At 58.8% G+C, this 113,325-nt stretch carries 109 protein-coding genes (1 of these 109 only partly in view); 38 read left to right on the top strand and 71 right to left on the bottom strand.

Annotated features, from left to right (window positions below; translation table 11 throughout):
* The 3 genes from hflC to AC1DIH_RS12195 all read right to left on the bottom strand — a co-directional run.
* On the bottom strand, window positions 1–1,027 hold the 5' portion of the coding sequence (gene hflC / locus AC1DIH_RS12205) for a protease modulator HflC (protein WP_477771850.1). The gene continues 23 nt to the left of window position 1, outside the view; the window shows 1,027 of its 1,050 coding nt (coding positions 1–1,027); its start codon is at window positions 1,025–1,027; the stop codon falls past the left edge of the window.
* Complete coding sequence (gene hflK, locus AC1DIH_RS12200; RefSeq protein WP_477771849.1) at window positions 1,024–2,997, bottom strand: protease modulator HflK; 1,974 nt, start codon at window positions 2,995–2,997, stop codon at window positions 1,024–1,026. Before hflK ends, hflC begins: the two co-directional genes overlap by 4 nt.
* A 170-nt stretch (window positions 2,998–3,167) precedes the next feature.
* Window positions 3,168–3,641, bottom strand: coding sequence for an Lrp/AsnC family transcriptional regulator (locus tag AC1DIH_RS12195; protein ID WP_054594814.1), 474 nt, complete (start codon window positions 3,639–3,641; stop codon window positions 3,168–3,170).
* A 144-nt stretch (window positions 3,642–3,785) separates the two neighbouring features.
* On the opposite strand from AC1DIH_RS12195, the gene AC1DIH_RS12190 reads away from it, so the two are divergent.
* Entirely contained in the window at window positions 3,786–4,415 is a 630-nt protein-coding gene (locus AC1DIH_RS12190) for a LysE family translocator (protein WP_477771848.1), read from the top strand.
* On the opposite strand, the gene AC1DIH_RS12185 is transcribed toward AC1DIH_RS12190, so the two are convergent.
* The 7 genes from AC1DIH_RS12185 to AC1DIH_RS12155 all read right to left on the bottom strand — a co-directional run bounded on the left by AC1DIH_RS12185 (window position 4,412) and on the right by AC1DIH_RS12155 (window position 13,544).
* Window positions 4,412–6,559: a hypothetical protein gene (locus AC1DIH_RS12185; RefSeq protein WP_477771847.1), complete on the bottom strand. Its 2,148-nt coding sequence runs from the start codon at window positions 6,557–6,559 to the stop codon at window positions 4,412–4,414. The two genes, AC1DIH_RS12190 and AC1DIH_RS12185, sit on opposite strands and share 4 nt — an antisense overlap.
* On the bottom strand, window positions 6,546–7,745 hold the full coding sequence (locus AC1DIH_RS12180; protein ID WP_477771846.1) for a DUF3142 domain-containing protein: 1,200 nt from the start codon (window positions 7,743–7,745) through the stop codon (window positions 6,546–6,548). Before AC1DIH_RS12180 ends, AC1DIH_RS12185 begins: the two co-directional genes overlap by 14 nt.
* Window positions 7,746–7,818: 73 nt before the next feature.
* Entirely contained in the window at window positions 7,819–8,652 is an 834-nt protein-coding gene (locus tag AC1DIH_RS12175) for a class I SAM-dependent methyltransferase (protein ID WP_477771845.1), read from the bottom strand.
* Window positions 8,646–9,800 carry an acyltransferase family protein gene (locus AC1DIH_RS12170; protein ID WP_477771844.1) on the bottom strand — a complete coding sequence of 385 codons (1,155 nt, stop codon included), beginning with the start codon at window positions 9,798–9,800 and terminating at the stop codon, window positions 8,646–8,648. Before AC1DIH_RS12170 ends, AC1DIH_RS12175 begins: the two co-directional genes overlap by 7 nt.
* Window positions 9,797–10,684 (bottom strand): class I SAM-dependent methyltransferase, encoded by an 888-nt coding sequence (locus AC1DIH_RS12165; RefSeq protein ID WP_477771843.1) that lies wholly within the window; start codon window positions 10,682–10,684, stop codon window positions 9,797–9,799. The genes AC1DIH_RS12170 and AC1DIH_RS12165 overlap by 4 nt, the downstream gene beginning before the upstream one ends.
* Complete coding sequence (locus tag AC1DIH_RS12160) at window positions 10,681–11,985, bottom strand: glycosyltransferase (RefSeq protein WP_477771842.1); 1,305 nt, start codon at window positions 11,983–11,985, stop codon at window positions 10,681–10,683. The genes AC1DIH_RS12165 and AC1DIH_RS12160 overlap by 4 nt, the downstream gene beginning before the upstream one ends.
* Complete coding sequence (locus AC1DIH_RS12155) at window positions 11,979–13,544, bottom strand: glycosyltransferase (RefSeq protein WP_477771841.1); 1,566 nt, start codon at window positions 13,542–13,544, stop codon at window positions 11,979–11,981. Before AC1DIH_RS12155 ends, AC1DIH_RS12160 begins: the two co-directional genes overlap by 7 nt.
* Before the next feature lie 430 nt (window positions 13,545–13,974).
* On the opposite strand from AC1DIH_RS12155, the gene AC1DIH_RS12150 reads away from it, so the two are divergent.
* The 8 genes from AC1DIH_RS12150 to AC1DIH_RS12115 are packed head-to-tail and all read left to right on the top strand — an operon-like array spanning window position 13,975 to window position 22,963.
* Window positions 13,975–14,889, top strand: coding sequence for a GDP-mannose 4,6-dehydratase (locus AC1DIH_RS12150; protein ID WP_477771840.1), 915 nt, complete (start codon window positions 13,975–13,977; stop codon window positions 14,887–14,889).
* Window positions 14,886–15,857 carry a GDP-mannose 4,6-dehydratase gene (gmd, locus tag AC1DIH_RS12145; protein WP_477771839.1) on the top strand — a complete coding sequence of 324 codons (972 nt, stop codon included), beginning with the start codon at window positions 14,886–14,888 and terminating at the stop codon, window positions 15,855–15,857. The genes AC1DIH_RS12150 and gmd overlap by 4 nt, the downstream gene beginning before the upstream one ends.
* A gap of 3 nt (window positions 15,858–15,860) precedes the next feature.
* Window positions 15,861–17,303 carry a mannose-1-phosphate guanylyltransferase/mannose-6-phosphate isomerase gene (locus AC1DIH_RS12140; protein ID WP_477771838.1) on the top strand — a complete coding sequence of 481 codons (1,443 nt, stop codon included), beginning with the start codon at window positions 15,861–15,863 and terminating at the stop codon, window positions 17,301–17,303.
* Window positions 17,304–18,101, top strand: a complete 798-nt coding sequence (locus AC1DIH_RS12135) for an ABC transporter permease (RefSeq protein ID WP_477771837.1) — start codon at window positions 17,304–17,306, stop codon at window positions 18,099–18,101.
* Window positions 18,101–19,354, top strand: a complete 1,254-nt coding sequence (locus tag AC1DIH_RS12130) for an ABC transporter ATP-binding protein (RefSeq protein ID WP_477771836.1) — start codon at window positions 18,101–18,103, stop codon at window positions 19,352–19,354. Before AC1DIH_RS12135 ends, AC1DIH_RS12130 begins: the two co-directional genes overlap by 1 nt.
* Window positions 19,351–20,718, top strand: a complete 1,368-nt coding sequence (locus AC1DIH_RS12125) for a glycosyltransferase family 4 protein (protein ID WP_477771835.1) — start codon at window positions 19,351–19,353, stop codon at window positions 20,716–20,718. Before AC1DIH_RS12130 ends, AC1DIH_RS12125 begins: the two co-directional genes overlap by 4 nt.
* Window positions 20,702–21,832 carry a glycosyltransferase family 4 protein gene (locus AC1DIH_RS12120; RefSeq protein ID WP_477771834.1) on the top strand — a complete coding sequence of 377 codons (1,131 nt, stop codon included), beginning with the start codon at window positions 20,702–20,704 and terminating at the stop codon, window positions 21,830–21,832. The genes AC1DIH_RS12125 and AC1DIH_RS12120 overlap by 17 nt, the downstream gene beginning before the upstream one ends.
* Window positions 21,833–22,963, top strand: coding sequence for a glycosyltransferase family 4 protein (locus AC1DIH_RS12115; RefSeq protein WP_477771833.1), 1,131 nt, complete (start codon window positions 21,833–21,835; stop codon window positions 22,961–22,963). It abuts the gene before it with no gap.
* Window positions 22,964–22,995: 32 nt separating this feature from the next.
* Here AC1DIH_RS12115 and AC1DIH_RS12110 read toward each other — a convergent pair whose 3' ends face one another.
* From AC1DIH_RS12110 to AC1DIH_RS12090, 5 genes are all read right to left on the bottom strand, one after another.
* Window positions 22,996–25,026 (bottom strand): pyridoxamine 5'-phosphate oxidase family protein, encoded by a 2,031-nt coding sequence (locus AC1DIH_RS12110; protein WP_477771832.1) that lies wholly within the window; start codon window positions 25,024–25,026, stop codon window positions 22,996–22,998.
* A 64-nt stretch (window positions 25,027–25,090) separates the two neighbouring features.
* Window positions 25,091–25,714 (bottom strand): glutathione S-transferase family protein, encoded by a 624-nt coding sequence (locus tag AC1DIH_RS12105; RefSeq protein ID WP_477771831.1) that lies wholly within the window; start codon window positions 25,712–25,714, stop codon window positions 25,091–25,093.
* A gap of 129 nt (window positions 25,715–25,843) precedes the next feature.
* Entirely contained in the window at window positions 25,844–26,746 is a 903-nt protein-coding gene (locus tag AC1DIH_RS12100; RefSeq protein ID WP_477771830.1) for a LysR family transcriptional regulator, read from the bottom strand.
* Between the two features lie 43 nt (window positions 26,747–26,789).
* Entirely contained in the window at window positions 26,790–28,112 is a 1,323-nt protein-coding gene (locus tag AC1DIH_RS12095; RefSeq protein WP_477771829.1) for an ABC transporter ATP-binding protein, read from the bottom strand.
* Between the two features lie 14 nt (window positions 28,113–28,126).
* The gene (locus AC1DIH_RS12090) at window positions 28,127–29,869 is read right to left on the bottom strand and encodes an ABC transporter permease (protein WP_427534461.1); all 1,743 of its coding nucleotides are present in this window, start codon (window positions 29,867–29,869) and stop codon (window positions 28,127–28,129) included.
* A gap of 646 nt (window positions 29,870–30,515) precedes the next feature.
* On the opposite strand from AC1DIH_RS12090, the gene AC1DIH_RS12085 reads away from it, so the two are divergent.
* Entirely contained in the window at window positions 30,516–30,701 is a 186-nt protein-coding gene (locus AC1DIH_RS12085) for a ribbon-helix-helix protein, CopG family (RefSeq protein ID WP_427541409.1), read from the top strand.
* A 49-nt stretch (window positions 30,702–30,750) separates the two neighbouring features.
* Here AC1DIH_RS12085 and AC1DIH_RS12080 read toward each other — a convergent pair whose 3' ends face one another.
* The gene (locus tag AC1DIH_RS12080) at window positions 30,751–32,409 is read right to left on the bottom strand and encodes a SulP family inorganic anion transporter (RefSeq protein WP_477771828.1); all 1,659 of its coding nucleotides are present in this window, start codon (window positions 32,407–32,409) and stop codon (window positions 30,751–30,753) included.
* 162 nt (window positions 32,410–32,571) lie between these two features.
* On the opposite strand from AC1DIH_RS12080, the gene AC1DIH_RS12075 reads away from it, so the two are divergent.
* Window positions 32,572–32,802 carry a hypothetical protein gene (locus tag AC1DIH_RS12075; RefSeq protein ID WP_477771827.1) on the top strand — a complete coding sequence of 77 codons (231 nt, stop codon included), beginning with the start codon at window positions 32,572–32,574 and terminating at the stop codon, window positions 32,800–32,802.
* On the opposite strand, the gene AC1DIH_RS12070 is transcribed toward AC1DIH_RS12075, so the two are convergent.
* From AC1DIH_RS12070 to rpmH, 30 genes are all read right to left on the bottom strand, one after another.
* On the bottom strand, window positions 32,793–33,383 hold the full coding sequence (locus AC1DIH_RS12070; protein ID WP_477771826.1) for a metal-dependent hydrolase: 591 nt from the start codon (window positions 33,381–33,383) through the stop codon (window positions 32,793–32,795). The genes AC1DIH_RS12075 and AC1DIH_RS12070 overlap by 10 nt on opposite strands.
* Before the next feature lie 54 nt (window positions 33,384–33,437).
* On the bottom strand, window positions 33,438–34,523 hold the full coding sequence (locus tag AC1DIH_RS12065; protein WP_477771825.1) for a fatty acid desaturase family protein: 1,086 nt from the start codon (window positions 34,521–34,523) through the stop codon (window positions 33,438–33,440).
* Window positions 34,520–35,629, bottom strand: a complete 1,110-nt coding sequence (locus tag AC1DIH_RS12060; protein WP_477771824.1) for an acyl-CoA desaturase — start codon at window positions 35,627–35,629, stop codon at window positions 34,520–34,522. The genes AC1DIH_RS12065 and AC1DIH_RS12060 overlap by 4 nt, the downstream gene beginning before the upstream one ends.
* Window positions 35,622–36,761: a sterol desaturase family protein gene (locus AC1DIH_RS12055; RefSeq protein ID WP_477771823.1), complete on the bottom strand. Its 1,140-nt coding sequence runs from the start codon at window positions 36,759–36,761 to the stop codon at window positions 35,622–35,624. The genes AC1DIH_RS12060 and AC1DIH_RS12055 overlap by 8 nt, the downstream gene beginning before the upstream one ends.
* Entirely contained in the window at window positions 36,761–37,378 is a 618-nt protein-coding gene (locus AC1DIH_RS12050) for a phosphatase PAP2 family protein (RefSeq protein WP_477771822.1), read from the bottom strand. The genes AC1DIH_RS12055 and AC1DIH_RS12050 overlap by 1 nt, the downstream gene beginning before the upstream one ends.
* Window positions 37,375–38,658 (bottom strand): F390 synthetase-related protein, encoded by a 1,284-nt coding sequence (locus AC1DIH_RS12045; protein WP_477771821.1) that lies wholly within the window; start codon window positions 38,656–38,658, stop codon window positions 37,375–37,377. The genes AC1DIH_RS12050 and AC1DIH_RS12045 overlap by 4 nt, the downstream gene beginning before the upstream one ends.
* On the bottom strand, window positions 38,655–39,461 hold the full coding sequence (locus tag AC1DIH_RS12040; RefSeq protein ID WP_477771820.1) for an MBL fold metallo-hydrolase: 807 nt from the start codon (window positions 39,459–39,461) through the stop codon (window positions 38,655–38,657). Before AC1DIH_RS12040 ends, AC1DIH_RS12045 begins: the two co-directional genes overlap by 4 nt.
* Window positions 39,454–40,470, bottom strand: a complete 1,017-nt coding sequence (locus AC1DIH_RS12035; protein ID WP_477771819.1) for an NAD-dependent epimerase/dehydratase family protein — start codon at window positions 40,468–40,470, stop codon at window positions 39,454–39,456. The genes AC1DIH_RS12040 and AC1DIH_RS12035 overlap by 8 nt, the downstream gene beginning before the upstream one ends.
* Complete coding sequence (locus AC1DIH_RS12030) at window positions 40,467–41,474, bottom strand: 3-oxoacyl-[acyl-carrier-protein] synthase III C-terminal domain-containing protein (RefSeq protein WP_477771818.1); 1,008 nt, start codon at window positions 41,472–41,474, stop codon at window positions 40,467–40,469. Before AC1DIH_RS12030 ends, AC1DIH_RS12035 begins: the two co-directional genes overlap by 4 nt.
* Before the next feature lie 529 nt (window positions 41,475–42,003).
* Complete coding sequence (gene glmS, locus AC1DIH_RS12025) at window positions 42,004–43,836, bottom strand: glutamine--fructose-6-phosphate transaminase (isomerizing) (protein ID WP_477771817.1); 1,833 nt, start codon at window positions 43,834–43,836, stop codon at window positions 42,004–42,006.
* A gap of 1 nt (window position 43,837) precedes the next feature.
* Complete coding sequence (locus tag AC1DIH_RS12020; protein ID WP_477771816.1) at window positions 43,838–44,614, bottom strand: DeoR/GlpR family DNA-binding transcription regulator; 777 nt, start codon at window positions 44,612–44,614, stop codon at window positions 43,838–43,840.
* Between the two features lie 218 nt (window positions 44,615–44,832).
* The gene (gene glmU / locus AC1DIH_RS12015; RefSeq protein WP_477771815.1) at window positions 44,833–46,200 is read right to left on the bottom strand and encodes a bifunctional UDP-N-acetylglucosamine diphosphorylase/glucosamine-1-phosphate N-acetyltransferase GlmU; all 1,368 of its coding nucleotides are present in this window, start codon (window positions 46,198–46,200) and stop codon (window positions 44,833–44,835) included.
* 116 nt (window positions 46,201–46,316) lie between these two features.
* Window positions 46,317–46,742: a F0F1 ATP synthase subunit epsilon gene (locus AC1DIH_RS12010; RefSeq protein WP_477771814.1), complete on the bottom strand. Its 426-nt coding sequence runs from the start codon at window positions 46,740–46,742 to the stop codon at window positions 46,317–46,319.
* Window positions 46,743–46,787: 45 nt separating this feature from the next.
* Window positions 46,788–48,167, bottom strand: coding sequence for a F0F1 ATP synthase subunit beta (atpD, locus tag AC1DIH_RS12005; RefSeq protein ID WP_427541421.1), 1,380 nt, complete (start codon window positions 48,165–48,167; stop codon window positions 46,788–46,790).
* Between the two features lie 27 nt (window positions 48,168–48,194).
* Entirely contained in the window at window positions 48,195–49,055 is an 861-nt protein-coding gene (gene atpG / locus AC1DIH_RS12000) for a F0F1 ATP synthase subunit gamma (RefSeq protein WP_019694392.1), read from the bottom strand.
* 50 nt (window positions 49,056–49,105) lie between these two features.
* Window positions 49,106–50,650 carry a F0F1 ATP synthase subunit alpha gene (gene atpA / locus AC1DIH_RS11995; protein ID WP_054594853.1) on the bottom strand — a complete coding sequence of 515 codons (1,545 nt, stop codon included), beginning with the start codon at window positions 50,648–50,650 and terminating at the stop codon, window positions 49,106–49,108.
* 21 nt (window positions 50,651–50,671) lie between these two features.
* Window positions 50,672–51,208, bottom strand: coding sequence for a F0F1 ATP synthase subunit delta (locus AC1DIH_RS11990; protein WP_054594854.1), 537 nt, complete (start codon window positions 51,206–51,208; stop codon window positions 50,672–50,674).
* A gap of 12 nt (window positions 51,209–51,220) precedes the next feature.
* Window positions 51,221–51,691, bottom strand: a complete 471-nt coding sequence (locus AC1DIH_RS11985; protein WP_054594855.1) for a F0F1 ATP synthase subunit B — start codon at window positions 51,689–51,691, stop codon at window positions 51,221–51,223.
* Window positions 51,692–51,749: 58 nt separating this feature from the next.
* Window positions 51,750–52,007, bottom strand: a complete 258-nt coding sequence (atpE, locus tag AC1DIH_RS11980) for a F0F1 ATP synthase subunit C (RefSeq protein ID WP_019694395.1) — start codon at window positions 52,005–52,007, stop codon at window positions 51,750–51,752.
* Between the two features lie 133 nt (window positions 52,008–52,140).
* Window positions 52,141–53,010: a F0F1 ATP synthase subunit A gene (atpB, locus tag AC1DIH_RS11975; protein WP_054594856.1), complete on the bottom strand. Its 870-nt coding sequence runs from the start codon at window positions 53,008–53,010 to the stop codon at window positions 52,141–52,143.
* A 16-nt stretch (window positions 53,011–53,026) separates the two neighbouring features.
* Window positions 53,027–53,434: a F0F1 ATP synthase subunit I gene (locus AC1DIH_RS11970; protein WP_123427104.1), complete on the bottom strand. Its 408-nt coding sequence runs from the start codon at window positions 53,432–53,434 to the stop codon at window positions 53,027–53,029.
* A gap of 148 nt (window positions 53,435–53,582) precedes the next feature.
* On the bottom strand, window positions 53,583–54,455 hold the full coding sequence (locus AC1DIH_RS11965; RefSeq protein WP_054594858.1) for a ParB/RepB/Spo0J family partition protein: 873 nt from the start codon (window positions 54,453–54,455) through the stop codon (window positions 53,583–53,585).
* A 9-nt stretch (window positions 54,456–54,464) separates the two neighbouring features.
* A complete protein-coding gene (locus AC1DIH_RS11960) occupies window positions 54,465–55,262 on the bottom strand; it encodes a ParA family protein (RefSeq protein WP_019694399.1) in 798 nt (265 codons plus the stop codon).
* An 18-nt stretch (window positions 55,263–55,280) separates the two neighbouring features.
* Window positions 55,281–55,925: a 16S rRNA (guanine(527)-N(7))-methyltransferase RsmG gene (rsmG, locus tag AC1DIH_RS11955; protein WP_123584336.1), complete on the bottom strand. Its 645-nt coding sequence runs from the start codon at window positions 55,923–55,925 to the stop codon at window positions 55,281–55,283.
* The gene (gene mnmG / locus AC1DIH_RS11950) at window positions 55,922–57,820 is read right to left on the bottom strand and encodes a tRNA uridine-5-carboxymethylaminomethyl(34) synthesis enzyme MnmG (RefSeq protein ID WP_477771813.1); all 1,899 of its coding nucleotides are present in this window, start codon (window positions 57,818–57,820) and stop codon (window positions 55,922–55,924) included. Before mnmG ends, rsmG begins: the two co-directional genes overlap by 4 nt.
* A 605-nt stretch (window positions 57,821–58,425) precedes the next feature.
* On the bottom strand, window positions 58,426–59,796 hold the full coding sequence (mnmE, locus tag AC1DIH_RS11945; RefSeq protein WP_477771812.1) for a tRNA uridine-5-carboxymethylaminomethyl(34) synthesis GTPase MnmE: 1,371 nt from the start codon (window positions 59,794–59,796) through the stop codon (window positions 58,426–58,428).
* 79 nt (window positions 59,797–59,875) lie between these two features.
* Window positions 59,876–61,558 carry a membrane protein insertase YidC gene (gene yidC / locus AC1DIH_RS11940; RefSeq protein WP_477771811.1) on the bottom strand — a complete coding sequence of 561 codons (1,683 nt, stop codon included), beginning with the start codon at window positions 61,556–61,558 and terminating at the stop codon, window positions 59,876–59,878.
* Between the two features lie 2 nt (window positions 61,559–61,560).
* Window positions 61,561–61,806: a membrane protein insertion efficiency factor YidD gene (yidD, locus tag AC1DIH_RS11935; protein ID WP_052966011.1), complete on the bottom strand. Its 246-nt coding sequence runs from the start codon at window positions 61,804–61,806 to the stop codon at window positions 61,561–61,563.
* Window positions 61,799–62,200 (bottom strand): ribonuclease P protein component, encoded by a 402-nt coding sequence (gene rnpA, locus AC1DIH_RS11930; protein ID WP_031319651.1) that lies wholly within the window; start codon window positions 62,198–62,200, stop codon window positions 61,799–61,801. Before rnpA ends, yidD begins: the two co-directional genes overlap by 8 nt.
* Window positions 62,201–62,216: 16 nt before the next feature.
* The gene (gene rpmH / locus AC1DIH_RS11925) at window positions 62,217–62,351 is read right to left on the bottom strand and encodes a 50S ribosomal protein L34 (RefSeq protein ID WP_003213577.1); all 135 of its coding nucleotides are present in this window, start codon (window positions 62,349–62,351) and stop codon (window positions 62,217–62,219) included.
* 565 nt (window positions 62,352–62,916) lie between these two features.
* On the opposite strand from rpmH, the gene dnaA reads away from it, so the two are divergent.
* The 5 genes from dnaA (at window position 62,917) to AC1DIH_RS11900 (ending at window position 69,751) form a co-directional block, all read left to right on the top strand.
* A complete protein-coding gene (gene dnaA / locus AC1DIH_RS11920; RefSeq protein ID WP_477771810.1) occupies window positions 62,917–64,434 on the top strand; it encodes a chromosomal replication initiator protein DnaA in 1,518 nt (505 codons plus the stop codon).
* Window positions 64,435–64,473: 39 nt separating this feature from the next.
* On the top strand, window positions 64,474–65,577 hold the full coding sequence (dnaN, locus tag AC1DIH_RS11915) for a DNA polymerase III subunit beta (protein WP_095081049.1): 1,104 nt from the start codon (window positions 64,474–64,476) through the stop codon (window positions 65,575–65,577).
* A gap of 20 nt (window positions 65,578–65,597) precedes the next feature.
* Window positions 65,598–66,701, top strand: a complete 1,104-nt coding sequence (gene recF, locus AC1DIH_RS11910; RefSeq protein WP_019694407.1) for a DNA replication/repair protein RecF — start codon at window positions 65,598–65,600, stop codon at window positions 66,699–66,701.
* A 4-nt stretch (window positions 66,702–66,705) separates the two neighbouring features.
* Complete coding sequence (gene gyrB / locus AC1DIH_RS11905) at window positions 66,706–69,123, top strand: DNA topoisomerase (ATP-hydrolyzing) subunit B (protein ID WP_477767195.1); 2,418 nt, start codon at window positions 66,706–66,708, stop codon at window positions 69,121–69,123.
* Between the two features lie 298 nt (window positions 69,124–69,421).
* Window positions 69,422–69,751 carry a hypothetical protein gene (locus AC1DIH_RS11900; RefSeq protein ID WP_477771809.1) on the top strand — a complete coding sequence of 110 codons (330 nt, stop codon included), beginning with the start codon at window positions 69,422–69,424 and terminating at the stop codon, window positions 69,749–69,751.
* Window positions 69,752–69,873: 122 nt separating this feature from the next.
* On the opposite strand, the gene AC1DIH_RS11895 is transcribed toward AC1DIH_RS11900, so the two are convergent.
* Entirely contained in the window at window positions 69,874–70,593 is a 720-nt protein-coding gene (locus AC1DIH_RS11895; RefSeq protein WP_477771808.1) for a response regulator transcription factor, read from the bottom strand.
* Between the two features lie 180 nt (window positions 70,594–70,773).
* On the opposite strand from AC1DIH_RS11895, the gene AC1DIH_RS11890 reads away from it, so the two are divergent.
* The 3 genes from AC1DIH_RS11890 to AC1DIH_RS11880 all read left to right on the top strand — a co-directional run bounded on the left by AC1DIH_RS11890 (window position 70,774) and on the right by AC1DIH_RS11880 (window position 74,819).
* On the top strand, window positions 70,774–71,064 hold the full coding sequence (locus AC1DIH_RS11890; protein WP_477771807.1) for a hypothetical protein: 291 nt from the start codon (window positions 70,774–70,776) through the stop codon (window positions 71,062–71,064).
* Between the two features lie 428 nt (window positions 71,065–71,492).
* Window positions 71,493–72,494 (top strand): FecR family protein, encoded by a 1,002-nt coding sequence (locus AC1DIH_RS11885; RefSeq protein WP_477771806.1) that lies wholly within the window; start codon window positions 71,493–71,495, stop codon window positions 72,492–72,494.
* Between the two features lie 18 nt (window positions 72,495–72,512).
* Window positions 72,513–74,819 (top strand): CHASE2 domain-containing protein, encoded by a 2,307-nt coding sequence (locus AC1DIH_RS11880; RefSeq protein ID WP_477771805.1) that lies wholly within the window; start codon window positions 72,513–72,515, stop codon window positions 74,817–74,819.
* 201 nt (window positions 74,820–75,020) lie between these two features.
* Here the strand turns inward: AC1DIH_RS11880 and AC1DIH_RS11875 are convergent, their stop codons facing one another.
* From AC1DIH_RS11875 to glyQ, 4 genes are all read right to left on the bottom strand, one after another.
* Complete coding sequence (locus AC1DIH_RS11875) at window positions 75,021–75,791, bottom strand: lysophospholipid acyltransferase family protein (RefSeq protein WP_123581840.1); 771 nt, start codon at window positions 75,789–75,791, stop codon at window positions 75,021–75,023.
* Window positions 75,792–75,854: 63 nt separating this feature from the next.
* Complete coding sequence (gmhB, locus tag AC1DIH_RS11870) at window positions 75,855–76,394, bottom strand: D-glycero-beta-D-manno-heptose 1,7-bisphosphate 7-phosphatase (RefSeq protein ID WP_477771804.1); 540 nt, start codon at window positions 76,392–76,394, stop codon at window positions 75,855–75,857.
* Window positions 76,395–76,398: 4 nt separating this feature from the next.
* Window positions 76,399–78,453, bottom strand: coding sequence for a glycine--tRNA ligase subunit beta (glyS, locus tag AC1DIH_RS11865; protein WP_477771803.1), 2,055 nt, complete (start codon window positions 78,451–78,453; stop codon window positions 76,399–76,401).
* Window positions 78,450–79,403, bottom strand: coding sequence for a glycine--tRNA ligase subunit alpha (glyQ, locus tag AC1DIH_RS11860; RefSeq protein WP_031319418.1), 954 nt, complete (start codon window positions 79,401–79,403; stop codon window positions 78,450–78,452). The genes glyS and glyQ overlap by 4 nt, the downstream gene beginning before the upstream one ends.
* Before the next feature lie 81 nt (window positions 79,404–79,484).
* Here glyQ and tag point away from each other — a divergent pair, with 81 nt between their 5' ends.
* The 3 genes from tag (at window position 79,485) to AC1DIH_RS11845 (ending at window position 81,298) form a co-directional block, all read left to right on the top strand.
* Window positions 79,485–80,048 carry a DNA-3-methyladenine glycosylase I gene (gene tag, locus AC1DIH_RS11855; RefSeq protein ID WP_427542226.1) on the top strand — a complete coding sequence of 188 codons (564 nt, stop codon included), beginning with the start codon at window positions 79,485–79,487 and terminating at the stop codon, window positions 80,046–80,048.
* Window positions 80,049–80,099: 51 nt separating this feature from the next.
* Window positions 80,100–80,987 (top strand): lysophospholipid acyltransferase, encoded by an 888-nt coding sequence (locus AC1DIH_RS11850; RefSeq protein WP_427542223.1) that lies wholly within the window; start codon window positions 80,100–80,102, stop codon window positions 80,985–80,987.
* A 71-nt stretch (window positions 80,988–81,058) separates the two neighbouring features.
* Window positions 81,059–81,298, top strand: a complete 240-nt coding sequence (locus AC1DIH_RS11845; RefSeq protein WP_477771802.1) for a PilZ domain-containing protein — start codon at window positions 81,059–81,061, stop codon at window positions 81,296–81,298.
* Window positions 81,299–81,314: 16 nt separating this feature from the next.
* Here the strand turns inward: AC1DIH_RS11845 and AC1DIH_RS11840 are convergent, their stop codons facing one another.
* From AC1DIH_RS11840 to def, 5 genes are all read right to left on the bottom strand, one after another.
* Entirely contained in the window at window positions 81,315–81,629 is a 315-nt protein-coding gene (locus AC1DIH_RS11840; RefSeq protein ID WP_477771801.1) for a tetratricopeptide repeat protein, read from the bottom strand.
* A gap of 178 nt (window positions 81,630–81,807) precedes the next feature.
* Window positions 81,808–83,181: a Trk system potassium transporter TrkA gene (gene trkA, locus AC1DIH_RS11835; RefSeq protein WP_054594890.1), complete on the bottom strand. Its 1,374-nt coding sequence runs from the start codon at window positions 83,179–83,181 to the stop codon at window positions 81,808–81,810.
* A 23-nt stretch (window positions 83,182–83,204) separates the two neighbouring features.
* Entirely contained in the window at window positions 83,205–84,515 is a 1,311-nt protein-coding gene (rsmB, locus tag AC1DIH_RS11830) for a 16S rRNA (cytosine(967)-C(5))-methyltransferase RsmB (protein ID WP_477771800.1), read from the bottom strand.
* On the bottom strand, window positions 84,512–85,471 hold the full coding sequence (fmt, locus tag AC1DIH_RS11825) for a methionyl-tRNA formyltransferase (RefSeq protein WP_477771799.1): 960 nt from the start codon (window positions 85,469–85,471) through the stop codon (window positions 84,512–84,514). Before fmt ends, rsmB begins: the two co-directional genes overlap by 4 nt.
* Window positions 85,472–85,537: 66 nt before the next feature.
* On the bottom strand, window positions 85,538–86,044 hold the full coding sequence (def, locus tag AC1DIH_RS11820; protein WP_145017680.1) for a peptide deformylase: 507 nt from the start codon (window positions 86,042–86,044) through the stop codon (window positions 85,538–85,540).
* A gap of 170 nt (window positions 86,045–86,214) precedes the next feature.
* Here def and AC1DIH_RS11815 point away from each other — a divergent pair, with 170 nt between their 5' ends.
* The 3 genes from AC1DIH_RS11815 (at window position 86,215) to tsaC (ending at window position 89,033) form a co-directional block, all read left to right on the top strand.
* The gene (locus tag AC1DIH_RS11815; protein ID WP_427531068.1) at window positions 86,215–87,240 is read left to right on the top strand and encodes a LysM peptidoglycan-binding domain-containing protein; all 1,026 of its coding nucleotides are present in this window, start codon (window positions 86,215–86,217) and stop codon (window positions 87,238–87,240) included.
* A gap of 80 nt (window positions 87,241–87,320) precedes the next feature.
* Entirely contained in the window at window positions 87,321–88,424 is a 1,104-nt protein-coding gene (gene dprA / locus AC1DIH_RS11810) for a DNA-processing protein DprA (protein ID WP_477771798.1), read from the top strand.
* A gap of 51 nt (window positions 88,425–88,475) precedes the next feature.
* Window positions 88,476–89,033 (top strand): L-threonylcarbamoyladenylate synthase type 1 TsaC, encoded by a 558-nt coding sequence (tsaC, locus tag AC1DIH_RS11805; RefSeq protein ID WP_477771797.1) that lies wholly within the window; start codon window positions 88,476–88,478, stop codon window positions 89,031–89,033.
* A gap of 133 nt (window positions 89,034–89,166) precedes the next feature.
* Here tsaC and AC1DIH_RS11800 read toward each other — a convergent pair whose 3' ends face one another.
* Window positions 89,167–90,144 carry an NADPH:quinone reductase gene (locus tag AC1DIH_RS11800; protein WP_054594897.1) on the bottom strand — a complete coding sequence of 326 codons (978 nt, stop codon included), beginning with the start codon at window positions 90,142–90,144 and terminating at the stop codon, window positions 89,167–89,169.
* A 179-nt stretch (window positions 90,145–90,323) separates the two neighbouring features.
* Between AC1DIH_RS11800 and hemF the strand changes: the two genes are divergently transcribed.
* Both hemF and aroE read left to right on the top strand, forming a co-directional pair.
* Window positions 90,324–91,238 (top strand): oxygen-dependent coproporphyrinogen oxidase, encoded by a 915-nt coding sequence (gene hemF / locus AC1DIH_RS11795; RefSeq protein ID WP_477771796.1) that lies wholly within the window; start codon window positions 90,324–90,326, stop codon window positions 91,236–91,238.
* Between the two features lie 13 nt (window positions 91,239–91,251).
* Entirely contained in the window at window positions 91,252–92,073 is an 822-nt protein-coding gene (aroE, locus tag AC1DIH_RS11790; protein ID WP_477771795.1) for a shikimate dehydrogenase, read from the top strand.
* A gap of 66 nt (window positions 92,074–92,139) precedes the next feature.
* On the opposite strand, the gene AC1DIH_RS11785 is transcribed toward aroE, so the two are convergent.
* From AC1DIH_RS11785 to betC, 3 genes are all read right to left on the bottom strand, one after another.
* Window positions 92,140–93,708 carry a SulP family inorganic anion transporter gene (locus AC1DIH_RS11785; RefSeq protein ID WP_477771794.1) on the bottom strand — a complete coding sequence of 523 codons (1,569 nt, stop codon included), beginning with the start codon at window positions 93,706–93,708 and terminating at the stop codon, window positions 92,140–92,142.
* A gap of 194 nt (window positions 93,709–93,902) precedes the next feature.
* Complete coding sequence (gene choX, locus AC1DIH_RS11780; RefSeq protein ID WP_054594901.1) at window positions 93,903–94,823, bottom strand: choline ABC transporter substrate-binding protein; 921 nt, start codon at window positions 94,821–94,823, stop codon at window positions 93,903–93,905.
* A gap of 15 nt (window positions 94,824–94,838) precedes the next feature.
* Window positions 94,839–96,353, bottom strand: coding sequence for a choline-sulfatase (gene betC, locus AC1DIH_RS11775; RefSeq protein WP_477771793.1), 1,515 nt, complete (start codon window positions 96,351–96,353; stop codon window positions 94,839–94,841).
* A 114-nt stretch (window positions 96,354–96,467) separates the two neighbouring features.
* Here betC and AC1DIH_RS11770 point away from each other — a divergent pair, with 114 nt between their 5' ends.
* The gene (locus tag AC1DIH_RS11770) at window positions 96,468–97,418 is read left to right on the top strand and encodes a choline sulfate utilization transcriptional regulator (protein ID WP_477771792.1); all 951 of its coding nucleotides are present in this window, start codon (window positions 96,468–96,470) and stop codon (window positions 97,416–97,418) included.
* Window positions 97,419–97,456: 38 nt separating this feature from the next.
* Window positions 97,457–97,783 (top strand): DOPA 4,5-dioxygenase family protein, encoded by a 327-nt coding sequence (locus AC1DIH_RS11765; protein ID WP_477771791.1) that lies wholly within the window; start codon window positions 97,457–97,459, stop codon window positions 97,781–97,783.
* Between the two features lie 128 nt (window positions 97,784–97,911).
* Here AC1DIH_RS11765 and AC1DIH_RS11760 read toward each other — a convergent pair whose 3' ends face one another.
* The 3 genes from AC1DIH_RS11760 to trpB all read right to left on the bottom strand — a co-directional run bounded on the left by AC1DIH_RS11760 (window position 97,912) and on the right by trpB (window position 100,499).
* Window positions 97,912–98,343 (bottom strand): anti-virulence regulator CigR family protein, encoded by a 432-nt coding sequence (locus tag AC1DIH_RS11760; RefSeq protein WP_054594905.1) that lies wholly within the window; start codon window positions 98,341–98,343, stop codon window positions 97,912–97,914.
* A 123-nt stretch (window positions 98,344–98,466) separates the two neighbouring features.
* A complete protein-coding gene (gene trpA, locus AC1DIH_RS11755; protein ID WP_054594906.1) occupies window positions 98,467–99,279 on the bottom strand; it encodes a tryptophan synthase subunit alpha in 813 nt (270 codons plus the stop codon).
* Window positions 99,279–100,499, bottom strand: coding sequence for a tryptophan synthase subunit beta (gene trpB / locus AC1DIH_RS11750; RefSeq protein WP_477771790.1), 1,221 nt, complete (start codon window positions 100,497–100,499; stop codon window positions 99,279–99,281). The genes trpA and trpB overlap by 1 nt, the downstream gene beginning before the upstream one ends.
* Before the next feature lie 112 nt (window positions 100,500–100,611).
* Between trpB and AC1DIH_RS11745 the strand changes: the two genes are divergently transcribed.
* Entirely contained in the window at window positions 100,612–101,502 is an 891-nt protein-coding gene (locus AC1DIH_RS11745; RefSeq protein ID WP_477767172.1) for a LysR family transcriptional regulator, read from the top strand.
* Here the strand turns inward: AC1DIH_RS11745 and AC1DIH_RS11740 are convergent.
* Entirely contained in the window at window positions 101,499–101,825 is a 327-nt protein-coding gene (locus AC1DIH_RS11740; RefSeq protein WP_103314885.1) for an ElaB/YgaM/YqjD family protein, read from the bottom strand. The genes AC1DIH_RS11745 and AC1DIH_RS11740 overlap by 4 nt on opposite strands.
* Before the next feature lie 142 nt (window positions 101,826–101,967).
* On the opposite strand from AC1DIH_RS11740, the gene AC1DIH_RS11735 reads away from it, so the two are divergent.
* Both AC1DIH_RS11735 and AC1DIH_RS11730 read left to right on the top strand, forming a co-directional pair.
* Window positions 101,968–102,183, top strand: a complete 216-nt coding sequence (locus AC1DIH_RS11735) for a dodecin (RefSeq protein WP_477771789.1) — start codon at window positions 101,968–101,970, stop codon at window positions 102,181–102,183.
* Between the two features lie 132 nt (window positions 102,184–102,315).
* Window positions 102,316–102,537 carry a DUF1161 domain-containing protein gene (locus tag AC1DIH_RS11730; RefSeq protein ID WP_054594911.1) on the top strand — a complete coding sequence of 74 codons (222 nt, stop codon included), beginning with the start codon at window positions 102,316–102,318 and terminating at the stop codon, window positions 102,535–102,537.
* Window positions 102,538–102,603: 66 nt separating this feature from the next.
* Here the strand turns inward: AC1DIH_RS11730 and AC1DIH_RS11725 are convergent, their stop codons facing one another.
* On the bottom strand, window positions 102,604–103,605 hold the full coding sequence (locus tag AC1DIH_RS11725; protein ID WP_019694447.1) for an LLM class flavin-dependent oxidoreductase: 1,002 nt from the start codon (window positions 103,603–103,605) through the stop codon (window positions 102,604–102,606).
* A 241-nt stretch (window positions 103,606–103,846) separates the two neighbouring features.
* Here AC1DIH_RS11725 and AC1DIH_RS11720 point away from each other — a divergent pair, with 241 nt between their 5' ends.
* Both AC1DIH_RS11720 and AC1DIH_RS11715 read left to right on the top strand, forming a co-directional pair.
* The gene (locus tag AC1DIH_RS11720; protein ID WP_477771788.1) at window positions 103,847–104,278 is read left to right on the top strand and encodes an OsmC family protein; all 432 of its coding nucleotides are present in this window, start codon (window positions 103,847–103,849) and stop codon (window positions 104,276–104,278) included.
* A gap of 127 nt (window positions 104,279–104,405) precedes the next feature.
* Complete coding sequence (locus tag AC1DIH_RS11715; RefSeq protein ID WP_054594914.1) at window positions 104,406–104,639, top strand: DUF1161 domain-containing protein; 234 nt, start codon at window positions 104,406–104,408, stop codon at window positions 104,637–104,639.
* A gap of 6 nt (window positions 104,640–104,645) precedes the next feature.
* Here AC1DIH_RS11715 and AC1DIH_RS11710 read toward each other — a convergent pair whose 3' ends face one another.
* Window positions 104,646–105,065: a PA0061/PA0062 family lipoprotein gene (locus AC1DIH_RS11710; RefSeq protein ID WP_477771787.1), complete on the bottom strand. Its 420-nt coding sequence runs from the start codon at window positions 105,063–105,065 to the stop codon at window positions 104,646–104,648.
* A gap of 40 nt (window positions 105,066–105,105) precedes the next feature.
* A complete protein-coding gene (locus AC1DIH_RS11705; RefSeq protein WP_347928512.1) occupies window positions 105,106–105,522 on the bottom strand; it encodes a PA0061/PA0062 family lipoprotein in 417 nt (138 codons plus the stop codon).
* Between the two features lie 59 nt (window positions 105,523–105,581).
* On the opposite strand from AC1DIH_RS11705, the gene AC1DIH_RS11700 reads away from it, so the two are divergent.
* Window positions 105,582–106,658, top strand: coding sequence for an aminopeptidase (locus AC1DIH_RS11700; RefSeq protein ID WP_477771786.1), 1,077 nt, complete (start codon window positions 105,582–105,584; stop codon window positions 106,656–106,658).
* 117 nt (window positions 106,659–106,775) lie between these two features.
* Here the strand turns inward: AC1DIH_RS11700 and AC1DIH_RS11695 are convergent, their stop codons facing one another.
* Together AC1DIH_RS11695 and AC1DIH_RS11690 are read right to left on the bottom strand one after the other, a co-directional pair.
* The gene (locus AC1DIH_RS11695; RefSeq protein WP_477771785.1) at window positions 106,776–107,426 is read right to left on the bottom strand and encodes an HAD family hydrolase; all 651 of its coding nucleotides are present in this window, start codon (window positions 107,424–107,426) and stop codon (window positions 106,776–106,778) included.
* 27 nt (window positions 107,427–107,453) lie between these two features.
* Window positions 107,454–107,999: a gamma carbonic anhydrase family protein gene (locus AC1DIH_RS11690; RefSeq protein ID WP_477771784.1), complete on the bottom strand. Its 546-nt coding sequence runs from the start codon at window positions 107,997–107,999 to the stop codon at window positions 107,454–107,456.
* Between the two features lie 62 nt (window positions 108,000–108,061).
* On the opposite strand from AC1DIH_RS11690, the gene prlC reads away from it, so the two are divergent.
* A complete protein-coding gene (prlC, locus tag AC1DIH_RS11685) occupies window positions 108,062–110,140 on the top strand; it encodes an oligopeptidase A (RefSeq protein WP_477771783.1) in 2,079 nt (692 codons plus the stop codon).
* Window positions 110,137–110,427: a YheV family putative zinc ribbon protein gene (locus AC1DIH_RS11680; RefSeq protein ID WP_477771782.1), complete on the top strand. Its 291-nt coding sequence runs from the start codon at window positions 110,137–110,139 to the stop codon at window positions 110,425–110,427. The genes prlC and AC1DIH_RS11680 overlap by 4 nt, the downstream gene beginning before the upstream one ends.
* A 119-nt stretch (window positions 110,428–110,546) precedes the next feature.
* Here the strand turns inward: AC1DIH_RS11680 and AC1DIH_RS11675 are convergent, their stop codons facing one another.
* Both AC1DIH_RS11675 and AC1DIH_RS11670 read right to left on the bottom strand, forming a co-directional pair.
* On the bottom strand, window positions 110,547–111,203 hold the full coding sequence (locus tag AC1DIH_RS11675) for a dual specificity protein phosphatase family protein (RefSeq protein ID WP_477771781.1): 657 nt from the start codon (window positions 111,201–111,203) through the stop codon (window positions 110,547–110,549).
* A gap of 294 nt (window positions 111,204–111,497) precedes the next feature.
* Window positions 111,498–111,803, bottom strand: coding sequence for a hypothetical protein (locus tag AC1DIH_RS11670; protein ID WP_477771780.1), 306 nt, complete (start codon window positions 111,801–111,803; stop codon window positions 111,498–111,500).
* Between the two features lie 245 nt (window positions 111,804–112,048).
* Here AC1DIH_RS11670 and AC1DIH_RS11665 point away from each other — a divergent pair, with 245 nt between their 5' ends.
* Window positions 112,049–113,107 carry a PA0069 family radical SAM protein gene (locus tag AC1DIH_RS11665; RefSeq protein WP_477767160.1) on the top strand — a complete coding sequence of 353 codons (1,059 nt, stop codon included), beginning with the start codon at window positions 112,049–112,051 and terminating at the stop codon, window positions 113,105–113,107.
* The last annotated feature ends 218 nt before the right edge of the window (window positions 113,108–113,325 follow it).

The raw sequence follows: 113,325 nt of genomic DNA, 5'->3' as shown, positions 1-113,325 counted from the left end.
TATCCAGTGTCGGCGGTCCATCAACCAACACCCGGAATGGCGCAGCATCGGTACGCAGAATCAGCTTTGTGCCCGGCTTTACCATCGTGTCCAAGGTGTCCAGCGAACGCAGCAAGTTGTACAACTGCGGCGACCCCGCGTAAGCCTTGCCGTAGATTTGCGCGGCTTCAACCCGCGATTGGGCCTCGATGTCCGCAGCCTTCACCGTGGCGTCGGCCTGGATGATGCGCGCATCGCGCTCGGCGGCGGAACGGATTTGCGCCGCCTCTCGCTTGCCGATGGCGGTGCGTTCGGTGGCAATGGTTTCACGCTCGGCACGCATACGATCGACGGTGGCAGTCAGGGTCACTGACGGCAGTGTCAGCCGTTCGATACCCACTTGCAGCACACGCACGCCGTAAGTGGTCAGCAGTTGTTGATCGATCTGCTTGCGCAGTTGCGCCTCGAAATCAGCGATATGCACTTGTTTGGCGTCGGTGTTTACCAGGTTGGCCAGGTCGAAACTGCTGGCGGTGGTTTCCAGCGCAGAGCCGACAAAAGTACGAATCTGCCGCGCTGCTTCGTCCGGTTGGTTCTGCACCGCTCGCATGAAGCGTTGCACATTGTCCGGATCACCCTGCACCTGCCACGCGACATAAGCCTGAACGATGATCCGCAAACCATCGCGGGTGCCCACGTCCTGCAAACCGCTGGAGGTGGTGCGCAGGCGCAGGTCTACCGGAATCGCTGCTTCGAACGGTGTCGGCCAGCGCCAACCGAGGCCTGGCTCCAGCAGTACCCGCGAAGGATTGCCGAAACGGGTAATCACCGTCGCCTCGCCCGAACGCACTTGCACCAGGCTCGCCGCTGCAACGGCAAACAGCACCAGCAGCGCCGCCCAGCCCATGCGTCGCCACGGGAAGGGGCCCGCCTCTTGCGGGTCGCCATGGTGATGATGGTGGTGGCCGTGATGATGCCCGCCATGGCCATGGTCGTGGCCGGCGTGGTCGTGATGATCATGCGGCTCGTGGGAATGCGACGGGCTCAATTGGCGGCTCCTGACTGAACGGGGTGACGTGACGGCGAAGTGTCAGTCGGTAAGGTGGCGGGTAACGTGTAGCTGCGTAAGTCGATGGTCGGCGTACTGTTGCCGCCCAAGCGATGATCAAGCACCAGTACCTTGGCGTTGGCCAGGCCTTGCGACAGCTGGGCAAAGTATTGCTCCAGCACAAAGGCCCTACCGGCTACGGCGTAGGCTTTACGCTCGGCAGCGAAACGCAGGTCGGCGGCCTCGGCCGTAGCGTTGACTTCGCGTGCCGTGGCCAGCGCCTGGTCGTTGGCGACACTGGCCTGCAATTGCGCCTGATTGGTCTGCTCGGCAGCCGCGCCACGCTCGCGCGCGATCAACGCTTGCGCGCCGATCTGCGCCGCTTGCACGCTGTGATAGGCGTTGGCAGCGCCGGCCGGAGGGTGAATCGCTTCGACGACAGTGGCGAGGATTTCCACGCCGCTGTCGAGTTTCTGCAAATCAGCCTGCACTGCACGACCAATGTCTTCGGCGAGCCCTACCCGATCGGCCCCAAGCAAACCGTCGAGGGTCCGCGAGGCAAAATCGTGCACCAGAATCCGGCTGGCAGTGCTGCGAATCAGTGTGGGTACATCGGTGCTGTTGTAGGTCGCCGCCAACGCGGCCTGATCGCTCAAACCGATGCGGTAGACAAAACGCACGTCCATGTTGACGATCTGGAAGCTCTGTTTATCGTTGCTGCTACTGGCAATCACCTGGGACTTGTCATTCACGTGGCTGGCGTCCCACAACCGGTTGGCAATCGCCGGCGCGGGCCCTTCCGCAGGATCGGCCACCGTCGCTGCCGGCGCGTCACCGACGCTGGTCGCCAATTCGTGAACCACGCCATTTTCAACGCTCAGCACCCGTCCCAACGGCCAAGGCAGACCGGCATGCAAACCCGGGCCAAACACCTGCACCGGCTTGCCAAAGCGCTCGTAGATCCCCCGCCCTTGCAGCGGTATTTCGTGAATCCCGGTGAGCAGCCAACCCACGAACAGCACCACGGTCAGCACAGGCAAGAAGGCCCGACGCATGTAAGTGAAAGCCCAGATCTGCCGCAGATCGATGCCAAAGCGGTTATGCAATTCGTGCTGCAACGCCAACAACGGTTGTGGCGGCCAGCGCAACATGTCCGCGACAAAACTGCGCGCCAGCAACGTCGGTTCGAGCAGATCGCGACGCGGACTGAACAACGACAACACCGCACGCAGCAACAACTCTGCGGCGACCAGCCCCGGCAGTAAACCGATCAACACCGCCAGGCGCACCGGCCAGACAGCAGTTTCGCTGCTGAACAACAGGCAGAATGCGCCGGTCACCAGACAGATGATCGCCACGCGAGTGAGCTGCGCCAACTGCCCGGCTTCAGGCCATTGCGCGGGAATTTCCTGAGTCAGTTGGCGTTCGCACACCAGCAAACCGAACGCCAGCAGCAACGATAGCGCCGCCCCAACGCTGGCCGAAAGACCCAGTGCAGCGGCGGGTAATGTCAGGTTCCAGAATTGTTCGAGGCTGAACAACGCCAGCAATGACCAACCGGCCAGCCACAACGTCGGCGCGCCGATCTGCGCCAGCAATCCGATCCAGCGCTCACCCGCTCGCGCCAACAGTCGCTCATACCAGCCGAGCGCCTCGATCGGTTCGAGCGGTTCCGCAGCCAGCACAACCACCGGTTCAACCAGCGCCCGCGCCCGCCATTGGGTGATCCACCAGGCCGATTGCAAACCGGCCACCACCACGATCAACGCCGAGGACTGACTGACCAATAGCGGCGGCCAGATCGATTGCGGTGCAAACAGCCCGACAAAAAACGCCAACAACAATCCTGCTGCTGCGAGACTCGCCAGGCCGATGCCCACCCGCTTCAACCGACGTCCGTGAAACACCGCCTGCTGAAAACGCGGCAGTCCTTCCACGTTCGTCCCCTCAGCCTCCAGATCGACTTGCATACCACCTCAGTACTTGCTGTTACGTGAACCAGACCTGTGGATAAGTCGTCAGGTCGTTGCATTTTTTGCAAATCGTTACAATATAACGATGGTAGTGAATTTTTGGCTCCCCGCCCATCACCCAACCCGCACATATAAAGATGAAAGCGTAGCCGGGCTGAGCCAGGGCATCAGCTCGGCAAATGCCCCAGCGGCAGTGGCCCTGGGGTTTTCACCGTATGAATTGCGAAGTTGCTGCGAATATCACTCACACCCGGCAACTTGAGCAGGCTGCCGGTCAGGAAGCGCTCATAACCGCGCAAATCCGGCACCACCACCTGCAGCAGAAAATCCGATTCGCCTGACACCAGAAACGCCGAAATCACCTCGGGCAATGCCGTTACCGCCAGACGAAACGCTTCGGCCTCTTCGTCGTTGTGGCGCTCCACCTTGACCCCGACAAACACGGTCAGCCCCAGCCCCACTTCGTCGCGATCCAGGTTGGCTTGATACCCGCGAATCACCCCGGCCTCTTCCAGCATCCGCACCCGGCGCAGACACGGCGAAGCGGACAGGCCGATCTCGTCCGCCAGTTGCACGTTGCTCAGGCGACCGTCGCGTTGCAGCGCGGCAAGGATTCGGCGGTCGTAGGCGTCCAGTTTCATGGTTTGGCAGTTCCTGACTGTTTTTATTCATTGATTGGCAGAAGCTGCCAAGTCTAGCTGTTTCCAGGCGCGACTACGCAACCACCTGCCCTGCCCTTCGGCCCTAGACTTTGATCACCGAATCGCTAACGAATGGGGTGCAGCATGGCAGAGCTCTGGATGTTCTTTTTGGCCTTGGCAGTGGTTTACCTGTTGCCCGGCCCGGACATGATTCTGCTGCTGCAAACCGGTGCCCGACAGGGCAAAGCCGCCGCGCTGGCCACCGCCATTGGCCTGGCGATTGCCCGGGGTTGCCACGTTGCGCTGGCAGCGCTGGGCCTGGCGACGCTGTTCAAGGCTGCACCCTGGACCTTTGAAGTGGTGCGCCTGGCCGGCGCGGCCTACCTGCTATGGCTGGGGATTCAATGCTTGCGCTCAAACATGCTGCCGAACCTGAATGCCAACGGCACAGCCGCTGCGAAGCTGGCGTGGTGCGCGGCGATCCAGCGCGGCTTGTTGACCAACCTGCTCAACCCCAAGGCGCTGCTGTTCTGTTCGGTGCTGTTGCCGCAGTTCATCGACCCGCAGGCAGGGCCGGTGCTGACGCAGTTCGCGACCCTCGGCGTGTTGCTGGTGGTGGCCGGTTTGCTGTTCGACAGCGGTTACGCGCTGATCGGCGCCTGGCTCGGTCGCTGGCTGGAGCGCAGCCCCTCGGCGCAGCGCGTGCAGCAATGGCTGTTTGGCAGCCTGCTGATCGGTTTTGCGCTGCGCCTGACGTTCGTTCAGCAGGCTTAACGATGGGCCTTGCGCTTGTGGCGATTGATCAGCCACAGGGCCAATGCCGTGAACACCACCACAGAGCCCATCTGCAGCCACTTTTTATAGGGCCGCAAGGTTGAACGAACGGGTTCCAATACCTGGGTCACGTAACGTTTATCGGCGTTCTGAAAGTCGGGATAAGGGCATTGATGCCCGAAGTTCACCGCCCAATCCACATAAGGTCCTTCTTTGACGTAACGTTGGTAGAAGGCCTTTTCCTCCTCAACGCTGGTACCAAAACCCGCCGCTGCACACAGGACCGCCGCGAACGCCCCACTGCTGTGGGGCAGCAGGTCCGCCGCCTTGCTAGCCAGGCCAGTAGCAACGTAACGGTAATGAAAGCGCTCGTCCGGTTTGGCTGCGCTGGCCTGCTGGCGTTGCACCTCCCCTTCAGTGATCAGCGGCCCGACGTTTAACTCAGTCTGCTCAAGGCTGTAATTGCCATCGAACGTGGCGTAATCCGGGGCCATTTCATAGCCAAGAATCTCCATTCCCCACTTGCGAGCCATCCAGGCAGCGTTGAAATAATCCGCGGCACGACGGGTTGGCCACCAGCGCGACTCGGCGTCCTGACGCAATTGCCCGTAAGCTCGAGCTTTGGCTTGTAATTCAGGATTATCAAAGTACGCCGGCGCTTCATCGTAGCGCTCTTCACGCAGCAATCGACGCCCGAGCAAATTGCGCAAACGTGCCGCGATCGGTACCGGTACATAGCGCTCGCGTTCCTGCTGGGTCAACGGCGTTGGCGCTGGCACCTGACGATCGACAAACTGCTTCAATTCATCGACGGTAAGCACCCGTTCCGCGACAACAGCCGCGTCTTCCCAGTAGAGATCCTGGCTGCGATACAGTTGCTCAAAGGCTTGCAGATAATCGCCACGTTCCAGCGCCAGCAGCGCACTTTCACCGTCGACCCGGCAGCCGGGTTTGAGCGTTTCGTAGTCACCGCTGGACGCCCTGCGACTGCCCCAGTTTTCATCCTGCGGGAAGGCTTTGGCCGCCTTGGCATAGGCGCTGGCAGCCGCCGCCTTGTCACCCTCACGCAACGCTATTTTGGCTCGCAGCCACCAGGCCAGGCCGCCATCACCAGCATGTTCGAGCAAGGCCTTGGTGGTGGCGTAATCACCGATCTGGTAATTCAGCGCCGCCAGGCGATCAGCGTTATCCAGGGTGCCAACGGTACTCTGGACCAGCGACTTGATCATTTTTTGTTCAGCGGGTGGTTGTTCACCGTACGACCAGCCGACATGGCTGATCAACGCCGCCGTGACCAATTGCTGCACCGCTTTGCCTTTGAGCACCTCGTTGAGCTGCGCCTCCGGCATCTCGCCCAGCTCATTCATCAACTGCTTGAGCGAGCTATAACCGACTTGCGAACCTTGCAGGCTCTGGGTCGCGTAAAGCTCGACGGCGGTGTTCCAGTCACCGGCCAGGCGTACCAGCCGCGCTTCTTCGCCGAGGCTGGCGACGCCCAATTCCTGAGGGTCGCTGAAGCCCTCGATACTCAACTGGCGAGCCTGCACAAAGGCCTGACGGGCCTGTTGCAGACTCTCGCGGCGCCCGGTTTCATCAAGGTCATTGGCCTCCTGGCTGATGGCGAACAAGGCCCGCCCCAGCGAGTAAGCCGCCCAGGTGCTGCGCAACGCACGCTGATCGGCCGGCAGCGCCAGCACTTTGCGGAAATACTCTGCCGCCACGGCATGTTCGCCCGCGTTGAAAGCCACGGCGCCGGCGGTGTACAGGCTGAGTTCAGGCGGCAGGCTGGCGCCCTCGGCTTGCACTTGTTGCGCGTTCTGAAGTGTTCGCAACTGCACTACCTGCGCGCGCTGGGCGTCGCTCAACCCCGTCTGTTCAGCAGTGTTTCGCGCCTGCACATACAGATCATTGTCAGCGCCGTAACCGTAGTCGACCGTCATTGCCTGCGCAGGCTTCAAACCGGCGATGGCTTTGCCCAGGCGATTCACTTCGAACCGGAAGCTGCCTTCCGGCAATTCACCCAGGGTCTGCGCCCGGTCGCCGAGCAAGCGCAGCGGAAAATCAGGTCCGCAGGCCATCACGCTGCCCAGCGGCAGACAGAGACTTAAAGCAAGCAATTGACGCGGCCAGTTACGGGTAGACATGTGAGCTTCCTTGATCAATTTTTGTGCATCGCGCCCAACCAAGGGTGCGTTCGGCCTCTGCCGGCAATCGGCCGTCTTTGAGGCGGGTAAAGCTGAGTTGTCCGGGTGTCTGCTGCACGGTATAGCCGTTGAGCGCATCCACCGCATCGCATTCAGTGACCGCCAGCGTCACGCGCTCGGGCAGCCCCCCGTCGAGGTTGCCGCGATTGCTCACCGCAATGTCGTACAGACCGTCATGGCTGGAAAGGTTCAGCTCGAGCTGACTGGCCAACCGATCACCGTGCGTCACCGCGCGCAACGTTGCCAGGCTCCACGCACGTCGGTCGCCCTTGAGCGGCAGACGAAACCAGATCAACCCGGCCAGATGGGGCAGTGGCTCGGCGCGCAATTGGCTGGCGAGTGTCGATAACTGGTGCGGATCAGCCAGCAACTCACGGCGTTGCCCAACGTGTTCTAACGGCACCTCGCTTTCGACTATCGGCGCCCCGCCGTCCCCCGGCAGCAATGCGATTCCGTAAGCCGGCAGCGCCAGGTAGAAAGGTTTCGCAGTGATCCGGCTCCAGCGCCCGGCCCATTGTTTCGCCTGGGCCGGATCAAACAACCCGTGTTCGGGACTGCTCACCGCGTGCACCTGCAACACGCTGCTGTCGACCACCGCCAGCAACCCCGGCAGTTCGGGACTGTCGAGCCAGGCCGGCAGCGCGGTGATGCTCAGTTTCAACGTGGCCGGCAACACGTTGCGCAACCCGGCGAGAAACTCACGGTAGGCCGATAGGCGCGCCGTACCGGCATCGTGGTCAATCTCGACGCCGGCCAGCGTCAGGCCCTGAGCCTGCCACTCGGCCACTACGCTCTGGATCTGCGCCGTGGCTTCGGTTTGATCCAGGCTCTTGAGCTGGCCATCGACTCGAATCACCGCAATCAGTGGGCGACCGTCATTTTTCAATAGCGCCGGGTTGATTCGCGCGCGACGCCAGCCAGCCTGTGGATAAGTCTGCAGGGCCAACACCCGCAACGTCGAAAAGTCCCCGCGCGATTGCGCCAGAGCATCCTCATGGGCATCGGTCCATTGCCGCTGCCAGACGTAAAGCTGTTGATCGAGCGGTGGCGCATCCTGCTGCTGGCAACCGTTGAGCAGCATAGCGGCTAGTAATAGCGCGCAACGGACGAAAAAAGTCGCTGACATAAAGGCCTATGGCTGAGTTAATCCTTTAACGCAAAAAGGGCCTCTAAGGGCCCTTGTTGCTCAGCGCGCCAGCCTACGCAGCCAATGGCTTGCGGGCAATGATCACCTGACTTTTCGCCACAACCGCGTCCAGTGCCTGCTTGATCTGCGCCCCGCGTGGTGAGTCCAGCACGGTCTGCCAAGTCTCGGCCCAGTGATGGAGCAGTGGATGATCGGGGTTAGCAAAATCAACGTTGGCTTCCCAAAACAACAGCATCCACATCGACCAGTAGAAGCCGTACTGGGTATGGCTGATCAGTTCCAGGCCGGCATCGCTGACCATTTGCTTGAACTGCGCTTCGCTGATGATGCGAATGTGGTTGGGCTTCTGGAAATACTCGGGGCGCGCGATGTCTTTTTGCAGGTCCTCGGAACTGGGGTGCGGGACGCTGAGCAAATACAACGCGCCGGGCTTGCCCACTCGGACCAGTTCGGCGAGAAACTGCGCCGGATCGTCGACGTGTTCGATGACTTCGGTGGACACCACCCGCGTCGCTGTTGCATCGGCGATCGGCAGCGGGTTGCAGTCGGTGATGTGGCACTCGACAGCGCGCGCCGGTGTATCGCTCAAGCGCTGGCGAGTCGCTTCGACCTTGGCTGCGTCGATGTCGGCAATGATGATCTTCGCCCCTTGCATGCCGCAAAAATGCACGTTGCCGCCATCACCGCAGCCGACATCCAGCAGGGTGTCCTCGGGAGTCACCGGGAAGCCGGTGAATAACTCGCCGGTTTGCTGATTGAACCAGCCGCTAAGAGCCGCATCGTGCAGCCCCAGCATGTACGGATCGACCTTGGCCGCGGGCGCTTCTGGCTGCACAGGAGCGGGAGCCGGAGCTCTCGCCGTGAGTTTCTTCAAAAGGCTCAGCATGAGGTCACTCCAGAGGATGGGACGGCGGTTGGGGACGTGCCCAGGCGTTGCACCAGCGCAGCACCGCGATTTCGCATGGGCATTTCGATAAAGCGGTAGTTGAGTTCACTCAACAGGGCGATCAGCCCGCCAGCGATCAATATTGTCAGGATCGGATGGCCGGCCGGACTGGGCAGACCGGCCGCCTGCAAGCGAAAGATGAATTCGCGGACCAGCAAATAGACCGGGATGTGGATCAGGTAAATCCCGTAGGAACGACTGCCGATCCAGGTCATCAGACTCTTCAGCAATCCCCGAGGCATCAAATAATCACGGTTGTAGGACGCCACCCAGACCAGCACCGCACTGAGCACGGCAATCGCGCCAATACGATAGTCGGTGAGCGTGAAGCGATCGGTGGCCAGCACACTCAGCGCCAGCGCAATGACCAGCAGCACCGAAACACCGGCCCATGGCCGCCGCAAAAACCCTGGTTCCCAGCGCACATAACCGGGTCGCGCACTCCACATGGCCAACAACACACCAAGCGCCAGTGCGTCGGTGCGGACCACCATCAGAAGTGGCGTGCGCAACGCCAACAACTGCACCGCGACCAACGCCAGCAAAGCCCAGACCAGATGCTTGCGGCAGACCAGAATCAGCAGCGGAAACAACAGGTAGAACTGCTCCTCCAGCGACAGGCTCCAGTAGACGAAACTGGTGCCGTACTCATACTGATAGAAGCTGTCGGCAAAGCGAAAGTTGGCGTATTGCGCGATCCCCGCCAAGGTCGCCTGCACATTGGCGTGAAGCGTGCCAAAAGCCCCGGAGCGGTTGAGAAATACACAGGCCAGCAACATCAGCACCAACCATAGCCACGCCGACGGCAACAGTCGAAAGGCTCGGCGCAGCCAGAAGTTGCGCGTCTGCTGCCAGTATTCCTGACGCGTGCTGCAGCCTTGCAACGCCGGTATCAGACTGCGAGCGATGACAAACCCCGAGATGGCGAAAAACAGATCGACGCCCCACCAGGATTGACCAAACGCAGTGATGGTTTGCAGCAGAGGCACCGTGTCGGTGAACAGACTGCCTTGCAGGTGATGAAACAACACGCCGAGCACCGCAATGCCACGCAACAACTCGATGTCCATGATCCGTTTGCTACTCATGCCGTCCTCCTGGACATTGCATCGGTATCCACCGGTTTGCGGGCAATGATCACCTGGCTCTTGGGCATGAATTGATCAAGCACCTGCTTGATCGCCAGCCCGTTGGGTTGCGCCAGCAGGTCTTGCCAGGTTCGCGCCCAACTCTCCATCAGTGGCGGGTATGGCGCCTGAATCCGGTCGCGCACCGCGCCCCCGGGATCGCGTCCGGCAGCCCGCTCGCAGGCCCAGAAAAAGATCATGCCCATGACCCAGAAAAAGCCTGTGGCCTGACGATGCTCAATCACCAGCCCAGCGTCTTCAACCAACGCGGCAAAGCGTTCCGGGGTAAAGATCTGTACATGGTTGGGTGACTGGAAATAGCTGGCCGGTGCGATGCCCTGCTGCAAATGCTCACCTACCGGTGCCGGCACACTCAGCAGGTACAACGCCCCGGGGCGTCCCATGCGCACCAGTTCGGCGATGAACGGCTCGGGCTGATCGATGTGCTCAAGCACTTCCATGCACACGACCTTGCTGGCGCAGCCATCGGCCAGGGGCAGCGGCAAGCTGTTGCTCACCAGCCCCAGGCTCGGCTGGTCCGACTGGGCTTCCACCTGCCGGGCGAGGTCGCGGACCTTGTCGTGCTCGCTGTCGGTGAAGATCACCGACGCACCCTGACGTACTGCAAACAACGTCGCCACACCTTCACCGCAACCGACGTCCAGCAAGGTGTCGTCCGCCGTGATGGCGAAGCCCTTGAGCAACTCACCACTGTCACCCGAAAACCAGCCGTCGAGCACGGCGTCGTGCAGACCCACATCCCTGGGCGAAACCGGGCTCGGCACAATCGGTAACGGTTCGGATTTCACCGCAGGAAACAGGCGTTTCATCAGTGCACGGATCATGCCTTGGGGGTTTCCACGGCAGACACCGCACGGGCCTTGAACAGCCGAGCAAAAAATCCTTCAAGGCGTTGTTCAGCGGTTGCCTGGCTGCAGAAGGTTTCGAGACTGGCCACCGCATGGGCGGACATCTGCGCGTAACGCCCGGGATCATCTTTGRCCACCTCGTAGCTAGCCCGATAAGCCCTGCACAACGACGCCCAATTGGTGACGTAACGCAGGGTGCGGAAGGCCCTTCGCGGGTCGTGAGGCCAGGCGGTCAGTTCGTCAGTGGTATCGATTAGGAAAGCGTTGTCGACATCCAGGTAATCGATCATCGCCGTGGTGCGTGGCGCCACCGCCGGTTTGCCGCAGGACATGAACTCCATCAACGGCAGACACTGGCCTTCACCGTAGGAGGTGTTCACCACATAACTGGTAGCCTGAACCAGACGCTCGTAGTCCGCATCCGCGAGGTAGCCGTAAATCAGTACGATGCGGCAGCGATAAGACTGGTTTTTGTACAAGTGGTGAAGAATGTCGGTCAGCGCTTCTTCGGCATCGTGGTGGGTCAGTTTGAACACCAGCGTCGCGTCTTCCACCTCGCGGAAGGTCACGCAGAAGGCACTGAGCATGTCTTCCCAGTTCTTGCGCCCGTCACTTGGGTTGAACACCGAGGTGTAGATCACTCCGTCGAGGACTAATTCATGCTCGCTAGCCGGCGCCTGGAAATCGATACCTTTGCCGGCGCGCAAATGCACAGGACCAAAGGCACGCAGGTCGAGCTGGCGACTGTCTGCCAGCAATCCCTTGATCTTCAATCGCACCTGACGGGCCAGCGGCTGGCGCTGTAACTGTGCACCCCGCGAGGCAAAACGGTCCCACACCGGCGCGGGTACTGCCACGATCGGATAATCGGCGCCCATCGCCTCGCGCACTGCATTGACGGTGTAGCTGGAATGGGTGATCGCCGCGCCTGACGCCCGCAATACGGTACGCCAGTCATTGTGTGGATCACCGGCAAATGGCTCGTTGGGAATGGTACTGAACTCCCACGCGAACACCGCCAGGGTCGGACATGCAAAATGTACCGGTGTGCGATGAGGTGGCGAGAACGACAGGAACACACAGTCTTCCCCACGGGACAGGCAGTCGAGGTACAGGGCATCGACTTCGGTCTGCGGGTCGCTGACTTCCACCACCGTCCCCAAGCGCTCCAGCACCGGCCGGTATTCCTTGAGCACGAAGTAATAGCTGTACTCCGAGCGCCCAAGGTTCTGGGCGATGGTGTGTTGGTTGGTTTCCGAATGAATGATGATCAGCATGAGGCGTTATCCGTCACGGCTGTTGCCTGCGAAGTCAGCGGTGCCAACCCGAAAAAATCCGACAGGCGCTGTTGCACCGGGGCGAATGCGCAGTAGTCGTACATGCGTTCGATGGCGGCATGAGACATACGCTGATAATCCTGCGGTTGCTCCTTGGCCATTCGATAGCTGTTTTCGTAAGCCGTTTTCAACGACCCCCAGTCCGGCCGATAGCGCAGGGTGCGGTAGATGATGCGACTGTCCTGAGGCCAGATGGTCAGCTCTTCGCTGGACTCGACCACGAACGCCACGCGCTCGTCGATGTAATCCTCCATCGCCGTGTGGTCCGGAGCGATCACCGGTTTGCCACTGGCCATGAACTCCATCAACGGCAGGCACAGGCCCTCGCAGCGTGAAGCGTTGACGTAATAGCTGGCGGCTTCATAGAGCCGGGCGTATTGCGGATCGTCCAGATAACCGTGCATCACCACCACCCGACAGGCGAACGGCGACAGTTGCGCCAACAAGGTCATCAGTTCGGTGTAGTAGGACGACAGATCGTTGTGGGTAATCTTCAGCACCAGCGTGGCGTCCTCGGTTTCACGGAAGGCCCAGCAGAACGCCGAAATCAGTCGATGCCAGTTCTTGCGACCGTCTTGAGGGTTGAACACGCTGACGTAGATCACGCCGTCCACATCGGTTTCGACCTGGGCGGTGGTGTCGGGATAATCGATCGGGGCAGGCTCGGGTGCCACTATCGACTGCGGGCCGGCGATGGCCGGCAGGACCCTCGCCAGTCGGTAATGGGCAGCGTCCGATAAAAGATCGCGAATCCCCTCCCAGTACCACTGGCTCAGGAAATGCGTGCGATGGACCGGCACCGGTTGCGCCTTGCCCAGATCCAGCGCCCACAGGCGCAGGTAATGGCGGGCAATGATCAAACGGCGCTTTAGCGTCAGCGGTGGCGGCCGCAAGGCCTCCAGTTCCGCCAGTTGCTCGGCGGTCAGCGGCACAGGAATCAGCGCATCGGCAGACAGCCCGAGCGTGCGGCTATCGAAGATGCAGCCCCTGATGTCGAGGGTCGAGCCCGAGTTGACCGGCCTGCTGGTGTGGCAGCTACGAATGGCTGCGAAGTTTTCCCATATCGGCGTTGGCAAGACCAACACCGGAAAGTCTTCGCCCATGGCCCGGCGAATCGCCCGGGCGGTGTGACTGGAAAGCGTGATCACCCGCCCTTGGCGCGCCAGCATGTTCGTCCAGTCCTGTCGCGGATCGTTGTCCCACTGCTCATCGGGAATCGAGTCGAACTCCCAGGCCACTACGCAGATCGTCGGGCACTCAAGGTCGTTCGGGGTTTTCTGCGGCGGAGCGAAGGACAGGAACAGGCTGTCCTCACCGACGGCAAGCAATTGTCGATAGAGGGGATCGACCTCGGCAGTGGAGGACACCACATGCACCCGCCCAAGGCTTTCGAGCACCGGGCGATACGCCTTGAGCACGAAGTAGTAACTGTATTCGGGACGACCGAGGCTCTGGCTGATGGAACTATCGTTGACGTCCGAGTAGAGAATAAAATTCATGGCATCCCACGATGAAACCGCCGTCCCGGCAGCCTCACTCTATGACGGCAAGGCTGGGGAGCGAGTTGGCATTTGCCTGCTCTCGTCCATCGACTTCTTGCCCGTCTACATTCTTGTTTTAGTGGTCAGTTTCGCAGTGTTTCAGAACAACCCCGCTGAACCCTGGACGATCATGACGAGGGGCATTCTAAACACATCCGCCGAGGGTTCGTGAACCATCCAGCGAGAATAAATCAGGCTACGCTGACGAGAACTGACCGGTCACGGTGGGACTTATTGAAATTGCCGCGCAATTGGCACAGATTAGCTACCAAACAACTACAACAACGACTTCGCCTACCTGAAATGTCCGAGAAAGCAGTCCGTGCTTTCCGGTTTACCCAGTAAAGACTGGGGGTTGCCGAAGTCTGCTCATTGAGGGGGCCACTGTTTGAAAAAGCGACTGTTCGTTACGGGTCTCAGTGGATTCGTAGGACGTCACATCCAATCCCGTCTGAACGCTTCTGACTCGGGGTGGGAATTGTTGCCCGTCCCATCCCGTTATGATCTTTGCGAACCCGAGAGCCTCGAAGGCCTGTGGCCGCAAATGCCTGACGCCGTGATTCACCTGGCTGGACAAACCTTTGTCCCCGAAGCCTTTCGAGACCCGGCGAAGACTTTTCAGGTCAACCTGCTGGGTACCCTGAACCTGCTGCAAGCCCTCAAGGCCCGAGGCTTCAACGGCACCTTCCTGTATGTCAGCTCCGGCGATGTCTACGGCCAGGTCAGCGAAAGCGCCTTGCCGATCGACGAGCACCAGCCGCCCTGCCCGCGCAATCCGTATGCCGTGAGCAAGCTTTCGGCGGAAATGCTGTGCCTGCAATGGGGCATGACCGAAGGCTGGCCGGTATTGGTCGCGCGCCCCTTCAACCACATCGGTGCCGGGCAGCTGGACAGCTTTGTCATCGCCAGCGCCGCCCGGCAAATTTGCCGGATCAAGCACGGCCTGCAAGCGCCTGAACTGCAAGTGGGTGACATTGACGTGACGCGCGATTTTCTCGATGTCAGCGATGTCGTCTCCGCCTACCTGGCATTGCTTGAACGCGGTGCGCCCGGGCAGGTCTACAACATCTGCTCCGGGGTCGAGCAGAGCATCCGCGCCCTGATCGAGCAACTGGCAGATCTGGCCCAGGTCGATATGCAACTGATTCAAGACCCTGCGCGCCTTCGCCGCGCGGAACAGCGTCGCGTCTGTGGCAGCCATGCCAAGCTGCACCAAACCACAGGATGGGCGCCTGAACTTACAACACAACAATCCCTGCGGGCGATCCTGTCCGACTGGGAGTCACGGGTACGACAAGAATGACAAAAAGTGCATTGATCACAGGGATCACCGGACAAGACGGCGCCTACCTCGCCAAACTGCTGCTCGACAAGGGCTATAAAGTCCACGGCCTGGTAGCACGACGCAGCAGCGACTCGCGCTGGCGTCTGCGCGAAATGGGCGTCGAAGGTGACATCGTCTATCTGGACGGCGACATGGCAGACGCCTGTTCGGTGCAGCGTGCGGTGATCAAGTCGGCTCCCGATGAAGTCTATAATCTGGCAGCGCAAAGCTTTGTCGCCGCGTCCTGGGACCAACCCGTGACTACCGGGATCGTCGACGGGCTGGGGGTGACCCACCTGCTTGAAGCGATTCGTCAGTTCAGCCAGCACACCCGTTTCTACCAGGCTTCGACCAGCGAAATGTTTGGCCTGATCCAGGCCGAGCAGCAGGACGAAAACACTCCGTTCTATCCGCGCAGCCCGTACGGCGTGGCCAAGCTCTACGGCCACTGGATCACCGTGAACTACCGCGAAAGCTTCAACCTGCATGCCAGTAGCGGCATCTTGTTCAACCACGAATCACCGCTGCGCGGAATCGAATTCGTGACCCGCAAAGTCACCGACGCCGCCGCCCGCATCAAACAGGGCAAGCAGCAGGAGTTGCGCCTGGGCAACATCGACGCCAAGCGCGATTGGGGCTTTGCCGGCGACTACGTCGAAGCCATGTGGCTGATGCTGCAACAGGACAAGGCCGATGACTTCGTAGTCGCCACAGGTGTAACCACCACGGTGCGCGAGATGTGCCAGATCGCCTTCGAGCATGTCGGCCTCGATTACCGTGACTTCGTGAAGATCGACCCGGCGTTTTTCCGTCCAGCCGAAGTCGACGTGCTACTGGGTAATCCGGCCAAGGCGAAACGGCTGTTGGGCTGGGAACCAAAAACAGATTTGCAGACCCTGATCCGCATGATGATGGATGCGGACATGAAACGCGTCGCCAAGGAGTAGGCCATGCTGATTCCCGTGATTCTTTCAGGGGGGGCCGGAACCCGGCTGTGGCCGGTTTCGCGTGAAGGTCATCCCAAGCCTTTCATGACCCTGCCCGATGGCCAGACACTGCTGGGCAAGACCTATCAGCGCGCGGCCGGGTTGCTCGGCACACACGGCGATATCGTCACGGTGACCAACCGTGACTACTACTTTCAAAGCAAGGATCACTATCAGGACGCCCATCTGGGTCATCACCGCGGCCACTTCGTGCTGGAACCGGTAGGCCGCAATACCGCGCCGGCCATCGCCGCCGCCGCCCTGTCGTTGCAGGCGTTGCACGGCAACGAAGCGATTCTGGTGGTGATGCCGGCTGACCACCTGATCCAGAACGAGGATGCTTTCAAGACCGCTGTCAGGCATGCCGTGAAACTGGCCGAGGCCGGGCATCTGGTGACCTTCGGCGTGACTCCGACAGCACCGGAGACCGGTTTCGGTTACATCGAACGGGGTGAGCCACTGGACGAGCAAGGCGCAACCAAGGTCGCACGCTTCGTCGAAAAACCCGACCTGCAAACCGCCATGCATTACCTGCAAAGCGGCAACTTCCTGTGGAACTCGGGCATGTTCTGCTTCTCGGTCGGTACCTTGCTGGCGCAGTTGCAGCTCCATGCCCCGCAGTTGCTCGAACAGGCCGACGCGTGCCTGGCGGCCAGTGCCACGGTCGAGACCGGCGGCTGTCTGCAACAGGAATTGTCGGCGACACATTTCGCCGAGATGACCGATATCTCTATCGACTATGCCTTGATGGAGCGCTCTGACAAGGTAGTGGTAGTGCCTGCCGGTTTCGACTGGAGCGACATCGGTTCATGGGGCGCCGTCAGTGCCCTGGTTGCGGCTGATGCGCAGAACAACCGCGCCAGCGGCGAAGCGTTGTTCATTGATAGCCACAACAACTTCGTCCAGAGCGATGGCCGCATGGTCGCGACGGTGGGCGTGGATAACCTGATCGTCATCGACACCGCCGACGCCGTGCTCATAGCTCACGCCGACCGCGCACAAGACGTACGCAAGGTGGTCAAGCAGCTCAAAGAGAAAGAGCACGAAAGCTATCGCCTGCACCGCACCGTCAGTCGGCCATGGGGCACCTACACCGTGCTGGAGGAAGGTCCACGCTTCAAGATCAAACGCATCGTGGTCAAACCCGGCGCCAAGCTGTCGCTGCAAATGCATCACCACCGCAACGAACACTGGGTGGTGGTCGAAGGCATGGCCAAGGTCACCAACAACGGTTCGGGGTCGCATCTGGTGGCTAAAAACGAGTCCACCTTCATTGCCGCCGGGCACAAGCATCGTCTGGAAAACCCGGGGGTGATCGATCTGGTGATCATTGAAGTGCAAAGCGGTGAGTATCTGGGGGAGGACGATATCGTCCGCTTCGAAGATCAATACGGCAGGACGGTCTGAATGTTGTTGAATTTGTATCGCTCGCTGTGGAGCTACCGGGGGTTCATCCTCGGTAGCGTCAAGCGAGAGTTCCAGTCGCGCTATCGCAACTCGTTGTTCGGTGCCCTGTGGACCGTGCTCAACCCACTTTCGATGATCGTCGTCTACACCGTGATCTTTTCCCACATCATGCGCGCCCGCTTGCCGGGCGTGGATGACGGCATGGCCTACAGTGTCTACCTCTGCGCCGGATTACTGACCTGGGGACTATTTTCGGAGATCACCTTGCGCAGCCAGAACATGTTTCTGGAAAACGCCAATCTGCTGAAGAAAATCAGCTTCCCGAGAATCTGTTTACCGGTGATCGTGCTGCTTAATGCCGGCATCAACTTCGCGATCATTATCGGGCTGTTTCTGGGTTTTCTGCTGATCACCGGGCGACTGCCTGGCATGGCCTTGCTGGCGCTGGTGCCACTATTGGCCTTACAGGTGATCTTCTGCGCCGGACTGGGGATGATTCTTGGCGTGCTGAACGTATTCTTTCGCGATGTCGGGCAGTTATTTAGCATTTGCCTGCAATTCTGGTTCTGGCTGACGCCGATCGTGTACCCGATGGCGATCCTGCCCGAGTGGGTCCAGCGCCTGCTGCAACTCAATCCCCTGACCAACCTGATCAGCAGTTACCAGAACCTGTTCCTCTACGGCCAGTGGCCGATATGGAGTTCCCTGCTGCCGATCCTGGTGATCGGTGTGTTGTGCTGCGTGATCGGCCTGCGACTGTTTCGCCAACGGGTCGGCGAAATGGTGGATGAACTCTGATGGGGCACATACGCGTTACCGGCCTGGGCAAGGCTTACAAGCAGTACCCCAGCCGCTGGAGTCGACTGGCCGAATGGCTGATCCCGTTTTCGCCGATCCGCCATCGCCAGCACTGGGTGCTACAAGGTGTGGAATTCGAGATTGCCCCCGGCGAAGCGGTGGGCATCGTCGGGGTTAATGGTGCCGGCAAAAGCACCTTGCTGAAGATGATCACCGGGACCACCCAGCCAACCTGTGGACAGATTCAGCTCGAAGGCCGGGTAGCCGCGCTGCTGGAACTGGGCATGGGCTTTCATGCGGATTTCACCGGTCGGCAGAACGCGGTCATGGCCGGGCAACTGCTGGGCATGCCGATCGAAGAGATCGAAGCCCTGATGCCCGAAATCGAACGTTTCGCGGAAATCGGCGAAGCCATCGATCATCCCGTACGCACCTATTCAAGCGGTATGCAGATGCGCCTGGCCTTCAGCGTGGCTACCGCCCGGCGCCCGGACATCCTGATCGTCGATGAAGCCCTGTCGGTGGGCGACGCCTACTTCCAGCACAAGAGCTTCGACCGCATCCGCAGCTTTCGCAAAGCCGGTACCACGCTGCTGATCGTGTCCCACGACCGTTCGGCCATCCAGTCGATCTGTGATTCGGCGATCCTCCTGGAAAACGGTCGCGTGGCCATGCATGGCACACCCGAAGCCGTCATGGATTACTACAACGCCTTGCTCGCCGAACGGGAAGGCCAGACCGTGCGTCAGGAAATGCTCGCCGGCGGGCAAGTGCAAACCGTTTCAGGCACCGGCGAAGCCGCAATCCYCAGCGTGCGCTTGCTGGATGAGCACGAACGCGCCATCGACGCCGCCGAAGTCGGTCAGCCGGTGGTACTGGAGGTGCAGGTCGAAGTCCGCCAGGACATCGAACGGATGGTGCTGGGCTTCATGATCAAGGATCGCCTGGGCCAGGCCATGTACGGGATCAACACCCATCGCCAGGATCAGGCGCTGACCGACCTGCAGGCCTCTGAACGGGTCACCTACCGCTTTGCCTTCGTCATGGGCCTTGGCAAGGGCAACTATTCCGTGGCCCTGAGCCTGTCTCGGCTGGACTCGCACCTGGACCGCAATTTCGAATGGCGCGACTACGGCCTGGTGTTCCACGTCATCAACAACCGCCATGAAGACTTCGTCGGCTGCTCGTGGCTGGGCGCGAAAACCACCATCACCCGCACAACCGCACAGAGTGTTTCGGAGATCGCGTCATGACTCGCCTGCTGGTGGAGTGCACCCATGTGTTCCAACACCCCAAGGTCAATTCGGGCATTCAGCGGGTGGTGCGCAACGTCATCAATCAACTGTCGGAAAACGTCGACGGCGCAGAATGCATTCCCGTCGTGATGCTCAAGGGCAAGCTCTACCGAGTGCTGAAACTGGGCCCTTTGGACACTCCGTTTTTCGAGGGGTTGATGGCATTCGGTGGACGCCTGGAGCGCCTGGCGCATCGCTACTGCCAACTGCACCAACGTCTCGACAAACATTGCACTTCGCGATGGACCCGGCGAGCGTTGTATGTGGCTTACCGCCTCACGACACTGTCGGTATTCAGCGTTCCGTTGCGCCTGATTGATCAGGTCAACCAGTATCAACTGCCCAAGCGTTGCTCGCCGCTGCAGCATCAACCGGGGGATCAACTGGTGCTGCTGGACTCGTCCTGGCATACCGATTTTTTCCCGTTTGCCGAACAACTCAAACGCGAAGGCGTGGGCATCGTTTCGGTGGTCTATGACCTGATTCCCCTGACTCACCCGCAATTCTACGACACACGGCTGGTGCAGATTTTCAACGAGTGGTTCGACTGGATCAGCCAAACCGCCGACGGTTACATGGCGATTTCCTCCACGGTGCGCGATCAGGTGCGTGAAGAATTGCATCGCCGGGTCGGACCGGCGAAAGCCGAGACATTGTGGTTCGACTATTTCCACCTCGGCTCCGAACTGGACCTGAGCGAAGCCACCGCCGCCGTGGAGCCGCGCCTGGCCCGGTTGTTCACAACGCCGGAACCGGTATTCCTGATGGTCAGCACCATCGAGCCGCGAAAGAACCACGACTATCTGCTCGACGCCTTCGAGCTTGCCTGGACAGCGGGCTCCAAAGCACGACTGTGCATTGCCGGCAGAGTCGGCTGGAAGTGCGATGCCCTGCTCGACCGTGTGCGTAGGCATCCGGAGCTGAACCAACGGCTGTTCATGTTCAACGACCTGAGCGACACCAGTCTCGAACATGCCTACTCTCATGCCAGTGCACTGGTATTTCCGTCCTACGTCGAAGGCTTCGGCCTGCCACTGGTTGAAGCGATGCAGCGCGGTTTGCCGGCGATGGGCAGCGACATTCCGGTGTTCCGCGAAATTGGTGGTGAGTTCATGGCCTATTTCGATCTCGCAGCCCCGCAAAGCCTGGTCGACCTGATCACCCACATGGAAAACACCGGGACTTTCCCGGCCGCGCGCAAGGTGAGCGAATGGCGCTGGTTCGGCTGGCGTGAGGCCAGTGCGCAATTGGTCGAGCGAGTCCTGCACAACCTGAAGCCGACCCCGGTAGCCGTTGAGAGGCAGCATGCAGATTGCCCTTAACGCACGAATCCTGCAGGCACCCCGAACCGGTATAGGCCACTACCTGGCCGAACTGGTCAATGCACTGACCCATGAGCCTGACCTGGAACTGTCATTTTTCCACGGCTGGGGCTGGAGCTCGTCGCTACCGGCAGCAGCAATGCCCGGCTACTCACGACTGACTCCGTTGCTGCGGCAGATCCCCGGTGCCTATCAGGCACGTCGCTGGCTGGAACAACGGCGCTTCGACCAAGGACACTCGACGGCCATTGACCTCTACCACGAACCAAGTCTGTGGCCCCTGGCGTTCAAGGGCCCGACCATCATCACCCTGCACGACCTGACCCACCTGCACTACCCGTCGACCCAACCGGCAGCACGGTTACGGGAGATTGAACGTCGACTGGGCCAGGGCGTGCGACAGGCACGACTGATCCTGACCGACTCACAGTTTGTCGCCGACGAGGCCCAGCGCTATTTCGGCCTCGGGCCCGAGCGTTTCGTGGTTGCCCCTCTGGGGGCCGCAGCGCGTTTTCATCCACGTCCGAACCAGTTCTTGCAGCAGGCGCTGCACCCTCACGGCGTGCAGCCACAGGGGTACTTTCTGTGTGTCGGTACTCTGGAGCCGCGCAAGAACCTGTCGCTGGCATTGCGTGCACACGCGCAGTTGCCTGAAGCACTGCGTCAGCACTTTCCTTTACTGGTGGTGGGAATGGCCGGGTGGAAAGGCGAACAGCTCGTAAATGAATTACACACAGCATTGGCAAGCGGTCATGTCCGCCTGCTGGGGTACCTGCCGGATGAACAGGTCGCAGAACTGCTCGCCGGTGCCCGAGCGCTTGTTTTTCCGTCAGTTTATGAAGGTTTCGGCCTTCCGGTTCTGGAGGCCATGGCCAGCGGTACTCCGGTGATATTGACCCGACGTTCGGCCATGCCGGAGGTCGCGGGTGCTGCGGGTAACTATATCGAGCCTGACGATTTACACGGATTGTGCGAGGCCATGAGGCGTCTGACCGACGATCAAGCGCATTGGCAGGCATGCCGAGAAGCAGGGTTGCGACAAGCGAAGCTTTTTTCCTGGGAGCGTTGCGCGGCGATTACAGCTAGCGCCTACCACCAGGCTCTGGGAGGTTGAATGCGCATACTCCACTTTTTCAAAACGTATCTGCCCGACTCAGTCGGCGGTATCGAACAAGTGATCTTTCAATTGTGTGAGAGTGGCGCCCAGCATGGCATCAAAAGCCAGGTTCTGACGCTTAGCGCTAACCCGAGCCCGGCAGTCATCCAGCTGGGGCAGCATGAGGTTCATCGGGCCAAACTCGATGTGCAGTTCGCTTCCACCGGGTTCTCCTACAGCGTATTCAAGCAGTTTCGGGAAATGGCTGCTGAGGCCGATGTGATCAATTACCACTTTCCGTGGCCGTTCATGGACCTGGTGCATTTCTTCAGCGGCATGAACAAGCCCTGCGTAGTGACCTATCACTCCGACATTATTCGTCAGAAAAACCTGCTCAAACTCTACCAGCCGTTGATGAACCGCTTTCTCGCCAGCGCCGACCGGATTGTCGCGGCATCACCGAACTACCTTCACACCAGCGACGTTCTTCAGCGTTTTCCGGAAAAAACCCGGGTCATTCCCTATGGCCTGAACAAGTCCGGCTATCCAAAACCTGATACCGAACGTATGGCTCGATGGCGCGAGCGCCTGGGTGCGCGATTTTTCCTGTTTGTGGGCGTCATGCGCTATTACAAAGGCCTGCACATCCTGCTCGATGCGCTCAAAGACGTCGATTACCCGGTGGTGATTGTCGGTGCCGGGCCACTGGAGAATGAGCTGCACGCCCAGGCGGCAACGCTGGGGCTGCGCAACCTGCATTTCCTTGGGCGCCTGGACGACGAAGACAAAGTCGCGCTGTTGCAGCTGAGCTACGCGATTGTGTTCCCGTCTCACCTACGCTCCGAAGCATTTGGCATCTCCCTGCTCGAAGGGGCGATGTACGGTAAACCGATGATCTCCAGCGAAATCGGCACCGGCACCAGTTATATCAATATTCATGGTGAGACCGGGCTGGTGGTACCTCCGAGTCATCCGCAGGCGTTTCGCGAAGCCATGCGCACGCTGTGGGAAAACCCTGCCCAGGCCGCGGAAATGGGTGTGAAGGCTGAAGCGCGTTACCGGCAGCTGTTTACCGCGGATGAAATGGGGCGCAAATGGGCCGAGCTGTATCAGGAACTGCTGGAAGAGAAATCGCTGTCTTATGCTTGAGGATCAAAGGATCGCAGCCTGCGATCCTTTAATTACAGGTCGAGCACCAGCGGTTGTTGGCCCTCTGCCGGAACCGCACAGCAAATCAGCACTTCCCCCGCACCGGGTAACTCCGCCGGGGGCTGTGGATAATTCACCTGACCGCTGATCAAACGGGTCTTGCAGGTGCCACAGGAACCACCGCGGCAGCTGAACTCTGGCCGCAACTCCCGACTCTCCGCCAACTCCAGCAAACTGCCGCTGTCTGGCTGCCATCGAGCATTGATGGCCGAACGCTGAAACATCACCGCGACCGGGGTGGTGGCCGCTGGGGGCTGCTCAATGACTACCGCCTCCGGATCCGGTTGCCGACGTAGCGTCGAAGGACCAAAGGTTTCGGCGTGAATCCGCTGATCGCGGATATCCAACCCACGTAAATCGTCGTACAGCCCTTGAGTGAAACTGCTCGGGCCACACAGGACAAAATCCAGCTGATCGTAGTCTTCCACCAGCAGGATGGTTTTGAGCAGCGCAAGGTCGATACGCCCGGTCAGGTCAAAATCCTCGCCTTCCAGCGCTTGGCGTTCCGGTTGGCTGAGCAGTCGAACGACCCGCACAGCGCCATCCGTACCGTCCAGCAAACGGTCCAGCTCAGCCCGAAACGGTTGATCGGCCAGGCTGCGCGAACTCTGGAACAACCAGCTCGGCCGGGTACGTCGGGTGCGCCGGCCCTGGTAAACCATTTCACGCAGCATCGACAACAACGGCGTGATGCCGACGCCGGCCGCCAACAGCACCAGCGGTCGCTGTTCATTGGCGGCTACCGTGAAATGCCCTTGCGGTGCGCGGGCTTCAATCAGATCTCCAACCCGAATCCCTTCGTGCAGGTGCGAAGACACCAATCCATCACGCTTCACGCTGATACGGAAGAATTCATCGGAGGGTGCACTCGACAGACTGTAAGTGCGGATATGCACCTGGCCATCAAGCGTGAAACGCACCGGCAAGTGCTGCCCGGCCTGGAACAGCGGTAGCCCGGCGCCGTCAGCCGGCTCCAGATAGATCGAGCGAATGCTCTGGCTTTCCCGCTCGATCCGGGACACCCGCAATGGCCGCCAGTGATCGCCCAATGCCGCTGCCTGCAACCTGGCGGCAGCCTGCTCCCAGGTGCCGGTCAGCAAACTGCTGGGCGAAACCCCATCGAAGCGCCAGCGCAACGCCAACGCTGCAGGTCGCCGAACCACCTGCTGCACATGCAGCTTCCACAGCCGTTCGGCGCCTTGAAAGGCTTCAACTTGTGGGCCATCGAGGATGATTTCGGTGCGACCACTGACCTGCAACAGATCGCCCGTAGTGAAATCGATAAACAGCAATCCGGCGCGCGGATTAAGCAGCAGGTTGCCCAAGGTATTGAAATGCAGATTGCCGGCAAAATCAGGGATGGTCAGGCAGTCACCCTCGACCTGAACAAAACCCGTCTGGCCACCACGGTGGGAAACATCCACAGAGCGTGAGTTATCCACATCCACGTAACTGGCGACAAAAAGGGTGTCGGCATCCCGAATCATCGCCGTGGCCGCGTCATCCAGCGAATTCAGGCGCTGTGCGATACGGGTCGACGGATCGGCCAACGGCACCGATTCGAACTGCCGCAATTGAATGTACTGCGGGCAATTACCGAAAGACTGCTCGACCGAGACGCTCAGGCCTTGCGCGCCAATCGCGCTGACCCGGCCGTTGATCCGGTTGCGCCGTCTTGTGTGCAACTCGATCCCCAGCAAACCAATCGCCGCCCCGGCGTGTAATTGCGCCGGGTCGTCCAGCGTGGGCAGGCTGTCGAGTTGCAACTGCGCAGGTTCAGGGGAATGGGCGAAACCCGGCGGGCCTTCAAGGATGCTCGCCCAAGGGTTACCGTCGGCGTCCACGGCACCGAACACCATAAACGGCAACTGACGATAAAACTGCCGATGCTGATCCGGCATTTGCTTGCGGATCACTTTGCGCCCGTGCGCTTCCATACGCTCGGCAACCCCTGCATGAGCCTGCAACTGTTTCTCGCCGGCATGCCAAGGTGAAAGCTCCATCACGGTTCTCCCCTGCGCACCCGGCGCAGTGTGAACGGTCCGACATCGCCGGACCGTAAGCGCTTCAGGCAGTTTGCAAACCGGCCACGGTGCGTGGCATGCCGACAAAACCGGGCAAGGCCTCGATCCGCGCCAGCCAGGCCCGCACGTTGGCATAGTCAGCCAGCGACACGTTGCCTTCCGGCGCATGAGCGATGTAGCTGTAGGCGGCAACATCGGCGATGGTTGGCTCATCGCCAGCGAGATAGGTCGATTTGCTCAGTTCCCGATCAATTACCTTGAGCAGGTTGTGGGAGCGGGTGATCACTTCTTCGGCGTTGTTAGGCGCACCGAACACTGTGATCAGTCGTGCAATGGCCGGGCCGAAGGCAATCGGTCCGGCCGCTATCGACAACCAGCGCTGAACCCGGGCTGCGCCGACCGGGTCGGCAGGCAGCCAGCGGCCCTTGCCGTATTTCTGCGCCAGGTACACCAGAATCGCGTTGGAATCGGCCAGCACCACACCCTGGTCATCGATTACCGGGACCTGGCCAAAGGCATTGAGTGCCAGAAAGTCCGGCTGTTTGTGTGCGCCTTTCGCCAGATCAACAAAGATCAGTTCGGTTGGCAGCTCAAGCAACGACAGCATCAGTTCCACACGGTGGGCGTGACCGGAACGTGGGAAGTTGTAGAGTTTGATGGTGTGCATAGTCGACTCCGCGGCTAGATTGCGCCGTTCAGGAGAGAACGGCACTCAGTGGCGCTATCTTCCACCTGCCATCAAAACAACAGAATCACCAGAAAACACAATCGATCATTTCATCCTGTGCAACAAACCTCAGGCGCGCAATGCCGGATGTTCACGCAATGCCTTCACCGCATAATCCACGAAACTGCGTACCCGCACCGGCGCCTTGCGCCCGCCCTGGTACACCACATGGATGGGCAACGGAGGCAATTCGAAGTCTTGCAGGACGATTTCCAGCTCACCGCTGGCGACCTTGCTGGCCACCTGATAGGAAAGAACCCGGGTCAATCCGAGCCCCAGAGCGGCGGCCGTGATTGCCGCCTGATTTGCCGTGACCACCAGGCGCGGTTCGGGGCGAATGCTCAACACCTCACCGGCCTCGCTAAAGGGCCAGTTTCGCTGTTGCCCAATGGACGAGGTGGCAACAATCCGCGCCCGGTCCAGATCATTGGGATGCACAGGCCGGCCATGACGCTTCAGATAATCGGGAGACCCGCAGATAACCCGCCGCACCTCGCCCACCAGAATGGCGTGCTGGTTGCTGTCAGGCAGTTCACCGATGCGCACGGCAACGTCGATGCCCTCCTCGACCATGCTCACCACCCGGTCGACCAGCAATGCGTTGATACTGATATCGGGAAACTGCTCAAGGTAGCCAACCATCACCGGCGTGACGAACAACTCACCGAACAGCACTGGCGCAGTGATCGTCAGTTGCCCACGTGGCTGCGCGTGACTGCCGGCAGCTGACGCTTCGGCTTCCTGAATGTCCGCCAGAATGCGTCGACAGTCTTCCAGATAACGCTGACCGGCCTCGCTCAAATGCAGACTGCGCGTGGTCCGTGTGAGCAATTGAGTGCCGATACGCGCCTCCAGCGCCGCGACCGCCCGCGTCACGCTGGCAGCAGACAAACCCAGGCGCCGCGCCGCCGCAGAGAAACCCTGCTCTTGCGCCACGGCGACGAATACCTGCATTTCCTGGAGTCTGTCCATGAGCTACCTGTTGCATCGCCGTGTCCGGCCCTGAATAAGCCGGTTACAGACTGCCTTCGACATCTTCCAGACTGAAAGTCTCGGTATTGTCGTCATAGGAGAATATTTCGGCGTACCGGCCCCAACTGATCACGTTCTCCAGCGTTTCTTCAATCGCGGTATCAGTGAGCGAGTCTCCCAACTCCTGCTCGAAACGCACACGCGGCGCCCAATGGCCGCGTCGTTCCTGCAACACCTGGCGAATACGGGCGGCCAGGGGCACATACCGGAGCAGATGATCGGCAAAAATGGTTTTGCGTTCCTGGGTACCGTACTCATCGAACAGCTTGCCCGCGTCGGTCAGCTTGATGTCAGCGCCCTTGAGTTCGGCAAACCCCAGATGTTCGAGCATCTCTGCCACCGGAAACAGGTCGTCGACCTCCAGCAACAGGCGCTCGGCAACATTGGAGAGGCTGTCCTGCCCATAGTACGGTTCGGCCGCCAGTGCGGAAATCAAACCCGCCATGAGGTTCGTCGACACGTCAGGCAATGGGCTGCCCAATTGCAGCTCGGCCTTGCCCCTGCGGGCGTCGGCACTGCGCCGATTGGTCATCAATGCGTAGATATCATCGACCATTTTGCGAAAGGCCGGATCCAGACGGTTACGGGGGTGGGCGAACGGCACACGGATTTGCGCCACGACCCGGCCGGGGTTCGACGACAACACCAACACGCGGTCGCACATCAACACCGCCTCTTCGATGTTGTGGGTCACGATCAGGATGGACTTGATCGGCAGCTGACCGCCGCTCCACAGGTCGAGCAAGTCGGTTCTCAGGGTTTCTGCTGTCAGTACATCCAGCGCCGAGAACGGCTCGTCCATCAGCAGCAAGGTCGGATTGACCACCAGCGCCCGGGCAAAGCCTACGCGCTGGCGCATGCCGCCCGACAATTCCCGCGGGTACGCGTTTTCGAAACCGTCGAGGCCGATCAGGTCGATCGCTGCCAGTGCACGCTTGCGCGCAGCCTTGGGTTCGACCTGCAACGCCTGAAGACCGGCTTCGACGTTTTCCAGAACCGTCAACCACGGGAAAAGGGCAAAGGTCTGAAAGACCATGGCCACGCCTTCGGCAGGTCCGGTCAACAACGAACCGTTATAGCGAACCTCACCTGAGGAGGGCAGGATAAGACCGGCAATGATCCGTAGCAGCGTCGACTTGCCGGAGCCGGAACGCCCCAGCATGCCGACGATTTCGCCTTCGCGCAGGGTCAGATCGACATCGCTGAGAACCTGTAACTCGTCCTTGCCCTTGCCGAAGCCTCGACAGACGTTCTTGAGTGCATAAATTTCGGAATACGCGCCTGTTTTTTCAGTCTGGCTATTCATCAAGTCGACCCCTGTTAATTCAGACGGAGTTTGTTTTCAGCGATGGCGTACAACGGCCGCCACAGCACGCGGTTGAACGCCACGACAAAGAACGACATCACCACCACGCCCAAGGTGATTTTCGGAAAGTCGCCAGCCGCAGTGGTCTGGGCGATGTAGGCCCCCAAACCGTGAGCGACCACCTTGTCCTGTCCCCAGGAAACGAATTCGGACACGATACTGGCGTTCCATGCCCCGCCCGAGGCGGTAATCGCACCGGTCACGTAATACGGGAAAATGCCCGGCAACATGACCTTGCGCCACCACTGCCAGCCGCGAATGCGGAAATTGGTCGCAGCCTCGCGGAAGTCGTTGGGAAAGGCGCTGGCACCAGCAATCACGTTGAACAGGATGTACCACTGTGTGCCCAACACAATCAGCGGGCTTAACCAGATGTCCGGGTTCAACTGATAGCGCAGAATCACGATGACAAACACCGGAAACAACAGGTTCGCCGGGAACGCCGCGAGGAACTGGGCCAGCGGCTGGATTTTCTCCGCCAGATGCGGACGCAAGCCGATCATCACGCCCAGCGGGACCCAGATCAACGAGGCCACCAGTATCAACAGAGCGACCCGCAACAGGGTGATGGTACCCAGGCCGATCACATGCCAGAGTTCGCCCAGCGTCACCTCGCTGCCAACGTAAATCACGATGTGATACAGCGCGTACAGGGTCATTAGCGCAATCGCCGTGCCCCAGACCCAATCGATAACTCTTGAAACTGTCGGGCTGGCCTGAACGGCCACCGCTTTGGAGCGTGGCAGGCTCAGGCGCATGTTGGTGATGCGCACGATGGCCCGCAGAAAAGGCCGCAACAGGCGCTGAACGACCCGGGTACGCTGAATCAGATTCAGCACCCAGGACTCAGGGCTACCGGCTTGGGAAGCGGTGTCTTCCATCCGGAATTTGTCCGCCCAGGCCACCAGCGGCCGGAACAGGAATTGGTCGTAAACCAGGATGACCACAATCATCGCCAGAATGACGTAACCCACGGCGTGCATGTCGCGTTGTTCGATGGCGGTCGCCAGATAGGAACCGACGCCCGGCAAGGTGATGGTCTTGTCACCGACGGTGATCGCTTCCGAGGCCACCACGAAAAACCAGCCACCGGACATGCTCATCATCATGTTCCAGACCAGGCCCGGAATGGCGAACGGCACATCGAGTTTCCAGAATTTTTGCCAGCCGGAAAGCTGCAGGTTACTGGAGACCTCTTCCAGATCCCGAGGCACCGTACGCAGCGACTGGTAGAAGCTGAACGTCATGTTCCAGGCCTGGCTGGTAAAAATGGCAAAGATCGCCGCGCACTCCGCGCCCAGCACACGCCCTGGAAACAGCAGCAGGAAAAATGTCACGGTAAACGAGATATAGCCCAGCACCGGCACCGATTGCAGAATATCCAGCACCGGCACCAGCAGCTTCTCGGCCCGCCGGCTCTTGGCAGCCAACGTCCCGTAAACCAGGGTAAAAATCAGCGCCGCGACCATGGCCGCGAGCATGCGCAATGTGGTGCGGATCGCGTATTCGGGCAAGTCGGCCGGGTCCAGCGAAATGACCTGCGTCTGCAACGTCGAGATCGGGGCCCAGGTCTCGTGTGCGCCAATCGAGAAAAACAGCAGGAAGCCAATCACCAACGGCATGGCGATCAGGTCCCAACGGTTGGGGAGCAACCGTTGTGCCGTGGCCGGTATGTAATGACGCAATACCTTATTCATGTTCAGTGATTCCAGTAGCGTTCTGGTGGTGATCGTTGACCACCGATCAACAGGTTCTAGAGCGACCGCGCACAGAACGGCTCAACAAGCAGTTGAAGCACAGCTAAGTAAACTCTAGCGGGGTAATAAAACGACGGAGGGAGGCCACACAAACGAACGCTATGGGGCGAGGCAGAAAACAGTTCCGCGGCTCAGGACACCAAGGTGTCTGAACACGTCGTTTACCCTCTGTACCTCACTCGGCATCTCAATGGGCGGCCCGCCGAGAATGGGCAGGATCCATGGCTGGAGTCTCCTGAACGGGAGTGAAAAGGACATTTGGACGGGAAAAGCACGACGTCATCCAGCCCGCAGATTTTGCCTGCGGCACACTCAATTGAAATCGATGCCGACGCGCTGTATTTCCGGGGCGGATTGTACGTTTCAAATTGTTACAGAAACATAAACTTGACGTATTTTTTACGCATTTGTGAATGCTCACCATCCCTTTGGCGGGATCAGTGCCAAACCGACAGAGCCAGATACGAATATCCCCAAGGTCAGGAGTCTTTCTCCAGCGAGCCGTCACAAACCTGAACGATGACAAACAAAGCCTCGGCCATTAGAATTTGATTATCATCGAACGCCTTAGGGTACTGGCCACTCCATGGAAAATAAGACTGCACGACTGACTGTGCTCATTGATCCCATCAAGAAAAAAGCCCTTGAGGAGCTCTGTGCATCTCAGGACCTGACGCCTTCACAGGTCGTCCGCCAGCTTATTCGAGACTACCTGGAGACACATGGCGTGTCCTACTCGACCAAAAGCAAAATAGCGGTCAATGATAAGTAGTTCACTCGCCATGGAGCCCGCTCATCGCTCTGCCGACTAAAGCTCCAACTCAGCCGAGGCGTGGCGCCTTGTCGATCTCGAAACTGCCCAATGCACCACTGAAGTCGGCATGATAATGCTCTGAACCAAGCGCTTGGAGTATTCCCGCTCTATCCAGCTTGCCAAAAACTTTATCGTTGGCTTCGCACAGTTTTACGACAATGCCACGCTTGCGTAATTGCTCAATGACTTCGAGCAACGTTTGCAAGCCCGTTATGTCCATGAACGGCACTCGCTTTAGACGAATAATCAATGTCCCCGGATCGGTGTGCGTTTGGGCCAGAACGCGCTCAAAGGTTTCTGCTGCGCCAAAAAAAAGCGGCCCTTCAATGGTGTACACCAAAACACCAGGCGGCAGACGAACGTGCCCATTGATCCGTAACTCAACCTCAAGTTCTTTTTCGACCATTTGCTGCACTTCGACAGAAGATGCCATCCGACGCATGAATTGCAGCATCGCGAGAATGACACCAATGTTCACTGCAATCGCTAAATCGCTGAAAACGGTCAGGCTGAAGGTGATGAGCAGTATTGCCACATCGGCTTTCGGGGCGCGCTTGACCATGCGCTGGAAATGCTTCAACTCGCTCATGTTGTAGGCGACCACAAACAGGATCGCTGCCAACGCACACAGCGGAATATCCGAAGCCAACGGCGCCAGGAATAAAATCAGCAATATCAATGTGAGCGCATGTACAAAACCCGCGATGGGACTGTTGCCTCCATTGCGGATGTTGGTAGCGGTTCGAGCAATTGCACCTGTCGCGGCAAAGCCACCGAACAAAGGGGTGACCAGGTTAGCGATGCCTTGGCCGATCAACTCCTGATTGGAGTCATGCTTGGTACCGGCCATACCGTCGGCGACAACCGCAGACAGCAATGACTCGATAGCGCCCAACATCGCGATGGCGAACGCCGGGCCAATCAACTCAATCACTTGAGGCAGTGTTATTGCGGGAAGGCCGACCGCAGGCAATCCCTGAGGAATCCCCCCGAAAGCACTCCCGATCGTTGCAACGCCAGCGAACTGAAAAAATGACTGCAGCGCCGTCACGACGACCATAGCGATCAAGGGGCCGGGAACACGTCTTACGCCAGGTATTTTGGGGGCGGTGATCACCAGCACCAGACTCGAGAGTGCTAACAGTGTCGTGGGTACATGAAAGCTGGGGAGAGCCTGAAACAGATGCCAGAGTCGCTCATGGAAATGCTCACCGCTGATTTTCGGCAAACCAAAGAAATCTTTCCACTGCCCGACCCAAATGATCACACCTATGCCGGCGGTGAATCCGACAATCACCGGGTCGGGGATGAACTTGATGATGGCGCCAAGTTTGGTGATACCGAGCAAGAGCAAAATCGCCCCGGCCATTATCGTCGCGATCTGCAAGCCATCAACGCCGTATTTGGCGGTCACTCCAGACAAAATGACGACGAATGCCCCTGTCGGGCCTGCAATCTGAAGACGGCTCCCTCCAAAGAGAGAAACCAGAAGACCACTGATGATGGCTGTGTAAATTCCTTGCTCGGGCTTTACGCCTGAGGCGATGGCAAACGCCATGGCCAAGGGCAGCGCCACAACGCCGACGATGACCCCGGAGACGATATTTCGAAGCCAGTGTTCGGGCCTCAACAGGCCCGCTTTCCAGGCTTCTCGTATCGCAATCATGACTAGCCCTCTGTGGTGGCATGTGCATAATATTTACATTAAGTGATAATAGCAAAGCCACTGAGATACCCTTTGCACAGCATCCGCGACGCTGAAAAAACCAGCGTTGAATGATCCAGAATCATGTTTGTGGACAAAATGAGTCCACGCTCGGAGATCCACATGAAACGCGAAGACGTCAAAACCAAACACGGTGAAGGCATGCACTTCGACACGCACGTGATAGTCAACCCGGCCAACACGCACGAGTGGATCATCCTGTTTAAAAAAGAGGTGGGAAGCAGCTATTTCCTGATCAATGACAAAGAAGAAATCGAGTCATTTCGACAGCTGGATGACCTGATCCATGAGCTTCGGGAGATCGGCATCAAATCCGCTGAGATTCATTTCTGATTGCCCCTCCCCTGGAGGGGGATCATGTCAGTAGCGAGCGCTCTGCTGTGCTTGGCAGGCCATATCCATCGGCCAGCAAGGAGAACAGCGGCCAGCCCCAGTGTGGGCAGCCACACCCATAAAATCTCAGACTGCAGCACTGCCCAGCCACGCTGACTCAGAAACTGCGTCAGACCGATGGGGGACACTTCGATCGGCCTGAACGGCATGAACCACCGCAGCTCACTGAAGGGCCAGAACAAGGCAACCCCCAGGCCGCCATCGGTGCAGGCATCCAGTAATGGATGAGACACGGCCGCCAGGAAGAGAAAGCTGAGGCAGCGCCCAAGGCTCGTATGCAGTGACTTATAAAACACACTCGCCAGACAGCTAATGGCCAAGGCAAAGGCTATCGAATGGGCTGCACCGCGATGCCCCCAGGTGTCGGTATAGGCAATGCCCAGTTTGAATGAAATCACGTCGGCATCAGGTAACGCCGCCAGCACCGCGCCCATGATCAATAACCTGGCGCTGATGTGGCGCCGCCCCATCGCCGCTCCAACAATAAGGGGCACGACAGCATGGGTGATAATGCTAGGCATGGAGCGTTGTTCCTCACGGTAATAACAGGAGTGAAGGCTCAAGGTCCTTCACGTTTAAACATCCGCCCCTTTGTTCGCGCCCATCGCACTGAGGAACCGCTGTTGGAGCCTGAGCATTTCACTGGGCCCGATACGCTGGTACTCAAGGCCGAAACGTGGAGCAACCTCGCTGATGAGCTGGCTTAAGGCCGGATAATGCCGGTGGCTCCAGTGCGGGAACAGATGGTGTGTCAGGTGCAGGTTGGCCCCGCCGAGCCAATACCCCAGCCAGCGCGGCGTTGTCTGCCAGTCAATGGTGGTAGCAAACACATGGCGATACCGGCCGTGGGGTAATACGCCACTTTCCGGCGCCTGATAAAACTTCGCCTTTGCCCAATGAGTACCGATGATCAGCATCACGAACAGCAACGAGGAGAGCATTTGACTGCCCAGGTAAACCAGCACGATGTCGAGCGCGCTGATGGTCGGTGGCAAAACCCGGAGCGGGATCAACAGCGCCAATACCAGGTGCGTGCCTTTGCCAAACACAAACACACTCCAGCCGCGTACGCCGTGTTGCGCCATTCGCCTGGTCACCGGCGTTTGCCCCGCCCGGTCCAACCAGTCGAACAGAAAAATGTAATAAGGGAAGGTCATGGCCGCAACCAGTGGCCAGTAAAAGCGCTGCACTCGCATAAAGGGCTTCCAGCGCTGGAATGGGGTCTGGCGTAGAACACCATTGGGCTCAATATCGAGGTCGTAGCCCTCAACGTTATTGTGCCAGTGATGAAAAATAACGTGCCGCACTCGCCAACAATCAGGATCAAGACCCAGCGGTATGCTGACCAGGCAATTGAGCCAGCGATTGGCCCAGCGTCGTTTGAAAAACGCATTATGGGACGCATCATGGACCACGTTGACCGTGATAAACATGGCCGTAAAAATGAAGCCGAAGTAATAACCGCAGTAAGCCCACCCTGTGGACTGCTCCAGGCTCATGCCGTAAAACCCGGCACATAACAGCACCAGCACCAGTAGCTTGGCGATCATCCAGGTATCGGCGAAACGATGATCATGGTGCACCGCCAGATAGTCGTTGGCCGCCTGCATCAGTGCTTTATGCACATCAGCGTCATCGCGCTGGAACGTTAGCGGTTTCATTTTTGGGGCACCCTGTCCATGGACGTCTCCTGCCCCATCTGGCGCAGGAACTGTTGCTGTTGCCTCAGCAGTTCGCGATAGCCAATACAGCGATAGTCCATGCCGTGTTGCACCGCCAACTGTTCAATGATCGCCGCCAGCGCGGGGTAATGACGATGACTCCAACCGGGGAACAGATGATGGGTCAAATGGTAATTCAGCCCACCGGTGAAATGGCGCAGCCAGGGAGGCGTGGTCAGCCAGTCGCACGCCGTAGAGAAATTATGTCGATACCAGCCATGGGGCATCACCGCCGTATCAGGTGCACGATAAAACTGCGCCTGTGCCCAATGCGTACCAAGCAGCAAGTAAACCACCAACAACGACGCACACATCTGGCTCACGGCATACGCCAGCAGCACCGTCGACCCACTGATGCCATTGAGCTGACAAACAGCCAACGGCACCCCCAGCACCAATAGCAAATGGGTAACCTTGCTGACGACAAACAGCGTCCAGCCCCAGCGTCCCGGCAGCACGTGCTTTGACTTGAGTGGCGTTTTTCCTAATCGATCCGACCAGTCAAATATCCAGGCGACATAGGGCAGCGACAACGCTGCGATCACCGGCCAGTAAAGGTGTTGATAGCGCATGTGTGCACGCCAACGCTGGAACGGAGTCTGTCGGAAGATGCCGTTCTCTTCCGTATCCAGGTCGTAATGTTCGACGTTGGCGTAGACGTGGTGAAAATCGACATGGCGCACCCGCCAGTAATCCGGATCCACACCCAACGGCAGCGTGACCAAGCGCCCTACCAGGCGGTTGGCCCAAGGTGCACGGAAGAAGACGTTGTGAGAGGCGTCATGATTGACCTCCACGTTTAACAGCATTCCCATCATCACAAACAGGAAGTAGCAACCGACAAACGCCCACGCGTTGTGCTGCATCAGGCTCAAGGCATAGAACCCCGCGCACAACACCAGCAACAGCAAGGCCCTGGCGAGCAGCCAACCATCGGCATAACGGTGGTCATCCGCCAGATAGGCGCGAGCCGCGCGCTTGAGTGCTTGATGAAAGGCCTGCTCGCCATCGGCGGGAAAGACCAGGGGCCTGAGCGACTCAGCCATGAGATTGCTCCACCGCAGACGCAGCCTCGGATCGCCGCCGGGTGCAAGACCACAGCACTGCTACTCCGTGCACCCCAAGCGAGACAAGCACGACCTGCCAATACCCCTGTGACCACCTCAGCAACCCGAGAAACAGCACTGGCAGCCCCAATGAAATTGCCAGCCAACCCATTACGCTCCAGGCGCGCCCTTGCACCATGCCCGCCAGCGCCACCGGGCCCAGCGCCAACAAGGTGAACAGCGCGACTTGCGGCCAATGAACGTTGGTGTAGCCGTAGCCATATTCATAGACATAGGCAATCACCCCGACAAACACCAACAGCGCACCACTGAAAACGGTCAGGTTCGAGCAACGCCAGCGTCCGCCTTCATCGGACACGCTCACCGGCATGTGCATGTAGCGCAACAACGGCAGATTGCTCGCCCAGAATGGGTTTGCAGACGGTTTGGCGCCACCCACGCCATAGTCGAACGGCGCTTGCGGCAGGCAGGGACAAAACGTGCCGAACAGTTTGTCCCAGAAGATGAAACTGCCGCCAAAGTTCTTGTTCGAGTAGGCCATGTCTTTGACGTGATGTACCCGATGGTGGGCAGGCGTGACGAACACCGACTCCAGGACTCCCAACTTGGGCGTCAATGCACTGTGATTAAACAGTTGAATTGTGTAATGCAGGATGGACACCGTGACAAACACCGACAACGGTACGCCCAGCACAGCCAACAGCATAAAGAATGGGATAGAGGTCAGTGACGAGTACCAAGAGTTGCGTACCCCCAATGACAGATTGAAATGCTCGCCCTGATGATGAACCACGTGCACCGCCCACAGCACACGCAAGTAGTGATGTGCCCGGTGCAACCAATAAAAACCGAAGTCCCAGGCAAACAGTGCAAATACCCAGGTCAGTACCGGTGGCCATGACTCAAACAGCGAGAGACTGAAGTGGCTGGCGACATAGCCGTAACAGGTGATTTCCAGCCCACGGAACAACCACAGCATGAGATGGCCGGAGTTCAGGTTGAACATCACGTCATGCCAGTTGACCACGTCACGCTGGCGCCACTGCACCACCAGCATCTCGCCAATCACCACCAGCAACATGAACAGGATGGGGAACGCCAGATCAATCATCACGCCACTCCTCTGACCGCACGATAGCGAATCAAACCAACACACCGCACCAGCCATCCAGCCACCAGTGCCAACAACGTACCGCTGGCCAGGTCAATCAACAGGTGTCGGCGTAACTGCAGGATCGAAAAGGCAATCGCCACAGACCATAGGATGAACAACACCGTTCTCACTTTGTGCCTTTCATCGCCAACTGCCCATACGGCCAGCACCGTCAGTGCCATGTGCAATGACGGTAAGCAATTTTGCTTTGAGTCGAACTGTGTTAATGCACTCAACACATCGGAACTGAGGGTGGTGCCGTGATCGAGCGGATAGACCATGGTCGTCGGCCACAACACATAAACGCCCCCCGCCCCTATCGCAGTCAGTTGCATGGCCCTGGCCAACCATTTAACCCGATCAAGCGGGGCAAGCAGGTAAGCCAACGCAATCATGATGAAGAACGACAGGTACAACCAAATGGCGTGCGGGCTGAATGGGATCAGGCGATCAATCAACGAGGGTGAGATGACAGTCCCCGCGTCTTGAAGACGGTCAGTGAGGTTGTAAACAACCCCCACAGATCCCCAACCTAGCAGCATGTGCCACAACCTTGGAAAGATCGCCTTGATCATGGATTCACCTGCCGAATGATTCGTCGTCTTTTCTGATCGAACGCTGGCATCACGGTCTGTACCGTCAGTTGCCACTCCAGTGGTTCGGTGGCGATCCCCTGTTGCTCGAGCACTGCCACGAGTTGCGCGTGACACTGTGCCAACTCCTGTTGTGAACAGTCGGCAACGAGCTGTAAACGATGTTCGGCCTGTTGAATCAACCGGTAATCACTGGTCAGCGGCAACGCGTTGGCAATGGCCCGCGTGCACAGATCGGCAAATATCACCTGCGGCGTCCCCTGGCGATTGAGCAACTGCAACTGGTCATCGCATCGACCTTCTATCCGTTCAATGGCCATGGTCGCTTGCCCGCACGGGCATGGGGTGGCCTTCCTGACCAGTACATCATCGAGCCGGTAGCGCACGATGGGTTGTGTGCTACGGGTGAAATCGGTGATCAACGGCGTAAAGCGATGCTCATCGATCCACTGTGGCTCGATGTAGAGAAACTCTTCATTCAAATGCAGCGTGCCGTGGGAACATGAAGCTGCCAGAAACCCCTCGGTGGCCTGATACACCTCACCGATGTCAGGAAACACCTGCTCCAGTATCCGTCGATCATGCATGTCCAGGACTTCGGCTACCGAGATCACTTTCTTGACGTTGAGGGCCAGTTGCTGATTGAGGACCGCGAGCGCAAGCGCCCTCAACACCTGGGCCGGCGCGACAATGATCGTCGGTGCCTGCTGCTGCAAGCGCGGCAGTTGCGCCGGGAAAGGCGCAAACAGATCGTAGAACTCCAGGCTCAGCCAGCGGTTGTTCACGCTGTGGTAGAGGTTGTTGTCCGCACGTAAAAACAGCGCGACGCGTTCACCGGCAAAAATACCTTCGGGCAGCATCTTTGCCAGCATGCCACCGGCCCAGACCTGTTGCTCCCGCTCACTGACGACAAACACACCGCGCCGCCCCGACGTGCCAGACGACAACCCGACACTGTAGGCGCCGACCGTGGGGGTGAAGTCGCGTTCGGTTTCGCTGCGTCGGGCACACGCCAGTAATTGATCGCACTGCAATTGGGCGGTGTTCATCTGGTCGAACTGCGCCATCATCAGCGCCTTATCCATCAGCGGCCACTCGCTCACCGACAGTGCGCTGTAAGGGCGAAAATAGGGACTCTGTGCAAGGACCCGTCGAGCGAAGCGTTTCAGCTGTTTTGCCTGATAGGCTTGCAGCACCGCGCGATCGGTGAAGGTCAAACGCCGGGTACGAAAGTAGTGCCAGAGGGTCTTCACCGGGATCATAGGTCGCCCTCATGACACAGGCGGATGTCGACATGACCGGCCGTCCACAGCTGGTTCAGTCGGCGGAGCGTGTCGTAATAGACGCGGGAATCATCCATCAGCAAATTGGCCAATACCGAGGGTCCGCGCAAGGTTTGATAGCTCTGGGCAGACCATCCGGCGTCACTGGCCAACAACGTCCAGCCTTCGTCGGTGAGAATGAACGCGCCGATATGCCCCGCCGCATGGCCTGGCAAAGGCACCAGGAAGATCTGTCCCTCACTTCCCGGCAGTTCAAAGCCGTGATCGAAAGGCGCCAACTGCTCAGACAAGCCCACCCGTGCAAAGCTCTCAATAAACTGCAGTCGCGCTTCAAAACTCTCCGGGATCAAGCCGGGAATAAAGGCCTGCTTCAGTGCCGAAAACCCACGCAGCGTCCGGGTTTGTTGCCAACCCTGGCCCGAACAGATGAAATTGGGCTGGCTGAAATCGCGCAGCCCGGCAATATGGTCGGCATGAAAATGCGAAAGGATCAGCCCCTCGATGTCATTGCCCGCCAAGCCTGCGGTGCGCAGTTGCTCGACCAATGACTCGCGTGGGTCGAAGTACACCGGAGTGACCTGGCGGTACACACGAAAGAGGCCGGACTGCGTCTGCTCCTGGAAATGCGTCGAGTAGCCGGTATCCCATAGCCAGCGACGGCTGCCGACCTCCAGCAGATACGCCCGGGCCGGGAACTTACACACGCGCAGACCGGCCCCGCGTTGTGCCATGCAGGCGATATGGGTGCAGTAGCCCACCTCGAATTGGGTGACTTTAGCCATGAGCCGCCACCCCCTGTTGCCTGAACCAGGCCCCTGTTTGCTCGATCCCCTGCTCCATCGTGTAGCGTGGCAAGTACCCCAGTTCCTCAGTGGCGCGCACCTGGCTGAGCGTCATATCGAAATTCAACGCGGCGACGCTGTAGCGCGTCAGTTGCGGCTCTTTGCCCGTAGCGCAGCTCAGTAGCTCCAGCCCGCCGGCCAGTGCGTGCAAGAGTGGGTAGGGTATCGCCTGCAACTGATAGCGCAGGCCCAACTGTCCATGGAGCAAAAGATGCAGCATGTCAGCCAAGCGCATCGGCTGATGGTTGGTGATGTTGTAGGCCGCCCCGGAGGGCAAAGGGTTGTTGCGGCTCGCCAGGTCCATGGCGTGCACCACGTTGAGCACAAAGGTCAGGTCCAACAGCGCTTTGCCKCCGCCGGGAAGGCGCAACACGCCGCGATCGTGCTCAAGCCGGCTCAGCACCCTGGGCAGGATCACCCGATCATGTGGGCCGAACAGGCCACGGGGCCGCAAGATTATGTAGGTGGTGTTCGGATAGCGCGGCACCAGAGCCTGGATGCCCTGCTCCGCCGCGTACTTGCTGGCGGCGTAATGGTTGGCAAACCGTGGGGCGCGGTAGCTCTCGACGATTTCACGATGATGCTGGAAATCAAAGTAGATCGAGGGCGTGGAGATATGAACAAAACGCCGAACACCGGCACGCCCCGCTGACTCAGCCAGTTTTTGCGTGGCAACCACGTTCGCCTGGTAAAAATCCTCCCGGCGCCCCCACGGCGAAGACTTCGCGGCGCAGTGCCAGACCGCATCACACCCGCTCATCAATGGCTGGCATTGCTCAAGGCTTGCATGGGTTAAATCCAACGCCGTAAAGTCGGCGCCCAGCTCACGCAGGGCGTTACCAACCTGGGTGTCGCGACCGGTGGCATGCACCGCATGACCGGCATCGAGCAACCACTGTGCTGCGTTTCGCCCAAGCCCGCTGGTGGCGCCAGTCAGCAGTACCTTCATGGCAGCAGGACCATGCCGGCCAAGGATAAACCAGCCGCTGTGCCGATGAGCATCGCCGGCTCGGCGCGATTAAACCGTCCGCTGGTGACCGCTGCGTGCAATGCCGTGGGGATCGATGCGGCCACCTGGTTGCCGTGATAGCGGTAGATATCCACCAACACGCTGGAAGAGACATTCAGGCGTCGACGCATATGCTCCAGCGACAGATGGCTGGCCTGGTGCGGCACCACCGTGGCGATTTGTTCCAGGGTCAACCCGCTCGCCCCCAACAGACGAGCCAGGTAGTCCTCGATCAACGCCGAGGCTTGCCTGAACAATTGCTTGCCGCGCATCTGGAACAGGAAGTCGCTGTCGGTCATGCCCGCGCGCGGATTGCGTCGTGTGCCGCCCGCCCGTATCTCACAGAGTCCGCTGCCTTGGGGGTGGGTTTCAACCAGGCTGGCGAGGATCCCACTGGTGCCATCGCCCCGTTCAACGATGGCGCACGCTGCACCGTCGCCGAAAATCAGTGAGGATTCTTCATCGTCCCAATCTATCCCGCGTGACGCCAGGTCGGCCGACACGATCGCAATGCGTCGGTAGGTTCCGGCATTTAACAGCCCTGCGGCGACCTGTAGCGCCGAGATGAAGCTCACACAGCTGCTATTGATGTCGAAACCGGGGGTACCGGGCGCCAACCGGGAGACCTTCAGGATGTGCACCGCCGTGCACGGCAATGCCTGAACGGAAATCGCCGAAGCCGAAATCAGCAAGTCGATTGATGCGGCGTCGATACCCTGGCGGTCCAGGGCGTCGTGAAGAGCGGCTGCCGCCAACTCTGCCTGGCTGGCATCATCCGAGGCATGATAGCGATAGATAATCCCCGAACGCTTCTCGACATAGCCCGCAGGCTTGTTCAACAACCGATCAAGGTCCACCGACTCGACGCGATTGGGCGGTAGCGCCACGCCGGTGGCGATGATCTTGAGAGGAAGCAATGCGGGCGATGAAAAAGGTGACTTCATTAAATATTCGACCTTGAATTCAGCAATGAAGGACGGAAGGCCGACAGACATCGGCACCGAAGGTGTTACTGCGCAGGGAGGAAAAACCGATATTCGGCGAGGTCTTGCTCAGGGCACCGCGGTGGATAACCCACTCGGCGCGCAGCGCACAGGCCACTAGAACCCAGGAAAAAGACCCCAGCCTGCATATCGATTCCATCCATGGTGTGAGCGCTTGTTAGTTGTTGAGGAGACGGCGGGTATTTATAAAACCGAAGGAGCTTAGTAGGCCAAGTAGAGGCGATTACCTCAAGCGCAGACACGGAAAAGAGTGGGAACTGTTCTCGAATGTCTATAACGTTTTCGGAAAAGTATTACATCGTACTCAGCGCGACGGAAACCTGATGAGCGGCGAGACCAAAAAAATTAAAACCCTTTGTATTCAAAGGGTTTTCATTGTGTCGAGCTTAATTACTACTGTGTCAGACGCTAATTATTCTATGTCAGTGTGATTTATTGAAAACCACGAGCGCCTGATCGCCGCAATGACTTACTCCACCGTCACCGACTTCGCCAGGTTACGCGGCTGGTCGACGTCTGTGCCTTTAAGCACAGCGACGTAGTACGAGAGCAGTTGCAACGGAATGGTGTAGAGGATCGGCGACAGGATGTCGTGGATGTGCGGCATGTTGACCACATGCGTGCCTTCGCCATTGCTCATGCCGGCTTTTTCGTCAGCAAACACAATCAGCTGGCCGCCACGGGCACGAACTTCCTGCAGGTTGGATTTCAACTTCTCCAACAGTTCGTTGTTCGGGGCCACCGTCACCACCGGCATATCGTCGTCGACCAGCGCCAACGGGCCGTGCTTGAGTTCACCAGCCGGGTAGGCTTCAGCGTGAATGTAGGAAATTTCCTTGAGCTTCAGCGAGCCTTCCATTGCCACCGGGTACTGTGCGCCACGACCCAGGAACAGGGTGTGCTTCTTGTCGGCGAACAGCTCGGCGACTTTCTCCACAATACTGTCCATGGCCAATGCTTCACCCAGGCGGGCAGGCAAACGGCGAAGCTCTTCGACCAGTGTCGCTTCCACGCCTTCAGCCAAGGTGCCACGCACCTGACCCAGCGACAGGGTCAACAGCAACAGGCCCACCAACTGAGTGGTGAAGGCTTTGGTCGATGCCACACCGATTTCGCGACCGGCCTGGGTCAGCAGCGTCAGGTCGGACTCACGCACCAGGGAACTGATGCCGACGTTGCAGATCGCCAGGCTGGCGAGGAAACCCAGCTCTTTGGCATTGCGCAGTGCCGCCAGGGTATCAGCGGTTTCGCCCGACTGGGAGATGGTCACGAACAGCGAATCGGGTTGCACGACCACTTTGCGATAGCGGAATTCGCTGGCGACTTCGACCTGGCACGGGATCCCGGCCAGTTCTTCGAGCCAGTAACGCGCAACCATACCCGCGTGATAGCTGGTGCCGCAGGCGACGATCTGCACATTGCGGACCTTGGCGAACAACTCGGCAGCTTGCGGACCGAACGCTTGCACCAAGACCTGATTCTGGCTGAGGCGGCCTTCCAGGGTCCGTTGCACGACCGACGGTTGCTCGTGGATTTCCTTGAGCATGTAGTGACGGAACTCGCCCTTCTCGGCGGACTCGGCATTGTCGCGGTACTGCACCGCGTCACGCTCGACAACGTTGCCGTCGATATCCCAGATCTGCACGCTGTCGCGGCGGATCTCCGCGATGTCGCCCTCTTCCAGGTACATGAAACGGTCAGTGACCTGACGCAATGCCAACTGGTCGGACGCGAGGAAGTTCTCGCCCAGACCCAGGCCGATCACCAGTGGGCTGCCACTGCGAGCTGCGACCAGGCGATCCGGTTGTTGCGCGCTGATAACGGCCAGGCCGTAAGCGCCGTGCAACTCCTTGACGGTGGCCTTGAGGGCGACGGTCAGGTCAGGGAGTTCTTTTAGTTTGTGGTTCAGCAGGTGAGCAATGACTTCGGTATCGGTGTCCGAGGTGAACACATAACCCAGTGCCTTGAGCTGCTCGCGCAGGGCTTCATGGTTTTCGATGATGCCGTTGTGCACCACCGCCAGATCGCCGGAGAAATGCGGGTGAGCGTTACGCTCGCACGGCGCACCGTGAGTGGCCCAACGGGTGTGGGCGATACCGAGACGGCCAACCAGCGGTTCTTGCGCCAGGGCCTGTTCCAGTTCGCTGACCTTGCCCGGGCGACGCATGCGCTCAAGTTTTTCACCGTTGGTGTAAACCGCCACACCGGCGCTGTCGTAGCCGCGGTATTCGAGGCGCTTCAGACCTTCGAGCAAAATGGCAGTGATATTACGTTCCGCGACTGCGCCGACAATTCCACACATGCTATTTCTCCTGGCTGACTGCCGCGCATATCACGTTAATGCCGCGGGCCTGAATCTGGTCGCGAGCCTCTTGCGGCAGGCGATCATCGGTAATAAGGGTATGGATGCTGCTCCATGGCAGTTCCAGGTTTGGAATCTTGCGGCCGATCTTCTCGGATTCGACCATCACGATCACTTCACGGGCCACATCGGCCATCACCCGGCTCAGACCGAGCAATTCGTTGAAGGTCGTGGTGCCTCGTACCAGATCAATGCCATCGGCACCGATGAACAACTGATCAAAATCGTACGAGCGCAGGACCTGCTCGGCGACCTGCCCCTGAAATGACTCGGAATGCGGGTCCCAGGTTCCACCGGTCATCAACAGCACCGGTTCATGTTCAAGTTCGCTCAACGCATTGGCGACATACAACGAATTGGTCATGACGACCAGGCCCGGCTGTTGGCCAAGTTGTGGAATCATTGCCGCCGTGGTGCTGCCACTGTCGATAATGATCCGCGCATGTTCACGAATCCGCGCCACCGCGGCTTGAGCAATGGCTTGTTTGTACCGGGAAACGGATTGGCCCGGATCACTGACCAACTCATGCGGCATGGTGATCGCTCCGCCGTAACGGCGTAACAACAAGCCATTGCTTTCAAGTGCCGCCAAATCTTTGCGAATTGTAACTTCAGAGGTTTCAAAACGCTTGGCCAATTCATCCACACTGACTTCACCCTGCTCAGTCAGCAAGGCAAGGATATTGTGGCGACGTTGTGGTGTATTGCGCTTTGACATGAGCTGGTAAGTTTCGATTCGAAAGATAACGAAAGCAATCAAAACCTATCAGCGAAACTCCGTCAAGCCAGCACACGAAAAAAGATCGGTGGTTAACCCATTCGCGAGCAAGCCCGCTCACACGGGAATTGCGTATAAACCTGTGGGAGTGGGCTTGCTCGCGAAGGCAATGAATCAGGCTGTGAATAACTTCAGCCAATCATTGATCTGTGGATAACTCAGCTCTTCTGGACTTTCACTGGACGCTTCCAGCCATCGATATTCTTCTGTCGAGCCCGACCAACGGCCAACTGAGACTTATCCACAGTCGAGGTAATCGTCGAACCCGCCGCAGTGGTCGCGCCGTCCAGGATATCCACAGGCGCTACCAACGAGTTGTTGGAACCAATGAATACGTCTTCACCCAGGACCGTCTTCCACTTGTTGACGCCATCATAGTTGCAGGTGATGGTGCCGGCGCCGATGTTGGTGCGCGCGCCGACTTCGGCATCGCCCAGGTAGGTCAAGTGGCCCGCCTTGGCGCCTTCACCCAGATGGGCATTCTTCAGTTCGACGAAGTTACCCACATGGGCGCGGGCTTCCAGCACAGTGCCCGGACGCAAGCGCGCGAACGGACCGGCATCACTGCCCTCGCCCAATACCGCGCCTTCAATGTGGCTGTTGGCCTTGATGACCACGCCCTTGCGCAGGGTGCTGTCCTTGATCACGCAGTTCGGGCCAATGACCACGTCGTCTTCGATGACCACACGGCCTTCGAGAATCACGTTGATGTCTATCAGCACATCACGGCCGACAGTCACTTCACCGCGCACATCAAACCGCGCCGGATCGCGCAGCGTTACACCTTGGGCCATCAGCCGACGGCCTTCGCGCAACTGATAATGACGCTCAAGCTCCGCGAGCTGTTTGCGGTCATTGGCGCCCTGCACTTCCATCGCATCGTGAGGCTGCTCGGTGTCCACCACCAGACCGTCGCTGACTGCCATGGCAATCACGTCGGTCAGGTAATACTCGCCCTGCGCATTGTTGTTGGAGAGCCGGCTCATCCAGTCCCCCAGATGACTGGCCGGCACCGCCATAATGCCGGTATTGCCTTCAGTGATCGTACGCTCGGCTTCACTGGCATCCTTGTGTTCGACGATAGCGGTCACACGCCCATCGGCATTGCGCACGATACGGCCATAACCCGTCGGGTCATCGAGTTCGACGGTCAACAGCCCCATCTGCAGCGGTGTCACAAGCTTGAGCAGGCGTTGCAGGGTCGGGACCTCGATCAGCGGCACGTCACCGTAAAGGATCAATACGGTATCGGCGGTAATGAACGGCACAGCCTGGGCCACTGCGTGACCTGTGCCGAGTTGCTGGTCCTGCAACACGAAGTTCAAGTCATCTGCTGCCAGACGCTCACGTACCACGTCAGCGCCATGGCCAATCACCACGTGAATGCGCTGTGGATCAAGTTGGCGGGCGCTGTGGATAACATGGCCAAGCATGGAATTGCCCGCCACCGGGTGAAGCACCTTCGGCAGCGCCGAACGCATGCGAGTGCCTTGGCCGGCAGCGAGAATAACGATTTCTAGAGACATGACTGGCTACCAATCCTGGGTGGTCGGCGGCTGCGACCAAGAGGTAATTTGCAGAAAAAGAAAAAGGGTAGCCGAGGCTACCCTTTTTAATCAATCACACAACAAGCGGGAGGCTATCAGCCGCCGAACTTCTTGCGGATCTGCTGGACGGTGCGCAGCTGAGCTGTCGCCTCGGCCAGACGAGCGGCAGCGGAACCGTAGTCGAACTCGGCTCCTCTTTCATGCAAGGCCTTCTCAGCAGCCTGAACGGCTAGCTGAGCGGAGGCTTCGTCCAGGTCGGCAGCACGTTGCACAGTGTCGGCAAGCACCTTGACCATGTTCGGCTGAACCTCGAGGAAACCACCGGAGATGTAATACACCTCGGCTTCCCCGCCCTGCTTGATCAAGCGGATCGGACCTGGTTTCAGATTAGTGATCAGCGGAGCGTGACCCAGAGCGATACCAAGATCACCCAGCTCACCGTGCGCAATCACCATCTCGACCAGACCGGAGAAGATTTCCCCTTCCGCACTGACGATGTCGCAATGGACTGTCATAGCCATCTGATTGCCTCAACCTAAATTAGCGCCCGTCGCCGGGCGCCTGGATTACAGTTTCTTGGCTTTCTCGATCGCTTCTTCGATGCCGCCGACCATGTAGAACGCTTGTTCTGGCAGGTGGTCGTAGTCACCGTTGAGGATGCCTTTGAAGCCAGCAATGGTGTCTTTCAGGGAAACGTATTTACCCGACGCACCGGTGAAGACTTCAGCCACGAAGAACGGCTGCGACAAGAAGCGCTGGATCTTACGAGCGCGGGATACCAACTGCTTGTCGGTTTCCGACAGCTCGTCCATACCCAGGATCGCAATGATGTCCTTCAGTTCTTTGTAACGCTGCAGAACATACTGAACGCCGCGAGCGGTGTCGTAGTGGTCCTGACCGATCACGTTCGGGTCCAGCTGACGCGAAGTCGAATCCAGTGGATCTACCGCTGGGTAGATACCCAGGGAAGCGATGTCACGGGACAGAACGACGGTGGCGTCCAAGTGGGCGAAGGTGGTCGCTGGCGACGGGTCAGTCAAGTCATCCGCAGGTACGTATACCGCTTGGATCGAAGTGATCGAACCGTTTTTGGTGGAAGTGATGCGCTCTTGCAGAGTACCCATCTCTTCAGCCAGGGTCGGCTGGTAACCTACTGCAGAAGGCATACGGCCCAGCAGTGCGGATACTTCAGTACCGGCCAGGGTGTAACGATAGATGTTGTCGACGAACAGCAGAACGTCGTTACCTTCGTCACGGAACTTCTCGGCCATGGTCAGGCCGGTCAGAGCTACGCGCAGACGGTTTCCCGGCGGCTCGTTCATCTGACCGTAAACCAGTGCCACTTTGTCCAGAACGTTGGAATCCTTCATCTCGTGGTAGAAGTCGTTACCCTCACGAGTACGCTCACCCACACCGGCGAACACGGAATAACCGCTGTGCTCGATGGCGATGTTACGGATCAGTTCCATCATGTTTACGGTTTTGCCTACACCGGCACCACCGAACAGACCGACTTTACCGCCCTTGGCGAACGGGCAAACCAGGTCGATAACCTTGATGCCGGTTTCCAGCAGGTCGTTGCCGCCAGCTTGTTCAGCGAAGGACGGCGCAGGACGGTGAATGCCCCAGCGTTCTTCGGTGTCAATCGGGCCAGCTTCGTCGATCGGGTTGCCCAGTACGTCCATGATCCGGCCCAGGGTCGCTTTACCGACCGGTACGGAGATGGCTGCGCCAGAGTCGGTGACTTCCAGACCGCGCTTCAAGCCCTCGGTGGAACCCATCGCAATGGTACGAACCACGCCGTCGCCCAGCTGCTGCTGAACTTCCAGGGTGGTTTCTGCCGCGCTCACGACTTTCAGCGCGTTGTAGATGCTCGGTACGCTGTCGCGTGGAAATTCCACGTCGATAACGGCGCCGATGATTTGAACGATACGTCCGCTACTCATAGCTGGATCCTCTGAATATTTGAACCGTTAAACCGCGGCAGCGCCGCCGACGATTTCCGAGATCTCTTGGGTGATCGCAGCCTGACGCGCCTTGTTGTAGATCAGCTGCAAATCGCTGATCAAGTCACCGGCGTTGTCGGTAGCGTTCTTCATTGCGATCATCCGCGCCGCTTGTTCAGCTGCGTTGTTCTCGACCACCGCCTGGTAGACCTGCGATTCCACGTAACGGACCATCAAGCCGTCAAGCAGCTCCTTGGCATCCGGTTCGTAGAGATAGTCCCAGTGGTGCTTGAGTTCTTGATCCGGGGTCGCCACCAGTGGAATCAACTGCTCCACGGTAGGCTGTTGCGTCATGGTGTTGATGAACTTGTTGGACACCACGCACAGGCGGTCAATACGGCCGTCCAGGTAGGCATCCAGCATCACCTTGACGCTGCCGATCAGGTCATTGATCGACGGCTCTTCACCCAGGTGGCTGATAGCTGCAACGACGTTACCGCCGAAGTTGCGGAAGAAAGCCGCACCTTTGCTACCAATCACGCACAGATCGATCTCGACGCCTTGTTCGCGGTTTACCGCCATGTCCTTGACCAAAGCCTTGAACAGGTTGGTGTTCAAGCCACCACACAGACCACGGTCACTGCTCACGACGACATAACCAACGCGCTTGATAGCACGGTCGATCATGAACGGGTGGCGATATTCCGGGTTAGCGTTGGCCAGATGACCAATAACCTGGCGGATGCGCTCCGCGTAAGGACGGCTAGCCGACATGCGCATTTGTGCCTTGCGCATTTTGCTGACCGCCACTTTTTCCATGGCGCTGGTAATTTTTTGCGTGCTTTTGATGCTCGCAATCTTACTGCGAATCTCTTTTGCGCCTGCCATGTAACACCTATCAGGTTAGCAAGCGGGAGCCTCTCGGCCCCCGCTGCGGCTTACCAGGTTTGGGTGGCCTTGAACTTCTCGATACCGGCTTTCAGGCCAGCGTCGATTTCGTCATTGAAGTCACCCTTCACGTTGATCTTCGCCATCAATTCGGCGTGATCGCGGTTGAAGTAAGCAATCATGGCCTGCTCGAAGCTACCGATTTTTGGAATCTCGATGTCTACCAGGAAGCCACGTTCAGCGGCATACAGGGACAACGACATGTCGGCAATGGACATCGGCGCATATTGCTTCTGCTTCATCAGCTCGGTAACGCGCTGACCGTGCTCAAGCTGCTTGCGAGTGGCTTCGTCCAGGTCAGAAGCGAACTGGGCGAATGCAGCCAGTTCACGGTACTGAGCCAGAGCGGTACGGATACCACCGGAAAGCTTCTTGATGATCTTGGTCTGAGCGGCACCACCCACACGGGATACCGAAACACCGGCGTTCACTGCAGGACGGATCCCGGAGTTGAACATGGCCGATTCCAGGAAGATCTGACCGTCGGTGATGGAAATCACGTTGGTCGGAACGAACGCGGAAACGTCGCCAGCCTGGGTTTCAATGATTGGCAGAGCGGTCAAGGAACCGGTCTTGCCAGTCACGGCACCGTTGGTGAACTTCTCTACGTACTCTTCCGAAACGCGGGATGCGCGCTCCAGCAGACGGGAGTGGAGATAGAACACGTCGCCTGGGTAGGCTTCACGGCCTGGTGGACGGCGCAGCAGCAGGGAAATCTGGCGGTAAGCCACTGCTTGCTTGGACAGATCGTCATAAACGATCAGCGCGTCTTCACCGCGGTCGCGGAAATATTCGCCCATGGTGCAACCGGAGTACGGTGCCAGGAATTGCAGTGCAGCCGATTCCGAAGCACTGGCAGCTACGACGATGGTGTTAGCCAAGGCGCCGTTTTCTTCCAGCTTGCGAACCACGTTGGCGATGGTCGATTGTTTCTGACCGATCGCTACGTAGACGCAGAAGATGCCGCTGTCTTTCTGGTTGATGATCGCGTCGATCGCCAGAGCGGTTTTACCGATCTGACGGTCACCGATGATCAGCTCACGCTGGCCACGGCCGACAGGGATCATGGCGTCGACAGCCTTGTAGCCAGTCTGTACAGGCTGGTCTACCGACTTACGCCAGATCACGCCCGGAGCAACTTTCTCGACCGCGTCGGTCTCGGTGTTGTTCAGCGGACCTTTGCCGTCAACTGGGTTACCCAGTGCGTCGACTACGCGACCCAGCAGTTCCTTACCAACCGGAACTTCGAGGATGCGGCCAGTGCACTTGGCGCTCATGCCTTCAGCCAGAGTCTGGTAAGAGCCCAATACAACGGCACCTACAGAGTCTTGCTCCAGGTTGAGGGCCATACCGTAGACGCCGCCCGGAAACTCGATCATCTCGCCGTACATAACGTCGGCCAGACCGTGAATCCGCACGATGCCGTCAGATACGCTGACGACAGTGCCTTCGTTACGGGCTTGGGAGGTCACATCGAGCTTTTCGATGCGGCCCTTGATAATTTCACTTATTTCGGAAGGATTGAGTTGCTGCATTGCTCTGCTGCCCCTTCAAACTCAAGATTTCAATGCTTCGGCAAGGTTCGCGAGTTTGCCGCGAACCGAGCCATCGATAACCAGGTCGCCGGCGCGGATGACAATGCCCCCTATCAGGGATTTGTCTTCCTCGACTTGCAGGCGCACTTCCCGGTTGAGTCGTGCACTGAGAACCTTGGCGAGTTTGTCTTGCTGTTCTTGGTTCAACGCGAAAGCACTGGTCACTTCAACGTCTACCGACTTCTCTTGTTCGGCCTTGTACAGGTCGAACAGAGCGGATATCTCCGGCAAAAGCGGGAGACGGTCGTTTTCGGCAACGACGTTGATGAAGTTCTGTGCCTTGGCATCAAACTTGTCGCCGCACACGTCAATAAACGTGGCGGCCTTGTCTGCGCTCGTCAGTCGCGGGGCCTTGAGCACGCGCTGCATGGTGTCGTCTTGCGACACTGCTGCAGCCAGGCCGAGCATGGCTGACCAAGAGGCCAGTTGCTGGTGGGCCTGGGCATGCTCGAAGGCTGCCTTAGCGTAAGGTCGGGCCAACGTGGTCAGTTCTGCCATGATCGCCCTCGCTTAAATTTCAGCAGCCAGTTTGTTTACCAGCTCCGCGTGCGCGTTTTGATCGATTGTGGCACCCAGGATCTTCTCGGCGCCGCCAACGGCCAGTGCACCCAGTTGGGCACGCAGCGCGTCTTTGACACTGTTCAGTTCCTGTTCGATCTCGGCCTGAGCCTGCAATTTCACACGTTCAGCGTCGACACGGGCTTTATCAACAGCCTCTTCGACGATCTGATTACCGCGCTTCTTGGCTTGCTCAATGATTTCGGCTGCCTGAGCTTTAGCTTCGCGCAGTTGTTGACCCGCTTTATCTTGGGCCAATTCCAGGTCGCGAGCTGCTCGGGCGGCAGCGTCCAGTCCATCCGCGATCTTCTTCTGACGTTCGTGCAAAGCCGCGATGACCGGAGGCCACACGAACTTCATGCAAAACAGTACAAAAATGAAGAACGCAACGGACTGGCCAATCAGGGTTGCATTAATGTTCACGCCAACACCTCGCTCGTTCGTTGTCCATCACACTTGCTCAACTCGAAAAACCGAGTGATTAGTGAGCGAGTTGACCAACGAAAGGGTTCGCGAAGGTGAAGAACAGAGCGATACCAACGCCGATCATGGTTACGGCGTCGAGCAGACCGGCAACGATGAACATTTTAACTTGCAGCATTGGAACCATTTCTGGCTGACGCGCTGCGCCTTCCAGGAACTTGCCACCCAACAGGCCGAAACCAATTGCGGTACCCAGTGCGCCCAGGCCGATCAACAGTGCAACAGCGATAGCGGTTAGACCAACTACAGTTTCCATCTTTCCTCCCGACTTTTACGTCGTATGGTTTAGGTTTTTTAGATTAAAGCGGTAAAACAAATCGTTTCATCGAGCCCGGTACGGGCCCCCTCTCGCCGAAGCGAGAGGGACATCAGACTAGCCGAAGCCGGTCTTAATGGTTCTCTTCGTGCGCCATCGACAGGTAGACGATGGTCAGCATCATGAAGATAAACGCCTGCAGGGTGATGATCAGGATGTGGAACACAGCCCACGCCCACTGCAGCACAATGCCCAGACCGCTAAGCCAGAGCAGGCCGCTGCCGAACATCACGGCGATCAGGATAAACACCAGCTCGCCAGCGTACATGTTGCCGAACAGACGCAGTGCCAGCGAAATCGGCTTGGCAATCAGCGTCACGAATTCCAGCAGGAAGTTCACCGGAATCAGCAGGGCCTGAACAAAAATGTTCTTGCTGCCGAACGGGTGCAGGGTCAGTTCGCCGATGAAGCCGCCGATGCCCTTGATTTTGATGCTGTAGAAAATGATCAGCGCGAATACCGAGAAGGCCATGGCCAGCGTAGCGTTCGGGTCGGTGGTCGACACGGCGCGGAACGGGATCTCGTGGTTGCCGGAAATGGCCGCAGCCAGTTGCGGGATCCAGTCGACCGGTACCAGGTCGATGGCGTTCATCATGAACACCCAGACGAAGATGGTCAGTGCCAGAGGTGCAACCACCGGGCTACGACCATGGAAGCTGTCCTTCACGCTGCTGTCGACGAATTCGACCAATACTTCAACGAAGTTCTGCAAGGCACCTGGTACGCCGGAAGTCGCCTTCTTCGCCGCCATGCGGAAAAGAAGAACGAAGATCAGACCCAACGCGACCGACCAGCCGAGGGTATCGACGTGGAAAGCCCAGAAGCCCATTGCCTTGGCTTCTGCTGCGGTGTGGGCAAAGCCCCAGCCGCCGGTAGGTAGCTGACCGAAGGTCAGGTTTTGCAAGTGGTGCTGGATATAGCCCGAAGCGGATTCTGCTGCCATGGTTGCCTCAAACGCCCTAAGGTCTCGAAAGTCTTGTTCTCATCAGCAGGGGAGCGAACCAGCTGACCAGTTGGGTCAGCACGAAGACGCCGAATACAGCTAGCGGCGCCAGTGGCTTCACACCTGCGAACGTCAATGCAAAGAGCACTGCCGTCAAAATCAGTTTGCCCGCCTCGCCGGCATAAAAAGACCGGACAATGGCTTGAGCTGCTCGGGCGCCGGAAAACCGAAATGCCCTGTGAGCGAAATAAACATTGGGAAGCAAGGCTATCAGGCCTCCGCAGAGTCCTGAGTATCCGGCTACGACCCCATGCCATCGCCAGAGCGCCAAAGCGGCAAGCAGCAAGACGACAAATTGTGCCAATAACACCGGAAAAACCGCCAAGCGATGGAACGGCAAGCGGTTTGGCGTGCGGGTTTCCATCACTTTTGCTCCTCAAAGGCCGGCTGCCAGAATTCAATAACTTGGCATAATTTGTGCCGACAAAATGCGCGCAGAGTATAGGGGCGGTTCAGCCCCTATTCAACTGTCAGGTAGTGATTTCGAACTTCGCGCTACATGAGGAAATGTTTCAGCGGATATGTGCGAGGACGCCTTGAAGCTCATCAAGGGAGTTGTAGCCAATCACCAACTGCCCTTTGCCCTTCTTCCCGTGGCGGATCTGCACCGCAGAGCCTAGGCGCTCTGCCAGGCGTTGCTCGAGACGAGCGATATCCGGGTCAGGTTTTGAGGGTTCGGCAGGCGCCGGTTTACCACTCAACCACTGGCGAACCAGTGCCTCGGTCTGGCGTACGGTGAGGCCACGTGCGACAACATGTCGCGCCCCCTCGACCTGTTGATTTTCCGGCAAACCGAGCAGTGCACGGGCATGACCCATTTCCAGGTCGCCGTGGGACAGCATGGTCTTGATGACTTCCGGCAATGCAATCAGGCGCAACAAGTTGGCCACGGTCACGCGGGATTTGCCCACAGCTTCGGCGACTTGCTGCTGAGTCAGCTGGAATTCCTGCTGCAGACGCTGCAGGGCGACCGCTTCCTCGATCGGATTGAGGTCTTCGCGCTGAATGTTCTCGATCAACGCCATGGCGATTGCGGTTTCATCCGGCACATCGCGCACCATCGCCGGGATGGTTTCCTGGCCAGCCTGCTGGCTGGCGCGCCAGCGGCGTTCGCCGGCGATGATTTCAAAGCGGCCGGCACCGATCGGGCGAACCACGATCGGCTGCATCACGCCCTGAGCCTTGATCGACTGCGCCAGTTCTTCCAGCGCCTGGGGATCCATATCCCGACGCGGCTGGTACTTGCCACGCTGGATCAGATCCAGCGGCAGGTGTTGCAGCTCACGCTGATCGGCCTGCACCGCTTGCTCTTCAAGCGAACTGACAGTCGGACCACTCAGCAGTGCATCCAGTCCACGTCCGAGACCTCGTTTCTTGACGGCCATGGGGATTCCTTAAGTTGCCTGAGCAGCGGCAATGCGTGAATTTTTGCGTTGACGACGAACCATCTCGCCCGCCAGGGCCAGATAGGCCAGTGCGCCACGGGATTGTTTGTCATAGGCCAACGCCGGCATGCCATAACTTGGCGCTTCGGCCAGACGGATGTTGCGCGGTATCACGGTGTCGTACAGTTGCTCGCCGAAGTGTTCCTTGAGCTGCGCCGACACATCGTTCATCAGGCTCAGGCGCGGGTCATACATGGTCCGCAGCAGGCCTTCGATTTTCAGGTTCGGGTTCAGCAATTCAGCGATGCGCTTGATGTTATCCACAAGGTCGCTCAACCCTTCGAGCGCGAAATACTCGCACTGCATGGGGATAATCACCCCGTCGGAGGCAACCAGAGCATTGAGCGTGAGCATCGACAGCGACGGTGGGCAGTCGATCAAAATGTAATCGTAGTTCTCACGGATCGGCGCCAAAGCGCTGCGCAGACGGCTTTCCTTCATCTGCATTTCCAGCAGAACGACTTCAGCCGCGGTCAAATCGCGGTTGGCCGGCAACAACTGGTAACCACCGTGTTCGGAGAAGTGCATGGCCTGGGCCAGATCGCATTCGCCGATCAACAGGTCGTAGACCGAGTTTTCCAGACCGTGTTTATCCACACCGCTACCCATGGTGGCGTTGCCCTGTGGATCAAGATCGATCAACAGCACCCGACGCTTGGTCGCGACCAGGGATGCTGCGAGGTTGATGCAGGTGGTGGTCTTGCCCACACCACCCTTTTGGTTCGCTATCGCGAATACCTTAGCCATTCTTGCTTGTGTTCCCAATCATGCCGTGCGGCGCAGTATCAGCAGATGGCGTTGGCCTTGGCAACCGGGTACGGCCAGGGCGTGTTCGCTATCGAGGTGGAAGTCTGCTGGCAATGCTACCAGCTCATCGGCGGGATGAACGCCCTTCATTGCCAGCCAACGCGTATCGCTATCGCCCAAGTGGCGAGTCCAGTTGCTGAAGTTCTCCATGCTGCTGAATGCCCGGGAAATGATCCCGTTGAACGGCAGTTCAGGCGTGAAGGCTTCGACGCGACTGTGGATAACTTGCAGGTTATCCAGTTTGAGTTCGAGTTTGACCTGAGTCAGGAAGCGGGTTTTCTTGCCGTTGCTGTCCAGGCASGTCACTTGCGACTCGGGAAACAGGATCGCCAGTGGAATACCCGGCATGCCGCCGCCGCTGCCAACATCCAGCCAGCGGCCGTTTTCGATGAAGGACATCACGCTCAGGCTGTCGAGCAGGTGCCGCGAAACCATTTCGTCCGGATCACGCACGGCCGTGAGGTTGTAGGCCTTGTTCCATTTGATCAACAGGGCCAGATAACCCAGCAGCTGCGCGTGCTGTGTTTCAGTCAGGTTGACACCGAGCTGGCGAGCACCTGTGGATAACTCTTCGGCGTGTTGCGAGGTGACCAACGAACTCAAGCGCTTTGCTCCAACTGACGGCCCGCGCCGCGTTTTTTCAAATGAATCATCAACAGCGAAATCGCTGCCGGGGTCACGCCCGGAATCCGCGAAGCCTGGCCCAGGGTCTCTGGACGGGTCGCGCCGAGCTTGCTCTGGATCTCTTTGGAGAGACCGGAGATGTTCGTGTAATCGATATCCACAGGCAATTTGGTGTCTTCACTGGCCCGCAGGCGAGCGATTTCATCTTGCTGGCGGTCGATGTAACCGGCGTATTTGGTCTTGATTTCGACCTGCTCGGCGACCTGTGGATCTTCTGCACCGGCGCCGGTCACCGAGATCAGACCAGCGTAGTCGATTTCCGGACGGGTCAGCAGGTTCAGCAAGTTGTATTCGTGAGTCAGCGGCGTGCCGAATTTTTCGGCGATCGCATCGCCCTGCTCCGTACCGGGGCGAACCCAGGTGCTTTTCAGGCGTTGCTCTTCCAGTTCGATGCTTTCGCGTTTTTTGCAGAAAGCCGCCCAGCGCACGTCGTCCACCAGACCCAGTTCGCGACCTTTTTCGGTCAAGCGCAGGTCGGCGTTGTCTTCGCGCAGGATCAAACGGTATTCGGCACGGGACGTGAACATCCGATACGGTTCCTGGGTACCCAGGGTAATCAGGTCGTCGACCAATACGCCGATGTACGCTTCGTCGCGACGCGGGCACCAGCTGTCTTTGCCCTGGGCACGCAATGCGGCGTTGGCCCCGGCCAGCAAACCTTGGGCGCCGGCTTCTTCGTAACCGGTGGTGCCGTTGATTTGCCCGGCAAAGAACAGGCCGCCGATGACTTTGGTTTCGAGGCTGTACTTCAGGTCACGCGGATCGAAGTAGTCGTACTCGATGGCGTAGCCCGGGCGAACGATATGGGCGTTTTCCATGCCGCGAATCGACTGCACGATCTGCAATTGCACGTCGAACGGCAAGGATGTGGATATCCCGTTCGGGTACAGCTCGTGGGTGGTCAAACCTTCCGGCTCGATGAAGACCTGATGGCTTTCCTTGTCGGCAAAGCGGTGGATCTTGTCTTCGATCGACGGGCAGTAACGCGGGCCGATGCCTTCGATCTCACCGGCAGCGGAATACATAGGCGAACGGTCGAGGTTCGCGGCAATGATTTCGTGAGTTCGGGCGTTGGTGTGGGTAATCCAGCAACTGACCTGTGCGGGGTGTTGTTCTTTGGACCCCAGGAACGACATCACCGGGATCGGCGTATCGCCCGGTTGCTCGGTCATCACCGAGAAATCCACAGAGCGGCCGTCGATACGCGGCGGAGTACCGGTTTTCAAACGACCCACACGCAATGGCAGTTCACGCAGACGGTGAGCCAGTGCGATTGATGGTGGATCACCGGCGCGACCGCCGGAAAAATTCTGCAAACCGATGTGGATAAGTCCACCGAGGAACGTACCGGTGGTCAACACTACGGAATCGGCGAAGAACCGCAGGCCCATTTGGGTGACAACACCACGCACTTGTTCCTGTTCGACGATCAGGTCGTCGGCGGCCTGTTGAAATATCCACAGGTTCGGCTGGTTCTCCAGAATCTCGCGCACAGCGGCCTTGTACAGAACGCGATCGGCCTGGGCGCGAGTAGCGCGCACGGCTGGGCCTTTGCGGCTGTTCAAGACGCGAAACTGAATACCACCTTTATCGGTCGCCATGGCCATCGCACCGCCAAGGGCATCGATTTCCTTGACCAGATGGCTCTTGCCGATCCCGCCAATCGCGGGGTTGCAACTCATTGCTCCGAGGGTTTCCACGTTATGCGTCAGCAACAGGGTTTTTGCCCCCATACGTGCTGATGCAAGTGCTGCCTCGGTACCGGCATGACCGCCGCCGATGACGATCACTTCAAAACGGGAAGGGAAATCCACCACGCACCTCGTGCCTGCTTCAGTTGGGTAATCAGGAATAGTTTGAGCTCAGGTTTTTGGACCTGGTCGACAAGTATAGGGACTTCGCCCTTCCTAAAGAACCCTTTGCACAAAATTTAACCAGCTGTGGGTAAGTCACGGACAATAGAAATTAAAAAGAAAGAAATTTATTAAATCTTTGTTTTTATGTTTATTTCTATAGAGCACCCTTTCTGTGGATAAATCGATACAGCCCTTTATTTTCAATGTGTACAGAGTATTGAAAGCCTGTGGTCATGTGCCAATGAGGCCCTTGGATAACCGGTGTAAGCCTGTGGATGAATGGGGTGGTTATCCACAGAGGTGGATTTCCTCAGTTTTGAAGCCCTGTTATCAACCGTGCTCAGTGGCAGTTATTCACAGGGCTTAATCCACAGAAAAGCGCTGAATGGAGCAAATTCCGCCCACGGGGAAACCACCGAAGCGATCGATGCCGCTCGGCGATGAGAAAAATTCGGGAGATACACAGACTTGTGGGAGCTGGCTTGCCTGCGATTTAAGCAACACGGTGTGTCAGACACGCCGCCTCGCGAGCAAGCTCAGCTCCTACGGAGGGAGAGGTGAGGTTATTTACCGATGCAGAAGCTGGAAAAGATCCTGCCCAACAGATCGTCGGAGCTGAATTCGCCGGTAATTTCACCCAACGACTGCTGTGCCTGACGCAAATCTTCAGCCAGCAGCTCTCCGGCACCGGCCAAAGTCAGTTGCGCACGTCCATGCTCGAGTGAGGTACTGGCATGTCGCAGAGCCTCCAGATGACGCCGGCGGGCGCTGAAGCTGCTTTCCGAGGTCTGCTCATAGCCCATGCAGGCCTTGAGATGGTCACGCAGCAGTTCCAGGCCTTCGCCAGCCGACTTGGCGCTCAAGCTGATGGTCACGTGACCATCTTCACTGACTTCCAGCGCTATCGCCTCCCCGGTCAGGTCTGCCTTGTTACGGATCAAGGTCACTTTGGCCGGATCCGGGCGCTGCTCGAGGAATTCAGGCCACAAGGCAAAAGGATCAAGTGCCTCAGGCGCGGTGGCATCGACCACCAGCAATACCCGATCTGCCTCGCTGATGGCCTTCAATGCCCGTTCCACACCGATTTTCTCGACCTGGTCTTCGGTGTCGCGCAAACCAGCGGTGTCGACCACATGCAGCGGCATACCGTCGATGTGGATATGTTCGCGCAGGATGTCCCGGGTCGTGCCGGCAATCTCGGTAACAATCGCCGCTTCTCGGCCGGCCAATGCGTTGAGCAGACTGGATTTACCGGCGTTAGGACGACCGGCAATCACCACGGTCATGCCGTCACGCAGCAATGCGCCCTGCCCGGCTTCACGCAACACGGTGGATAACTCATCGCGCACCGCATCGAGCATCTTCAGCACGTGGCCATCGGCAAGGAAGTCGATTTCTTCTTCAGGGAAGTCGATTGCCGCCTCAACGTAGATCCGCAATGCAATCAATTGCTCGGTGAGGTTATGCACACGCTGCGAAAATGCGCCTTGCAACGAACGCAGTGCATTTCGGGCGGCCTGCGCAGAACTCGCTTCGATCAAATCGGCGATGGCTTCGGCCTGGGCCAGGTCGAGTTTGTCGTTGAGGAACGCGCGTTCGCTGAATTCACCCGGCCGGGCCAGACGGCAACCCAATTGCAGGCAGCGCTGCAGCAACATATCCAGAACGATCGGACCGCCGTGGCCCTGGAGTTCCAGCACATCTTCGCCAGTGAACGAATTCGGTCCAGGAAAATACAGGGCGATGCCTTCGTCCAGCACTTCCTCGCTTTCACTGAGAAACGGGCCGTAATGGGCGAACCGCGGTTTCAGTTCGCGACCGCTGATGGCTTTCGCCGCGACACTCGCCAGCGGTCCGGAAATACGGACGATACCGACACCACCACGGCCTTGAGCAGTGGCGACGGCGGCAATGGTTTCACGAGGAGCGCTCATGATTCGATATCCAGATAAAAATGACGGATAGCAAAACGCCCCACTAGGGGGCGTTTTGAGTGGTTATCCACAGAGTAAGTTATGCAGCCGCTTTTTTGGTAGCCGCTTCAATCTTACGTGTGATGTACCACTGTTGGGTGATGGACAGGCAGTTGTTCACAACCCAGTACAGCACCAGACCCGCAGGGAACCACAGGAAGAAGAAGGTGAAGATGATTGGCATCAGCTTCATCACCTTGGCCTGCATCGGATCCGGAGGAGTCGGGTTCAACTGCTGCTGGATGAACATGGTTGCGCCCATGATGATCGGCAGAATGAAGAACGGATCCTTGATCGACAGGTCAGTAATCCACAGCATGAACGGTGCCTGGCGCATTTCCACGCTTTCCAGGAGAACCCAGTACAGCGAAAGGAAAACCGGCATCTGCACGAGGATTGGCAAGCAACCACCCAGCGGATTGATCTTCTCTTTCTTGTACAGCTCCATCATGGCTTGCGACATTTTCTGCCGGTCATCGCCATGTTGCTCTTTCAGCGCAGCCAGTTTCGGCGCCACTGCACGCATGCGCGCCATGGATTTGTAGCTGGCGGCCGACAGTGGGAAGAAGATCCCCTTGATCAGCATGGTCAGGAAGATGATCGACCAGCCCCAGTTACCAACGATCGCGTGGATATGTTGCAGCAGCCAGAAGATCGGCTGGGCGATGAACCACAGAATGCCGTAGTCGACCGTCAGTTCCAGGCCTGGGGATAACTCTTTCAGTATCGCCTGGCTTTTCGGACCTGCGTACAACGTAGCGCTGGTTTCAGCCTTGGCACCTGGCGCAACGGACAATACCGGGCCAGTGAAACCGATGATGTAGTTGCCTTGGCTGTCTTTGCGAGTCTGCACCACGTTGCTGTCGTTCTTGGCTGGAATCCAGGCAGTCACGAAGTAGTGTTGCAGCCAGGCGACCCAGCCACCGTTAACGGTTTCTTTCAACGACGCCTTGTCGATATCTTTCATCGACACTTTTTTGTATGGCTCTGCACTTGTCCACAGGGCAGCGCCCAGGTAAGTCGCAGTACCGGTAGCGGTTGTGGAAGAAGGATCGGCACTTGCATCGCGCTTGAGCTGGGCAAACAGGTTGCCCGTCCAGGCTTTATCGCTGGTGTTGTCGATCAGATAAGTGACTTTCAGATCGTACAGACCGCGAGTAAAGCTGAAGCGCTTGATGTAATTGACGCCAGCGTCGCTGAATTTCAGGTCAACGTTGAGCTGGTTCTGGCCATCAGCCAGTTGATAAGTCTTCTGTTCGGTCGAGTAAACCGGACGACCGGTAGCGCGAGCATCCGGACCGTTGGTACCGGTCAGGCCGCTTTGGGCCAGGTAAGTACGTTCGCCACCGTTATCAAACAGCTGGAACGGAATTTCCGGATGGTCCTGACGACGTGGATACAGCGGCAGCATCAGCTGGGCGATATCACCACCTTGAGGATCGATAGCCAGTTCGAGCACATCCGTTTTGACATGGATGAGATCTTTATTGGTGACTACCGGCGTTGCGGTAGGGGCACTGATATCGGTATTCGCGCTGGGTACATCGGCACTGGCGGCAGCATTGTTACCAAGTGGCGTATCCGGAATAGCCGGGGCAGCCTGATTGGAAGCAACATTCTGAGTCGGCAAGGCAGCCTGACCATAGTCCTGGTTCCATTTCAGAACCATAACGTAGGACACGATTGCCAGGGCGACGATCAGGATCGTGCGTTTAATATCCATGATTACTCGGCCATCGAAGAAGAACGGGAGGTAGGGATAGATGGAACCGGGTCATAACCACCGGGATTCCACGGATGACAGCGACCTAAACGACGAAAGGTCAGCCAGCCACCGCGCAGAAGGCCATGATTTTCTATGGCTTCATACGCGTAGCAGGAACAACTGGGGTAGAAACGACAGTGGCTGGCCATCAAAGGACTAATGGCATAGCGATAAAACTGGATCGGAACGAGCGCCAGTTTACGCATCAGTGCTGTCTACCCCTACAGTTTCGGTTTTGACTGCTGGTACCGGCGTGCTGCGTGCCAGACGTTTCCAGAGTTTGCCGAAATGCTGAATCAATTCGGGGTTTTCTACATCACCCAAACCTTTGCGCGCGACGATAACGATATCCCAACCAACCAGAGAATCCTGGTGGAGGCGAAACGATTCGCGCATCAAACGCTTGAGGCGATTGCGCTCAACGGAGAGCTTCACACTCTTTTTCCCGATAACCAGCCCTAGTCGGGGGTGATCGAGATCGTTGGTGCGTGCAAGGAGCAGGAGATTTTTCCCCGGAACCTTGCCGGTAGGGGAGTCAAAGACTGCCTTGAAATGCCGGGGGGTAAGCAAACGCTTTTCCCGACTGAAGTCCTGACTCACCTCCAGTACCGGATTATCAAACTGCCAGACGCGCACGACCTTTGGCGCGACGACGCGACAGGACGGCACGGCCGTTCTTGGTAGCCATGCGAGCACGGAAACCGTGGGTACGAGCGCGTTTGATAGTGCTTGGTTGGAAAGTACGTTTCATGTCGTGTTACCTGGTTCGTCCACAACGGGCCGGAATGGCCCCCGTTTTAAGAGACCGGGGATTCTAGAGAAAGCAAGCCTCTAGGTCAATTTCCAACCAACGTTTCCTTTAAATGGATATCCGCAGGGTTCGTTCTTGAAAGGTGGACAGCTAGATATAAAAATAAAGAAGGGAATTATTTAAAGCTTTTCTGTAAAGCTTATAAAAGCTAGACTCGCCATTCTCTGTGGATAAGTACCTTTAGCCCTTCTATTCCGTGCTGTACAGAGAATGACAACTACAGTGGAAAACGGTGGTCAGCCTGTGCTGCGCTGTCGGATAAGCTGTGTGTGGAAAGGGTGGTTATCCACAGGCAGGTTACCCACAGAGTTTGCCCCCCACTTGTACAACGAGCTTAAGTGGGTTTATCCACAGAGCTTATGCACAGACCATTGGTCGTCTTTTTTGCGTATAACGCGTTGATTCTTCGACACCCGTGAGCAACCTACGTGTGGATAAGTCGGCGTCTGGTCGCTACAATGGCCGCTTGTTTTTGCCTCACCGGCTTTCAACTTAGGGGATATCCGTGTCAGTGGAACTTTGGCAGCAGTGCGTGGAGCTTTTGCGCGATGAGCTGCCTGCCCAACAATTCAACACTTGGATCCGTCCACTACAGGTCGAAGCCGAAGGCGACGAGTTGCGTGTCTACGCACCGAATCGCTTTGTTCTCGACTGGGTCAACGAAAAGTACCTGAGCCGCGTGCTCGAGTTGCTGGATGAGCACGGCAATGGCATGGCGCCGGCGCTTTCCTTATTAATAGGCAGCAAACGCAGTTCAGCACCTCGTGCTGCGCCGAATGCACCGTTGGCCGCAGCGGCGTCTCAAGCCCAGGCCGCGGCTGCACCTGCACCCGTCAGTGCACCTGCGCCTGCCACGTCGACCAAGCGTGCAACACAAAAAGCCGCCGAGGTCAGCGAAGAACCATCTCGCGACAGCTTCGACCCAATGGCCGGCGCCAGTTCGCAACAGGCCCCGGTACGTGCAGAACAACGCACTGTGCAGGTCGAAGGCGCGCTCAAGCACACCAGTTACCTGAACCGCACCTTTACCTTCGAGAACTTTGTCGAAGGTAAGTCCAACCAACTGGCCCGTGCGGCAGCCTGGCAGGTCGCGGACAATCCCAAGCACGGTTACAACCCGCTGTTCCTGTATGGCGGCGTTGGCTTGGGTAAAACCCACTTGATGCACGCTGTGGGTAACCACCTATTAAAGAAGAACCCGAATGCCAAGGTCGTGTACCTGCATTCCGAGCGCTTCGTGGCCGACATGGTCAAGGCTTTGCAGCTGAATGCGATCAACGAGTTCAAGCGCTTCTACCGTTCGGTCGATGCGCTGCTGATCGATGACATTCAGTTCTTCGCCCGCAAGGAACGTTCCCAGGAAGAATTCTTCCACACGTTCAACGCCCTGCTTGAAGGTGGCCAACAGGTCATCCTCACCAGTGACCGTTATCCGAAAGAAATCGAAGGCCTTGAAGAGCGCTTGAAATCGCGCTTCGGCTGGGGATTGACGGTTGCCGTCGAGCCGCCGGAACTGGAAACCCGTGTCGCGATTCTGATGAAGAAGGCTGACCAGGCTAAAGTCGACCTGCCACACGATGCCGCATTCTTCATTGCCCAGCGTATTCGTTCCAACGTCCGTGAACTCGAAGGCGCGCTCAAACGCGTAATCGCCCACTCGCACTTCATGGGCCGCGATATCACCATCGAGTTGATTCGCGAATCCTTGAAGGACCTGTTGGCGCTTCAGGACAAACTGGTCTCTGTGGATAACATTCAGCGCACGGTCGCGGAGTACTACAAGATCAAGATTTCGGATTTGCTGTCCAAGCGCCGTTCGCGTTCGGTCGCACGTCCACGGCAAGTGGCCATGGCGCTGTCCAAGGAACTGACCAACCACAGTTTGCCGGAAATCGGCGACGTATTTGGCGGTCGCGACCACACCACGGTTTTGCACGCATGCCGCAAGATCAACGAACTTAAGGAATCCGACGCGGACATCCGCGAGGACTACAAGAACCTGCTGCGTACACTGACCACTTGATGAACACCAGCGCAGCTTATTAAGGCAAGGGACTAGACCATGCATTTCACCATTCAACGCGAAGCCCTGTTGAAACCCCTGCAACTGGTCGCAGGCGTCGTCGAGCGCCGACAGACCTTGCCGGTGCTTTCCAACGTGCTGCTGGTTGTCGAAGGCCAGCAGTTGTCGCTGACCGGTACCGACCTGGAAGTCGAACTGGTCGGTCGTGTGCAACTCGAAGAACCGGCCGAGCCGGGCGAAATCACTGTCCCGGCGCGTAAGCTGATGGACATCTGCAAGAGCCTGCCGAACGACGCGCTGATCGACATCAAGGTCGATGAGCAGAAACTCGTCGTGAAAGCCGGCCGTAGCCGCTTCACCCTGTCGACGTTGCCAGCCAACGATTTCCCGACGGTGGAAGAAGGCCCGGGCTCGCTGACCTGCACTCTTGCGCAGAGCAAACTGCGTCGTTTGATCGAGCGCACCAGCTTCGCCATGGCTCAGCAGGACGTTCGCTACTACCTCAACGGCATGTTGCTGGAAGTCTCGGCGGGCATCATCCGCGCCGTGGCCACCGACGGTCACCGTCTGGCCATGTGCTCGATGCAGGCTGACATCGGCCAGCCGGATCGCCACCAGGTAATCGTTCCACGTAAAGGTATTCTGGAACTGGCGCGTTTGCTGACCGAGCCGGACGGCAATGTCAGCATCGTCCTGGGCCAGCACCATATTCGCGCCACCACCGGCGAATTCACCTTTACCTCGAAACTGGTCGACGGCAAATTCCCTGACTACGAGCGCGTTCTGCCAAAAGGCGGCGACAAGCTGGTATTGGGCGACCGCCAGGCACTGCGTGAAGCGTTCAGTCGTACCGCGATTCTGTCCAACGAGAAGTACCGCGGCATCCGTCTGCAACTGGCCAACGGTCAGCTGAAGATCCAGGCGAACAACCCGGAACAGGAAGAAGCGGAAGAAGAAGTTGGCGTTGAGTACAACGGTGGCTCGCTGGAAATCGGCTTCAACGTGAGCTATCTGCTCGACGTACTGGGCGTGATGACCACTGAGCAAGTGCGTTTGATCCTGTCTGACTCCAACAGCAGTGCGCTGGTGCAAGAGTCCGACAACGACGACTCGGCTTACGTTGTCATGCCGATGCGCCTGTAAACATGTTCAGCAGACGCTAGATGTCCCTCAGTCGTGTCTCGGTCACCGCGGTGCGCAATCTGCACCCGGTGACCTTCTCCCCCTCCCCCCGCATCAATATCCTGTACGGCGCCAACGGCAGCGGCAAAACCAGTGTTCTGGAAGCCATTCATCTGCTGGGGCTCGCCCGTTCATTTCGCAGTACCCGCCTTTTACCGGTTATCCAGTACGAGCAGTTAGCGTGCACGGTGTTTGGTCAGGTGGAATTGGCCGAGGGCGGGCACAGCGCATTGGGGATATCCCGGGACCGCCAAGGGGAGTTCCAGATTCGCATCGACGGGCAGAATGCCCGCAGTGCTGCGCAACTGGCAGAAATCCTGCCGCTGCAATTGATCAACCCCGACAGCTTCCGCCTGTTGGAAGGCGCCCCGAAAATTCGCCGACAGTTTCTGGATTGGGGCGTGTTCCACGTGGAACCACGTTTCATGTCCACCTGGCAGCGCTTGCAGAAGGCCTTGCGCCAGAGAAACTCTTGGCTGCGGCATGGTACACTTGACGCCGTTTCGCAAGCGGTTTGGGACAGAGAATTGTGCCAGGCCAGCGCTGAAATTGATGAATACCGCCGCGCTTATATCAAAGCCTTGAAACCAGTCTTTGAACAGACCTTGAGCGAACTCGTCGAACTCGAGGGCTTAACGCTTAGCTATTACCGGGGGTGGGACAAGGAGCGAGAGCTGAGTGCAGTCCTCGCCGCGTCCGTTCACCGGGATCAGCAAATGGGGCATACCCAGGCCGGACCACAACGCGCTGATTTGCGTCTTCGATTGGGCGCACACAATGCCGCAGACATCTTGTCTCGTGGTCAGCAGAAGTTGGTGGTCTGTGCATTGCGGATTGCCCAAGGGCATTTGGTCAGCCAGGCCCGGCGCGGCCAATGTATTTATCTGGTGGATGACTTGCCGTCCGAGCTGGATGAGCAGCACCGCCGCGCGCTTTGCCGTTTGCTGGAAGACTTACGCTGCCAGGTTTTTATCACCTGTGTAGATCACGAATTATTGAGGGAAGGCTGGCAGACGGAAACGCCAGTCGCCCTGTTCCACGTGGAACAGGGCCGTATCACCCAGACCCACGACCATCGGGAGTGAAGGCATGAGCGAAGAAAATACGTACGACTCAACGAGCATTAAAGTGCTGAAAGGCCTGGATGCCGTACGCAAACGTCCCGGTATGTACATTGGTGACACCGACGATGGCAGCGGTCTGCACCACATGGTGTTCGAGGTGGTCGATAACTCGATCGACGAAGCTTTGGCTGGTCATTGCGACGACATCAGTATCATCATCCACCCGGACGAATCCATCACCGTGCGCGACAACGGTCGCGGCATTCCGGTAGACGTGCATAAAGAAGAAGGCGTCTCGGCAGCCGAGGTCATCATGACCGTGCTGCACGCCGGCGGTAAATTCGATGACAACTCCTACAAAGTATCCGGCGGTCTGCACGGTGTAGGTGTGTCGGTTGTAAACGCCCTGTCCGAAGAACTGATCCTGACCGTTCGCCGTAGCGGCAAGATCTGGGAACAGACGTACGTCCACGGTGTTCCGCAAGAACCGATGAAAATCGTTGGTGAGAGCGAATCCACTGGTACGCAGATTCACTTCAAGCCTTCGGCTGAAACTTTCAAGAACATCCACTTCAGCTGGGACATCCTGGCCAAGCGGATTCGTGAACTGTCCTTCCTCAACTCCGGTGTCGGCATCGTCCTCAAGGACGAGCGCAGCGGCAAGGACGAGCTGTTCAAGTACGAAGGCGGCCTGCGTGCGTTCGTTGAATACCTGAACACCAACAAGACTCCGGTCAACCAGGTGTTCCACTTCAACATCCAGCGTGAAGACGGCATTGGCGTGGAAATCGCCCTGCAGTGGAACGACAGCTTCAACGAGAACCTGTTGTGCTTCACCAACAACATTCCTCAGCGCGATGGCGGCACTCACCTGGTGGGTTTCCGTTCGGCACTGACGCGTAACCTGAATACCTATATCGAAGCAGAAGGCCTGGCGAAGAAACACAAAGTCGCCACCACCGGTGACGATGCCCGTGAAGGCCTGACCGCGATCATTTCGGTCAAGGTGCCGGATCCGAAGTTCAGCTCCCAGACCAAAGACAAGCTGGTTTCTTCCGAAGTGAAGACCGCGGTCGAACAGGAAATGGGCAAGTACTTCTCCGACTTCCTGCTGGAAAACCCGAACGAAGCCAAGCTGGTTGTCGGTAAGATGATCGACGCGGCCCGTGCTCGTGAAGCGGCGCGTAAAGCCCGTGAGATGACCCGTCGTAAAGGCGCGCTGGATATCGCCGGCCTGCCGGGCAAACTGGCTGACTGCCAGGAAAAAGACCCTGCCCTGTCCGAACTGTACCTCGTGGAAGGTGACTCTGCTGGCGGCTCCGCCAAGCAGGGACGTAACCGCAAGACCCAGGCGATTCTGCCCCTCAAGGGCAAGATCCTGAACGTCGAGAAGGCACGTTTCGACAAGATGATCTCTTCGCAAGAAGTTGGCACCTTGATCACCGCGCTGGGTTGCGGCATTGGCCGCGACGAGTACAACATCGACAAGTTGCGTTATCACAACATCATCATCATGACCGATGCTGACGTCGACGGTTCGCACATCCGTACCCTGCTGCTGACCTTCTTCTTCCGTCAGCTGCCGGAGCTGATCGAGCGTGGCTACATCTACATCGCTCAGCCGCCGTTGTACAAAGTGAAGAAAGGCAAGCAAGAGCAATACATCAAAGACGACGACGCCATGGAAGAGTACATGACGCAGTCGGCCCTGGAAGATGCGAGCCTGCACTTGAACGAGGAAGCACCGGGTATCTCCGGCGAAGCCCTCGAGCGTCTGGTGAATGATTTCCGTCTGGTGATGAAGACTCTCAAGCGTCTGTCGCGCCTGTACCCACAGGAACTGACCGAGCACTTCATCTACCTGCCAGCGGTGAGCATGGACCAACTGTCCGATCACGCAGCGATGCAGAACTGGTTGGCTCAGTACGAAGTTCGCCTGCGCACCGTCGAGAAATCCGGCCTGGTCTACAAAGCCAGCCTGCGTGAAGACCGTGAACGTAACGTCTGGCTGCCAGAGGTCGAACTGATCTCCCACGGCCTGTCGAACTACGTCACCTTCAACCGCGACTTCTTCGGCAGCAACGACTACAAGACCGTCGTCTCCCTGGGCGCTCAACTGAGCACCCTTCTGGACGAAGGCGCTTATATTCAGCGCGGCGAGCGCAAGAAAGCTGTCACCGAGTTCAAGGAAGCCCTTGAATGGTTGATGGCCGAAAGCACCAAGCGTCACACCATCCAGCGATACAAAGGTCTGGGTGAGATGAACCCGGATCAGCTGTGGGAAACCACCATGGACCCAGGCTCGCGCCGGATGCTCAAAGTGACTATCGAAGACGCCATTGGCGCGGACCAGATCTTCAACACCCTGATGGGTGATGCGGTCGAACCACGCCGTGACTTCATCGAAAGCAACGCCTTGGCAGTCTCTAACCTGGACTTCTGATCCGGTGTTGGTTCACACAGTAGTTGCTCATTTACACCCATAAATGAGTCCGGCTCCCCCTAAGAGGTGAGTCAGAAAAAAGGCCTGCGCACCGCGCGGGCCTTTTTTTTTTCTGAACATCGAGGCTCGACTATCCTTAGAGTTTCTGTGCTGCGCAGCTTCCTTTTAGCTTCAGTAATAGTGAACTGGCGAGACTGAATCGTGTCTATGAAATCAGGGACGACTCAGTAACTACATGGCCGGCGGTACTGATCAAATCAACCGGGCCAGCCCTTAAAGCGTTCAGTAGGAATCAAACATGTCTAAGAAGCTTGCTGCTGTTTTGTTGTCCGTCGTTGTGGGTATGGTTGCCGGTAATGCAATGGCTGCTGATGGCCAGTGGAAAAAAGATCACCCGCGTCGAGCCGAGGTAAATAGTCGTCTGGCCAACCAGAACAAGCGAATCCATAACGAAGTCAAAGAAGGCGAAATGACCAAGGGACAGGCGGCCAATCTGCATAAGGAAGACCGCCAGATTCGTCAGGAAGAACGCGACATGGCTAGCCAGAACAAAGGGCACATCACCAAGCAGGAACAAAAGAGCCTTAACCAGCAAGAAAATGCGGTAAGCCACCAGATTGGCGGCTAGGTTCAATTTTCTTCTATTGAACGGGTGTCTGTTTTGAGACTGCACCCGGTACAAGCTGCAAAATTGAAAAAGGCCAACGCTCAGCGTTGGCCTTTTTTTGCTCACGAGAAACCTGTGAAAGGTTACTCGCTCGCAGCCGCGACGCTTTCCAGTCGATACCCATACCCGTATATCGTCAGCAACTGCCAACCCCGATCGGCCGTCAGCCCCAACTTGTTGCGCAGGCGGTAGATGTGCGTATCCAGTGGCCGTGAAGACACCATCTCTTCATGGGTCCAGAAACGCTCGTAGAGATATTCCCGCGACAGCGGCCGGCCCAGGTTGGCAAACAGGCAGCGGGCCAGACGGTATTCGCGTTCGGTCAGGCTGATGGGTTTTCCAGCGCGGGTCACCGTCAGTTCGGCGTCATCGAAGTTCAGATCGTTGAAACTCAGCACTTCGCTGGCAGCATTGCGCTGCAAGCCGTGTCGGCGCAGTACGGCACTGACACGGGCCTGGAGCTCATTGGGACGGAACGGTTTGCTGACGTAATCATCGGCGCCGGCGTTCAAGGCCTGGACGATGTCACTCTCGGCATCGCGGCTGGTGAGCATGATGGCGGCGGGAGGTGCCTCCATATGTTCGCGGGTCCAGCGCAGCAGCGATAGACCGCTGATATCAGGCAGCTGCCAGTCGAGTAACAACAGGTCGAAAGTCTCGCGTCGAAGCTGGCGTAGCAGGTCTTCGCCGCGCTCGAAGCTGTGCAAGGTCCACACTTGCTCTCCGGCTCCGGGAATCTGTCGCAGTGTCTGTTCCACCCGGCGTAGCTCGGCGGGTTCGTCATCCAGTATTGCGACACGCATGCGGGGCGTTCCTTCATCTCGTAGAGTGCGATGGGTAAAAATCCTATGTGCGGAGTTTAGGCTGATTGTCTGAATCTGAACAATTGTGGTGAATTGCTCCAGATTCCCTGCGTCTGGGTAGGCTGATATCAATTGGCCGTCAACCGACAGATATCAGCTCGAAGACTCGAGGACGCAGCGATGAGGAACAGCCGGAATGTTCGTGCACTGATCGCGAAGGTGACCAAGGACAAGGCGCTGACATGCTGCCTGTCGTTGGCATTTTTGGCTTACGTGGGGGTTGCCTCGCAGACCGTGAGTTCAAGTAGCGAAGCGCCGGATCAACACGTATCACAGCGCTATTTCAGTCCCCCGGTGCTGAATGTGGCGTTCAGTGATTCACGGGGCTTCGCACCGGTGAGCACTCCCGCAGATGGCGAGCAACCGGCGCCACTGCGGCTTCCTGAAGAGCAGCAGCGCTGGGTGTTCTAACGGCGGCTCGGGCAATTCTGAACAAATGTGGAGAATTGCCTCATCGAACGTCGAGGTCGGTAAATTCTCAAGCGTTGAGTGGCACAGGAGCATTCGGAAGTGCTCCGACACAGGGAGTGTCATCGCCAACCTGGCGGGACCGCCGATCGCCGGTTCGCTTGCGGTCTGCAGTTCAGGGGAAAAAAAGGAGTGCCGTCTCACATTGTAAAACCGGATCGATACTGATTCGGTTCCGACACACGGATGTGTCACCTCCTCCCCTCTTCGATTTGTTTGCCTTTATGGATATCCGCGACTGATTTGTAATGGATGCGGGCGTTTTGCATAGATGTGGGCTATCTGCCACAGAGCCCCGTCGGGTAAGGTGCGTAAGGCTGATGAATCAGATGATCGGCCAGATTCTAATAAAAGCGTGTAAAGCGAATCCAATGAGCCAAATGACTTCTTTGCATTGTCGCCACCTGGGCACCTGCCTGTTGCTGGTCGTTGGCCTGGTGAGTCCGTTGACCCAGAACGCATCCGCAGCGTTCTTCGATTCAAAGCGCTTGCCGTATATCGATGACAACCAGCAATGCCGTGGACAACCCCTGCCCGCCACTGTCGAACACCTGACGGGCGAAGCCTGGAAGCTCGACCGCAAGGGTAATCAAATGGCGCTCGAAGAAGGGATGACGGTTGACGAGCAGGAAGGCGTGAAGACCTCCCCTTCGGCGTTCGTCAGCCTGTCGTTGGGCGATGGATCACGTATCGTCCTGCCGTCCAGTTCGCAGGTCACGTTGCGTTTGAACGAAGAACTCGTTGTCCCCCAGGTAATTCTTGAGCAAGGTCAGGTCGAGTCATATGTGATCAAGCGCGCCAGCGACTATGATCGTTTTCAGATTGTGACGCCGGTCGGCGTGCTCGGGGTCCGAGGCACGCACTTTCGGGTGCGAAACAACGACAATGGGCAATCGCTGATCGAAGTGCTGAATGGTCAGGTGGCTGTCGATCGTGGTGAAAACGTCGACGCGCCTCCGAAAAAACGCACAGGCAAACCACTCGCGAAAAAAGCCGAAAAACCGGCAGATGAAGTGCAGGTCATGGCTCGCCAGGGGTTACGCATTCAGAAGGAAGGCAAGCTGACGCCGAGCGAGCTGTTGCCAGCACCGCAGTTGTTGGGGCAGACCGGTCAAACCGGCCCTGCACCGGTCTGGCAGTTGATCATGAAACCCTTGAACGGGGCCACGCGCTACCGGGCGCAAGTGGCGACCGATAAGGACTTTCTGAACATCAAGCAGGAACAGTTTTCCAGCACGCCAGAGATCAACTTCAGTGGGTTGAAGGCGTTTTTCTACCATGTTCGACTCTCTGCGTATGACGAGCAGGGGCTTGAGGGAGAGACCGGGGTATATGACATCTTCTATTACCCCAGGACCACGCGTGTCCAATAACGACTCGGCTCATTGTCGATGAAACCCTGGCCAAGGAAGGAAGGTCGCGAGCCGACCCAGGCCCAGCGGCTGTTTCGTCGGATGGTCCGTGAATGGCTGTGGGTCAGCCTGATCCTGCTGCCATTGACGGCGCTGCTGTCCTTGAACCATGGGCTGACGCTGAGCAATCTGCTGTACGACAACCTGCGTCGGCTGAGCCCGCTACCGGTCGACCCGCGAATCCTCATCGTCACCATCGACGATTACAGCTTGCAGCAACTCGGTCAGTGGCCCTGGTCGCGAACCTTGCACGCCGACCTGCTGGATCGGCTCAGCGCTGCGAAGGCCAAGGGCGTGCTGTTCGACGTCATTTTCAGCGAGCCAGACAAACTTCCCGACAACGACCAGCGCCTGGCACACGCCGCATGCCGGGCCGGCAATGTGTTCGTGCCTTTGCTGCGCGAAGGGGTTGCCCGTTATGGACAGCCACTGGGTGAAATCGAACCCGTGGCGCCATTGAGGCTCTGTGCCAAAGGTATCGGGCATATCAACGCTGAGGCGGACGCTGATGGCATCGTACGCAGCGTGTACCTGCGCGAAGGCCCTGAGCGTAATCCAAGGGCGCAACTGGCCTGGCTGCTTTATGAGACGACCACGGACGGCCTGGATACCCTGCCCGGCTCGCCGTTGTCATTGACGGTTCAAGGCTGGCAACGAACCAACGGCATTCGAATCCCCTTTATCAGCGCTAATGCAGGTTTCCCCAGCGTTCCTTACGTCAGCGTGCTGCGGGGTGAAGTGCCTCCCGAGCTGCTGCGTGATCGCCTGATCCTGATTGGCTCTACGGCGCCGGGGTTGGGCGACCGCTATGTGACACCGCAATCAGCGAGCATTGGCACCACGCCGGGCATCGAGATTCAAGCCAACATCCTCAACGGTCTGCTGCAACACCGCAGCATTGTGGTACTTGCCGATGGCTGGGCGGTCGGGTTGTCGACGGCCATCGTCGCGTTGCTGCTGGCCTTGCTGCTGTTCCGTCCACGGCGCGCCTTGTGGTTGACCCTGGGCTGCATGCTGATGGCGCTGCTCGCCTCGGCGCTGTTGCTCCGAGCCGGTTGGTGGTGGTCGCCCACCGCCAGTTTGCTGGGGATGCTGCTGGGGTATTTGATCTGGAACTGGCGACGCTTGAGTGCAGTGCTCGCTTACTTCGGCTGGGAGCTGGCACGGCTGGATAGTGAACCGAAAGTGTTTCCAGAGCGCCGCCGCACGCCGTCACCGGCCGGCGATGTATTGCAGGGGCAGATCGTCGCGCTGGAACAGGCGATGAGCCGGACCCGCGATACCCGACGCTTCATCGCCGACGGTCTGGAATACCTGCCGGTGGCGACGCTGATCAGTGATCCTGGCGGGCGAATACTGCTGGCCAATCGTAACGCCCGGTGTCTGTTTGCCAGCGATCTGGTCGGCGAAGACCTGCTGCGACGGCTCACGGAGATTGGTTATCCGGGGCTGCTTGAGCACGGAGGTCCGGCATTGTCGACGCTTGAGACCTGCGAGTTTCGCGACAGCCAAGGGCGAAGTTTGCGTCTGGATCTGGCGCCATTGCTGCCGGCTGAAGGCGGAACGGCGATCGGCTGGTTGCTCAGCCTGACGGACTTGAGCCTCGAGCGCGATGCCGAGGAACAGCGCGCGGTGCTGCTGCGGTTTCTTTCCCATGACCTGCGCGCCCCTCATTCAGCGATTCTGGCCTTGCTCGACGTCCAGCATCACCAAGGCACGGGTGATACGCAGTTGTTCAGCCAGATCGAGTTGCAGGTACGCAAAGCCTTGAGCCTGACCGAGGCTTTTGTGCAGCTGGCCAAAGCCGAGTCCGAGGCGTACCAGTTCGAACCGAGCATGTTCGCGATGCTGGTGCTGGATGCGTTTGATCAGGCGATGAGCATTGCGCAACTCAAGCAGATCGAGTTGTTGCACGATCTGGACGAAGAAGCGGAAGGCATGGTCCTGGCCGACCAGTCGTTGCTGACCCGGGCGCTGTTCAACCTGTTGGAAAACGCCATCAAGTACAGCCCGGCGGGTTCGCAGGTCAGTGTGCGGGTGAGTTGTGCACAGGGCTGGCTGACCTGCGAGATCACCGACCAGGGCAAAGGTATTGCAGCCGACGAACTCCCCGAATTGTTCAGCCAGTACAAGCGCTTTGCTTCGTCTCAAGGCAGTGAGGGACTGGGCCTGGGGTTGTCGATGGTCAAAGCCGTGGTGGATCGCCACGGGGGACGGATTTTCTGTGAAAGCCATGTTGGGCAAGGTACGACATTCAGCGTTCAACTGCCGTTGCTGGAAGAATGAAGACGGTGTAGAGCTGCTACGGGTCGTGTGATAACCAGGCATAAAAAAACCGGCGCAAATAGCCGGTTTTTTTTGCGTCGTGAAAACTTATGCACGTTTTTCAGCGTTTTATGATGTTAAGAAATATCTATATAAATCATAAAGTTAGTTAACAAATAAGACGCTTTTCAACAAAACGGTACACAGGTTATCCACAGAACCTCAGACAGTCTCTTTATCCGCTGCCGCAGGCAATGGCGGTAGCGAACCCATGTCTCGCTGGGTCTGCTCGTTCCAGGCCGCAGCGCGGTCGTTGAGCTCGGCAATCGCCCGTGGTCCGCTGCCTTCGGCATACATCGGTGCACCGATAACGACGGTGATGGTGCCAGGTGTTTTCAGCCAACCGGTTTTCGGCCAGAACTTGCCGGCGTTATGCGCAATTGGCAGCACAGGCAACTGCGCATTGACCGCCAACGCCGTGCCACCACGAGAGAACTTGCCGACCGTGCCGAACGGAACGCGGGTGCCTTCCGGGAAGATCAGCACCCAGACATTGTCCTTGAGCAGTTCATCGCCCTTCTTCGCCACATGCTTGAGCGCGGCTTTCGGGTTGTCGCGGTCGATGGCGATCGGTCGCAGCATGGCCATCGCCCAGCCGAAGAACGGCACATACAGCAGTTCGCGCTTGAGCACCTGGCTCAACGGCTCGAAGTAGGCCGACAGAAAGAACGTCTCCCAGGTGCTCTGGTGGTTCGACAGAATCACGCACGGCTGGTCGGGGATATTCTCGGCGCCTTTGACTTCATAGCGAATGTCCAGGAACACCTTGCTCAGCCACAGCGCGCAACGGCACCAGTAGACGTTGATGAAACGATAGCGTGCCTTGAACGGTAAAAAAGGCGCGATAAAAAAGCTCAGGCTGCACCAGAGCAACGAGCTGGTGCCCAGCAGCAGGTAAAAAAGAAAGGTTCTGATTGCCTGCAAGATCGACATAGCGGCATTTGCCTATTAAAAGTGCGCCCCCGAACAATCCTTGATCAGGATGTCAGAATCGCCCTAGTTGTGGATAAGTTCTGCGGCAATCGCCGCCAGATCGTCAAAAATCAAGGTGCCTACCGGTAGGGTCTTGCCCTGAGTCTTTTCGCCTTTACCGGTTTTTACCAAAACTGGCTGACAGTCGACGGCCTTTGCCGCCTCCAGGTCACCGAGACTGTCGCCGACGAACCATAGATTAGTCAGCGTCACGTCGTAATGTGCGGCAATGGTTTTAAGCATGCCGGGTTTTGGCTTACGACAATCGCAGCCTTCGTCCGGCCCGTGCGGGCAATAGACGATGAGGCCGAGCTCGCCGCCCTGCTCTGCCACCAACGTGCGCAAGCGCTCGTGCATGGCGTCGAGGGTGGCGACATCGTAGTAGCCGCGAGCAATGCCGGACTGGTTGGTAGCCACGGCTACCGTCCAGCCGGCCTTGCTCAACTGCGCGATGGCTTCGATCGAGCCCGGGAGTGGAATCCACTCTTCCACCGACTTGATGTAAGCGTCGGAGTCGTAATTGATCACTCCGTCCCGATCGAGAATCAGCAGTTTCAACAGCAACTCCTCAGCCCAGCAACGAGATGTCGGCAACGCCGAGGAACAGACCGCGCAAACGCGCCAGCAACGCATAACGGTTGGCGCGGACCTTGGCGTCTTCCGCGTTGACCATCACGGCTTCGAAGAACGCATCGACCGGCTCGCGCAACGCGGCCAGACGTGCCAGCGATTCGCTGTACTGACGGGCTGCAGCCATTGGCTGCACCGCTTGATCCGCTTGCTGGATCGCCGAGTACAGGGAGAATTCGGCGGCGTTGTCGAAGTACTTGGCTTCAACGGTGCTCGGCACGCTGCCTTCGAGTTTGCTCAGCAGGTTCGATACGCGCTTGTTCACCGCAGCCAGTGCAGCGGCTTCCGGCAATTTGCGGAACGCTTCCACCGCTTGTACGCGCTGATCGAAGTCCAGCGCCGAACCTGGTTTCAGGGCACGAACCGACAGGTAAGTGGCCACATCCACGCCTTCGTCTTCGTAACGGGCACGCAGACGGTCGAAGATGAACTCCAGCACCGAATCAGCCAGGCCGGCAGCCTTGACCTTGCTGCCGAACGCATTGACGGCGAACGCCACGGCGTCGGTCAGGTCGAGGTCGAGCTTCTTGTCGATCAGGATCCGCAACACGCCCAGCGCAGCACGGCGCAGGGCATACGGGTCTTTGCTACCGGTTGGCAGCATGCCGACACCGAAGATCCCGACCAGGGTGTCGAGCTTGTCGGCGATGGCCACGGCTGCACCGGTCAGGGTGGTCGGCAATTCAGCGCCGGCACCGCGCGGCATGTACTGCTCGTTCAGCGCCAGTGCGACATCTTCCGGCTCGCCATCGTTGAGGGCGTAGTAGTAACCAGCGACGCCTTGCATCTCCGGGAACTCACCGACCATCTCGGTTGCCAGGTCGCACTTCGACAACAGGCCCGCACGCGCCGCCCACGAGGCGTTGCCGCCAATGCGCTGAGCGATGAATGCGGCCAGTTTCGACACGCGCTCGGCCTTGTCGTAGACGCTGCCGAGTTTTTCCTGGAACACCACGTTTTGCAGGCGCAGGTTGAAGTCTTCGAGTTTCTGCTTCTTGTCTTGCTTGAAGAAGAATTCGGCGTCGGTCAGACGTGGGCGAACCACTTTCTCGTTACCGTCGATGATCTGCTGCGGGTCTTTGCTCTCGATGTTGGCCACGGTAATGAAACGTGGCAGCAACTTGCCGTCGGCATCCAGCAGGCAGAAGTACTTCTGGTTGTCCTGCATGGTGGTGATCAGGGCTTCTTGCGGCACATCGAGGAAACGCTCCTCGAACGAGCACACCAGCGGCACTGGCCATTCCACCAGCGCGGTCACTTCATCGAGCAGGTCCGGCGGAACGATCGCGGTCCCTTCCTGACGAGTGGCCAATTCGGCGGTACGCGTGCTGATCAGCTCGCGGCGCTCAGTGGCATCGGCCAGTACGTAGGCCGCGCGCAGGTCGTTCAGGTAGTTGGCTGGCGAGGTGATGCGCACGCTTTCCGGGTGGTGGAAGCGGTGACCACGGGAATCGCGACCGGCCTTCTGGGCGAGGATGGTGCAGTCGATGACCTGGTCACCGAGCAGCATCACCAGCCATTGGGTTGGGCGAACGAATTCTTCCTTGCGAGCACCCCAACGCATGCGCTTCGGGATAGGCAGGTCGTTCAGCGAGTCTTCGACGATGGTCGGCAACAGGCTGACGGTCGGCTTGCCGGCGATGCTTTGGCTGTAACGCAGCTTCGGCCCGCTTTGATCGATTTCGCTCAGCTCTACGCCGCACTTCTTGGCGAAGCCCAGGGCGGCCTGGGTCGGATTGCCTTCGGCATCGAACGCGGCCTGGCGTGGCGGGCCGTCGAGGTTGATGCTGCGATCCGGCTGTTGAGTGGCCAGTTTGGTGATCAGCACGGCCAGACGACGCGGTGCGGCGTAGACCTGCTTGGCTTCAAAGCCCAGGCCAGCGGCCAGCAGGCCCTTCTCGATACCGGCGAGGAACGCATCGGCCAGGGTGTTCAGGGCCTTGGGTGGCAGCTCTTCGGTGCCCAGTTCAACCAGGAAATCTTGAGCACTCATTGTGCAGCCTCCAGCTTAGCCAACACTTCATCACGCAAATCCGGGGTCGCCATCGGGAAGCCCAGCTTGGCGCGAGCCAGCAGGTAGGCTTGTGCAACGGAACGCGCCAGGGTGCGGACACGCAGAATGTATTGCTGACGCGCAGTCACCGAGATCGCCCGGCGTGCGTCCAGCAGGTTGAAGGTGTGCGAGGCCTTCAGGACCATTTCATAGCTTGGCAGCGGCAGCGGTTGATCGAGTTCGATCAGGCGCTTGGCTTCGCTTTCGTAGAAATCGAACAGTTCGAACAGCTTCTCGACGTTGGCGTGTTCGAAGTTGTAGGTCGACTGCTCCACTTCGTTCTGGTGGAACACGTCGCCGTAGGTCACTTTGCCGAACGGACCGTCAGCCCAGACCAGGTCGTAGACCGAGTCCACGCCTTGCAGGTACATGGCCAGACGCTCGAGGCCGTAGGTGATTTCGCCGGTCACCGGGTAGCACTCGATGCCGCCCGCCGCCTGGAAGTAGGTGAACTGCGTCACTTCCATGCCGTTGAGCCAGACTTCCCAGCCCAGGCCCCAGGCACCGAGGGTCGGCGATTCCCAGTTGTCTTCGACGAAACGGATGTCGTGCACCAATGGGTCCAGGCCCACGTGCTTGAGGGAGCCCAGGTACAGTTCCTGGAAGTTGTCCGGGTTCGGCTTCAGGACTACCTGGAACTGGTAGTAGTGCTGCAGACGGTTCGGGTTTTCGCCGTAGCGGCCGTCAGTCGGGCGACGACTGGGCTGCACATAAGCGGCGTTCCAGGTTTCCGGGCCGATGGCGCGCAGGAACGTGGCGGTATGGAAAGTGCCGGCGCCTACTTCCATATCGTAGGGCTGAAGTACCACACAACCTTGCTCGGCCCAGTATTGCTGGAGGGCGAGGATCAAGTCTTGGAAGGTACGCACGGCTGGCGTAGGCTGGCTCACGAAATTCACCTGTTTCTTGGGCTGCGATTTAAAGAGCGGGAGTATACCCGATTCATTCGTCCGCACGCCCCCTGGAGCCTTATGCCACGCTGCTTTTGGTGTTCCGAAGATCCGCTGTACATGGCTTATCACGATCAGGAGTGGGGCGTACCGCTACGCGATGCGCAGCGCTTGTTCGAGTTGCTTTTGCTCGAAGGGTTCCAGGCTGGCCTGTCCTGGATCACCGTGCTGAGGAAACGCGAGCGCTACCGTGAGGTGTTGTTCGGCTTCGATGTACAACGGGTGGCGCAGATGAGCGACGCCGAAATAGACGATTTGATGCTCGATCCGGGGATCATCCGCAACCGTCTCAAACTAAACGCCGCCCGGCGCAATGCCCAGGCCTGGATGGCGCTGGAGGACCCGGTGGAACTGCTCTGGTCGTTTGTCGGCGGCGTCCCGCAGATCAATCATTTCAAGGATCGCAGTGAAGTACCGGCTGTGACGCCGGCCGCTGTGGAGATGAGCAAAGGTCTGAAAAAAGCCGGCTTCACGTTTGTCGGCCCGACCATCTGCTATGCCTTGATGCAGGCCTCGGGCATGGTCATGGATCACACCACCGATTGTGATCGTTACGCCATCTTGCGCAGTGGGCGGTTAGAATAGCCGGCTCGCGACAAGGTTCATGACGTCGGTTCAGAAGATCAGGAGTGACCTGTGGATAAGTTTAAAGGCGCCTTGCTGGTAGGCGCTCTGCGGTTGTTTGCCCTGCTCCCGTGGCGGGCGGTGCAAACGGTAGGCGCGGCGATTGGCTGGGTCATGTGGAAAACCCCCAACCGTTCCCGCGATGTGGTGCGCATCAACCTCGCCAAGTGCTTCCCCGAAATGGACGCCGCCGAGCGTGAGCGTCTGGTCGGGCAAAGCCTGATGGACATCGGCAAATCATTGACCGAAAGCGCCTGCGCCTGGATCTGGCCGGCACAGCGTTCCATCGATCTGGTGCGTGAAGTCGAGGGCCTCGATGTGCTCAAGGACGCGCTGGCTTCCGGCAAAGGCGTGGTCGGCATCACCAGCCACCTGGGCAACTGGGAAGTGTTGAACCACTTCTATTGCAGCCAGTGCAAACCGATCATTTTCTACCGTCCGCCCAAGCTCAAGGCGGTGGATGAATTGCTGCGCAAGCAACGGGTGCAGTTGGGCAACCGCGTGGCAGCGTCCACCAAGGAAGGCATCCTCAGTGTCATCAAGGAAGTGCGCAAAGGTGGTGCAGTGGGAATTCCGGCTGACCCGGAACCGGCCGAATCCGCCGGGATCTTCGTGCCCTTCTTCGCCACCAAGGCTTTGACCAGCAAGTTCGTGCCGAACATGCTCGCAGGCGGCAAAGCGGTCGGCGTCTTCCTGCACGCCCTGCGCCTGCCGGACGGTTCAGGCTACAAAGTGATCCTGGAAGCCGCGCCCGAGGCCATGTACAGCACCGATACCGAGACGTCCTGCGCGGCCATGAGCCAGATCGTCGAGAAGTACGTGCGGGCTTACCCGAGCCAATACATGTGGAGCATGAAGCGCTTCAAGAAACGCCCGCCGGGCGAAGCACGCTGGTATTGATCCAGTTGGCATGATCTGTGGATAACCTTGGGCTGGGGTTATCCACAACCGTTCAATCAAGGGCGCAGAAGATGTCCGAACACCGTAAGTCATTTCGAATCAAGATCCAGCACGAGAGCTTCGGCGAGTGCCTGGGCCAGACTCGCAACCTTTCCGCCAGCGGCGTCTACGTGAAGCATCCGACGCTCGCGGCGTTGGCCAAGGGTGCCGTGGTCTATGGTCAGGTGCAGGGGTTACCGTGCGGTGCGCCGCGAGTGCGCATGGAAGTGGTGCAGGTCGACGCTGATGGCATCGGTCTGCGTTACCTTTGAGTTGAGTGTTTTTTGATCAGTTTCCTGACCGCTCAAGCTTCTTCAGAAACACGCTCATTTCCTTTTCTGCCTGCTTGTCGCCATGCGCGCGGGCAGCTTCCAGGCCCTGTTCCCAGGCCTGACGGGCGGCTGCGTGGTCAGCCAGTGCCAAGTGGGCCTTACCCAACAACTTCCAGGCTGCCGAGTACTTCGGATCGAATGCCACGCAGCGGCTGAAATGCTCGACCGCCTTGGCATTTTCGCCCAGATCCAGATAACCCTTGCCCAGACCGAAGCGCAGCAGCGAGTTATCCACACCCTTGGCGAGCATTTTTTCCAGGGATTCGATCATCGGGTGGATTCCTTGTTGAGGAGTGTCAGGGATTGATCTGTTTTAGTGGGGCCGCTATCGCGAGCAGGCTCGCTCCCACATGTGATCTTCAGTGGACACCGATTTTGTGTACAACCGGATCCACTGTGGGAGCGAGCCTGCTCGCGATTGAGCCAGCCCGGCCAATGCGGATTTGGGATCAGAAAAAGCTCAACCCCACATGAAACAGCTTCTCCACATCGCGAATATGCTTTTTATCCACAAGGAACAGAATCACATGGTCACCGGCTTCGATCACGGTGTCATCGTGGGCGATCAGCACTTCTTCGTCGCGAATGATCGCACCAATGGTAGTCCCTGGTGGCAAGACGATGTTTTCTATGGCCTTGCCGATGACCTTGCTCGACTTCGCATCACCATGGGCAATCGCCTCGATGGCTTCTGCCGCACCGCGACGCAGTGAGTGCACGCTGACGATATCGCCCCGGCGCACGTGGGCCAGCAAAGTGCCAATGGTCGCCAGCTGCGGACTGATGGCGATGTCGATATCACCGCCCTGGATCAGGTCGACATAGGCCGGGTTGTTGATGATGGTCATCACCTTCTTCGCGCCCAGGCGTTTGGCCAGCAGCGAGGACATGATGTTGGCTTCGTCGTCGTTGGTCAGCGCCAGGAACAGATCGGCGTCGGCGATGTTCTCTTCCAGCAGCAAATCACGGTCCGAGGCGCTGCCCTGCAACACCACGGTGCTGTCGAGGGTGTCCGAGAGGTAACGGCAGCGCGCCGGGTTCATCTCGATGATCTTCACCTGGTAACGACTTTCAATGGCTTCGGCCAAGCGTTCGCCGATCTGCCCGCCGCCGGCGATGACAATGCGTTTGTAGCTCTCGTCGAGCCGGCGCATTTCGCTCATCACAGCGCGAATATTCGCCTTGGCCGCGATGAAAAACACTTCGTCGTCGGCTTCGATCACTGTATCGCCTTGCGGCAGGATCGGTCGGTCGCGACGGAAAATCGCCGCCACGCGGGTGTCGACGTTCGGCATGTGCTCGCGCAACTGGCGCAATTGCTGCCCCACCAGCGGTCCGCCGTAGTAAGCCTTGACCGCCACCAACTGGGCCTTGCCCTCGGCGAAGTCGATGACCTGCAAGGCGCCGGGGTGCTCGATCAGGCGCTTGATGTAGTGGGTCACTACTTGTTCCGGGCTGATCAGCACGTCGACCGGAATCGCATCGTTGTCGAACAGGCCGGCGCGGGTCAGGTACGCGGCTTCGCGCACCCGGGCGATCTTGGTCGGTGTGTGGAACAGGGTGTGCGCGACCTGGCAGGCGACCATGTTGGTCTCGTCGCTGTTGGTCACCGCCACCAGCATGTCGGCGTCGTCGGCACCAGCCTGGCGCAGCACCGTCGGGAACGAGCCGCGACCTTGCACGGTGCGGATGTCCAGGCGGTCACCAAGGTCGCGCAGGCGTTCGCCGTCGGTGTCGACCACGGTGATGTCGTTCGCTTCGCTGGCCAAGTGTTCCGCCAGCGTACCGCCGACCTGCCCGGCGCCGAGGATGATGATCTTCATCCGCTCACTCCCTTGAAATCCGCTTAACCGCGTGCGGCGGCAATCTTGATCAGCTTGGCGTAGTAGAACCCGTCGTGACCGCCCTCTTGCGCCAGCAACTGGCGGCCATGCGGTTGCTTGATGCCGGCCTGGCTGGCGATGTCCAACTCGCGAGCACCCGGAGTTCGGGCGAGGAACGCTTCGATGACTTCGGTGTTTTCGGTCGGCAAAGTCGAGCAGGTGGCGTACAGCAGGATGCCGCCGACGTCGAGGGTCGGCCACATCGCGTCGAGCAGTTCGCCCTGAAGCACCGCGAGCGCAGCGATGTCATCCGGCTGGCGGGTCAGTTTGATGTCCGGGTGCCGGCGAATCACGCCGGTCGCCGAGCAGGGCGCGTCGAGCAGGATGCGCTGGAACGGCTTGCCGTCCCACCACGCTTGAGTGTCGCGACCGTCGGCGGCGATCAATTCGGCGCTGAGGCCCAGCCGCTCAAGGTTTTCCCGCACGCGCACCAGACGCTTGGCTTCCAGGTCCACGGCCACCACGCCGGCCAGTTCTGGCTCGACTTCGAGGATGTGGCAGGTCTTGCCACCCGGTGCGCAGCAGGCGTCGAGCACCCGTTGGCCCGGCGCCAGGTCCAGCAGATCCGCCGCCAGTTGTGCGGCTTCGTCTTGCACGCTGATCCAGCCTTCGACGAAACCCGGCAGTTGGCGCACATCGCCCGGCGTGTCGAGCACGATGCCGTCCCGACTGAACGCGCACGGCTTGGCCGCGACACCGGCATCGCTCAGCAAGGCGAGGTAGGCATCGCGCGTGTGATGACGACGGTTGACCCGCAAAATCATTGGCGGGTGCGCGTTGTTCGCGGCGCAAATGGCTTCCCACTGTTCAGGCCAGAACGCCTTGAGGGATTTTTGCAGCCAGCGCGGGTGCGCGGTGCGCACCACCGGATCGTGCTCAAGCTCAGCCAGCAGTGCTTCGCTTTCACGTTGGGCACGGCGCAGCACGGCGTTGAGCAGGGCTTTGGCCCACGGTTTTTTCAACTTGTCGGCGCAGCCCACGGTTTCACCGATGGCGGCGTGGGCCGGGACACGGGTGTACAGCAACTGATAGAGGCCGACCAGCAACAGCGCTTCGACGTCAGCATCAGAGGCTTTGAAAGGCTTTTGCAGCAGCTTGGCAGCCAGTGCCGACAAGCGCGGCTGCCAGCGGGCGGTGCCAAAGGCCAGGTCCTGGGTGAAGCCGCGATCGCGGTCTTCGACCTTGTCCAGTTGCGTCGGCAATGAACTGTTCAGCGAAGCCTTGCCGTTAAGGACGGCGGCCAAGGCCTTGGCGGCGGCCAGACGCGGGTTCATTGGGCGTCCACCGCTTGGCCCAGGACGGTGCCCACGGCAAATTTCTCACGACGGCTGTTGAACAAGTCGCTGAAGTTCAGCGCCTTGCCACCGGGCAATTGCAGACGCGTCAGGCACAGCGCCTGTTCACCGCAGGCGACGATCAAGCCGTCCTTGCTGGCGCCGAGGATCTCGCCCGGTGCACCTTTGCCTTCGGCGAGGCTGGCAGCGAGCACTTTCAAGGCTTCGCCATTGAGCGTGCTGTGGCAGATCGGCCACGGATTGAATGCGCGAACCAGACGTTCCAACTCAACCGCAGGGCGGCTCCAGTCGATACGCGCTTCGTCTTTGTTCAATTTGTGCGCATAGGTGGCGAGGCTGTCGTCCTGCACCTCGCCTTCCAGCGTGCCGGCGGCCAGCCCGGCAATCGCTTGAACCACGGCTGGCGGGCCCATCTCGGCGAGACGGTCATGCAGGCTGCCGCCCGTGTCATCAGCGCTGATCGGCGTGGTGACCTTGAGCAGCATCGGCCCGGTGTCGAGGCCGGCTTCCATGCGTATCACGGTCACGCCGCTTTCAGCGTCGCCTGCTTCAACAGCGCGCTGGATCGGCGCCGCACCGCGCCAGCGTGGCAGCAACGAGGCGTGGCTGTTGATGCAGCCCAGGCGCGGAATATCCAGTACCACTTGTGGCAGGATCAGGCCGTAGGCCACGACGACCATCAAGTCCGGCTTGAGTGCAGCCAGTTCGGCCTGGGCCTCGGCGTTGCGCAGGGTTGGTGGTTGCAGCACCTGGATGTTGTGCTCCAGAGCCAACTGCTTGACCGGGCTCGGCATCAGCTTTTGCCCACGACCCGCCGGGCGATCCGGTTGGGTGTAGACCGCAACGATCTCATAGGGGCTGTCGAGCAGGGCCTTGAGGTGTTCGGCRGCAAATTCGGGGGTGCCGGCAAAGACGATGCGCAGTGGCTCAGTCATGGGAATTCTCGGTTGGAAACACGCGGAAAAGAAAAAGGCTTGCCGCAGCAAGCCTTTGGAAGGGCATCAAGCGTTCTGGCGATGGAGCTTTTCCAGCTTCTTCTTGATCCGGTCGCGTTTGAGCGTGGACAGGTAATCGACGAACAATTTACCGTTGAGGTGGTCGCATTCGTGCTGAATGCACACCGCCAGCAGCTCTTCGGCGATCAGTTCAAAAGGCTTGCCGTCACGGTCCAGGGCGTTGATCTTCACGCGTTGCGGGCGGTCGACGTTTTCGTAGAAGCCCGGAACGGAAAGGCAGCCTTCCTGGTACTGACCCATTTCGTCGGTCAGGACTTCGAACTCGGGGTTGATGAACACCCGAGGTTCGCTGCGGTCTTCGGAAAGGTCCATGACCACGATGCGTTTGTGCACGTTGACCTGGGTCGCCGCAAGGCCGATGCCGGGTGCTTCATACATTGTTTCAAACATGTCATCGACCAACTGCCGCACTTCGTCGTCCACTACGGCCACCGGTTTGGCGATAGTACGCAGGCGCGGGTCAGGAAATTCGAGGATGTTCAAAATAGCCATAAGCGTAATTGCTGCACGTGTGAAGTAAAGTCTGGGCCGATGGCCTGGCGGGTCCGAAGATGCAGGCTACCGTTGTAAAACGTAGCTCCCTTCTTTTCATTGGAAAGGGGGAGCGGGCCACGAGGGCTCTGGCGTTCTACTCGAATGCACATAATAAAGGGATTCACCGCATGAGGAAATCACTACTCGCCCTGCTGCTTCTGGCCTCGGCCGGTTTCGCACATGGACAAGTGCAACTCAAGGAAGGTTTTCCACAGCATTACACCGTAGTGGCGGGCGACACACTTTGGGACATCTCCGGAAAATACCTCCGCGAACCCTGGAAATGGCCCGAACTCTGGCAGGCCAACCCGCAGATCGAAAACCCCAACCTGATTTATCCCGGTGATTCGCTGTCACTGGTCTACATCAACGGGCAACCGCGCCTGACCCTCAATCGCGGGGCTTCACGCGGCACTATCAAGCTCTCGCCACAAGTGCGCAGCACGCCGATGGCCGACGCCATTCCGAGTATTCCGCTGCGCTCGATCAACAGTTTCCTGTTGAGCAACCGCATCATCGACAACGTCGAAGACTTCAACAAGGCGCCGTATATCGTTGCCGGCGACGCCGAACGGGTACTCAGCGGCATGGGCGATCGCATCTACGCACGCGGCAAGCTCGACCCGGCGCAGTCGGTGTACGGCATTTTCCGTCAGGGCAAGGTCTACAGCGACCCGCAAAGCAAAGAGTTTCTGGGGATCAACGCCGACGACATCGGCGGCGGCGAGATCATCGCCACTGAAGGCGATGTCGCCACCCTCGCCTTGCAACGCACCACGCAAGAGGTTCGACTCGGCGACCGCTTGTTCAGCGGCGAAGAGCGGGCGATCAACTCGACCTTCATGCCCAGCGCGCCCAAAACCGATATTCATGGCTTGATCATCGACGTGCCACGCGGTGTTACGCAGATCGGTGCGCTCGATGTGGTCACTTTGAACAAGGGCCAGCGCGACGGCTTGGCCGAAGGCAACGTGCTGGTGGTGATGAAAACCGGTGAAACCGTGCGTGACCGGGTCACGGGCGAACAGGTGAAAATCCCGGATGAGCGCGCCGGTTTGCTGATGATCTTCCGCACCTACGAAAAGCTCAGCTATGGCTTGGTACTCAACGCCTCGCGCTCCCTGGCGGTGATGGACAAGGTGCGTAATCCGTAAAAGACTCAACACGTTACCAACAGACTTATCCACAGCTTGTTGCTGATTCAACACGACCAATAACGATCAAGGATGATCTTATGCCGCTGTTTGCACCTACGCAGGTTTCACCGGCGGAACTGGAAGCGCGTTTGCGTTTGCATCGTCTCCCGGAGCTCGGCCCTCGACGTTTTCAAAAGCTGCTCGAAGCCTTCGGCTCGGCCTCAAAAGCCATCAGCGCACCGGCCTCTGCCTGGCGCGCCTTGGGATTGCCGGCGGCAAGTGCCGAGGCCAGACGTAGCCCTGAAATTCGTGACGGCGCCTACCACGCATTGGCCTGGCTAGAGCGTGAGGGCCAGCATTTACTGATGTTTGACCAGCCGGGCTACCCGGCGCTGTTGGCAGAAATCAGTGACCCGCCACCGTTGCTGTTTGTCGCGGGTGATCCAGGCATTCTGGAAAAACCGCAGCTGGCGATGGTCGGTAGCCGGCGCGCATCGAGGCCGGGAATGGACACCGCTGCGGCGTTTTCCCGCAGCCTGGCGGGTGCCGGATTTGTCATCACCAGCGGTCTGGCGTTGGGGATCGATGCGGCGGCACATCAAGCCGCACTGGACGTCGGTGGGCAGACCGTCGGAGTGCTCGGCACCGGTCTGGAAAATTTTTATCCACAGCGCAATCGGCGGATCGCCGACGCGATGATTGCGCAAGGCAGTGCGGTGGTTTCCGAGTTCCCGCTGGACGCCGGACCGCAGGCCAGCAACTTCCCGCGGCGCAATCGGATCATCAGCGGTTTATCCCTCGGCGTGCTGGTGGTCGAGGCCAGTGTCGCCAGCGGCTCGCTGATCACTGCACGGTTGGCGGCAGAACAGGGACGCGAGGTGTATGCCATTCCAGGATCGATCCATCACCCCGGGGCCCGTGGTTGCCACCAGTTGATCCGTGACGGCGCGGTATTGGTGGAAACCATCGAACATATCCTCGAAGGCCTGCGTGGCTGGCAGAATCTGCCGTTATCCACAGACGCTGCGGCGCCCGTCGATCATCCGTTGCTGTGTCTGCTGTTTGCCGCCCCGCATACCAGCGAGGCCTTGGCCGACGCGGCGGGATGGGCGTTGCCGAAGGTATTGGCGGCGCTGACAGAGCTTGAAATGGAGGGTCGAGCGGTGAGTGAAGGCGGACGCTGGTTTGCGCGCGTAAGCTAGGTTCATGAAAGATCGGTAAACTGCGCACAGCCTTATTTTGGAGAGTCGGTAATGGTCAACAGTTGGCGTGTGCAACAAGCCGCACAAGCTATTCGCGCAGGGGCGGTGATTGCTTACCCAACCGAAGCTGTCTGGGGTCTGGGTTGCGACCCTTGGGACGAAGAGGCGGTGTATCGCTTGCTGGCGATCAAGGGCCGTTCGGTGGAAAAGGGCCTGATCCTGATTGCCGACAACATTCGCCAGTTCGACTTCCTGTTCGAAGACTTCCCGGAACTGTGGATGGATCGCATGGCCAGCACCTGGCCGGGGCCGAACACCTGGCTGGTGCCCCATCAGAACATGCTGCCGCAATGGATCACCGGAGTGCATGAGACCGTGGCGTTGCGGGTTAGCGATCACCCTCTGGTGCGGGATTTGTGTTCGTTGGTCGGGCCACTGGTGTCGACTTCGGCCAACCCGCAAGGCCGGCCGGCAGCGCGTTCGCGAATTCGTGTCGAGCAGTATTTCCGCGGGCAAATCGATCTGGTGCTGGGCGGGAATCTGGGCGGCCGGAAAAACCCGAGCCTGATTCGCGATCTGGCGACCGGCAATGTGGTGCGCCCGGCTTGAGACCGAGGTGAGCCCATCGCGAGCAGGCTCGCTCCCACACTGGACCTATGTCGTACACAAATTTTGTGTTCACTAAAGATCTACTGTGGGAGCGAGCCTGCTCGCGATGAGGGCCTGACAGACACCATAAATCTTAAGGCAAAAGCACCGTCGACCCGGTAGTACGCCGCGCCGACAGCTCAATCTGCGCCTTAGCCGCGTCAGCCAGTGGATAACGCTGGTTGATGTCCACCTTCAGCTGGCCGCTGATGATCATCCCGAACAGCTCATCGGCCATGGTTTGCAGGTTTTCAGCGTTGTTGGCGTAAGTCCCCAGGGTTGGCCGGGTCACGTACAGCGAGCCCTTCGCCGCGAGAATCCCCAGGTTCACCCCGTCCACCGCACCCGATGCGTTGCCGAAACTCACCACCAGCCCGCGTGGCGCCACGCAGTCGAGCGAAGTCAGCCAGGTGTCCTTGCCAACGCCGTCGTAGACCACCGGCACCTTTTTGCCATCAGTCAGTTCCAGCACACGCTGTACGACGTTTTCCTTGCTGTAGTCGATGGTTGCCCAGGCTCCGAGGGATTTTGCCAGTGCGGCTTTTTCCGGCGAACTGACGGTACCGATCAGCTTCACGCCCAAGGCCTTGGCCCATTGGCAGGCCAGCGAACCGACACCACCGGCAGCGGCGTGAAACAGGATGGTCTCGCCACCCTTGAGTTCGTAGGTCTGACGCAACAGGTACTGCACGGTCAGGCCCTTGAGCATGACGCCCGCGGCCTGTTCGAAACTGATGGCGTCCGGCAGATGCACCAGATTGTCTTGCGGCAACACATGCATCTCGCTGTAAGCACCCAGTGGGCCACTGCCGTAGGCCACGCGGTCACCGACCTTGAAACGCGTGACGTCGCTGCCCACCGCGTCGACCACGCCCGCGCCTTCCGCGCCCAGGCCCGATGGCAGGGCGGGCGGCGCGTAGAGGCCGCTGCGGTAATAGGTGTCGATGAAATTCAGACCGATAGCCTTGTTGCTGACGCGTACTTGCTGCGGGCCCGGCTCGGCAGGCTGATAATCCACATACTCAAGCACTTCTGGGCCGCCATGGGCACGGAACTGGATACGTTTGGCCATCTGCACTCTCCTTGGGTGTGTTTGCCGTCGGTCTTTCGGCGAAGGACCCTATCGGACTCCTAAGCTTGATCTTCGTCAACTGCGACGGTCACGAGTGCAGTGTTATGCTACGCGCCCATTTGCGCCGGCCGCCGTTCTGATCGTGCGCCGCGTAGCTTTGCCCGATTCAAGGTGATGCCATGACTACCCGCACCGAGGCCGTAAAAGCCTACCTGCTCGACCTGCAAGACCGCATTTGTGCTGCGCTGGAAGCCGAAGACGGTGGCACTCGTTTCGTCGAAGACGCCTGGACCCGGCCTGCCGGTGGTGGCGGTCGCACGCGGGTGATCGAAAACGGCGCGGTCATCGAGAAGGGCGGTGTCAACTTTTCCCACGTCTTTGGCAGCGGTCTTCCGCCGTCCGCCAGCGCCCATCGGCCGGAACTGGCCGGGCGCGGTTTCGAAGCCCTTGGCGTGTCGCTGGTGATTCACCCGCACAACCCGCATGTGCCGACGTCCCACGCCAACGTGCGCTTTTTCATCGCCGAGAAAGAAGGCGAAGAACCGGTCTGGTGGTTCGGCGGCGGTTTCGACCTGACGCCTTACTACGGCAATGAAGAAGACTGCGCGCATTGGCACCGCGTGGCCGCGAAGGCCTGCGAGCCCTTTGGGCCAGACGTCTACAGCCGTTACAAGGCGTGGTGCGACAGCTATTTCCACATCAAGCATCGCAACGAGCCTCGGGGTATCGGCGGTCTGTTCTTCGATGACCTGAACGAGTGGGACTTCGACACCTGCTTCGCCTTCATGCGCGCTATCGGCGATGCTTACATCGACGCTTACCTGCCGATCGTCCAGCGTCGCAAGGCACAAGCTTTTACCGCGAAACAGCGTGAGTTCCAGGAGTTTCGCCGTGGGCGCTACGTCGAATTCAACCTGGTGTACGACCGTGGCACGCTGTTCGGCCTGCAATCGGGCGGGCGTACCGAGTCGATTCTCATGTCGCTGCCGCCGCAAGTGCGTTGGGGTTACGACTGGAAGCCCGAGCCTGGTAGCGAAGAAGCGCGCCTGACCGAGTATTTCCTGCAAGACCGCGATTGGTTGGCTAACGCCTGAACGAGGACTCCTGATGGACCGTTACGTCGTATTCGGTAACCCGATTGGCCACAGTAAATCGCCGTTGATCCATCGCCTGTTTGCCGAGCAGACCGCTCAAAAACTGGACTACAGCACCTTGCTGGCGCCGCTGGATGACTTTTCCGGTTGTGCCACGGAGTTTTTCCGCGAAGGCCGTGGTGCCAACGTCACGGTGCCGTTCAAGGAAGACGCCTATCGTCTGGCCAACAGCCTGACGGAACGGGCGCAGCGAGCAGGTGCGGTCAACACCTTGAGCAAACTGGCGGATGGCAGCTTGTTGGGCGACAACACCGATGGCGCCGGGCTGGTGCGGGATTTGACGGTCAACGCCGGGTTCAGCCTGCGCGGTAAACGCATTCTGCTGCTGGGCGCTGGCGGTGCGGTGCGTGGCGCGCTGGAGCCGTTGCTGGCCGAGCAGCCGGCGTCGGTGATCATTGCCAATCGCACACTGGAAAAAGCCGAATTGCTGGCCGAACTGTTCGCTGATCTTGGTCCGGTGTCCGCCAGTGGTTTCGACTGGCTGCGTGAGCCGGTGGACCTGATCATCAATGCGACGTCGGCCAGTCTGTCAGGCGATGTACCACCGATTGCCAGCAGCCTGATCGAGCCGGGCAAGACCGTTTGCTACGACATGATGTACAGCAAGGAACCGACCTCGTTCTGCCGCTGGGCCAGCGAACACGGCGCCGCGGTGTCGATGGATGGCTTGGGGATGCTCGCCGAACAGGCCGCCGAAGCGTTCTTCCTGTGGCGCGGCGTACGCCCGGACACCGCGCCGGTGCTGGCCGAACTCCGCCGCCAGCTGGCGCTCTAGGCTTTTGTGGCGAGGGAGCTTGCTCCCTCGCCACAGGGGTTGGGCCCGACGTGGTATTTGCGTGTTTCAATCCTCAAACCGGATCGGGCATTTCTCCGCTCCTTCGAGCTTTATCAACTCCTCGACCACATGCCCCCGCGCCCGGCGCAGGATCAGGCTGCGGCCTTGTCTGAGCAGTCGGCGCGCTTCCTGGTGCAGCATCTCTACGCCGGAATAGTCGATGAAGTTGATGTACTGCCCTTCGATCACCACCTTCAAACCTTGAGTGCGTTGCAGACGGACTTGCAGGTAGTGGCTGGCACCGAAGAAGATCGAGCCGCCGACCCGTAGAATCTCTTCATCGCCTTCGCTCCATTGCTGCACGCGGGGTTGCGAGGTGCGTTTGAGGTAGAAAAACAGCGAGGCCAACACCCCGGCGTAGATCGCCGTTTGTAGTTCCAGCAGCAAGGTGGCGACGCATGTCAGCGCCATCACCGCGAATTCGGCATGGCTGACCCGAAACAACGCGCGAATGCCGCGATGGTCCACCAATCCCCAGCAAATCAGCAGAATGCTCCCGGCCATCGCTGGAATCGGGATATGCGCTATCAGCGTCGCCCCGGTCAGTGCAAACAACGCCACCCACAGCGCCGAGAACACCCCGGCCAGTGGCGAGCAGGCACCCGCCTCATAACTCAATCCCGAACGGGTAAAGGAACCGGCCGATAGCGAGCCTGCGAAAAAGCTGCCGACGATGTTCGAAAGCCCCTGCGCGCGGACCTCCTGATTCGCATCGAGTAACTGCTGCGAGCGTTGCGACAAGGAGCGGGCAATCGACAGGCTGGTCACCAGCCCGAGCATGCCGACTGCCACCGCACTGGGCAGCAGGCGCAACACCAGGTCCAGATCCAGCGGCAATGGGCTGAACGGCGGCAACCGGCCCACGAACGAGCTGACCAACTTCACATGGCCAAACATCGACGGCCACAGCCACACCAGCAGCCCGCTGAAGATCAGGCTGATCAACAGGCTCGGCCAGCGTGGCAGCAGCAGTTTCAGCGCAATGCCCACTGCCAGCGTGCCAAGGCCCAGCACCAGCGACGGTTTATCCAGCGCGCCAATGTCGCCGATCAGTGACACCAGGCTGTTCAGCGCCGTCGCCTGATTCGGCAGGTCCAGCCCCAACAGGTTCGGCAACTGCCCGAGGGCGATCACCACCGCCGCACCGAGGGTGAAACCCAGCACCACCGAGTGCGAGACAAAGTTCACCAGCGCGCCAAAGCGCAACATGCCCAGCAGCCACTGGAAAATACCGGCGAGGAAGGTCAGCAGCAGGATCAGCGTGATGTAGTCCTGGGAACCGGGCACGGCCAAGGGACTGATGCTGGCGTAAAGAACGATAGAGATCGCTGCTGTCGGGCCACAGATCAAATGCCAGGAGGACCCCCAGAGGCAGGCAATCAACACCGGGACGATGGCAGCGTACAAGCCGTATTCGGCGGGTAACCCGGCGATCAGGGCGTAGGCAATGGACTGCGGCAACGCAAGAATCGCCCCGCTGAGGCCAACGACAAGGTCGCGGCCAACGCTGGCGCGGGTTTGCCGGGGCAGCCAACTGAGAAAGGGGAAGAGCTTATGGCGTCTGGAGATTGCCATGGGGCCTCTCGGTCGGAATCATTCAAAGGCGTCAGGATAAAGCATTGTGGCGAGGGAGCTTGCTCCCGCTGGGCTGCATAGCAGCCCCAAAACCGGCAATCGCGCTCTTTCAGATACAACGCAATGAGCGATTTTGCGACCGCTGCGCGGTCGAGCGGGAGCAAGCTCCCTCGCCACAGGGTGGTCAGAGATCCTTACAGTTTGGCCTTTACGGCTGGCAACGCGTCCTTCCCGTCCACGGTCTTCACGCCATCCAGCCACTTGTCCAGCACCGCCGGATTGGCCTTGATCCACGCCTTCGCCGCGTCGGCGTTGCTGAGCTTCTTGTTCACCACCTCGGCCATGATGCTGTTCTCCATCTCCTGGGTGAAGCTCAGGTTGGTCAGCAGCTTGCCAACGTTCGGGCAGGCCTGTGCATAACCTTTGCGGGTCAGGGTGTGGACACTGCCGGTGTCGCCGAAGTATTTCTCGCCGCCCTTCAGGTAATGCATTTTCAACTGCACGTTCATCGGGTGCGGGGTCCAGCCGAGGAAGGTCACGAACTTCTGCTTTTTCACCGCGCGGGACACTTCGGCGAGCATTGCCTGTTCGCTGGATTCGATCAGCTTCCATTGGCCGAGGTCGAAATCGTTCTTCTTGATGATCTCCTGCAGCGAGATGTTTGCCGGGGCGCCGGAGCCGATGCCGTAGATCTTCTTGTCGAATTTGTCGGCGTATTTGTTCAGGTCGGCAAAGTTATGCACACCGGCGTCCCACACGTAGTCCGGCACGGCCAGGGTGAACTCGGTGCCATCGAGGTTCTTCGACAGTTGGGTGACATCGCCGTTGGCCACGAATTTGTCGTAGAAGCCTTGCTGCGCCGGCATCCAGTTACCCAGGAACACATCGACCTGGCCGTCCTTGAGCCCGCCAAAGGTGATCGGCACCGCCAAGGTGTCGACCTTGGCCTTGTAGCCCATGCCCTCAAGCAGGAAACCGGTGATGGCGTTGGTCGCGGCGATGTCGCTCCAGCCCGGGTCCGCCATTTTCACCGTGTCGCAACTTTGCTCGGCGTAGGCCGAAACGCTGCTCAAGGCCAGCAGCCCCGCCGTCAGTACTGTGGATAACTTTTGCATGTTCTTCCCCTTACGTTATTGGTTTTGGCAGGGTTGTGGATAACGTGCTTTGCGCTCCAGATCATCGAGGTCGATGTGGTTGCGCATGTACTGCTGGCTGGCGTCCACCAGCGGCTGGTGGTCCCAGCTCTTCAACTTGCCGAGGGTCAGCGCCTGGGCGACGAAACGTCGTCGACGCTGGCTGGCGAGGACCTGTTGGTGGATTTCCGGGATATTCCATTTTTCCCGTGCTTCGGCGAGAAAATCGTCGAACAACTGACGATGTTGCGTGGATTGGCTGAGCTCCTCCTGTTCGTGCGGATCGTTGTGTACGTCGAAGAGCAGGCACGGATCGTCTTCGCTGTAGATGAATTTGTACGCGCCACGGCGGATCATCATCAGTGGACTGATGGTGCCTTCGGCCATGTATTCACCAAACACTTCGTCGTGTCCGCCCTGCCCTTGCAGGTGTGGCACCAGCGAACGGCCGTCCAGTGGCAAGCCGGGTTCCAACGTGCCGCCGGCCAGTTCCACCAGGGTTGGCAGCAAGTCGGCGGTGGACACCGCAGCGCTTACTCGGCCAGCGGCGAACTGCCCCGGTGCGCTGACCAGCAGCGGCACGCGGGCGGCCATTTCGAACCAGTGCATTTTGTACCAGAGCCCACGCTCGCCGAGCATGTCGCCGTGGTCGCCGGAGAAGACGATGATGGTGTCATCGATCAGCCCCGTATCCTCGAGGGTTTGCAGAAGTTTGCCGACGTTGCTGTCGATATAGCTGCACGCACCGAAATAGGCGCGCCGCGCATCGCGAATCTTATCCACAGGCAGCGGCTTGTCCCACAGGTCGTACACTTTAAGCAGACGCTGGGAATGCGGATCGAGATCGGTTTGCGCCGGGGTTTCCGGCAACGGGATGTCTAGGTTGTCGTACAGCTCCCAAAAGGCTTTGGGAATGGTGTACGGATCGTGTGGGTGAGTCATCGACACGGTCAGGCAAAACGGCTGGTCGCCATCTTCGCGGATGTGATCGAACAGGTACTGCTGGGCCTTGAACACCACCTCTTCGTCGAAATCCAGCTGATTGGTGCGCACGCAGGGCCCGGCCTGCAGCACCGAGGACATGTTGTGATACCAGCTCGGGCGTACGTCCGGCTCATCCCAGTTCACTGCCCAGCCGTAGTCGGCCGGGTAGATGTCGCTGGTCAGGCGCTCTTCGTAGCCATGCAACTGATCCGGGCCACAGAAGTGCATCTTGCCGGACAACGCAGTGCGGTAGCCCAGGCGCCGCAGGTAGTGGGCATAAGTCGGCACGTCCGCCGGAAAATCCGCCGCGTTGTCGTAGGCGCCGATCTTGCTCGGTAACTGGCCGCTGACCAGGGTGAAACGCGAAGGGGCGCACAATGGGCTGTTGCAATACGCGGCGTCGAACACCACGCCTTGCGCGGCGAGGCGGCTCAGGTTGGGCAGCTTGATCGGCGATGAACCGTAGAACGGCAACAGGGGCGCGGCCATTTGATCGGCCATGATGAAAAGAATGTTCTTGCGCTTCATGAGATCGCGGCATTCCATAGTGAGCAGTTATGCGAAAGTGCTGTGATCGAGGATGTAGCCCACGCACTTCACGGTAAAGCCCACGCCCGGCAATGACTAGGATAAGCACAGCTTATGTATGACGCCCTTGGTGATTTGTCTCTGGACCTGTTCCGCGCCTTTGAGGCCGCTGCACGTCACCGCAGCTTCACCGCTGCGGCGGTGGAACTCGGCACCACGCAGCCTGCTGTCAGCCAGCAGCTCAAACGGTTGGAGGAGCAACTCGGCACGCGGTTGTTCGACCGCATCTACCGAGGCATCGAGCTGACCGAGGCCGGAGCGATTCTGTTCGAACAGGTGCAGGCCGGTTTGCAGAGCATCGACGCCGGGCTGAACGCGATCAGCGCCCAGCATCAGCATGAGGTGTTGCAGGTGGCCACCGACTTCGCCTTCGCCGCCTATTGGCTGATGCCGCGTCTGCACCGCTTCCACCAAGCCAATCCGCAGGTGGACGTCAGCCTGGTCACCAGCGAACGCAGCCACAACATGCTGCGCACTGACATCGACGTGGCCGTGCTGTTTGGTGATGGGCGTTTCAAGCAGGGCGAAAGCCATTGGCTGTTCAGTGAGGAAGTATTCCCGGTGTGCAGCCCGCTGCTGCTCAAAGACCGCGCGATACCCCTGCCCGCCCACGCATTGCAGGAATTACCGCTGCTGCATTTACGCGGTGAAAACAGCAGCCATTGGTTCGACTGGAGCGGCGTGTTCCGCACTTTGGGCATCGCCACTCCACCTGCACCGGGGCAGCTGCGTTTCGACAACTACACGCTGTTGATTCAAGCGGCGATTGGCGGCCAGGGCGTGGCGATTGGTTGGCGGCACCTTGTGGATAACTTGTTGGCGCAAGGCTTGTTGTGCCGGCCGATTACCGAGACGGCGATATCGAGCTTCGGCTATTACGTGGTCCTGCCCCAGCGCAAACGCCGCGGTGCGCTGATCCAGCAGTTCGTCGACTGGCTGATGACCGAACAGGCCAGCAGCGCGGAGTCGCTGACAGGTTTGGCGCTGCCATCGATTGCGGTGTAGCGTTGCGGGTGGAATGAATCCCGAGACACGAGAACGCTATGCAACGGATCAAGGGCTATCACGCCCATGTGTACTTTGACGCGAACACCATCGATCAGGCGCGAGCCCTGTGTGAGCAGGCTGCGCAGTTGTTTGCGCTGAAGATGGGCCGGGTGCACGAACGGCTGGTCGGCCCGCACCCGGACTGGAGTTGCCAGCTGGCCTTCGCACCGGAACTGCTCGGCGAAGTGCTGCCGTGGCTGGCGCTTAATCGCAAAGGTTTGGTGGTATTTGTGCACCCGGACACCGGCGATGACCTGGCCGACCACACCGACCATGCGATCTGGCTGGGTGCGGTTCGGCCACTGGATTTGTCGATTTTTTAAGCAGGCTGGGTTGCCTGTCAGGGCCTCATCGCGAGCAGGCTCGCTCCCACATTGAAATGCGTTCCTCTGTGGGAGCGAGCCTGCTCGCGATGGCGGTGGTTCGGGTTACACAAAACCCTGATCAACACTCAATACAACACACCCTCCAGCACCTCATAAACCACTCCGGTGCCTATGGCGATCAGCACGATGTCACCGCCCATGCGTCGCCATTCGTAACCTGGGTAATACGGCAAGCGTTCGAGGGCTCGGCTGTCCAGGCGTTCGCCGTAGTAGCCGCGCGGCAAGGGTTGGCCTCTGACCCAGCGAACGCCTGGCGGTGGTGGTGCACCGCGGACGAAATACCCGTGGTTGACGCGGATCACTTCGCGCACCGGACCGAAGTCCTGAGGTGGCCGTCTGTATTCAGGGCGGTGATCGCGGTGATCATCGCCGCGATGCTCATACCGCGGGCCACCGCGATCATGATCGTCGCGCTCATCGGCGCTTACGTGGAGCAAGGGCGTGGCGCTGAGCATCAATACACCCAGGCTGGCGATCAAGCGTTTGGGCATTTTCATTTGGGTCTTCCTCAGAGCATCCACAGCAAAAAAAGGGGCTTAGAACTCGGTTCCAAACCCCTGGGTCTTGCTATTTAGTCTGCGGCGCCGGGCACTAATTCCTCTGTATCAGGAACTTTACTCTTAGCTGACGCGGGCTTTACGCACACCTTCGGACAGTGCCGAGCACAGGCCGAGTACGCCGTCGATGGCCTGCTCGGGTGTGGTCGCGTTGGCGATGTGGTCGATCAGCGCCGAACCCACCACCACGCCGTCTGCCAGACGGGCGATGGACGCCGCTTGCTCCGGTGTGCGGATGCCGAACCCGATGCTGATCGGCAGGTCGGTGTGGCGACGCAAGCGGGCCACGGCTTCTTCGACGTGTTCCAGGGTCGCTGCGCCAGCACCGGTCACACCGGCCACCGACACGTAGTACACAAAACCGGAACTGCCATTGAGCACCGTCGGCAGACGCACGTCGTCGGTGGTCGGCGTGGTCAGGCGGATGAAGTCGATGCCAGCCGCTTGCGCCGGGTCGCACAGCTCGGCGTTATGTTCTGGCGGCATGTCGACCACGATCAGGCCATCGACACCGGCTTCCTTGGCGTCGCTGATGAAGCGCGGTACGCCGTAGTAATGAATCGGGTTGAAGTAACCCATCAGCACCAGCGGCGTGTGGTTGTTGTCTTTGCGGAACTCGCGAACCATTTGCAGGGTTTTTGCCAGGTTCTGCTTGGCACCCAAGGCGCGGATGTTGGCGAGCTGGATTGCCGGGCCGTCGGCCATCGGATCGGTGAAGGGCATGCCCAGTTCGATCACGTCGGCGCCCGCCGCTGGCAAACCTTTGAGGATCGCCAGCGAGGTGTCATAGCTCGGGTCGCCGGCAGTGACGAAGGTCACCAGGGCGGCGCGGTTCTGTTCTTTGAGTTCGGCGAAGCGCGTTTGCAGGCGGCTCATCAGTGTTTCTCCTGCTGAGAGTTTTCCATGTGGTGCATGACGGTCTGCATGTCTTTGTCGCCACGGCCTGACAGGTTGACCACCATCAGGTGATCCTTCGGCAGGGTCGGTGCGCGTTTGAACACTTCGGCCAGGGCGTGGGCGCTTTCCAGTGCAGGAATAATCCCTTCCAGGCGGCAGCATTTGTGGAAGGCGTCCAAGGCTTCGTGGTCAGTCACCGAGGTGTACTGAACGCGGCCGATGTCATGCAACCAGGCGTGTTCCGGACCGATGCCCGGATAGTCGAGGCCGGCGGAGATCGAGTGAGCATCGATGATCTGGCCATCGTCGTCCTGCAGCAGGAAGGTCCGGTTGCCGTGCAGCACGCCCGGTACGCCGCCGTTCAGGCTGGCCGCATGCTTGCCGGTTTCGATGCCATGGCCCGCCGCTTCAACGCCGATGATTTCGACGCTTTTGTCATCGAGGAACGGGTGGAACAGGCCCATGGCGTTGGAACCACCGCCAATGCACGCCACCAGGCTGTCCGGCAGGCGACCTTCCTTGGCTTGCAGTTGTTCGCGGGTTTCCTTGCCGATCACCGCCTGGAAGTCGCGGACCATCGCTGGGTAAGGGTGCGGGCCGGCCACGGTGCCGATCAGGTAGAAAGTGCTGTCGACGTTGGTCACCCAGTCACGCAGGGCTTCGTTCATCGCGTCTTTCAGGGTGCCGGTGCCGGCAACCACGGGGATCACTTCGGCGCCCAGCAGTTTCATGCGGAACACGTTGGCCTGTTGGCGCTCTATGTCGGTGGTGCCCATGTAGATCACGCAATCGAGGCCAAAGCGCGCGGCCACGGTGGCTGTCGCCACGCCGTGCATGCCGGCGCCGGTCTCGGCGATGATGCGTTTTTTGCCCATGCGCCGCGCCAGCAGGATCTGGCCGATGCAGTTGTTGATCTTGTGCGCGCCGGTGTGGTTCAGCTCTTCGCGCTTGAGGTAGATCTTCGCGCCGCCGCAGAATTCGGTCAGGCGCTCGGCGAAGTACAGCGGGCTTGGGCGGCCGACGTAGTCGCGCTGGAAGTAGGCCAGTTCTTCTTTGAACGCCGGATCATCCTTGGCCGCTTCATATTCGCGGGCCAGGTCGAGGATCAACGGCATCAGGGTCTCGGCAACGTAGCGGCCGCCGAACGCGCCAAACAGGCCGTTGGCATCAGGGCCGTTGCGCAGATTAGTCTGGGTCATGGGGCGCTCCAGTTGAATTCGTGAAATGGCAATGGCGTTCACTCTACCCCTGACGTCCAAAGCTGAAAACCGATAAGATCGCCGTAACCTGTCAGGAAAACTCACAGATCCCATGAGCCATGACCTTCCCCCGCTGAACGCCTTGCGCGCCTTCGAGGCCACTGCCCGCCTGAACAGCGTCAGTCAGGCTGCGGAGCAACTGCACGTGACTCACGGTGCGGTCAGTCGACAGCTGAAAGTGCTGGAGGAACATCTGGGGGTGAGCCTGTTCGTCAAGGATGGGCGCGGCCTGAAACTCACAGATGCCGGCGTGCGCTTACGCGATGCCAGCAGCGAGGCCTTCGAGCGTTTGCGCACCGTGTGCGGTGAGCTGACGCAAGGCCACGCCGACGCGCCGTTCGTGCTCGGTTGCTCTGGCAGCTTGCTGGCGCGCTGGTTCATTCCACGTCTGGGCCGGTTGAATGCCGACTTGCCGGACTTGCGTTTGCACCTGTCGGCGGGTGAAGGCGATCTTGACCCACGACGGCCGGGGCTCGATGCCTTGCTGGTGTTTGCCGAGCCGCCGTGGCCTGCGGACATGCAGGTTTATGAATTGGCCAGCGAGCGCATCGGCCCGGTGCTCAGCCCACGCTTTGCCGGTTACGACAGCCTGCGTCAGGCGCCGGCGGCTGCGCTGCTCAACCAATCCTTGTTGCACACCACTTCACGTCCGCAAGCCTGGCCCAGTTGGGCGCAGCGCAACGACCTCGACGCCAAGGCGCTGAAGTTCGGGCAGGGTTTCGAGCATTTGTATTATTTGCTGGAGGCGGCGGTGGCCGGGCTGGGCGTGGCGATTGCCCCTGAGCCGCTGGTGGCCGAGGACTTGAAGGCCGGTCGCCTGGTCGCGCCGTGGGGTTTTAGTGAAACCCCGGCGCAACTGGCGTTGTGGCTACCCAAGCGCGCCGCAGACGGGCGCGCTCGGCAGTTGGCGCAGTGGCTGAAAAACGAACTGCGCCAGCCTTAATGGCCGCGTTTGTACAGCAGATACGCCGCCACCAAACCCAAGGCACCGACCGCGACGCTAGCGGTAGTCCATGGGTGCTCCTGAGCGTAATCGCGGGTGGCGATTCCGGTTTCGCGGGTTTTGACTTTGACTTCTTCGTACGCATCGCTGAGCAGGTGGCGCGAGTGTTTCAGTGCGTTCTCGGCGTTGTTTTTGAGGGCCTTGAGAGTTTTCAGCGACTCGTCCGAGGTATCACTCTTCAAGCTTTCCAGCGACTTGAGCAGACTCTCGATCTCGGCTTCCATGCTTTGCAATGACGCTTTACGCAACGAGGTGATGGCCATGGTGACTCTCCTTCTTTGATTGAGTGCGTATGTTGGTTGGGACTCCAACGGTTCGGGAAAGTGCATTCATTTTGAACCTTCAACGACAGAAGAAATACCGACAATCGCTGCTAGGCTCTAATCACAATTCCAGGAGAACGCCATGACTGACCATCACACCTACAAGAAAGTCGAACTGGTTGGCTCGTCCCCCACCAGCATTGAAGAGGCCATCAACAATGCATTGGCCGAGGCCAGCAAAAGCATCAAGCTCATGGAGTGGTTCGAGGTTACCGAAACCCGCGGGCACATCAAGGACGGCAAGGCGGCACACTTTCAGGTCACGCTCAAAGTCGGGTTCCGGATTGCCAACAGCTGAGGTTGAGCTAGGCTTCTGAACTTGTGCGCTGGCCGATTGCCATAGGGAATGGCAAAGCGCTACTTCGTCTTGGGCGTCAGGCGCCCGAGTGTTAACGCTTACCCCTTTTGATCCGACCAGGGAATGTGACCGATGAAGAAATTTATATTGGCGGTGGGTTTGTTGAGCATTGCGGGAACAACCTTTGCGGCGGGCAAACCGTGCGAAGAGCTGAAAAGCGAAATTGCGGCAAAAATCGATGCCAAGGGCTCCAAAAACTATTCGCTGGAAATTGTCGATAAAGGCGCGGCCGCGGGTGGCAAGGTGGTCGGAAAATGCGAGGCAGGCAAGAAGGTCATCGTCTACAAGAAGTAGGTGAGTCAGCTGTTTATGTAAAGCCGACGCCATGGCGTCGGCTTTTTTGCAGGTGCTGTCCGAGACTCAGCCCTTCATCACTTGCGCCAGCAGTTCGTAGGAATGCAGGCGATCAGCGTGTTCGTACAGGTCACAGGTGAAGATCAACTCGTCGGCTTGAGTCTGCTCGATCAGCACTTCAAGTTTGCCGCGAATTTTCGCCGGGCTGCCGACCATGGCCAGGCCGAGGAAATCACCGACAGCTTCTCTCTCATGGGGCAACCACAGGCCATCCATGGTTTTCACCGGTGGCCGCTGAACCAGGCTTTGGCCACGCATCAGCGCCAGAATCCGTTGGTAGACCGAGGTCGCCAGGTAATCGGCGCGTTCGTCGGTGTCGGCGGCTACCAGCGGCACGCCCAGCATCACGTAGGGTTTATCCAGTACGGCTGAAGGCTTGAAGTGATTGCGGTAAACCCGAATCGCTTCATGCATATAACGCGGTGCGAAATGCGAGGCGAAGGCGTAAGGCAAACCGCGCTCGCCGGCCAGTTGCGCGCTGAACAGGCTGGAGCCCAGCAGCCAGACCGGCACATGGGTGCCGGTGCCGGGCATCGCGATAATGCGCTGGTCCGGCGTGCGTGGACCCAGGTAACGCATCAGTTCGGCCACGTCTTCGGGGAAATCGTCGGCGCTGCCGGAGCGTTCACGGCGCAAGGCGCGGGCGGTCATCTGATCGGAGCCCGGTGCGCGACCCAGACCGAGGTCGATTCGCCCCGGATAGAGGCTTTCGAGGGTGCCGAATTGTTCGGCGATCACCAGCGGCGCATGGTTGGGCAGCATCACGCCACCAGAGCCGACACGAATGCTCGACGTCCCGCCGGCCAGGTAGCCAAGCAGTACGGAAGTCGCGGAGCTGGCGATGCCATCCATGTTGTGGTGTTCGGCGACCCAGAAGCGGTTATAGCCCCACTTCTCCACGTGTTGCGCCAGGTCCAGCGAGTTGCGCAGCGATTGCGCAGGGCTGCCGTTCTCGCGAACGGGCACCAGGTCCAGCGTCGAGAACTTGATATCGGACAGTTGTTTCATAAGCCGGCTTCTCCAATGAGGGTACGCAGGCTTTTCTCACCAACGAAAACCTGCCGAATGCATGAGCGTGTTCTATGCAATGTGGGCATATACCCGAGTTTCAATAGCAGACGTGAAATTGCCGACCAGATAAGCGGTTCGATCCGACACGATGAACTTTGCTCAGCCTTCTATCCTCAGAACCCAGGCAACCGAAAACCATGAAGGCGCGATTCTCGCGCCGGATATTGAGGAGGCACAGATGGGTATCAAAAAGAAAGCATCGGCACATTGGGTCGGTGATTTGAAGACCGGCCTTGGTTCTATCTCGACCGAAACCGGGGTCCTGAAAGATGCACCTTATGGCTTCAAGGCACGTTTCGAGGGCGGCCCGGGCACCAACCCGGAAGAGCTGATCGGCGCCGCTCACGCGGGGTGTTTCTCCATGGCATTTTCGATGATTCTCGGCGAGGCTGGCCTCAAGGCCGACACGATTGACACCCAGGCCGAGGTGACGCTGGATCAGGTCGACGGTGGTTTTGCGATCACCGCCGTGCACCTGACGCTCAAAGCGAAAATCCCTGGCGCGAGCCAGCAGCAATTCGAGGAATTGAGCAAAAAAGCCAAAGTAGGCTGCCCGGTTTCCAAGGTGTTGAACGCCAAAATCACGCTTGATGCGACACTCGTGGGCTGATCGCTCCCTGGTAGCAGCTGGCACGCCAGCTGCTACAAATCAGAACTCATGAACTGAAACTGTGGTCGAATAACTGACAGCAGCTTCAGCGCATGACTGTGCGCGCTGCCTCAAGGGAGCTTCAACCATGAAACGTTTTGCCTTGGCGGTTATCTGCAGTGTGCTGGCCACATCGGCCCTGGCGGCAACCAAATCCTGCGAAGAACTCAAGGCCGAGATCGAATCCAAGATCCAGGCCAATAACGTATCGTCCTACACCCTGGAGATCGTCACCAATGATGAAGTGCACGACCAGAACATGGTGGTCGGCACGTGTGAAGGCGGAACGAAGAAAATCATCTATCAGAAGAACGACAGATAATCCGTCTTACGGGATGCAAAAAGTCTGATTCTCTTCGGCGACGAGCTCGCGCTTGGCGTTATACAGCCGGGCGCTGGGCGTGGTGGTCAGCGAGCGAGCTTCGAGCAGGTAACGTTGGCCGGCTTCGAAATGATCGTAGCGCACGGTCAAATAGCACAGTCGGTTTGGCGAGTCTAAGTCCATGCCAAAGCCTCCGTAAAACTGCTCGAAGTCGAAGCGAACCTTCAGTTCATGGCTGCCGGGTGTGACCTGGAAGAATCGCCCGTCTTTCAGGCGCTTATTGTCCAGGCTTTCGGCCATGAGGACCTTGCCCCCGGGCGTCGGCATGGCGAAGTCGACCCAGGCCATGTTCGGGTTCGCGGCAGGCAACGGGGTCATACAGCCGGCCAGCGAGCTGATGGCGAGAAAAAGCAGAATTCTGCGCATGATCAATTTCCGGGCGGTCAGGTATTAATCATAGCGCCGATCAGGTTCGTTGGCAGCCTGCCAGATGCGCTTGGCCAACGACTTTGCGCTGCTGATCATAGAGTTTGGCCCACGGCCGGAAGCCGATATTGCCCGCTTGCAGTTGATATCGCTGGCCGGCACTGAAGTCGTTGAACTTCACACTTAACCGGCAATCGCGCCACAGCGGTTCGGCGTCGGGACCGATATTCGTCGGTGCTACCGCGAACTGATAACGTACCTTCAACTCATGGCTGCCCGGTGGAACCTGGAAGTAGCGCTTATCGGCGGTGGCCTTGGCGTCCACTTCCAGCGCTTGCAGCACGGTGTCATGTTGATGGGGGCCGAGGTCGATCCAGGCTTGCGCCGGGTCGGGTTGGGGCAGTCCAACACAGCCAGCCAGCATCAGCAGGTTTGCAGTCAGCATTAACGCGCGCATAGCGAAGCTCCAGTCAGGCGAGATAGTCTTGCGGGCAGACTCCCCAAGGATGATTTGATGTGATCAGGCCGCTTTCAAGCCATCGGTTACTTGATCGCGTTTTGCGCGTTTTGTTTCCGGCCGCGTTGCTTTTGTTGCTGAACGGTTGCTCGAGCGTCAGTTATTACAGCCAGTTGGCCAGCGGTCAGTGGCAATTGCTGCACGCGCGTGAACCGGTGAGCGAGGTGATTGCCAACCCTGCACGTGATGCGAAACTGCGCGCGCGCCTGGCTCAGTCGCAAAAGGCTCGCGAGTTCGCCAGCCAGCGGTTGCACTTGCCAGACAACGAAAGTTATCGCCTCTACGCCGACATCGGCCGACCGTATGTGGTGTGGAATGTGTTCGCCACGCCGGAGTTTTCCCTCAAGCCGCAGAATCATTGCTTTCCGATTGCCGGGTGCGTGGCCTATCGCGGGTACTACAGTCAGAGCGCCGCGCGAGGCAACGCTGCGCTGCTGCGTCTGCAGGGCATGGACGTGTCGATCAGCGGTGTTGAAGCCTATTCGACCCTGGGCTGGTTCAACGACCCGATCATCAGTTCAATGATGAACTGGGGTGACGAGCGCCTGGCGACGCTGATTTTTCACGAATTGGCGCATCAGCGGTTTTATGTGAAGGACGACACGGAGTTCAACGAATCTTTCGCCACCTTCGTCGAACAGGAAGGCACCCGCCAATGGCGCGCGGAGCGCGGCTTACCGCCGGCCGGCAAGGCTCAAGAGCAGCAACGTGATCAACTTACCCGGCTGATTCTGGACACCCGTACGCGACTCGAAAAACTCTATGCATTGCCCCTGGCGCCCGAACAGATGCGCCAGCGTAAAGCCGCCGAGTTCGACCGTTTGCGCAGCGATTATCGAACCCTGCGCGACAGCCAATGGGCCGGCGACAAGCGCTTTGATGCCTGGATCAACGCCCCGATGAACAACGCCAGGCTGCTGCCATTCGGGCTCTATGACCAATGGGTGCCGGCGTTTTCCGCTTTGTTTAGACAGGTCGATGGTAATTGGGTGGCTTTCTACGCCGCCGTGGAAAAACTCGGCAGGTTGCCCGTTGGAGAGCGCAAGGCTGCATTGAAAGCGTTGGCAACCCTTTGAGATTTGCGCTGGATGAACTGACGCCATCGCGAGCAGGCTCGCTCCCACAGGGGATCGCGTACTTACCCAGCGACTCGGTCTAATGTGGGAGCGAGCCTGCTCGCGATGGCGATTCCACTAACGCTGCAAAAACGCCTGATGCAACTCGGCCAATGTCTCGAAGTGATACGCCGGTTGTTCGGCGCTCAGCTCTTCGTGGCTGCCGAAGCCATAACCCACTGCTGCCGCGTCCAGACCGTTGCGCCTGGCACCGATCAGGTCGTGTTTGCGGTCGCCGATCATCAGTGTGCTGGCCGGGTCGAGGCCTTCTTCGGTCATCAAATGGGCGATCAGCTCGACCTTGTCGGTGCGGGTGCCGTCCAGTTCGCTGCCGTAGATCACTTTGAAGTGCCGGTCGAAACCGAAGTGCCGGGCGATTTCCCGGGCGAAAACCCACGGCTTCGACGTTGCGATATACAGCTGCCGCCCTTGCCCATCAAGGGTTTCCAGCAATGGCATGACACCGTCGAACACGCGGTTTTCGTACAGGCCGGTAACCTTGAAGCGCTCGCGGTAGAAATTCACCGCCTCCCAGGCCTTCGGCTCATCAAAGTCGTAGAACTGCATGAAGGCTTGCAGCAACGGCGGGCCGATGAAGTGTTCGAGCTTGGTCAGGTCAGGCTCGTCGATCCCCAGTTTGCTCAAGGCGAACTGGATCGAGCGAGTGATGCCCTCACGCGGGTCGGTCAGGGTGCCATCGAGGTCGAATAAAACGGTTTGGTAATGCATGAATATTCCTGAGTGAGCCTGCCGGAGTCAGAGCTGGTCGTAGCCTTCGGCCAGATGCAGGTCTTTGAGCTTCACGTAATTCGCCGCGCTGTAGGTGAAAAACGCCCGTTCCTTGTCAGTCAGTGGGCGGATCTGTTTCACCGGGCTGCCGACATAGAGGAAACCGCTTTCCAGGCGTTTGCCCGGCGGCACCAGGCTGCCGGCGCCGATGATCACCTCGTCTTCGACTACTGCGCCATCCATGACGATGCTGCCCATGCCGATCAGGATCCGGTTGCCGACGGAGCAGCCATGCAGCATGACTTTGTGGGCGATGGTCACGTCGTCACCGATCAACAGCGGGAAACCGTCAGGGTTGAAGGGCCCGGCGTGGGTGATGTGCAGCACGCAGCCATCCTGCACGCTGGTGCGCTGGCCAATGCGGATGCGGTGCATGTCGCCGCGGATCACGGTCAGCGGCCAGACCGAGCTGCCTTCGCCTATTTCGACGTCGCCGATTACCACCGCCGAGCTGTCGACAAAGGCGCCTTTACCGAGCACGGGGGTGTGGTTCTGGTACTTGCGAAGGGACACGATAGGCTCTCTCTCTGTTGTTGATAGCTGCGGTTGACGTCGATTGTAATTAAGATGGCCGCATGTTTCTTCCAGCCAAGGTGCCAACCGTGAGCGTGAACAATCCTCTTTTGCAGCCCTACGACCTGCCGCCGTTCTCGGCGATCCGCGCCGAGCACGTACAACCGGCCATCGAACAGATCCTTGCGGACAACCGCGCCGCCATCGCCGAGATCCTCAAAACCCAGGGCAAACAGCCTACCTGGGCGGGCCTGGTGCTGGCGATGGACGAACTGAACGATCGCCTGGGCGCAGCCTGGAGCCCGGTCAGTCACCTGAATGCGGTGTGCAACAGTGCCGAACTGCGTGAGGCTTACGAGTCCTGCCTGCCGGCGCTGAGTGCCTACGCCACCGAAATGGGCCAGAACCGCGAGTTGTTCCAGGCTTATGAAGCGCTGGTCAATAGCCCGGAAGCAGCCGGTTTCGATGTCGCGCAAAAAACCATTCTGGAACACGCGCTGCGTGATTTCCGTCTGTCGGGTATCGATTTGCCGGCGGCTGAGCAAAAGCGTTACGCCGAGGTGCAGAGCAAGCTGTCGGAGCTGGGCAGCCATTTCTCCAACCAATTGCTCGATGCCACCCAGGCCTGGACCAAACACATCACCGATGAGGCCGCCCTCGCCGGCCTGACCGATTCGGCCAAGGCGCAAATGGCCGCCGCCGCCCAAGCCAAAGATCTGCAAGGCTGGCTGATCAACCTGGAATTCCCGAGCTACTACGCGGTGATGACCTACGCCCAAGACCGCGCGCTGCGCGAAGAAGTCTACGCCGCCTACTGCACCCGTGCGTCGGACCAAGGCCCGAACGCCGGTCAGAACGATAACGGCCCGGTGATGGAAGAAATCCTCGACCTGCGTCAGGAACTGGCCAAGCTGCTGGGTTTCGCCAGTTTCTCGGAGCTGAGCCTGGCGACCAAAATGGCCGAGTCCAGCGATCAGGTGCTGAGCTTCCTGCGCGACCTGGCCAAGCGCAGCAAACCGTTCGCCGCGCAGGATCTCGAGCAACTCAAAGCCTACGCGGCCGAACAGGGCTGCCCTGATCTGCAAAGCTGGGACAGCGGTTTCTACGGCGAAAAACTCCGTGAACAGCGTTACAGCGTTGCTCAGGAAGCGCTTCGTGCGTACTTCCCGATCGATAAAGTCCTGAGCGGTCTGTTCGCCATCGTCCAGCGTCTGTACGGCATCGAAATCGCCGAGCTGAAAGGTTTCGACACCTGGCACCCGGACGTTCGCCTGTTCGAAATCAAGGAAAACGGCGAGCATGTCGGGCGCTTCTTCTTCGACCTGTATGCCCGTGCCAACAAGCGCGGCGGTGCCTGGATGGACGGCGCCCGCGACCGTCGCCGTACCGCTGAAGGTGTATTGCAAAGCCCGGTGGCTAATCTGGTGTGCAACTTCACCCCGGCTGACAGCGGCAAGCCTGCCCTGCTGACCCACGATGAAGTCACTACGCTGTTCCACGAATTCGGTCACGGCCTGCATCACCTGCTGACCCGCGTTGAATATTCCGGCGTGTCCGGGATCAATGGCGTGGCGTGGGACGCGGTCGAGCTGCCAAGTCAGTTCATGGAAAACTGGTGCTGGGAGCCGGAAGGCCTGGCGTTGATCTCCGGTCATTACGAAACCGGCGAGCCGCTGCCGCAGGACCTGCTGCAAAAAATGCTCGCCGCGAAGAACTTCCAGTCCGGGCTGATGATGGTTCGCCAGCTGGAATTCTCGCTGTTCGACTTCGAGCTGCACGCCACCCATGGTGACGGCCGTAGCGTGCTGCAAGTGCTCGAAGGCGTGCGCGACGAGGTTTCGGTGATGCGTCCACCGGCTTACAACCGTTTCCCTAATAGCTTCGCGCACATCTTCGCTGGCGGTTACGCGGCGGGTTACTACAGCTACAAATGGGCTGAAGTGCTGTCGGCCGATGCCTTCTCGAAGTTCGAGGAAGAAGGTGTGCTCAATGCCGCCACCGGTCGTGCGTTCCGCGAGGCGATCCTGGCCCGCGGTGGTTCTCAGGAGCCGATGGTGCTGTTCGTCGATTTCCGCGGACGTGCGCCGTCGATTGACGCACTCTTGCGCCACAGCGGCCTCGACGAGGACGCGGCAGCATGAGTGACGGGCCAGTGAGCAAAACCAAGAAACGCTTCATCGCCGGGGCAGTCTGCCCGGCGTGCAGCGAGCCGGACAAGTTGATGATGTGGAGCGAGGACGAGGTGCCGCACCGCGAATGCGTGGCCTGCGGTTACTCCGACACGCTGAACGAGCAAGGTCTGTCAGTGCCCAAGGAATTGGGGACGCGGGTCAATACCACCGCGGTGAAGGTCCCGGATGCCAAGGTCCAGGCGGTGCAGTTCTTTCCCAATCCGAAGCTGAAGAAAAAGCCCGACGATCACTCCTGATCTCCCGGCACTTTGAAATCCGCCTTTGAGCCTGATCGCTCAAGGGCGGTATTTATCGAATGACGCCACACTCCTCGATTGCAGGTTCACGACCCGCCTGTTTGGGTGTGGCGCGCCCCTCAGATCTTCGGTTTTTCGGTATTGACCGTTTTTAGCCAGCTTTTCATCGAGCAGGTCGCAAACACACTGGTACTGCAATCGCCGTTGGCCAGTGCAGTACGCAGTTTGTCGATATCGGCCTTCATCATGTAGCGAATGCCATTCTTGAAGTGGGTATTGTCGTCGAAACCACCCTGGGTCATTTCGTTCAGGGCATCTTCCTTGCTCCAGCCTTGCACCACCACGCGGTACATTGCAGCCATCAGGGCAGTGCGATCCGATCCGCGTTTGCAATGGATCAACACCGGGCCTTTGCTTTGACCGGTTTGAATGGCCCGCAGCGCACTCAGCACCTCGCTGTCATCGACATGGCTGGTCTTGTACGGCAATTGCACCAGGTTGATGCCGGGTGTCGAAAGCCAGCTTGCGTCGGATTCGGGCAGAAAGTTGATCACCGTCGTGATCTGGAGTTTTTCCAGCAATGGCAGCGCTCCGTGATCGGGAAGTGTGCTGCGGTAAAGGGTCGGCGACATCTGGTAAAGGCCGTACTGCGCTTCGACGGGCTGGGCCCATTCTGCGGGACGGATGGATTGGGTTTGTTCGGCCTGAACCTGATCGAACGCAAAGATCGCCATGAACGACAGGCACAGAGCGAGCAAGAGGTAGTTTTTCGACATGAGTCAGGGGGCCGTGGATGAAGGAATGGGCGACTGGAGCCCAGCCTGAACCCTGAGCAGTCAAAGCTCTGTGAGGGGCTTGTCAAAGAATTGTTAAGCCAGACGGCGCCTTTGACTTTACGAGGACGGCCTTTGCCGGTGTTTGCGGTGCAAAAAGGATTAAATGATGTTGAGTAATTAATAAGATGTCATGAAGGTTTTTTATATTGAAATAACTAACGCCTGTGAAACTGTTTTCGCGGGCGCTAGTTTCTGAGTGTTAGCCCGTATTACCAAATACCGAGCCAGGGCCCGTCAGGGATTTACAATATTGGCATAGGCTTTGGCCAGCGCCAGCAATTTGGCTTTGTCATCGGCGTCAATGTCGCCATCACCATCCACATCCTTGCTAACAGTTCTGATATTGAAGGATTGACCGCCATCACTGGAGACTGCGGTGATGAAAATCGAATCCACCAGTGTTTCGGTCTGCGTTTCATTTTCTGCATCCCAACCCGGTTCTTTTCGTGCAAGTTGCATCGAAACTTGTGCTTCCCGTGGACTGACGATGGTCGGTGCCAGCAATTGTAGAAAGATACCGCGTTGATTAAAGAACGACATTGCTAAATCCTTTTAAGGGTTGTCCAGTAGGGTGTTGCGTGTGCCAGGAATAATAGGGGCAACTTTTATCGGATGACCAATGGTTATATGTTTCTCGTTCTTACGCCTACGGATGGCTTAACAAGTAGTTATATAAAGCAGATAGGGGTTAACTTGGCAGCTATCGCTAAAGCTGCCGAACGGCACTGGCCTGGCATTGGATCTTCCTATACTGTATGAATATACAGCAATGAGGGGTTTTCCCAATGTTCACGCCCTTGCCGCCTCGCGGACGCGGGACCGCCAGCAACCCGCACAATCGCTTTGCGCCGAACCGTTCGGTGGCCGAAGACGATGGCTGGTACCAGGAAGTACCGCTGACCCAAGGCACCGAGGTGCGCATCGAGACGGCGAAAACCATCATCACCCGCAACAACTCGCCCGACCTGCCCTTCGATCGCTCGATCAATCCCTATCGAGGTTGCGAGCACGGCTGCATCTACTGCTATGCACGACCCAGTCATGCCTATTGGGACCTGTCGCCCGGGCTGGATTTCGAAACGAAGCTGATCGCCAAAAGCAATGCTGCCGACGTGTTGGAGCAGCAGCTTTCCAAGCGCGGTTATCAGTGTGCGCCGATCAACCTGGGCTCCAACACCGATCCCTATCAGCCGATCGAGCGCGAACACAAAATCACCCGGCGAATTCTGCAGGTGCTGCTGCGCTACCGGCATCCGGTGACGATTATCACCAAGGGCTCATTGATTCTTCGCGATCTGGATCTGCTCGGTGAACTCGCCGAACAGCGTCTGGTGGCGGTGATGATCAGCCTGACCAGCCTCGACGACGAGCTCAAGCGCATCCTTGAGCCGCGAACGGCCGCCCCGAAGGCGCGGTTACGGGCGATGCGGGTCATGCGTGAGGCCGGGATCCCGGTGGGCGTTTTGTGTTCGCCGATGATCCCGATGATCAACGACAGTGAACTGGAAAGCCTGCTGACCGAAGCTCACGCGGCCGGCGCGCAGAGTGCGGCTTACATGATGCTGCGCCTGCCGCTGGAAGTGGCACCGTTGTTCGAGGAATGGCTGGCAGCCCATTATCCGCAGCGTGCAGCCCATGTATTGAGCTTGATCCGTCAAAGCCGCGGCGGTGAACTGTATGACAGTCGCTTTGGCGCTCGCATGCGCGGCGAAGGACCGTTCGCCGATCTGTTGGCGCAACGCTTCGCCAAAACGATAAAACGTCTTGGGCTCAATCAACGTGAAGGCTTCAACCTGGACTGCACAGCCTTTTGTCCGCCCGGTGCTCAAATGTCGTTGCTTTAGCAACAATTGGCCTAAGGTTGAGTAGTGGAAACGCTGGGGGGTTGATACGCTGATCACGTTTTTTGTGACCTGTAACACAGGTTCTAGAGCGGTTTATTCAGTTTGAGTTAAGTTTCGGTGGTTACCTTGTTCATCGAGTGACTGGATGGTCACTGATCAGTGGCCTGGATGTTTTCTAACCAGTCGCTGGCTTTATCCCAGGTAAATCGGGAAAACTT

This window comes from Pseudomonas sp. 05N36 (assembly GCF_056397385.1).
The sequence above is the reverse complement of the archived record's forward strand: the minus strand, read 5'-3'. Positions and strand labels throughout refer to the sequence as shown.

Excerpts from the sequence above, each read along its gene's own strand:
- hflK (WP_477771849.1), bottom strand. The coding sequence starts at position 2,997 with ATGCAAGTCGATCTGGAGGCTGAGGGGACGAACGTGGAAGGACTGCCG.
- AC1DIH_RS12195 (WP_054594814.1), bottom strand. The coding sequence starts at position 3,641 with ATGAAACTGGACGCCTACGACCGCCGAATCCTTGCCGCGCTGCAACGC.
- AC1DIH_RS12190 (WP_477771848.1), top strand. The coding sequence starts at position 3,786 with ATGGCAGAGCTCTGGATGTTCTTTTTGGCCTTGGCAGTGGTTTACCTG.
- AC1DIH_RS12185 (WP_477771847.1), bottom strand. The coding sequence starts at position 6,559 with ATGTCTACCCGTAACTGGCCGCGTCAATTGCTTGCTTTAAGTCTCTGT.
- AC1DIH_RS12180 (WP_477771846.1), bottom strand. The coding sequence starts at position 7,745 with ATGTCAGCGACTTTTTTCGTCCGTTGCGCGCTATTACTAGCCGCTATG.
- AC1DIH_RS12175 (WP_477771845.1), bottom strand. The coding sequence starts at position 8,652 with ATGCTGAGCCTTTTGAAGAAACTCACGGCGAGAGCTCCGGCTCCCGCT.
- AC1DIH_RS12170 (WP_477771844.1), bottom strand. The coding sequence starts at position 9,800 with ATGAGTAGCAAACGGATCATGGACATCGAGTTGTTGCGTGGCATTGCG.
- AC1DIH_RS12165 (WP_477771843.1), bottom strand. The coding sequence starts at position 10,684 with ATGATCCGTGCACTGATGAAACGCCTGTTTCCTGCGGTGAAATCCGAA.
- AC1DIH_RS12155 (WP_477771841.1), bottom strand. The coding sequence starts at position 13,544 with ATGAATTTTATTCTCTACTCGGACGTCAACGATAGTTCCATCAGCCAG.
- gmd (WP_477771839.1), top strand. The coding sequence starts at position 14,886 with ATGACAAAAAGTGCATTGATCACAGGGATCACCGGACAAGACGGCGCC.
- AC1DIH_RS12140 (WP_477771838.1), top strand. The coding sequence starts at position 15,861 with ATGCTGATTCCCGTGATTCTTTCAGGGGGGGCCGGAACCCGGCTGTGG.
- AC1DIH_RS12135 (WP_477771837.1), top strand. The coding sequence starts at position 17,304 with ATGTTGTTGAATTTGTATCGCTCGCTGTGGAGCTACCGGGGGTTCATC.
- AC1DIH_RS12125 (WP_477771835.1), top strand. The coding sequence starts at position 19,351 with ATGACTCGCCTGCTGGTGGAGTGCACCCATGTGTTCCAACACCCCAAG.
- AC1DIH_RS12120 (WP_477771834.1), top strand. The coding sequence starts at position 20,702 with ATGCAGATTGCCCTTAACGCACGAATCCTGCAGGCACCCCGAACCGGT.
- AC1DIH_RS12115 (WP_477771833.1), top strand. The coding sequence starts at position 21,833 with ATGCGCATACTCCACTTTTTCAAAACGTATCTGCCCGACTCAGTCGGC.
- AC1DIH_RS12110 (WP_477771832.1), bottom strand. The coding sequence starts at position 25,026 with ATGGAGCTTTCACCTTGGCATGCCGGCGAGAAACAGTTGCAGGCTCAT.
- AC1DIH_RS12105 (WP_477771831.1), bottom strand. The coding sequence starts at position 25,714 with ATGCACACCATCAAACTCTACAACTTCCCACGTTCCGGTCACGCCCAC.
- AC1DIH_RS12100 (WP_477771830.1), bottom strand. The coding sequence starts at position 26,746 with ATGGACAGACTCCAGGAAATGCAGGTATTCGTCGCCGTGGCGCAAGAG.
- AC1DIH_RS12095 (WP_477771829.1), bottom strand. The coding sequence starts at position 28,112 with ATGAATAGCCAGACTGAAAAAACAGGCGCGTATTCCGAAATTTATGCA.
- AC1DIH_RS12090 (WP_427534461.1), bottom strand. The coding sequence starts at position 29,869 with ATGAATAAGGTATTGCGTCATTACATACCGGCCACGGCACAACGGTTG.
- AC1DIH_RS12085 (WP_427541409.1), top strand. The coding sequence starts at position 30,516 with ATGGAAAATAAGACTGCACGACTGACTGTGCTCATTGATCCCATCAAG.
- AC1DIH_RS12080 (WP_477771828.1), bottom strand. The coding sequence starts at position 32,409 with ATGATTGCGATACGAGAAGCCTGGAAAGCGGGCCTGTTGAGGCCCGAA.
- AC1DIH_RS12075 (WP_477771827.1), top strand. The coding sequence starts at position 32,572 with ATGAAACGCGAAGACGTCAAAACCAAACACGGTGAAGGCATGCACTTC.
- AC1DIH_RS12070 (WP_477771826.1), bottom strand. The coding sequence starts at position 33,383 with ATGCCTAGCATTATCACCCATGCTGTCGTGCCCCTTATTGTTGGAGCG.
- AC1DIH_RS12065 (WP_477771825.1), bottom strand. The coding sequence starts at position 34,523 with ATGAAACCGCTAACGTTCCAGCGCGATGACGCTGATGTGCATAAAGCA.
- AC1DIH_RS12060 (WP_477771824.1), bottom strand. The coding sequence starts at position 35,629 with ATGGCTGAGTCGCTCAGGCCCCTGGTCTTTCCCGCCGATGGCGAGCAG.
- AC1DIH_RS12055 (WP_477771823.1), bottom strand. The coding sequence starts at position 36,761 with ATGATTGATCTGGCGTTCCCCATCCTGTTCATGTTGCTGGTGGTGATT.
- AC1DIH_RS12050 (WP_477771822.1), bottom strand. The coding sequence starts at position 37,378 with ATGATCAAGGCGATCTTTCCAAGGTTGTGGCACATGCTGCTAGGTTGG.
- AC1DIH_RS12045 (WP_477771821.1), bottom strand. The coding sequence starts at position 38,658 with ATGATCCCGGTGAAGACCCTCTGGCACTACTTTCGTACCCGGCGTTTG.
- AC1DIH_RS12040 (WP_477771820.1), bottom strand. The coding sequence starts at position 39,461 with ATGGCTAAAGTCACCCAATTCGAGGTGGGCTACTGCACCCATATCGCC.
- AC1DIH_RS12030 (WP_477771818.1), bottom strand. The coding sequence starts at position 41,474 with ATGAAGTCACCTTTTTCATCGCCCGCATTGCTTCCTCTCAAGATCATC.
- glmS (WP_477771817.1), bottom strand. The coding sequence starts at position 43,836 with ATGTGTGGAATTGTCGGCGCAGTCGCGGAACGTAATATCACTGCCATT.
- AC1DIH_RS12020 (WP_477771816.1), bottom strand. The coding sequence starts at position 44,614 with ATGTCAAAGCGCAATACACCACAACGTCGCCACAATATCCTTGCCTTG.
- glmU (WP_477771815.1), bottom strand. The coding sequence starts at position 46,200 with ATGTCTCTAGAAATCGTTATTCTCGCTGCCGGCCAAGGCACTCGCATG.
- AC1DIH_RS12010 (WP_477771814.1), bottom strand. The coding sequence starts at position 46,742 with ATGGCTATGACAGTCCATTGCGACATCGTCAGTGCGGAAGGGGAAATC.
- atpD (WP_427541421.1), bottom strand. The coding sequence starts at position 48,167 with ATGAGTAGCGGACGTATCGTTCAAATCATCGGCGCCGTTATCGACGTG.
- atpG (WP_019694392.1), bottom strand. The coding sequence starts at position 49,055 with ATGGCAGGCGCAAAAGAGATTCGCAGTAAGATTGCGAGCATCAAAAGC.
- atpA (WP_054594853.1), bottom strand. The coding sequence starts at position 50,650 with ATGCAGCAACTCAATCCTTCCGAAATAAGTGAAATTATCAAGGGCCGC.
- AC1DIH_RS11990 (WP_054594854.1), bottom strand. The coding sequence starts at position 51,208 with ATGGCAGAACTGACCACGTTGGCCCGACCTTACGCTAAGGCAGCCTTC.
- atpE (WP_019694395.1), bottom strand. The coding sequence starts at position 52,007 with ATGGAAACTGTAGTTGGTCTAACCGCTATCGCTGTTGCACTGTTGATC.
- atpB (WP_054594856.1), bottom strand. The coding sequence starts at position 53,010 with ATGGCAGCAGAATCCGCTTCGGGCTATATCCAGCACCACTTGCAAAAC.
- AC1DIH_RS11970 (WP_123427104.1), bottom strand. The coding sequence starts at position 53,434 with ATGGAAACCCGCACGCCAAACCGCTTGCCGTTCCATCGCTTGGCGGTT.
- AC1DIH_RS11965 (WP_054594858.1), bottom strand. The coding sequence starts at position 54,455 with ATGGCCGTCAAGAAACGAGGTCTCGGACGTGGACTGGATGCACTGCTG.
- AC1DIH_RS11960 (WP_019694399.1), bottom strand. The coding sequence starts at position 55,262 with ATGGCTAAGGTATTCGCGATAGCGAACCAAAAGGGTGGTGTGGGCAAG.
- mnmE (WP_477771812.1), bottom strand. The coding sequence starts at position 59,796 with ATGAGCGCTCCTCGTGAAACCATTGCCGCCGTCGCCACTGCTCAAGGC.
- yidC (WP_477771811.1), bottom strand. The coding sequence starts at position 61,558 with ATGGATATTAAACGCACGATCCTGATCGTCGCCCTGGCAATCGTGTCC.
- yidD (WP_052966011.1), bottom strand. The coding sequence starts at position 61,806 with ATGCGTAAACTGGCGCTCGTTCCGATCCAGTTTTATCGCTATGCCATT.
- rpmH (WP_003213577.1), bottom strand. The coding sequence starts at position 62,351 with ATGAAACGTACTTTCCAACCAAGCACTATCAAACGCGCTCGTACCCAC.
- dnaN (WP_095081049.1), top strand. The coding sequence starts at position 64,474 with ATGCATTTCACCATTCAACGCGAAGCCCTGTTGAAACCCCTGCAACTG.
- recF (WP_019694407.1), top strand. The coding sequence starts at position 65,598 with ATGTCCCTCAGTCGTGTCTCGGTCACCGCGGTGCGCAATCTGCACCCG.
- gyrB (WP_477767195.1), top strand. The coding sequence starts at position 66,706 with ATGAGCGAAGAAAATACGTACGACTCAACGAGCATTAAAGTGCTGAAA.
- AC1DIH_RS11900 (WP_477771809.1), top strand. The coding sequence starts at position 69,422 with ATGTCTAAGAAGCTTGCTGCTGTTTTGTTGTCCGTCGTTGTGGGTATG.
- AC1DIH_RS11895 (WP_477771808.1), bottom strand. The coding sequence starts at position 70,593 with ATGCGTGTCGCAATACTGGATGACGAACCCGCCGAGCTACGCCGGGTG.
- AC1DIH_RS11890 (WP_477771807.1), top strand. The coding sequence starts at position 70,774 with ATGAGGAACAGCCGGAATGTTCGTGCACTGATCGCGAAGGTGACCAAG.
- AC1DIH_RS11885 (WP_477771806.1), top strand. The coding sequence starts at position 71,493 with ATGAGCCAAATGACTTCTTTGCATTGTCGCCACCTGGGCACCTGCCTG.
- AC1DIH_RS11880 (WP_477771805.1), top strand. The coding sequence starts at position 72,513 with ATGAAACCCTGGCCAAGGAAGGAAGGTCGCGAGCCGACCCAGGCCCAG.
- AC1DIH_RS11875 (WP_123581840.1), bottom strand. The coding sequence starts at position 75,791 with ATGTCGATCTTGCAGGCAATCAGAACCTTTCTTTTTTACCTGCTGCTG.
- glyS (WP_477771803.1), bottom strand. The coding sequence starts at position 78,453 with ATGAGTGCTCAAGATTTCCTGGTTGAACTGGGCACCGAAGAGCTGCCA.
- tag (WP_427542226.1), top strand. The coding sequence starts at position 79,485 with ATGCCACGCTGCTTTTGGTGTTCCGAAGATCCGCTGTACATGGCTTAT.
- AC1DIH_RS11845 (WP_477771802.1), top strand. The coding sequence starts at position 81,059 with ATGTCCGAACACCGTAAGTCATTTCGAATCAAGATCCAGCACGAGAGC.
- AC1DIH_RS11840 (WP_477771801.1), bottom strand. The coding sequence starts at position 81,629 with ATGATCGAATCCCTGGAAAAAATGCTCGCCAAGGGTGTGGATAACTCG.
- trkA (WP_054594890.1), bottom strand. The coding sequence starts at position 83,181 with ATGAAGATCATCATCCTCGGCGCCGGGCAGGTCGGCGGTACGCTGGCG.
- rsmB (WP_477771800.1), bottom strand. The coding sequence starts at position 84,515 with ATGAACCCGCGTCTGGCCGCCGCCAAGGCCTTGGCCGCCGTCCTTAAC.
- def (WP_145017680.1), bottom strand. The coding sequence starts at position 86,044 with ATGGCTATTTTGAACATCCTCGAATTTCCTGACCCGCGCCTGCGTACT.
- AC1DIH_RS11815 (WP_427531068.1), top strand. The coding sequence starts at position 86,215 with ATGAGGAAATCACTACTCGCCCTGCTGCTTCTGGCCTCGGCCGGTTTC.
- dprA (WP_477771798.1), top strand. The coding sequence starts at position 87,321 with ATGCCGCTGTTTGCACCTACGCAGGTTTCACCGGCGGAACTGGAAGCG.
- tsaC (WP_477771797.1), top strand. The coding sequence starts at position 88,476 with ATGGTCAACAGTTGGCGTGTGCAACAAGCCGCACAAGCTATTCGCGCA.
- AC1DIH_RS11800 (WP_054594897.1), bottom strand. The coding sequence starts at position 90,144 with ATGGCCAAACGTATCCAGTTCCGTGCCCATGGCGGCCCAGAAGTGCTT.
- hemF (WP_477771796.1), top strand. The coding sequence starts at position 90,324 with ATGACTACCCGCACCGAGGCCGTAAAAGCCTACCTGCTCGACCTGCAA.
- aroE (WP_477771795.1), top strand. The coding sequence starts at position 91,252 with ATGGACCGTTACGTCGTATTCGGTAACCCGATTGGCCACAGTAAATCG.
- AC1DIH_RS11785 (WP_477771794.1), bottom strand. The coding sequence starts at position 93,708 with ATGGCAATCTCCAGACGCCATAAGCTCTTCCCCTTTCTCAGTTGGCTG.
- choX (WP_054594901.1), bottom strand. The coding sequence starts at position 94,823 with ATGCAAAAGTTATCCACAGTACTGACGGCGGGGCTGCTGGCCTTGAGC.
- betC (WP_477771793.1), bottom strand. The coding sequence starts at position 96,353 with ATGAAGCGCAAGAACATTCTTTTCATCATGGCCGATCAAATGGCCGCG.
- AC1DIH_RS11770 (WP_477771792.1), top strand. The coding sequence starts at position 96,468 with ATGTATGACGCCCTTGGTGATTTGTCTCTGGACCTGTTCCGCGCCTTT.
- AC1DIH_RS11765 (WP_477771791.1), top strand. The coding sequence starts at position 97,457 with ATGCAACGGATCAAGGGCTATCACGCCCATGTGTACTTTGACGCGAAC.
- AC1DIH_RS11760 (WP_054594905.1), bottom strand. The coding sequence starts at position 98,343 with ATGAAAATGCCCAAACGCTTGATCGCCAGCCTGGGTGTATTGATGCTC.
- trpA (WP_054594906.1), bottom strand. The coding sequence starts at position 99,279 with ATGAGCCGCCTGCAAACGCGCTTCGCCGAACTCAAAGAACAGAACCGC.
- trpB (WP_477771790.1), bottom strand. The coding sequence starts at position 100,499 with ATGACCCAGACTAATCTGCGCAACGGCCCTGATGCCAACGGCCTGTTT.
- AC1DIH_RS11745 (WP_477767172.1), top strand. The coding sequence starts at position 100,612 with ATGAGCCATGACCTTCCCCCGCTGAACGCCTTGCGCGCCTTCGAGGCC.
- AC1DIH_RS11740 (WP_103314885.1), bottom strand. The coding sequence starts at position 101,825 with ATGGCCATCACCTCGTTGCGTAAAGCGTCATTGCAAAGCATGGAAGCC.
- AC1DIH_RS11735 (WP_477771789.1), top strand. The coding sequence starts at position 101,968 with ATGACTGACCATCACACCTACAAGAAAGTCGAACTGGTTGGCTCGTCC.
- AC1DIH_RS11730 (WP_054594911.1), top strand. The coding sequence starts at position 102,316 with ATGAAGAAATTTATATTGGCGGTGGGTTTGTTGAGCATTGCGGGAACA.
- AC1DIH_RS11725 (WP_019694447.1), bottom strand. The coding sequence starts at position 103,605 with ATGAAACAACTGTCCGATATCAAGTTCTCGACGCTGGACCTGGTGCCC.
- AC1DIH_RS11720 (WP_477771788.1), top strand. The coding sequence starts at position 103,847 with ATGGGTATCAAAAAGAAAGCATCGGCACATTGGGTCGGTGATTTGAAG.
- AC1DIH_RS11715 (WP_054594914.1), top strand. The coding sequence starts at position 104,406 with ATGAAACGTTTTGCCTTGGCGGTTATCTGCAGTGTGCTGGCCACATCG.
- AC1DIH_RS11710 (WP_477771787.1), bottom strand. The coding sequence starts at position 105,065 with ATGCGCAGAATTCTGCTTTTTCTCGCCATCAGCTCGCTGGCCGGCTGT.
- AC1DIH_RS11705 (WP_347928512.1), bottom strand. The coding sequence starts at position 105,522 with ATGCGCGCGTTAATGCTGACTGCAAACCTGCTGATGCTGGCTGGCTGT.
- AC1DIH_RS11695 (WP_477771785.1), bottom strand. The coding sequence starts at position 107,426 with ATGCATTACCAAACCGTTTTATTCGACCTCGATGGCACCCTGACCGAC.
- prlC (WP_477771783.1), top strand. The coding sequence starts at position 108,062 with ATGTTTCTTCCAGCCAAGGTGCCAACCGTGAGCGTGAACAATCCTCTT.
- AC1DIH_RS11680 (WP_477771782.1), top strand. The coding sequence starts at position 110,137 with ATGAGTGACGGGCCAGTGAGCAAAACCAAGAAACGCTTCATCGCCGGG.
- AC1DIH_RS11675 (WP_477771781.1), bottom strand. The coding sequence starts at position 111,203 with ATGTCGAAAAACTACCTCTTGCTCGCTCTGTGCCTGTCGTTCATGGCG.
- AC1DIH_RS11670 (WP_477771780.1), bottom strand. The coding sequence starts at position 111,803 with ATGTCGTTCTTTAATCAACGCGGTATCTTTCTACAATTGCTGGCACCG.
- AC1DIH_RS11665 (WP_477767160.1), top strand. The coding sequence starts at position 112,049 with ATGTTCACGCCCTTGCCGCCTCGCGGACGCGGGACCGCCAGCAACCCG.